The 107753-nt window shown below is 66.2% G+C and carries 127 protein-coding genes, 1 tRNA gene and 1 riboswitch (1 of these 129 running past the window's edge); of the genes, 83 read left to right on the top strand and 45 right to left on the bottom strand.

The annotated features are described in order from the left end of the window. The 9 genes from ctaD to BFL28_RS19700 all read left to right on the top strand — a co-directional run. Positions 1–646: the 3' end of a cytochrome c oxidase subunit I gene (gene ctaD / locus BFL28_RS19735; RefSeq protein ID WP_069322227.1), read on the top strand. Its footprint begins 1034 nt before the window's first position; the window shows 646 of its 1680 coding nt (coding positions 1035–1680); the start codon falls outside the window, past its left edge; the stop codon is at positions 644–646. 97 nt (positions 647–743) lie between these two features. Further along, positions 744–1394, top strand: coding sequence for a YoaK family protein (locus tag BFL28_RS19730; protein WP_069322226.1), 651 nt, complete (start codon positions 744–746; stop codon positions 1392–1394). Positions 1395–1404: 10 nt separating this feature from the next. Continuing rightward, on the top strand, positions 1405–2313 hold the full coding sequence (locus tag BFL28_RS19725) for a heme o synthase (protein ID WP_069322225.1): 909 nt from the start codon (positions 1405–1407) through the stop codon (positions 2311–2313). After that, positions 2310–2456, top strand: a complete 147-nt coding sequence (locus BFL28_RS21220) for a hypothetical protein (RefSeq protein ID WP_173655804.1) — start codon at positions 2310–2312, stop codon at positions 2454–2456. The genes BFL28_RS19725 and BFL28_RS21220 overlap by 4 nt, the downstream gene beginning before the upstream one ends. A gap of 4 nt (positions 2457–2460) precedes the next feature. Then, positions 2461–3009, top strand: a complete 549-nt coding sequence (locus BFL28_RS19720) for a cytochrome c oxidase assembly protein (protein WP_069322224.1) — start codon at positions 2461–2463, stop codon at positions 3007–3009. 86 nt (positions 3010–3095) lie between these two features. Next, the gene (locus BFL28_RS19715; protein WP_069322223.1) at positions 3096–4001 is read left to right on the top strand and encodes a cytochrome c oxidase subunit 3; all 906 of its coding nucleotides are present in this window, start codon (positions 3096–3098) and stop codon (positions 3999–4001) included. Positions 4002–4085: 84 nt separating this feature from the next. Then, positions 4086–4754, top strand: coding sequence for an SURF1 family protein (locus BFL28_RS19710; protein ID WP_338152268.1), 669 nt, complete (start codon positions 4086–4088; stop codon positions 4752–4754). Positions 4755–4796: 42 nt separating this feature from the next. Continuing rightward, entirely contained in the window at positions 4797–6194 is a 1398-nt protein-coding gene (gene thrC, locus BFL28_RS19705; protein WP_069322221.1) for a threonine synthase, read from the top strand. 9 nt (positions 6195–6203) lie between these two features. Beyond that, the gene (locus tag BFL28_RS19700) at positions 6204–7073 is read left to right on the top strand and encodes a class I SAM-dependent methyltransferase (protein ID WP_069322220.1); all 870 of its coding nucleotides are present in this window, start codon (positions 6204–6206) and stop codon (positions 7071–7073) included. On the opposite strand, the gene BFL28_RS19695 is transcribed toward BFL28_RS19700, so the two are convergent. The 3 genes from BFL28_RS19695 to BFL28_RS19685 are packed head-to-tail and all read right to left on the bottom strand — an operon-like array spanning position 7070 to position 8710. Next, a complete protein-coding gene (locus BFL28_RS19695) occupies positions 7070–7714 on the bottom strand; it encodes a heme exporter protein CcmB (protein ID WP_069322219.1) in 645 nt (214 codons plus the stop codon). The two genes, BFL28_RS19700 and BFL28_RS19695, sit on opposite strands and share 4 nt — an antisense overlap. Further along, the gene (gene ccmA, locus BFL28_RS19690; protein ID WP_069322218.1) at positions 7711–8343 is read right to left on the bottom strand and encodes a heme ABC exporter ATP-binding protein CcmA; all 633 of its coding nucleotides are present in this window, start codon (positions 8341–8343) and stop codon (positions 7711–7713) included. The genes BFL28_RS19695 and ccmA overlap by 4 nt, the downstream gene beginning before the upstream one ends. Next, a complete protein-coding gene (locus BFL28_RS19685) occupies positions 8306–8710 on the bottom strand; it encodes a metallopeptidase family protein (RefSeq protein WP_069322217.1) in 405 nt (134 codons plus the stop codon). The genes ccmA and BFL28_RS19685 overlap by 38 nt, the downstream gene beginning before the upstream one ends. 39 nt (positions 8711–8749) lie before the next feature. On the opposite strand from BFL28_RS19685, the gene BFL28_RS19680 reads away from it, so the two are divergent. Continuing rightward, on the top strand, positions 8750–9040 hold the full coding sequence (locus tag BFL28_RS19680; protein ID WP_069322216.1) for a 4a-hydroxytetrahydrobiopterin dehydratase: 291 nt from the start codon (positions 8750–8752) through the stop codon (positions 9038–9040). A 52-nt stretch (positions 9041–9092) separates the two neighbouring features. After that, on the top strand, positions 9093–9869 hold the full coding sequence (locus BFL28_RS19675) for an SDR family oxidoreductase (RefSeq protein WP_069322215.1): 777 nt from the start codon (positions 9093–9095) through the stop codon (positions 9867–9869). Positions 9870–9879: 10 nt separating this feature from the next. On the opposite strand, the gene BFL28_RS19670 is transcribed toward BFL28_RS19675, so the two are convergent. Continuing rightward, positions 9880–10338: a hypothetical protein gene (locus tag BFL28_RS19670; RefSeq protein ID WP_069322214.1), complete on the bottom strand. Its 459-nt coding sequence runs from the start codon at positions 10336–10338 to the stop codon at positions 9880–9882. A 103-nt stretch (positions 10339–10441) separates the two neighbouring features. On the opposite strand from BFL28_RS19670, the gene rpiB reads away from it, so the two are divergent. The 11 genes from rpiB (at position 10442) to BFL28_RS19615 (ending at position 20169) form a co-directional block, all read left to right on the top strand. Further along, positions 10442–10879, top strand: coding sequence for a ribose 5-phosphate isomerase B (gene rpiB, locus BFL28_RS19665; RefSeq protein WP_069322213.1), 438 nt, complete (start codon positions 10442–10444; stop codon positions 10877–10879). A 10-nt stretch (positions 10880–10889) separates the two neighbouring features. Next, positions 10890–12197 carry a serine hydroxymethyltransferase gene (glyA, locus tag BFL28_RS19660; RefSeq protein ID WP_069322212.1) on the top strand — a complete coding sequence of 436 codons (1308 nt, stop codon included), beginning with the start codon at positions 10890–10892 and terminating at the stop codon, positions 12195–12197. Between the two features lie 43 nt (positions 12198–12240). Further along, complete coding sequence (nrdR, locus tag BFL28_RS19655) at positions 12241–12702, top strand: transcriptional regulator NrdR (RefSeq protein WP_069322211.1); 462 nt, start codon at positions 12241–12243, stop codon at positions 12700–12702. Beyond that, positions 12699–13430 (top strand): RNA methyltransferase, encoded by a 732-nt coding sequence (locus BFL28_RS19650; protein WP_069322210.1) that lies wholly within the window; start codon positions 12699–12701, stop codon positions 13428–13430. Before nrdR ends, BFL28_RS19650 begins: the two co-directional genes overlap by 4 nt. 32 nt (positions 13431–13462) lie before the next feature. Further along, a complete protein-coding gene (hisN, locus tag BFL28_RS19645; RefSeq protein ID WP_069322209.1) occupies positions 13463–14248 on the top strand; it encodes a histidinol-phosphatase in 786 nt (261 codons plus the stop codon). Between the two features lie 153 nt (positions 14249–14401). Further along, positions 14402–14605 carry a 50S ribosomal protein L35 gene (gene rpmI / locus BFL28_RS19640; protein ID WP_069322208.1) on the top strand — a complete coding sequence of 68 codons (204 nt, stop codon included), beginning with the start codon at positions 14402–14404 and terminating at the stop codon, positions 14603–14605. 13 nt (positions 14606–14618) lie between these two features. After that, entirely contained in the window at positions 14619–14984 is a 366-nt protein-coding gene (gene rplT / locus BFL28_RS19635) for a 50S ribosomal protein L20 (protein WP_010543146.1), read from the top strand. A gap of 218 nt (positions 14985–15202) precedes the next feature. Then, a complete protein-coding gene (locus BFL28_RS19630; protein ID WP_069322207.1) occupies positions 15203–15826 on the top strand; it encodes a LysE family translocator in 624 nt (207 codons plus the stop codon). A 59-nt stretch (positions 15827–15885) separates the two neighbouring features. Next, positions 15886–16974, top strand: coding sequence for a phenylalanine--tRNA ligase subunit alpha (gene pheS, locus BFL28_RS19625; RefSeq protein ID WP_069322283.1), 1089 nt, complete (start codon positions 15886–15888; stop codon positions 16972–16974). Then, entirely contained in the window at positions 16971–19385 is a 2415-nt protein-coding gene (gene pheT, locus BFL28_RS19620) for a phenylalanine--tRNA ligase subunit beta (RefSeq protein ID WP_069322206.1), read from the top strand. Before pheS ends, pheT begins: the two co-directional genes overlap by 4 nt. A 37-nt stretch (positions 19386–19422) precedes the next feature. Continuing rightward, a complete protein-coding gene (locus BFL28_RS19615) occupies positions 19423–20169 on the top strand; it encodes an SDR family NAD(P)-dependent oxidoreductase (protein ID WP_069322205.1) in 747 nt (248 codons plus the stop codon). A 62-nt stretch (positions 20170–20231) separates the two neighbouring features. On the opposite strand, the gene thiC is transcribed toward BFL28_RS19615, so the two are convergent. The 5 genes from thiC to BFL28_RS19590 all read right to left on the bottom strand — a co-directional run bounded on the left by thiC (position 20232) and on the right by BFL28_RS19590 (position 24710). After that, positions 20232–22130: a phosphomethylpyrimidine synthase ThiC gene (gene thiC, locus BFL28_RS19610; RefSeq protein WP_069322204.1), complete on the bottom strand. Its 1899-nt coding sequence runs from the start codon at positions 22128–22130 to the stop codon at positions 20232–20234. 37 nt (positions 22131–22167) lie between these two features. Next, a riboswitch (TPP riboswitch) is annotated at positions 22168–22277 on the bottom strand. A gap of 5 nt (positions 22278–22282) precedes the next feature. After that, positions 22283–22555, bottom strand: a complete 273-nt coding sequence (locus tag BFL28_RS19605; RefSeq protein ID WP_241527416.1) for a hypothetical protein — start codon at positions 22553–22555, stop codon at positions 22283–22285. Between the two features lie 32 nt (positions 22556–22587). Next, entirely contained in the window at positions 22588–23487 is a 900-nt protein-coding gene (locus tag BFL28_RS19600; protein WP_069322202.1) for a MipA/OmpV family protein, read from the bottom strand. A gap of 76 nt (positions 23488–23563) precedes the next feature. Then, positions 23564–23989, bottom strand: coding sequence for a DUF2141 domain-containing protein (locus BFL28_RS19595; RefSeq protein WP_241527415.1), 426 nt, complete (start codon positions 23987–23989; stop codon positions 23564–23566). Next, positions 23919–24710 carry a sterol desaturase family protein gene (locus BFL28_RS19590; RefSeq protein ID WP_069322200.1) on the bottom strand — a complete coding sequence of 264 codons (792 nt, stop codon included), beginning with the start codon at positions 24708–24710 and terminating at the stop codon, positions 23919–23921. Before BFL28_RS19590 ends, BFL28_RS19595 begins: the two co-directional genes overlap by 71 nt. A gap of 146 nt (positions 24711–24856) precedes the next feature. Between BFL28_RS19590 and BFL28_RS19585 the strand changes: the two genes are divergently transcribed. The 9 genes from BFL28_RS19585 to gorA all read left to right on the top strand — a co-directional run bounded on the left by BFL28_RS19585 (position 24857) and on the right by gorA (position 32357). Further along, on the top strand, positions 24857–25225 hold the full coding sequence (locus BFL28_RS19585; RefSeq protein WP_069322199.1) for a hypothetical protein: 369 nt from the start codon (positions 24857–24859) through the stop codon (positions 25223–25225). A gap of 17 nt (positions 25226–25242) precedes the next feature. Next, positions 25243–25878, top strand: coding sequence for a DUF6445 family protein (locus BFL28_RS19580; protein ID WP_079247324.1), 636 nt, complete (start codon positions 25243–25245; stop codon positions 25876–25878). Continuing rightward, positions 25875–26615 (top strand): phosphatase PAP2 family protein, encoded by a 741-nt coding sequence (locus BFL28_RS19575; RefSeq protein WP_241527414.1) that lies wholly within the window; start codon positions 25875–25877, stop codon positions 26613–26615. Before BFL28_RS19580 ends, BFL28_RS19575 begins: the two co-directional genes overlap by 4 nt. A gap of 72 nt (positions 26616–26687) precedes the next feature. Then, the gene (gene lepB / locus BFL28_RS19570; RefSeq protein ID WP_069322198.1) at positions 26688–27557 is read left to right on the top strand and encodes a signal peptidase I; all 870 of its coding nucleotides are present in this window, start codon (positions 26688–26690) and stop codon (positions 27555–27557) included. Further along, complete coding sequence (gene rnc, locus BFL28_RS19565) at positions 27506–28225, top strand: ribonuclease III (protein WP_079247323.1); 720 nt, start codon at positions 27506–27508, stop codon at positions 28223–28225. The genes lepB and rnc overlap by 52 nt, the downstream gene beginning before the upstream one ends. Next, on the top strand, positions 28222–29121 hold the full coding sequence (gene era / locus BFL28_RS19560) for a GTPase Era (protein ID WP_069322196.1): 900 nt from the start codon (positions 28222–28224) through the stop codon (positions 29119–29121). Before rnc ends, era begins: the two co-directional genes overlap by 4 nt. Positions 29122–29155: 34 nt before the next feature. Further along, positions 29156–30682 carry a glucose-6-phosphate isomerase gene (pgi, locus tag BFL28_RS19555; protein ID WP_069322195.1) on the top strand — a complete coding sequence of 509 codons (1527 nt, stop codon included), beginning with the start codon at positions 29156–29158 and terminating at the stop codon, positions 30680–30682. After that, positions 30679–30981: an alkylphosphonate utilization protein gene (locus BFL28_RS19550; protein ID WP_069322194.1), complete on the top strand. Its 303-nt coding sequence runs from the start codon at positions 30679–30681 to the stop codon at positions 30979–30981. The genes pgi and BFL28_RS19550 overlap by 4 nt, the downstream gene beginning before the upstream one ends. 29 nt (positions 30982–31010) lie before the next feature. Next, a complete protein-coding gene (gorA, locus tag BFL28_RS19545) occupies positions 31011–32357 on the top strand; it encodes a glutathione-disulfide reductase (protein WP_069322193.1) in 1347 nt (448 codons plus the stop codon). 4 nt (positions 32358–32361) lie between these two features. On the opposite strand, the gene BFL28_RS19540 is transcribed toward gorA, so the two are convergent. Next, positions 32362–33621: a dicarboxylate/amino acid:cation symporter gene (locus BFL28_RS19540; protein ID WP_069322192.1), complete on the bottom strand. Its 1260-nt coding sequence runs from the start codon at positions 33619–33621 to the stop codon at positions 32362–32364. Between the two features lie 68 nt (positions 33622–33689). Here BFL28_RS19540 and glmM point away from each other — a divergent pair, with 68 nt between their 5' ends. Genes glmM through BFL28_RS21755 form a run of 8 tightly spaced genes read left to right on the top strand, consistent with a single transcriptional unit; the run spans position 33690 to position 38303 of the window. Beyond that, complete coding sequence (gene glmM, locus BFL28_RS19535) at positions 33690–35030, top strand: phosphoglucosamine mutase (RefSeq protein WP_069322191.1); 1341 nt, start codon at positions 33690–33692, stop codon at positions 35028–35030. Continuing rightward, positions 35030–35263 (top strand): DUF1272 domain-containing protein, encoded by a 234-nt coding sequence (locus BFL28_RS19530; RefSeq protein ID WP_069322190.1) that lies wholly within the window; start codon positions 35030–35032, stop codon positions 35261–35263. The genes glmM and BFL28_RS19530 overlap by 1 nt, the downstream gene beginning before the upstream one ends. Beyond that, on the top strand, positions 35260–36135 hold the full coding sequence (locus BFL28_RS19525; protein ID WP_069322189.1) for a 2-dehydropantoate 2-reductase: 876 nt from the start codon (positions 35260–35262) through the stop codon (positions 36133–36135). Before BFL28_RS19530 ends, BFL28_RS19525 begins: the two co-directional genes overlap by 4 nt. After that, entirely contained in the window at positions 36132–36902 is a 771-nt protein-coding gene (gene thiD / locus BFL28_RS19520; protein ID WP_069322188.1) for a bifunctional hydroxymethylpyrimidine kinase/phosphomethylpyrimidine kinase, read from the top strand. Before BFL28_RS19525 ends, thiD begins: the two co-directional genes overlap by 4 nt. A gap of 5 nt (positions 36903–36907) precedes the next feature. Further along, entirely contained in the window at positions 36908–37537 is a 630-nt protein-coding gene (locus tag BFL28_RS19515; protein WP_069322187.1) for a ribonuclease HII, read from the top strand. 56 nt (positions 37538–37593) lie between these two features. Continuing rightward, positions 37594–37818: a DUF3072 domain-containing protein gene (locus tag BFL28_RS19510; RefSeq protein ID WP_069322186.1), complete on the top strand. Its 225-nt coding sequence runs from the start codon at positions 37594–37596 to the stop codon at positions 37816–37818. A 35-nt stretch (positions 37819–37853) separates the two neighbouring features. After that, positions 37854–38000: a VOC family protein gene (locus BFL28_RS21905; RefSeq protein ID WP_206599155.1), complete on the top strand. Its 147-nt coding sequence runs from the start codon at positions 37854–37856 to the stop codon at positions 37998–38000. A 9-nt stretch (positions 38001–38009) separates the two neighbouring features. Next, positions 38010–38303 (top strand): VOC family protein, encoded by a 294-nt coding sequence (locus tag BFL28_RS21755; RefSeq protein WP_206599156.1) that lies wholly within the window; start codon positions 38010–38012, stop codon positions 38301–38303. Between the two features lie 169 nt (positions 38304–38472). Here the strand turns inward: BFL28_RS21755 and BFL28_RS19500 are convergent, their stop codons facing one another. Further along, entirely contained in the window at positions 38473–40068 is a 1596-nt protein-coding gene (locus BFL28_RS19500) for an isocitrate lyase (protein ID WP_069322185.1), read from the bottom strand. Positions 40069–40399: 331 nt separating this feature from the next. On the opposite strand from BFL28_RS19500, the gene BFL28_RS19495 reads away from it, so the two are divergent. The 3 genes from BFL28_RS19495 (at position 40400) to folP (ending at position 43635) form a co-directional block, all read left to right on the top strand. Beyond that, a complete protein-coding gene (locus BFL28_RS19495; RefSeq protein WP_069322184.1) occupies positions 40400–41557 on the top strand; it encodes a site-specific DNA-methyltransferase in 1158 nt (385 codons plus the stop codon). Positions 41558–41696: 139 nt separating this feature from the next. Then, a complete protein-coding gene (locus BFL28_RS19490) occupies positions 41697–42476 on the top strand; it encodes an outer membrane protein (RefSeq protein WP_069322183.1) in 780 nt (259 codons plus the stop codon). A gap of 67 nt (positions 42477–42543) precedes the next feature. Continuing rightward, the gene (gene folP, locus BFL28_RS19485) at positions 42544–43635 is read left to right on the top strand and encodes a dihydropteroate synthase (protein WP_069322182.1); all 1092 of its coding nucleotides are present in this window, start codon (positions 42544–42546) and stop codon (positions 43633–43635) included. On the opposite strand, the gene BFL28_RS19480 is transcribed toward folP, so the two are convergent. Genes BFL28_RS19480 through plsY form a run of 3 tightly spaced genes read right to left on the bottom strand, consistent with a single transcriptional unit; the run spans position 43632 to position 45944 of the window. Next, positions 43632–44174 (bottom strand): hypothetical protein, encoded by a 543-nt coding sequence (locus BFL28_RS19480; protein ID WP_069322181.1) that lies wholly within the window; start codon positions 44172–44174, stop codon positions 43632–43634. The genes folP and BFL28_RS19480 overlap by 4 nt on opposite strands. A gap of 48 nt (positions 44175–44222) precedes the next feature. Then, positions 44223–45329, bottom strand: a complete 1107-nt coding sequence (dprA, locus tag BFL28_RS19475) for a DNA-processing protein DprA (RefSeq protein ID WP_069322180.1) — start codon at positions 45327–45329, stop codon at positions 44223–44225. A 9-nt stretch (positions 45330–45338) separates the two neighbouring features. Further along, on the bottom strand, positions 45339–45944 hold the full coding sequence (gene plsY, locus BFL28_RS19470; RefSeq protein ID WP_069322179.1) for a glycerol-3-phosphate 1-O-acyltransferase PlsY: 606 nt from the start codon (positions 45942–45944) through the stop codon (positions 45339–45341). A gap of 72 nt (positions 45945–46016) precedes the next feature. Here plsY and murI point away from each other — a divergent pair, with 72 nt between their 5' ends. Next, a complete protein-coding gene (gene murI, locus BFL28_RS19465) occupies positions 46017–46841 on the top strand; it encodes a glutamate racemase (protein ID WP_241527413.1) in 825 nt (274 codons plus the stop codon). Positions 46842–46845: 4 nt separating this feature from the next. Here the strand turns inward: murI and BFL28_RS19460 are convergent, their stop codons facing one another. Next, a complete protein-coding gene (locus BFL28_RS19460) occupies positions 46846–47025 on the bottom strand; it encodes a hypothetical protein (protein WP_069322178.1) in 180 nt (59 codons plus the stop codon). Positions 47026–47245: 220 nt separating this feature from the next. Between BFL28_RS19460 and hemA the strand changes: the two genes are divergently transcribed. Further along, complete coding sequence (hemA, locus tag BFL28_RS19455; protein WP_069322177.1) at positions 47246–48487, top strand: 5-aminolevulinate synthase; 1242 nt, start codon at positions 47246–47248, stop codon at positions 48485–48487. 73 nt (positions 48488–48560) lie between these two features. Then, entirely contained in the window at positions 48561–48827 is a 267-nt protein-coding gene (locus BFL28_RS19450) for a hypothetical protein (RefSeq protein ID WP_069322176.1), read from the top strand. On the opposite strand, the gene BFL28_RS19445 is transcribed toward BFL28_RS19450, so the two are convergent. From BFL28_RS19445 to BFL28_RS19430, 4 genes are read right to left on the bottom strand one after another with little or no spacing between them, the layout of a single operon-like run. After that, a complete protein-coding gene (locus tag BFL28_RS19445) occupies positions 48828–49526 on the bottom strand; it encodes an NAD-dependent deacylase (RefSeq protein ID WP_069322175.1) in 699 nt (232 codons plus the stop codon). Further along, positions 49523–49801, bottom strand: a complete 279-nt coding sequence (locus BFL28_RS19440; RefSeq protein ID WP_069322174.1) for a hypothetical protein — start codon at positions 49799–49801, stop codon at positions 49523–49525. The genes BFL28_RS19445 and BFL28_RS19440 overlap by 4 nt, the downstream gene beginning before the upstream one ends. After that, on the bottom strand, positions 49798–50139 hold the full coding sequence (locus BFL28_RS19435) for a YnfA family protein (protein WP_173655803.1): 342 nt from the start codon (positions 50137–50139) through the stop codon (positions 49798–49800). Before BFL28_RS19435 ends, BFL28_RS19440 begins: the two co-directional genes overlap by 4 nt. Before the next feature lie 15 nt (positions 50140–50154). After that, a complete protein-coding gene (locus tag BFL28_RS19430) occupies positions 50155–51150 on the bottom strand; it encodes a ligase-associated DNA damage response exonuclease (protein ID WP_069322173.1) in 996 nt (331 codons plus the stop codon). A 111-nt stretch (positions 51151–51261) separates the two neighbouring features. Between BFL28_RS19430 and BFL28_RS19425 the strand changes: the two genes are divergently transcribed. From BFL28_RS19425 to pdeM, 4 genes are all read left to right on the top strand, one after another. Beyond that, the gene (locus BFL28_RS19425; protein ID WP_069322172.1) at positions 51262–51447 is read left to right on the top strand and encodes a hypothetical protein; all 186 of its coding nucleotides are present in this window, start codon (positions 51262–51264) and stop codon (positions 51445–51447) included. Positions 51448–51577: 130 nt separating this feature from the next. Continuing rightward, complete coding sequence (locus BFL28_RS19420; RefSeq protein ID WP_079247321.1) at positions 51578–53992, top strand: ligase-associated DNA damage response DEXH box helicase; 2415 nt, start codon at positions 51578–51580, stop codon at positions 53990–53992. Positions 53993–54063: 71 nt separating this feature from the next. Next, complete coding sequence (locus tag BFL28_RS19415) at positions 54064–55047, top strand: retroviral-like aspartic protease family protein (protein ID WP_173655802.1); 984 nt, start codon at positions 54064–54066, stop codon at positions 55045–55047. Positions 55048–55096: 49 nt separating this feature from the next. Then, complete coding sequence (pdeM, locus tag BFL28_RS19410) at positions 55097–55759, top strand: ligase-associated DNA damage response endonuclease PdeM (RefSeq protein ID WP_069322169.1); 663 nt, start codon at positions 55097–55099, stop codon at positions 55757–55759. Here the strand turns inward: pdeM and BFL28_RS19405 are convergent. Then, on the bottom strand, positions 55756–56427 hold the full coding sequence (locus BFL28_RS19405) for an HAD family hydrolase (protein ID WP_069322168.1): 672 nt from the start codon (positions 56425–56427) through the stop codon (positions 55756–55758). The two genes, pdeM and BFL28_RS19405, sit on opposite strands and share 4 nt — an antisense overlap. After that, positions 56424–57092 (bottom strand): YggS family pyridoxal phosphate-dependent enzyme, encoded by a 669-nt coding sequence (locus BFL28_RS19400; RefSeq protein WP_069322167.1) that lies wholly within the window; start codon positions 57090–57092, stop codon positions 56424–56426. Before BFL28_RS19400 ends, BFL28_RS19405 begins: the two co-directional genes overlap by 4 nt. A gap of 22 nt (positions 57093–57114) precedes the next feature. On the opposite strand from BFL28_RS19400, the gene BFL28_RS19395 reads away from it, so the two are divergent. Beyond that, the gene (locus BFL28_RS19395; protein WP_069322166.1) at positions 57115–57630 is read left to right on the top strand and encodes a thiamine phosphate synthase; all 516 of its coding nucleotides are present in this window, start codon (positions 57115–57117) and stop codon (positions 57628–57630) included. A 6-nt stretch (positions 57631–57636) separates the two neighbouring features. On the opposite strand, the gene BFL28_RS19390 is transcribed toward BFL28_RS19395, so the two are convergent. Continuing rightward, complete coding sequence (locus BFL28_RS19390) at positions 57637–58356, bottom strand: hypothetical protein (RefSeq protein WP_241527412.1); 720 nt, start codon at positions 58354–58356, stop codon at positions 57637–57639. A 211-nt stretch (positions 58357–58567) separates the two neighbouring features. Here BFL28_RS19390 and BFL28_RS19385 point away from each other — a divergent pair, with 211 nt between their 5' ends. From BFL28_RS19385 to holA, 4 genes are all read left to right on the top strand, one after another. Further along, positions 58568–59017 carry a DUF3576 domain-containing protein gene (locus tag BFL28_RS19385; protein WP_069322278.1) on the top strand — a complete coding sequence of 150 codons (450 nt, stop codon included), beginning with the start codon at positions 58568–58570 and terminating at the stop codon, positions 59015–59017. A 168-nt stretch (positions 59018–59185) separates the two neighbouring features. Then, the gene (gene leuS / locus BFL28_RS19380) at positions 59186–61711 is read left to right on the top strand and encodes a leucine--tRNA ligase (RefSeq protein WP_069322164.1); all 2526 of its coding nucleotides are present in this window, start codon (positions 59186–59188) and stop codon (positions 61709–61711) included. Further along, the gene (gene lptE / locus BFL28_RS19375) at positions 61708–62211 is read left to right on the top strand and encodes an LPS assembly lipoprotein LptE (RefSeq protein WP_069322163.1); all 504 of its coding nucleotides are present in this window, start codon (positions 61708–61710) and stop codon (positions 62209–62211) included. The genes leuS and lptE overlap by 4 nt, the downstream gene beginning before the upstream one ends. After that, a complete protein-coding gene (holA, locus tag BFL28_RS19370) occupies positions 62208–63230 on the top strand; it encodes a DNA polymerase III subunit delta (RefSeq protein ID WP_069322162.1) in 1023 nt (340 codons plus the stop codon). Before lptE ends, holA begins: the two co-directional genes overlap by 4 nt. Positions 63231–63398: 168 nt before the next feature. Here holA and BFL28_RS19365 read toward each other — a convergent pair whose 3' ends face one another. Genes BFL28_RS19365 through BFL28_RS19340 form a run of 6 tightly spaced genes read right to left on the bottom strand, consistent with a single transcriptional unit; the run spans position 63399 to position 69097 of the window. Beyond that, complete coding sequence (locus BFL28_RS19365; RefSeq protein ID WP_069322161.1) at positions 63399–64316, bottom strand: ParB/RepB/Spo0J family partition protein; 918 nt, start codon at positions 64314–64316, stop codon at positions 63399–63401. After that, a complete protein-coding gene (locus BFL28_RS19360; RefSeq protein ID WP_069322160.1) occupies positions 64313–65092 on the bottom strand; it encodes a ParA family protein in 780 nt (259 codons plus the stop codon). The genes BFL28_RS19365 and BFL28_RS19360 overlap by 4 nt, the downstream gene beginning before the upstream one ends. After that, the gene (rsmG, locus tag BFL28_RS19355; protein WP_069322159.1) at positions 65089–65697 is read right to left on the bottom strand and encodes a 16S rRNA (guanine(527)-N(7))-methyltransferase RsmG; all 609 of its coding nucleotides are present in this window, start codon (positions 65695–65697) and stop codon (positions 65089–65091) included. Before rsmG ends, BFL28_RS19360 begins: the two co-directional genes overlap by 4 nt. Beyond that, positions 65694–67529: a tRNA uridine-5-carboxymethylaminomethyl(34) synthesis enzyme MnmG gene (mnmG, locus tag BFL28_RS19350; protein WP_069322158.1), complete on the bottom strand. Its 1836-nt coding sequence runs from the start codon at positions 67527–67529 to the stop codon at positions 65694–65696. The genes rsmG and mnmG overlap by 4 nt, the downstream gene beginning before the upstream one ends. 54 nt (positions 67530–67583) lie before the next feature. After that, positions 67584–68861: a tRNA uridine-5-carboxymethylaminomethyl(34) synthesis GTPase MnmE gene (mnmE, locus tag BFL28_RS19345; RefSeq protein WP_069322157.1), complete on the bottom strand. Its 1278-nt coding sequence runs from the start codon at positions 68859–68861 to the stop codon at positions 67584–67586. Continuing rightward, a complete protein-coding gene (locus tag BFL28_RS19340) occupies positions 68858–69097 on the bottom strand; it encodes a DUF6489 family protein (RefSeq protein ID WP_069322156.1) in 240 nt (79 codons plus the stop codon). The genes mnmE and BFL28_RS19340 overlap by 4 nt, the downstream gene beginning before the upstream one ends. Before the next feature lie 49 nt (positions 69098–69146). On the opposite strand from BFL28_RS19340, the gene BFL28_RS19335 reads away from it, so the two are divergent. Both BFL28_RS19335 and BFL28_RS19330 read left to right on the top strand, forming a co-directional pair. Further along, entirely contained in the window at positions 69147–69620 is a 474-nt protein-coding gene (locus BFL28_RS19335; protein WP_069322155.1) for a methylated-DNA--[protein]-cysteine S-methyltransferase, read from the top strand. 1 nt (position 69621) lies between these two features. After that, positions 69622–70317: a dienelactone hydrolase family protein gene (locus tag BFL28_RS19330; RefSeq protein WP_069322154.1), complete on the top strand. Its 696-nt coding sequence runs from the start codon at positions 69622–69624 to the stop codon at positions 70315–70317. Between the two features lie 55 nt (positions 70318–70372). On the opposite strand, the gene BFL28_RS19325 is transcribed toward BFL28_RS19330, so the two are convergent. The 4 genes from BFL28_RS19325 to hemE form a co-directional block, all read right to left on the bottom strand. Next, complete coding sequence (locus BFL28_RS19325) at positions 70373–71053, bottom strand: TerC family protein (protein ID WP_069322153.1); 681 nt, start codon at positions 71051–71053, stop codon at positions 70373–70375. Positions 71054–71207: 154 nt separating this feature from the next. Further along, positions 71208–72464, bottom strand: coding sequence for a transcription termination factor Rho (gene rho, locus BFL28_RS19320; protein ID WP_069322152.1), 1257 nt, complete (start codon positions 72462–72464; stop codon positions 71208–71210). Positions 72465–72624: 160 nt separating this feature from the next. Beyond that, on the bottom strand, positions 72625–73095 hold the full coding sequence (locus BFL28_RS19315) for a CopD family protein (protein WP_069322151.1): 471 nt from the start codon (positions 73093–73095) through the stop codon (positions 72625–72627). Next, positions 73092–74129 carry a uroporphyrinogen decarboxylase gene (hemE, locus tag BFL28_RS19310; protein WP_069322150.1) on the bottom strand — a complete coding sequence of 346 codons (1038 nt, stop codon included), beginning with the start codon at positions 74127–74129 and terminating at the stop codon, positions 73092–73094. Before hemE ends, BFL28_RS19315 begins: the two co-directional genes overlap by 4 nt. 355 nt (positions 74130–74484) lie before the next feature. On the opposite strand from hemE, the gene BFL28_RS19305 reads away from it, so the two are divergent. From BFL28_RS19305 to BFL28_RS19255, 11 genes are all read left to right on the top strand, one after another. Beyond that, the gene (locus BFL28_RS19305; RefSeq protein ID WP_069322149.1) at positions 74485–75318 is read left to right on the top strand and encodes a pyruvate, water dikinase regulatory protein; all 834 of its coding nucleotides are present in this window, start codon (positions 74485–74487) and stop codon (positions 75316–75318) included. Next, positions 75315–75902, top strand: a complete 588-nt coding sequence (locus tag BFL28_RS19300; protein ID WP_079247320.1) for a Maf family protein — start codon at positions 75315–75317, stop codon at positions 75900–75902. Before BFL28_RS19305 ends, BFL28_RS19300 begins: the two co-directional genes overlap by 4 nt. Beyond that, positions 75899–76708: a shikimate dehydrogenase gene (aroE, locus tag BFL28_RS19295; RefSeq protein ID WP_069322148.1), complete on the top strand. Its 810-nt coding sequence runs from the start codon at positions 75899–75901 to the stop codon at positions 76706–76708. Before BFL28_RS19300 ends, aroE begins: the two co-directional genes overlap by 4 nt. 10 nt (positions 76709–76718) lie before the next feature. Continuing rightward, on the top strand, positions 76719–77312 hold the full coding sequence (coaE, locus tag BFL28_RS19290) for a dephospho-CoA kinase (RefSeq protein ID WP_069322147.1): 594 nt from the start codon (positions 76719–76721) through the stop codon (positions 77310–77312). Between the two features lie 7 nt (positions 77313–77319). After that, on the top strand, positions 77320–78006 hold the full coding sequence (gene dnaQ, locus BFL28_RS19285; RefSeq protein ID WP_069322146.1) for a DNA polymerase III subunit epsilon: 687 nt from the start codon (positions 77320–77322) through the stop codon (positions 78004–78006). 55 nt (positions 78007–78061) lie between these two features. Next, the gene (gene hpf / locus BFL28_RS19280) at positions 78062–78646 is read left to right on the top strand and encodes a ribosome hibernation-promoting factor, HPF/YfiA family (RefSeq protein WP_069322145.1); all 585 of its coding nucleotides are present in this window, start codon (positions 78062–78064) and stop codon (positions 78644–78646) included. 9 nt (positions 78647–78655) lie between these two features. Beyond that, entirely contained in the window at positions 78656–79123 is a 468-nt protein-coding gene (locus tag BFL28_RS19275; protein ID WP_069322144.1) for a PTS sugar transporter subunit IIA, read from the top strand. After that, positions 79104–79595 carry a PaaI family thioesterase gene (locus BFL28_RS19270; RefSeq protein ID WP_069322143.1) on the top strand — a complete coding sequence of 164 codons (492 nt, stop codon included), beginning with the start codon at positions 79104–79106 and terminating at the stop codon, positions 79593–79595. The genes BFL28_RS19275 and BFL28_RS19270 overlap by 20 nt, the downstream gene beginning before the upstream one ends. Beyond that, positions 79592–79930 (top strand): DUF1491 family protein, encoded by a 339-nt coding sequence (locus BFL28_RS19265; protein ID WP_069322142.1) that lies wholly within the window; start codon positions 79592–79594, stop codon positions 79928–79930. The genes BFL28_RS19270 and BFL28_RS19265 overlap by 4 nt, the downstream gene beginning before the upstream one ends. A 185-nt stretch (positions 79931–80115) precedes the next feature. Then, a complete protein-coding gene (locus BFL28_RS19260) occupies positions 80116–80748 on the top strand; it encodes a cell wall hydrolase (protein ID WP_069322141.1) in 633 nt (210 codons plus the stop codon). A gap of 83 nt (positions 80749–80831) precedes the next feature. Next, positions 80832–81335, top strand: coding sequence for an MmcB family DNA repair protein (locus tag BFL28_RS19255; RefSeq protein ID WP_069322140.1), 504 nt, complete (start codon positions 80832–80834; stop codon positions 81333–81335). Between the two features lie 32 nt (positions 81336–81367). Here BFL28_RS19255 and BFL28_RS19250 read toward each other — a convergent pair whose 3' ends face one another. Then, positions 81368–81979 (bottom strand): ankyrin repeat domain-containing protein, encoded by a 612-nt coding sequence (locus BFL28_RS19250; protein ID WP_069322139.1) that lies wholly within the window; start codon positions 81977–81979, stop codon positions 81368–81370. A 72-nt stretch (positions 81980–82051) separates the two neighbouring features. Between BFL28_RS19250 and BFL28_RS19245 the strand changes: the two genes are divergently transcribed. The 3 genes from BFL28_RS19245 to BFL28_RS19235 are packed head-to-tail and all read left to right on the top strand — an operon-like array spanning position 82052 to position 83741. Continuing rightward, complete coding sequence (locus tag BFL28_RS19245) at positions 82052–82648, top strand: SCO family protein (RefSeq protein WP_069322276.1); 597 nt, start codon at positions 82052–82054, stop codon at positions 82646–82648. After that, complete coding sequence (locus BFL28_RS19240) at positions 82636–83073, top strand: YcgN family cysteine cluster protein (RefSeq protein WP_069322138.1); 438 nt, start codon at positions 82636–82638, stop codon at positions 83071–83073. The genes BFL28_RS19245 and BFL28_RS19240 overlap by 13 nt, the downstream gene beginning before the upstream one ends. After that, positions 83070–83741, top strand: coding sequence for a M48 family metallopeptidase (locus BFL28_RS19235; RefSeq protein ID WP_241527409.1), 672 nt, complete (start codon positions 83070–83072; stop codon positions 83739–83741). Before BFL28_RS19240 ends, BFL28_RS19235 begins: the two co-directional genes overlap by 4 nt. Here the strand turns inward: BFL28_RS19235 and BFL28_RS19230 are convergent. The 3 genes from BFL28_RS19230 to BFL28_RS19220 form a co-directional block, all read right to left on the bottom strand. After that, the gene (locus BFL28_RS19230; RefSeq protein ID WP_069322137.1) at positions 83717–85846 is read right to left on the bottom strand and encodes a transglycosylase domain-containing protein; all 2130 of its coding nucleotides are present in this window, start codon (positions 85844–85846) and stop codon (positions 83717–83719) included. The genes BFL28_RS19235 and BFL28_RS19230 overlap by 25 nt on opposite strands. A 61-nt stretch (positions 85847–85907) precedes the next feature. After that, a complete protein-coding gene (msrB, locus tag BFL28_RS19225) occupies positions 85908–86318 on the bottom strand; it encodes a peptide-methionine (R)-S-oxide reductase MsrB (protein ID WP_069322136.1) in 411 nt (136 codons plus the stop codon). A gap of 31 nt (positions 86319–86349) precedes the next feature. Beyond that, complete coding sequence (locus tag BFL28_RS19220) at positions 86350–86973, bottom strand: class I SAM-dependent methyltransferase (RefSeq protein ID WP_069322135.1); 624 nt, start codon at positions 86971–86973, stop codon at positions 86350–86352. 131 nt (positions 86974–87104) lie between these two features. On the opposite strand from BFL28_RS19220, the gene BFL28_RS19215 reads away from it, so the two are divergent. Further along, positions 87105–87431: an antibiotic biosynthesis monooxygenase family protein gene (locus tag BFL28_RS19215; protein ID WP_069322134.1), complete on the top strand. Its 327-nt coding sequence runs from the start codon at positions 87105–87107 to the stop codon at positions 87429–87431. Beyond that, complete coding sequence (locus BFL28_RS19210) at positions 87428–88744, top strand: MFS transporter (protein WP_069322133.1); 1317 nt, start codon at positions 87428–87430, stop codon at positions 88742–88744. The genes BFL28_RS19215 and BFL28_RS19210 overlap by 4 nt, the downstream gene beginning before the upstream one ends. Here the strand turns inward: BFL28_RS19210 and BFL28_RS19205 are convergent. Next, positions 88695–90992: a CDC48 family AAA ATPase gene (locus BFL28_RS19205; protein WP_069322132.1), complete on the bottom strand. Its 2298-nt coding sequence runs from the start codon at positions 90990–90992 to the stop codon at positions 88695–88697. The genes BFL28_RS19210 and BFL28_RS19205 overlap by 50 nt on opposite strands. A 322-nt stretch (positions 90993–91314) precedes the next feature. On the opposite strand from BFL28_RS19205, the gene BFL28_RS19200 reads away from it, so the two are divergent. Further along, positions 91315–92202 (top strand): LysR substrate-binding domain-containing protein, encoded by an 888-nt coding sequence (locus BFL28_RS19200; RefSeq protein ID WP_069322131.1) that lies wholly within the window; start codon positions 91315–91317, stop codon positions 92200–92202. Between the two features lie 2 nt (positions 92203–92204). On the opposite strand, the gene BFL28_RS19195 is transcribed toward BFL28_RS19200, so the two are convergent. Next, a complete protein-coding gene (locus BFL28_RS19195) occupies positions 92205–94511 on the bottom strand; it encodes a DNA translocase FtsK (RefSeq protein ID WP_069322130.1) in 2307 nt (768 codons plus the stop codon). Between the two features lie 90 nt (positions 94512–94601). Here BFL28_RS19195 and BFL28_RS19190 point away from each other — a divergent pair, with 90 nt between their 5' ends. After that, on the top strand, positions 94602–95819 hold the full coding sequence (locus BFL28_RS19190; protein ID WP_069322129.1) for an FAD-dependent monooxygenase: 1218 nt from the start codon (positions 94602–94604) through the stop codon (positions 95817–95819). Positions 95820–95854: 35 nt separating this feature from the next. On the opposite strand, the gene BFL28_RS19185 is transcribed toward BFL28_RS19190, so the two are convergent. Together BFL28_RS19185 and BFL28_RS19180 are read right to left on the bottom strand one after the other, a co-directional pair. Beyond that, positions 95855–96487 carry an LON peptidase substrate-binding domain-containing protein gene (locus tag BFL28_RS19185; protein WP_069322128.1) on the bottom strand — a complete coding sequence of 211 codons (633 nt, stop codon included), beginning with the start codon at positions 96485–96487 and terminating at the stop codon, positions 95855–95857. Continuing rightward, the gene (locus tag BFL28_RS19180; protein ID WP_069322274.1) at positions 96484–97371 is read right to left on the bottom strand and encodes a tetratricopeptide repeat protein; all 888 of its coding nucleotides are present in this window, start codon (positions 97369–97371) and stop codon (positions 96484–96486) included. Before BFL28_RS19180 ends, BFL28_RS19185 begins: the two co-directional genes overlap by 4 nt. 185 nt (positions 97372–97556) lie before the next feature. Between BFL28_RS19180 and BFL28_RS19175 the strand changes: the two genes are divergently transcribed. From BFL28_RS19175 to BFL28_RS19165, 3 genes are all read left to right on the top strand, one after another. Next, positions 97557–97631: transfer RNA gene (locus BFL28_RS19175), tRNA-Gly, on the top strand. Between the two features lie 210 nt (positions 97632–97841). After that, on the top strand, positions 97842–98261 hold the full coding sequence (locus BFL28_RS19170) for a DUF2147 domain-containing protein (RefSeq protein ID WP_069322273.1): 420 nt from the start codon (positions 97842–97844) through the stop codon (positions 98259–98261). Positions 98262–98296: 35 nt separating this feature from the next. Beyond that, positions 98297–99097 (top strand): DUF72 domain-containing protein, encoded by an 801-nt coding sequence (locus BFL28_RS19165; protein WP_069322127.1) that lies wholly within the window; start codon positions 98297–98299, stop codon positions 99095–99097. A 10-nt stretch (positions 99098–99107) separates the two neighbouring features. Here the strand turns inward: BFL28_RS19165 and BFL28_RS19160 are convergent, their stop codons facing one another. Genes BFL28_RS19160 through BFL28_RS19145 form a run of 4 tightly spaced genes read right to left on the bottom strand, consistent with a single transcriptional unit; the run spans position 99108 to position 102343 of the window. Beyond that, positions 99108–99935, bottom strand: a complete 828-nt coding sequence (locus BFL28_RS19160) for an MICOS complex subunit MIC60 (protein WP_069322126.1) — start codon at positions 99933–99935, stop codon at positions 99108–99110. A gap of 25 nt (positions 99936–99960) precedes the next feature. Further along, on the bottom strand, positions 99961–100635 hold the full coding sequence (locus BFL28_RS19155) for a uroporphyrinogen-III synthase (RefSeq protein WP_069322125.1): 675 nt from the start codon (positions 100633–100635) through the stop codon (positions 99961–99963). After that, the gene (hemC, locus tag BFL28_RS19150) at positions 100632–101534 is read right to left on the bottom strand and encodes a hydroxymethylbilane synthase (RefSeq protein ID WP_069322124.1); all 903 of its coding nucleotides are present in this window, start codon (positions 101532–101534) and stop codon (positions 100632–100634) included. The genes BFL28_RS19155 and hemC overlap by 4 nt, the downstream gene beginning before the upstream one ends. A 23-nt stretch (positions 101535–101557) precedes the next feature. Next, the gene (locus BFL28_RS19145) at positions 101558–102343 is read right to left on the bottom strand and encodes a crotonase/enoyl-CoA hydratase family protein (protein WP_069322272.1); all 786 of its coding nucleotides are present in this window, start codon (positions 102341–102343) and stop codon (positions 101558–101560) included. 131 nt (positions 102344–102474) lie between these two features. On the opposite strand from BFL28_RS19145, the gene BFL28_RS19140 reads away from it, so the two are divergent. Both BFL28_RS19140 and BFL28_RS19135 read left to right on the top strand, forming a co-directional pair. Further along, positions 102475–102915, top strand: coding sequence for a PaaI family thioesterase (locus BFL28_RS19140; RefSeq protein WP_069322123.1), 441 nt, complete (start codon positions 102475–102477; stop codon positions 102913–102915). Continuing rightward, entirely contained in the window at positions 102912–103307 is a 396-nt protein-coding gene (locus BFL28_RS19135; protein ID WP_079247319.1) for a PaaI family thioesterase, read from the top strand. Before BFL28_RS19140 ends, BFL28_RS19135 begins: the two co-directional genes overlap by 4 nt. On the opposite strand, the gene BFL28_RS19130 is transcribed toward BFL28_RS19135, so the two are convergent. After that, positions 103285–104445: a PQQ-dependent sugar dehydrogenase gene (locus BFL28_RS19130; RefSeq protein ID WP_069322122.1), complete on the bottom strand. Its 1161-nt coding sequence runs from the start codon at positions 104443–104445 to the stop codon at positions 103285–103287. The two genes, BFL28_RS19135 and BFL28_RS19130, sit on opposite strands and share 23 nt — an antisense overlap. Positions 104446–104652: 207 nt before the next feature. Here BFL28_RS19130 and rimP point away from each other — a divergent pair, with 207 nt between their 5' ends. From rimP to BFL28_RS19110, 4 genes are all read left to right on the top strand, one after another. Further along, positions 104653–105195 carry a ribosome maturation protein RimP gene (gene rimP, locus BFL28_RS19125; protein ID WP_069322121.1) on the top strand — a complete coding sequence of 181 codons (543 nt, stop codon included), beginning with the start codon at positions 104653–104655 and terminating at the stop codon, positions 105193–105195. Between the two features lie 2 nt (positions 105196–105197). After that, positions 105198–106829: a transcription termination factor NusA gene (gene nusA, locus BFL28_RS19120; protein WP_069322120.1), complete on the top strand. Its 1632-nt coding sequence runs from the start codon at positions 105198–105200 to the stop codon at positions 106827–106829. 13 nt (positions 106830–106842) lie between these two features. Next, the gene (locus BFL28_RS19115; RefSeq protein ID WP_069322270.1) at positions 106843–107556 is read left to right on the top strand and encodes a DUF448 domain-containing protein; all 714 of its coding nucleotides are present in this window, start codon (positions 106843–106845) and stop codon (positions 107554–107556) included. Positions 107557–107558: 2 nt separating this feature from the next. Beyond that, a partial coding sequence (locus BFL28_RS19110) for a translation initiation factor IF-2 associated domain-containing protein (RefSeq protein WP_131818694.1) occupies positions 107559–107753 on the top strand: 195 nt, incomplete at its 3' end.

The raw sequence follows: 107753 nt of genomic DNA, 5'->3' as shown, positions 1-107753 counted from the left end.
CACCGCCGCGACCATGATCATCGCGGTGCCGACGGGCGTGAAGATCTTCTCGTGGATCGCCACGATGTGGGGCGGGTCGATGAGCTTCAAGACTCCGATGGTCTGGGCGATCGGCTTCATCTTCATGTTCACCGTGGGCGGCGTCACCGGCGTGGTGCTCGCGAACGGCGGCGTGGACGATTACATGCACGACACCTATTACGTGGTCGCGCACTTCCACTACGTGCTCTCGCTCGGTGCCGTGTTCGGCCTCTTCGCGGGCTTCTACTACTGGTTCCCGAAGATGTTCGGGCGCATGTACAGCGAGCTGCTCGGCCAGCTGCATTTCTGGGTCTTCTTCATCGGCGTGAACATCCTGTTCTTCCCGATGCACTTCCTGGGCCTGCAGGGCATGCCGCGCCGCTATCCGGACTATCCGGACGCCTATGCCCACTACAACGAGATCGCGAGCTGGGGTTATGCCATCATGCTCGTCGGCATGGTCTTCTTCTTCATCAACGTGATCTGGTCGCTGATCGCGGGCAAGAAGGCCGAAGCCAATCCGTGGGGCGAAGGCGCGACGACGCTGGAATGGACGCTGTCCAGCCCGCCGCCGTTCCACCAGTTCGAAACGCTCCCGGTGATCGACGACGACAAGCATCACTGAGATCATCGAAGCTGACTACGAAACGCCCCGGAAGGAAACTTCCGGGGCGTTTTCGTTGGTGGTTCAGCTTCGCTCGCTGCGCCGCTAGGATCAGGAGATGATCCGGCTCGATCGAAAGCGACAGACCGTGGCGATCCTGCTTGCCGCGCTGGCAGGATATGTCGATGCCGTCGCCTTCCTCGCTTCGGGCAGCTATTTCGTTTCCTTCATGAGCGGAAACTCGACGCGATTGGGCGTGACGCTTGCGGCGGGACAATCGGTTGCCCTGGTCGTCACGCTGGTCGCTGCGTTCGTCACGGGGGTTGCCGGCGCAACCTTGCTCGGCAGGCGCCGTCGCGGGCGGCGCCAGCGAATCATCCTGCTGGTCGCGGCGTTGCTCGCCGCTGCAGCCGCCAGCGCCGGTTTTGCCCCCATACCGGCCTCATTGGCGCTCACAGCTGCGGCAATGGGAGCCGAGAACGCGATATTCGCTGACGACGGCGATGCGCTTGGCCTCACCTACATGACTGGAGCGCTCGTCAAGATCGGACAGCGAATCGCCGACGCGCTAAATGGCGGGCCGCCCCTGGCCTGGCTGCCCTTTGCCATGTTGTGGTCCGGACTGATCGCGGGTGGGATCGTCGGCGCGCTCGGCCATGCATCGTCCGGTCTGAACGCCCTGTGGCCAGCCGCCATATTCGCGCTGGTCCTCATGCCCTTCGTCGGCGAGGCCACGCACCCTTCCCCCCCGCACCAACCGGGCCTATAGCCCACCGCAAATGTCCGTCGCCAATCACAGCCTGATCCTGCCAGCCGACTGGCGCGATTTCCTTGCGCTGACCAAACCGCGCGTGATGACGCTCGTCGTGTTTACCGGGCTGTGCGGCATGCTCGCCGCGCCGGTGCCGATCCACCCCGTCCTGGGCTTCACGGCGATCCTGTGCATTGCCCTCGGTGCCGGCGCTGCGGCGACGCTCAACCAATGGTACGAGGCGGATCTGGACGCCAAGATGAAGCGGACGGCGAATCGCCCCCTTCCCGCCGGGCGAATGGACAAGCAATCCGCGCTGCATTTCGGGGTCGGTGTCGCCGCGCTGTCGGTGATCCTCATGGGTCTTGCCGTCAACTACACCGCCGCCGCGATCCTGCTCGTCTCGATCCTGTTCTACGTCCTCATCTACACCGTGTGGCTCAAGCGCCGCACGCCGCAGAACATCGTGATCGGCGGCGCTGCCGGTGCATTCCCGCCGCTGATCGGCTGGGCGGCGGCAACCGGGGAAGTGGCGCTGCTGCCCTTCCTCCTCTTCATGCTGGTCTTCCTGTGGACCCCGCCGCATTTCTGGGCGCTCGCGCTGTTCGTGAAGACCGATTACGCGAACGCCGGCGTGCCGATGCTGCCGGTGGTGGCGGGCGAGAAGAATACGCGCATCCAGATCGGCCTCTACACCATACCGATGGCGATCGCCGCGGTGGCCCCATGGCCGCTCGGGCTGACCGGCGCGCTCTATGGACTCACCGCAAGCGTTCTCACGCTGCTCTTCGCTGCCCTGGCGCTGCAAGTCGCCATGCGAATGGCGAGCGATAACGACGCCATGAAGCCCGAAAAGCGGCTGTTCGGCTATTCCATCCTCTATCTCTTCATCCTGTTCGGCGCCGTTGCCGCCGACCGCTGGTTGGCTGCATCATGACCCCCGAAGAAGAAAAGATCGTCCGCGCGCGGCAGAAGTCGCGCGCCCGCATCATGGCGCTGCTCCTGCTCGCCTTTGTCATCCTGGTCTTTGCGATCAGCATCGTGAAGATCAGCCAGGGCATCCCGCTGAAGGCCACGTAAGCTGATGAACATCCTCAAGATCGACCGCAAGCTGCGTACCGCCCTCCTCGCGGTGCTCGGCGTCTGCACCATGACCGGTGTCGCCTTTGCCAGCGTGCCGCTCTATCGCCTGTTCTGTCAGGTCACCGGCTTTGGCGGCACGACGATGCGCGCAGATGCGGCGCCCGGCGCGGTGGACGGCAAGATAACGGTCGCGTTCGATGCCAATGTCAGCCCGAAATTGACCTGGCAGTTCAAGCCGGAGGTCGCGTCCGACACGATCTCGATCGGCGCGCGTGACATGGCGTTCTACACCGCGACCAATACCGGCACTGTGCCGATCACGGGCACTGCGACCTATAATGTGACGCCAGAGGTAGCCGGCAAATATTTCAGCAAGATCCAGTGCTTCTGCTTCACCGAGCAGACGCTGAAGCCCGGTGAGACGATCCGCATGCCGGTCATCTACTTCGTCGATCCCAAGATCCTGACCGATCCCGATACCAAGGATATCGAGAAGATCACGCTCTCCTACACCTTCTATCCGACCGATCCTGCCAACAAAGGCGGCTGAGCGTCGGTCCAACCACCATTGCGCACCATCACGCCACCGCTTAAGGCGGCGTGGAATAACGCCTAAACATGAGACAGGGACGGACGATGGCAGGCGCCAAGAACCACGATTTCCACATTCTCCCGCCCAGCCCGTGGCCGATGCTCACCTCGCTTGCCGCCTTGTGGCTCGCGACCGGCGGCCTGATGTGGATGAAGGACGCGAACCACGGCATGTGGGTGTTCCTGTCGGGCCTCGCAGCGACGCTGTTCTGCATGGCGTCGTGGTGGGTCGCGGTGGTGCGTGAGGCGAAGGCCGGGGACCACACGCCGGTGGTCCAGCTTCACCTGCGCTATGGCATGATCCTGTTCATCGCGTCGGAAGTCATGTTCTTCGTCGGCTGGTTCTGGGCGTGGTTCGATTTCGCGCTGTTCCCGGTCGCGCTGCAGGTCAGTGGCGAGCACGCCAGCGTCGTCGAGGTTGTGCAGAACGCCGTCGCGACCTTCCCGCCCAAGGGCATGGAAGTGCTGAACGCGTTTGAACTGCCGCTGCTCAACACCTTCATCCTGCTGCTGTCGGGCACCACGGTGACCTGGGCGCATCACGGCCTGATCCACAATCAGCGCGGTGGCGCGATGAAGGGCCTGTGGGGCGCCATCGGCGTCGGCGAGAACGACGTGGTCAAGAAGGGCCTGTGGCTGACCATCATCCTGGGCCTCATCTTCTCGTGCATTCAGGCTTATGAATATGCACACGCCCCGTTCGTGTTCGGCAAGTCGAACTATTCGTCGGCCTTCTACATGGCGACCGGCTTCCACGGCTTCCACGTGATCGTCGGCACCATCTTCCTGATGGTCTGCCTCCTGCGCGCCTATCAGGGCGATTTCACCCCGCGCCAGCATTTCGGCTTCGAGGCGGCTGCCTGGTACTGGCACTTCGTCGACGTCGTCTGGCTGTTCCTGTTCGTCGTCGTCTATGTCTGGGGCAGCGCGGGCGCGCCGGTTCACGGCTGACGTGACGCAGCCGACCCGTTCGGCGATCAAGGGGGCGTGCCGCAACCGTGGCGCGCCCCCTTCGTTTGTGAAGACGCCATGCGCATGAAGCTCCCGGTCATCCCGACGATCGTCGTCGCACTCGCCATCGCCGCGATGATCGGCCTTGGCGTGTGGCAGCTCGATCGCCGCGCCGAAAAGGAAGCGGCGATTGCCCGCTATGCCGGCGCCAGCACGCTGCCGGTCATGGCCTTTCCCCGTCCGCCAGTCGGCGACGAGCATCTGTTCCGCCGCGCGACCGCAATGTGCCTGTCGGTCGTCGGCTGGAGCGAGCAGGCTGGCCGCGCCGAGAACGGCCTGAAGGGCTGGCGGCATATTGCCGAGTGCCGCACCGGCGTCGAAGCGCTCACGGTCAGGTTCGACATGGGCGTTGGCAGCACGCCCGGCATAACGCCGGTATGGAAGGGCGGCGAAGTCACCGGCACGATCACCCACGCCCCCGATTCGACGCCGCTGCTGGCCAGCCTGGCGCGCAAACGCGGTCCCAGGCCGCTGATGCTCGTCGCCGAAAAGCCTGCACCCGGCCTTGCCGCCAGCGCCCGGCCCGATCCGTCGAGCGTGCCGAACAATCACCTTGCCTATGCCGTGCAATGGTTCCTCTTCGCAGCTGCCGCGGCGGTCATCTACATCCTGGCGCTGCGTTGGCGCGAGAAGCGCCACGCGCCAGGCGACGCCCCGGCCAGCTCGCCCGATCCGACGCCGCCGCAAAGCTAGACTTTCTTGCCGCTGCGGCGTCGCGCGGCTAACCCGCGCCCCATGCGCTATCAGAGCACGCGGGGGGCCGCGCCCGAACTGGATTTCCGTGACGTCACCCTTGCCGGGCTGGCGAAAGACGGCGGCCTCTATGTCCCGGTCGAATGGCCGCGCTTCAGCGAAGCCGACATCGCAGGTCTCGCCGGGCTGTCCTATGTCGAGACCGCCGTGCGCGTCATGGCGCCGTTCGTCGCCGACAGCCTGTCCGAAGCCGAGTTGCGTGATCTGTGCGCGCAAGCTTATGGCCGCTTCAGCCACGACGCGGTCACCCCGCTCGTCCAGCTCGACCATCGCCACTTCCTGCTCGAGCTGTTCCACGGACCGACGCTGGCGTTCAAGGACGTCGCGCTTCAACTGCTCGGCCTGCTGTTCGAGCGGTTCCTCAAGGGCACCGACCAGCACCTCACCATCGTCGGCGCGACCAGCGGCGACACCGGCTCGGCCGCAATCGACGCGGTAGCGGGCCGTGAGGGCATCGACATCTTCATGCTCCACCCGCACCAGCGGGTAAGCGACGTCCAGCGGCGCCAGATGACCACCGTGCTCGCGCCCAATGTCCACAACATCGCCATCGAAGGCAGCTTCGACGACGCGCAGGCGATGGTGAAGGCGATGTTCAACGACGCCGATTTCGCCGGCCGCTTTCAGGTGACCGCCGTCAACTCGATCAACTGGGCGCGGCTGATGGCGCAGGTGGTCTATTATTTCTACGCCGCCGTCCGCCTGGGCGCGCCGCACCGCGCGGTCGCGTTCAGTGTGCCAACCGGCAATTTTGGCGACGTGTTTGCCGGCTATGTCGCGGCGCGCATGGGTCTGCCGGTCGCGAAGCTAGTCGTCGCGACCAATGTGAACGACATTCTCCACCGCGCGCTTTCGTCCGGCGACTATTCGACCGGCACCGTCACCCCCACGGCGGCCCCTAGTATGGACATTCAGGTCAGTTCGAATTTCGAACGGCTGTTGTTCGACCTCGCCGGCCGGGACGGGCCCGCACTCGCCGAGCAGATGCGCGGGTTCGAGGCGAGCAGAGCGATGCGCCTCACCAACGCGCAGCAGCAAGGCGCTGCCAGCTTGTTCGCCAGCGATCGGATCGACGCGGGCGAGATGTCGCAGGCCATGGCGTGGGCGAATTCCCGCGCCGCCGAGTTGCTCGACCCGCACACCGCGATTGGGCTGGCCGCAGCGCGCCGGGCGAACATCGCAGCCGAGGTGCCGATCGTAACCCTCGCCACCGCGCACCCCGCCAAGTTCCGCGATCCGGTCGAGCGCGCAACCGGCATCCGCCCCACCCTGCCGGCGCGCATCGGCGACTTGTTTGCCCGCGAGGAGCGCTACGACGTGCTGCCGGCAACGTTCGATGCCGTCACGGGCTATATCGCGGAACGCGCCAAGCCGCGCTAAAGCGCCGCGATGGACCTCATCACCCTCACCGGCGAACCCTGGGCCGATTACGGCCTCATCGACTCAGGCCATGGCCGCAAGCTCGAACGCTATGGCGCGTATCGCTTCATCCGCCCGGAGCCACAGGCGATGTGGGCACCGGCCCTCGACGACTGGGCCGCGCATGGCGAGTTCACGCCTGCGCCAGACGACGAAGGCGGTGGCCGCTGGGTGTTCGACAAGCCCGTGCCGCGCGAAGGCTGGCCGCTCGCCTGGGATCAAGTCCGCTTCACCGCACAGACCACGCCGTTCCGCCATCTCGGTTTCTTTCCCGACATGGCGCCGGTCTGGTCGTGGATGCGCGAGCAGGTCGCCGGCGTGGAAGCGCCGACGATCATGAACCTGTTCGGCTATACCGGCGTCGGCACGTTGGCGATGGCGGCGTCGGGCGGCAACCTTGTTCATGTCGATGCTTCCAAGAAGTCGGTCGAGGCGGCCAAATCCAATGCCGCGCTGTCCGCCATGACCGACAAGCCGGTTCGCTGGATCGTGGACGACGCCGCCAAGTTCGTTGCGCGCGAGGTACGGCGCGGCCGGCGCTATGACGGCATCCTGCTCGATCCGCCCAAATATGGCCGCGGCCCGACCGGCGAAGTCTGGCAACTCGAACGCGATCTGCCCGGCCTGATTGCCGATTGCCGCCAGTTGCTCGATGCCGACTCGCGGTTTCTGTTCCTCACCGTCTATGCGATTCGCATGTCGGCGCTGGCGATCGGCGAGCTGTTGAACCAGCACTTCGCCGATCTGGGCGGACGCATCGAATGCGGCGAACTGGGCGTGCGCGAGGAAGCCCGCGGCCTGGTGCTGCCGACCGCGATCTTTGCGCGCTGGAGCCGCTAGCCGCGCCCCATCCGCATCGCCGCGCCGGCAACGAACGGACAGCCCCCGACCAGCAACAAGCTGACCGCACCGAGCAGCTTCAGCGCGCTCGGATCGCTGCCCATTGCGCCTGCGCCGAAAATCAGCAGCGGAACGGCAAGGGGCAGCATGACCAGCCCCGCCACCGCGCCGGCCCCGCGCAGCCCGGCCGTCAGCGCCGCCGTTGCGACGCCCAATGCAGCAAGACCCGGCGTACCGACCGCCAGGCTCACGCCCGCCGCCATCATCTGGTCGAACGAGAGGCCGAGCAGCGCGCTCGCGATCACCGTCGCCAGCAACAGGCTGGGCGCAAAGCCCAGCCAGTGGCCGACGATCTTGGCGGCGGCGACCGTCGCTTCGCCGAAACCGCGCACCGCCAACTGGTCGAGCGTCCCGCTCTCGAGGTCGGGGGCAATCAGCCGCTCGACCGGCAACAACGCGGCCAGGAGCGCGGCTGCCCAGATCACCCCACCCCCGATGCGGGCCAGCAGCTTGGGCTCCGGCCCGATCGCGAACGGAAAAAGCACCGCGACCAGCACGAAAAAGGCGATCGGCAGCGTCAGGCCCCCGGCGGCCCAGGCGCGGCGCAACTCGCGCGCGACCAACGAAGCAAAGCCGCTCATGCCGGATCGCCGATGATGATGTGCTGCGCCTGCGGCAGTGCGACCGGCGAGTGAGTCGCCACCAGGGCGATGCCACCGCCCGCGCGATGCGCGGCGATCAGCCGCTCCAGCGTCACGACTGCTTCCGCATCAAGGCCGTTGGCAGGTTCGTCCAGCAACCAGATCGGCGCGCCACTCGCCACCACGCGGGCGATGCCGACGCGTCGCCGCTGGCCGGTCGATAGCATCCGTACCGGGACGAGCGCGAGGTGCGCCAGACCGACCGCTTCCAATGCCGCCTCCACCGCATCGCCCCGCCCATCGAGCGCAGCCCAGAACCGCAGCGCATCGGCGACCGGTAATTCAGGGTCGAATGCCGCCGCCTCGGTCAGCAATGCACGACCGCCGCTCGCCTCGACACGCCCTGCCACGGGGTCCAGCAACCCCGCCGCCACGCGGATCAGGCTCGATTTTCCCACGCCGTTCGGCCCGGTCACCAGCGCAGCCTCGCCGCGCTCCAGCGTAAGGCTCAGCCGTTCGAACAGCGTCCGGCCGCCCCGCGCGCAGGTCACTGCATCCAGGATGAGCCGCGCTTCGCTCACGCCGGTCGCATCATTGCGCGGCGTCCTCCAGCGCGTGCATGTCGGCATCGCTCAGTCCGAAATGATGCCCCACCTCGTGCACCACGACATGGGTGACTAGCGCCTCGAGGCTCACGCCCGTCTCGACCCATTCGTCGAGCAGCGGACGGCGATAGAGATGGATCGTGTCGGGCAACGCCGCGATGTCGAAACTCGATTTCTCGCCCACCGGCCGCCCGCTGTAGAGCCCGGTCAGTTCGAACGGATCCTCCATTCCCATCTCGGCCAGGGTCTGCTCGTCGGCAAAGTCCTCGATCAAAAGGACGACATCGGCAAGGTGCGCCGCGAACGGCTCGGGGATGCGGGCCAGGGCCGCGCGGGCGAGTCGCTCGATATCCTCGGTGCTGGGCGCGAAGGTCGCAGGTTGATCCGCCATCGTCCCGCGCTATGCCTGCTCAAGCACAGGAGGGGAAGCATGGTCGAACAGTTGAGCCCGGCAGAGCGCGAGGATGCCCTGGAGGGTTTGCCCGAATGGGATCATGACGACGCCCGTGACGCGATCACGCGCACCTTCACCTTCGATGATTTCAGTCAGGCGTTCGCATTCATGACTCAGGTCGCCCTGCTGGCGGAGAAGGCCGACCATCATCCCGAATGGTCGAACGTCTACAACCGCGTCGATATCCTGCTGACCACGCATGACGCTGGCGGCCTGTCGGAACGCGACGTTGAGATGGCACAGGCGATCGACGCGCTGGTGGATTGAACCGCCGGCGGATCTGCGTGATGATGACGTAGACGTAAAGCCGGAGAGGGGCATGCAGGCGATCTTCATCACGGGCGGCGGTTCGGGTATCGGCCGCGCCACCGCGCAGCTGTTCGCGTCACGCGGCTGGCGCGTCGGATTGGCCGACATCAACGAAGCGGGCATGGTGGAAACGGCCCGGCTGATCGGCGACGCGCCAGTCTCGACTCACTGGTTGGACGTGCGCGATCGCGGCGGTTGGGACGAGGCACTGGCCGAGTTCGCCAGCGTCAGCGGCGGGCGGATCGACGTCGTCTTCAACAATGCCGGTGTCGGTGTCGGCGGCGACTTCGCCAGCACCACGACCGACGAGCTGCAGCGCTGCGTCGATATCAACCTGATGGGGGTCGTGTGGGGCGCCCATGCCGGCCATCGCTACCTCAAGGAAAGCCGGGGCTGCCTGGTCAACACCGCCTCGGCGGCGGGCATCTACGGCACGAGCGGGGTCGCCATCTATTCGGCAACCAAATTCGCCGTGCGCGGGTTGAGCGAGGCGCTGGACGGCGAATGGACCAACCAGGGCATTCGCGTCCGCGCGCTGTTGCCAAGCTTCATCGACACGGCGATTCTGGATGGCACCCCGGTCGGCAGCAACCACAGCATGCGCGACCGCGTGCGCGGTGCGGGGCTGGAGTTCACGCCGGTCGAAACGGCCGCGCAGACCGTGTGGGATGCGGTCCACGGCGACGGATTGCATTACCTCGTGGGGAAAACCGCACGGCGCATGTGGTTCGGCGCGCGATTCCTGCGCGGATCGATGCGCAAGATGGCGCGCGCCGGCAGCAAATAGGGGCGCGCGCTCAGTCCCGGCAATATCCCTCGCCTGTCGCCACGATCAGGCAGTCCTGCTTGCCGGACAGGTATTTGAGGCCGGTTGCATTGCCATCGCCCGCGACCACCTCCTTGGCGCCGTCCGGTCGGTTGAACGCGATGCCGTTTTCCGTCGCCACGCCGTCGAATATGCCCTTCATCTCGTCATCCAGGCCCCAGACATTGGTCAGGCGATAGCGGCCGACCGCGCCACCCGGATCCTTTTCGATCGTGAGCACCATGCCCTCGACGCCGATCCACTTGCCCAACCAGCCATCCCGGCTGGGTGCCTCGCGCGCCTTCTCGGCAGCCTTGCCGAACGCGGTGGCGTTTTTGGCAGCGGCTTCGGCTTGGGCAACGGCATTTTCGACCAGCGCGGCCTCCTGCTCGTTACTGGTTCCACCGCATGCCGAGGCCAACAGGGCCGCACCGATCACCCAAACCCGCATAGACGCCTCCAAACGCAAACTTGTCCGATCCGATATGGCCTTTAACGCAGCAACCGCCTAGAGAGCCGCAATCCCCTCGCCACAGGATTGCACCGCCCTTCCCATGCGTATCGCCATCGCTTCGGATCATGCCGCGATCGAGCTCAAGGCGGCCCTCGCCGACTGGCTGCGCGACATGGGTCACGATGTCACCGATCTCGGGCCGGACACCGCCGCCAGCGTCGACTATCCCGATTACGGTTACAAGCTGGCCGCCGCGCTCGCGGACGGCACGGCAGAGCGCGGGATCGCGTTGTGCGGCTCGGGCATCGGCATTTCGATCGCCGTCAACCGCCACCCCAAGGCGCGCTGCGCCCTGGTGGCGGAGCCGCTATCCGCCGCACTCGCGCGCGAGCATAACGACGCCAACGCCATCGCCATGGGCGCGCGCCTGATCGGCGTCGAAATGGCGAAAGCCTGCGTCACCGCCTTTCTCGCCACCGAATTCGGCGGCGATCGTCACCAGCGCCGGGTCGACAAGCTGACCACGCCCGCACTCTGAGGAACGACCGATGAGCACCAACCCGATCTCCGCCGTCCAGCCGGATGGCTTTTTCACCCACACCCTCGCCGACGCCGATCCTGCGGTGTTCGCCGGCGTCGCACACGAGCTCGACCGCGAACAGCACCAGATCGAGCTGATCGCCAGCGAGAACATCGTGTCGAAAGCCGTGCTCGAAGCGCAGGGCAGCGTCTTCACCAACAAATATGCCGAGGGCTATCCGGGCAAGCGCTATTACCAAGGCTGCCACCCGTCGGACGAGGTGGAGCAGCTGGCGATCGACCGCGCCAAGCAGCTGTTCAATTGCGGTTTTGCCAACGTCCAGCCGCATTCGGGCGCGCAGGCGAACGGCGCCGTCATGCTCGCGCTGGCAAAGCCGGGCGACACGATCATGGGCCTCAGCCTCGATTCGGGCGGGCACCTGACGCATGGCGCTCGCGCGGCGATGAGCGGCAAGTGGTTCAACGCGGTCCAATATGGCGTCACGCCCGACACGCACCTGATCGACTATGACGAGGTCGCGCGCCTGGCGCGGGAATGCCAGCCAAAGGTCATCATCACCGGTGGCTCGGCCTATCCGCGCCATATCGATTTCGCGAAGTTCCGCGCCATCGCGGACGAGGTCGGCGCGCTGTTCATGGTCGACATGGCGCACTTTGCAGGCCTCGTCGCCGGCGGCGTTCACCCGACGCCGTTCGGCCACGCGCATGTCGTCACCACCACCACGCACAAGACGCTGCGCGGCCCGCGCGGCGGCATGATCCTGACCGATGACGAGGCGATCGCCAAGAAGATCAACTCGGCGGTGTTCCCGGGTCTTCAGGGCGGTCCGCTGATGCATGTGATCGCGGCCAAGGCCGTGGCGTTCGGCGAGGCGCTGCGTCCCGAGTTCAAGTCCTATGCCGCCGCGGTGGTCGAAAATGCCAAGATTCTGGCGGCAACGCTCAAGGAGCGCGGCGCGGCAGTCGTCTCGGGCGGCACCGACACGCACCTGGCGCTGATCGACCTCACTCCGCTCGGCGTGACTGGCAAGGACGCCGACGAGGCGCTCGAGCGGGCAGGGATCACCTGCAACAAGAACGGTATCCCCAACGATCCGCTGCCCCCGGTCAAGACCAGCGGCATCCGCGTCGGCAGCCCGGCCGGCACGACGCGTGGTTTCGGCCCCGCCGAGTTCCGCGAGATCGGCAACATGGTCGCCGACGTGCTCGACGGCCTGCGCAAGAATGGCGAGGCTGGCGATGCGCAGGTCGAAGCGAACGTCAAGGCACGCGTCCGCACGCTGTGCGAACGCTTCCCGATCTATCCGGAGGGCTGACGGTGTTCGGCGCGGGTCCGCGCTACCGTGAGGTCGCCAGATAATGCGCTGCCCATTCTGCGCGAGCGAGAACAGCCAGGTTAAGGACAGCCGCCCCACCGAAGACGGGGCGGCGATCCGGCGGCGGCGCCAGTGCGAGGCGTGCGCCGCGCGCTTCACGACGTTCGAGCGGATCCAGCTGCGCGAACTGACCGTGCTCAAGTCCGAGGAAAGGCGCGAGCCGTTCGAGCGCGAGAAGCTGATCCGCTCGGTTTCGATCGCCTGCCGCAAGCGCCCGATCGGCGGCACGCAGATCGAGCGGCTGGTGTCGGGCATTCAGCGCCAGCTCGAAACGCAGGGCGATGGCGAGATTCCGTCGCAGCGCATCGGCGAACTGGTGATGGACGCGCTCAAGGACCTGGACTCAGTCGCGTACATCCGCTTCGCCAGCGTCTATCGCGACTTTCGCGAAGCCCGCGACTTCGAGGAGTTTGCGAGCAATGTGAACGAGGTCGCGAACAAGTGAGCGATCCTGCCCCCAACCCCGTCGTCGTTCTCGTTCGTCCGCAATTGGGCGAGAATATCGGCAAGGCGGCGCGCGCCATGCTGAACTTCGGCCTCACCGAAATGCGCCTCGTAACGCCGCGCGACGGTTGGCCGAACCCAAGCGCCGGCCCGGCGGCGAGCGGCGCCGACATCGTGCTCGAACGCGCCAAGGTGTACGACTCGGTCGCCGACGCCACCGCCGATTGTGCTCAGGTCTATGCCACCACGGTGCGCAAGCGCGGCGTGACCAAGCCGGTCGTCACGCCCGCAGAGGCCGCGACGGAAATCCATGCGCAAGCCGGCCGCTGCGCGATCCTGTTCGGCCCGGAGCGTTCGGGGCTAGAGACCGAGGACGTCGCACTAGCGCGCAAGATCGTGACCGTGCCGATCAACCCGGAATTCGGCTCGCTCAACCTCGCCCAGGCGGTGATCCTGGTCGCATATGAATGGTCCAAGGGCCGCGACCTGGCGCAGCCGCCGCTGACCGACCTAGACCCGCCCGCCCCGCAAGACGAGCTGGAGGGGCTAATCGCGCATTTCGACAAGCTGCTCGAAGGCAGCGGCTATTACTTCCCGCCGGCGCGCGTCCCCGCGACGAAGCTGACGCTGCGCAACGTGCTGACCAAGCCGAGCTGGACCGCGCAGGAGCTGCGGACGCTGCGCGGCGTGCTCTCGGCGCTGGAGGGGCGCAAGGCGCATCGGGGCTAGTAGGCGGCGACGCCACCCGTTAGGCGTCGGCCATGCCCGTTACCCAAGCCGATATCGATCTCGCCAACCGCCTTGCCGACGCGGCGGGCGCGGCGATCCGCCCCTATTTCCGCGCCGAACATGGGCTTGAGGCAAAGGCCGACGCCTCGCCCGTCACCCTCGCCGACAAGGAGGCCGAAGCGGCAATGCGCCGCCTCATCATCGCCGAGCGCCCGATGGAGGGGATCATCGGCGAGGAAGAAGAAGAGCGCCCCGGAACCAGCGGCCGCACCTGGATTCTCGACCCGATCGACGGGACGCGCAGCTTCATCGTGGGCCGCCCGATCTTTGGCACCCTGATCGCGCTGCTCGACAATGGCTGGCCCGTGCTCGGCATCATCGACCAGCCGATCATCGCCGAGCGCTGGGTCGGCGTCACCGGACGCGAGACGCTGTTCAACGGCAAGCCTGCGCAGGCGCGCACCTGCCGCGAGCTTGGCCAGGCGCTGCTCGCCACCACCTCGCCCGCTCTGTTCGCCGACGATCAGCTGCACGCGTTCGAGCATGTCGATGCACAGGTGATGAGCACGGTGTTGGGCGGCGACTGCTACAATTACGGGCTGGTCGCCTCGGGCCATCTCGACCTGGTGATCGAGGCGGGGCTGAAGCTGCACGATTTCGCCGCGCTGGTCCCGGTGGTCGAAGGCGCGGGCGGGCGCATGTGCGACTGGAATGGCGACCCGCTCCATGCCGGCAGCAATGGCGAAGTCATCGCAGCAGGCGACCCGGCGCGGATCGAGGAGATCGTCGAGACGCTGGCGTGCCGCGGCGGACATTAGTTTGATCCGCTTACGCAGAGAGCTGCACCGCTGGCGGTTGCAAAACCGCCACAAACCAGCTAACTGCCCGCCTTTCCGCGATTCAGGGGAACCGCCCGGCTAACAAGGGCTGCCGGGGCTGTTCGTGATCGTCGCGCGTAAAAGGAGACGAAAATGCCCAAGATGAAGACCAAGAGCGGTGTGAAGAAGCGCTTCAAATTCACCGCGACTGGCCTGGTGAAGCACGGCGTCGCCGGCAAGCGTCACCGGCTGTCCAGCCACAATGCGAAGTATATTCGCACCAACCGCGGCACCTCGGTTCTCTCCGAAGCTGATGCCGGCCATGTGCGCCTCTGGGCGCCCTACGGCCTCAAGTAAGGAGTAGACGACCATGGCACGTGTCAAACGTGGTACGACCACCAAGGCGAAGCATAAGCGGATTTTGGATCAGGCGAAGGGCTATTACGGCCGTCGCAAGAACACGATCCGCATCGCTCGCCAGGCCGTCGAAAAGGCCGGTCAGTACGCCTATCGCGATCGCAAGGTTAAGAAGCGCAGCTTCCGCGCCCTGTGGATCCAGCGCATCAACGCCGGCGTCCGCGCCGAGGGCCTGACCTATTCGCAGTTCATGCATGGCCTGAAGCTTGCGGGTATCGAACTGGACCGGAAGGTCCTGGCCGACATCGCAATGCATGAGGGCGAGGCGTTTACCGCCATCATCGCTCAGGCGAAGGCGGCGCTGCCCCAGGCCGCTTGAAGGCAGCCTGTCGCAATCGAACAAATGGGGCGTCGGTGGCAACACCGGCGCCCTTTTTGATTTTCGGGGTGGGTCGCGCACCCCATCCGTCATCCCGGACTTGTTCCGGGATCCACCCGGCGGCGCGAATGCGGCAAGACGCTTGAGCGCGGCTCGCTCGGCAAGCTGGACCCCTGCACGACGCCGGGGTGACGAACGCGAGATTATGAGGTGACGAAATGACCCTCAACACGTGGTGGCTCTATGTCACCGCCTTGTTCCTGATCTGCGCCACGCCGGGGCCCAACATGCTTCACGTCATGGTGCAGAGCATCCATCACGGCGCGCGCCGTTCGATGATCTCGATGACCGGGCTGATGACCGCGAACATCGTTTGCCTGCTCGCGTCGGCCGCCGGACTCGGCGCGCTGCTGAAAGCCTCGCCGGCGCTGTTCGACGTGCTCAAATATGCCGGCGTCGCCTATCTCGTCTGGCTGGGTATCAAGGCCTGGCGCGCACCGGTCGGCTCGCATGACGCAAGCGCAGATCGCCCTGCCCCGCCTTCGTTCAGGGCGATGTATCTGACCGCGCTCGGCACTGGATTCTCGAACCCCAAGCTGATCATCTTCGCCGCCGCGCTGTTTCCCCAGTTCATCGACACCGCCCGGCCGCTGGGTCCACAGCTCGCCATCCTGATCGGGAGCTTCACCGCGATCGAAGGGCTGTGGTTCACCATCTACGCACTCGGCGGACGCTCGCTCGCCGCCTGGCTCGCTCCGGCAAACCGCCAGCGGATCTTCAACCGCGCCACGGGCGGCGTGTTCGTCGCGTTCGGCGCGGCATTGCTCGGCAGCCGCGTCTAAAGCTTGACCTGAACGCCCGACTGCGGTTCGGGCACATGCGACCAATGAACGGAACTTCGATGACCGATCTCGATCAACTCAAGGCCGACCTGCTCGTCGCGGTGGAAGCCAGCGCCGGGCTCGATGCGCTCGACGCGGTGCGTGTCCATGCGCTCGGCAAGCAGGGCGCGGTCACCGGTCTGCTCAAGACGCTGGGCGGCATGAGTGCCGAAGAGCGGCAGGAAACCGGCCCACGCATCCACGCGCTGCGCGAAGCTGTCACCGACGCGATCGCGGCGCGGAAGGCAGCGCTGGAATCCGCTGCGCTCGAAGCCAGGCTCGCCAGCGAGACGATCGACCTGACGCTGCCAGCCGACACGATCCCCGCCGGCACCGTCCACCCGATCAGCCAGGTGATGGACGAGCTGGCCGAGATTTTCGCCGATCTTGGTTTTGCGGTCGCTACCGGACCTGAGATCGAGGACGACTGGCATAATTTCACCGCGCTCAACATTCCCGAGACGCATCCCGCGCGTGCGATGCACGACACCTTCTATCTCGCGGGCGAGCATGAAAAGCCGATGGTGCTGCGCACGCACACCTCGCCGGTGCAGATCCGCACGATGACGTCGCAGGAACCGCCGATCCGCATCATCGCGCCGGGCCGCGTCTATCGCAGCGACAGCGACGCCACGCACACCCCGATGTTCCACCAGATCGAAGGGCTGGTGATCGACAAGGGGCTGACGCTCGGCCACCTCAAGTGGACGCTCGAAACCTTCCTCAAGGCCTATTTCGAGCGCGACGACATCGTCCTGCGCCTGCGGCCCAGCTACTTCCCTTTCACCGAACCCTCGGTGGAGGTCGATGTCGGCTACACGCTGATCAAGGGAAAGCGCGTGATCGGCGGCAGCGGCGACGCAGCCGACGGCGGCTGGATGGAAGTGCTGGGCAGCGGCATGGTCCATCGTAAGGTGATCGAGGCATGCGGCCTGGATCCCAATGAATGGCAGGGCTTCGCCTTCGGCACCGGCGTCGATCGCCTTGCAATGCTGAAATACGGGATGGACGATTTGCGCGCCTTCTTCGACGGCGACCTGCGCTGGCTGCGCCATTACGGCTTCTCGGCGCTCGACGTACCCACGCTGTCGGGAGGAGTCGGCGCATGAAGTTCACGCTGTCCTGGCTCCATGAGCATCTCGAAACTGGCGCCTCGGTCGAAGCCATTGCCGCCACGCTCAACCGCATCGGGCTTGAGGTCGAGGGCGTCGAAAATCCCGGCGAAGCGCTTGCCGCGTTCAAGGTCGCGCGCGTGCTCACCGCCGAGCGCCACCCGCAGGCAGACAAGCTTCAGGTGCTCTCGGTCGATACCGGCAGCGGCGATCCGCTTCAGGTCGTGTGCGGCGCGCCCAATGCGCGCGCTGGCCTGGTCGGCGTGCTCGGCCTGCCGGGCGCAACCGTGCCAGCCAATGGCATGGTGCTGAAGGTCGCGGCGGTACGCGGTATCGAATCCAACGGCATGATGTGCTCCAGCCGCGAGCTGGAACTGGGCGATGACCATGACGGCATCATCGAACTGCCCGCCGATGCACCGGTCGGCACGTCCTTCCCCGACTATGCCGGCCTCAAGGATCCGGTGTTTGATATTTCAGTCACGCCTAACCGGCAGGATTGCATGGGCGTTCGCGGCATCGCGCGCGATCTCGCGGCAGCAGGCCTTGGGACGCTCAAGCCACTCGCGGTAGACCCTGTCGCGGGCGAAGGCCCCGGCCCCGACGTGCGCACCGATGATGCAGCAGGCTGCCCGGCATTCTTCGCCCAATCGGTCAGCGGCGTCACCAATGGCGCCTCGCCCGAATGGCTGCAGCGCCGATTGAAGGCGATCGGGCAAAAGCCGATCAGCACGCTGGTCGACATCACCAATTATGTGATGATCGACCTTGGCCGTCCGCTCCACGTCTATGACCGCGCCAAGCTCGATGGTAGGCTGGTCGCGCGCAAGGCCAAGGCTGGCGAGGAAGTGCTTGCGCTCAACGGCAAGAGCTATGCGCTCGACGAGACGATGACGGTGATCGCGGACGCCAGCGCCGTCCACGACATTGGCGGCATCATGGGCGGCGAACATTCGGGCTGTTTGGAGAGCACCACCGACGTGCTGATAGAATGCGCCTATTTCGATCCCGAACATATCGCGCGCACCGGCCAAAAGCTGATGCTCACCTCCGACGCGCGCACCCGGTTCGAACGCGGCGTGGACCCTGAGTTCCTCGACGATGGCTTGGCAATTGCGACGCGCATGGTGATCGACCTGTGCGGCGGCAGCGCCAGCGGCGTCACGCGTTCGGGCGCCGCGCCGCATGTCGGTCCGGTGATCGGCTATGACCCCGCGCTGGCTGAAACGCTGGGCGGCCTCGACGTGCCGGTCGAGCAGCAGAAGCACATCCTTGAATCGCTCGGCTTCGCGGTCGAACCGCTCGACGCCAATGGCGATCCGGTTGCGCTGGGCGCCCCGTTTGAAGTGCTGCGCGTGATCGCGCCGAGCTGGCGCCGCGACATCGACGGCCCGGCCGACATTGTCGAGGAAGTGATCCGCATCGCCGGCATCGACAATGTGCCGTCGACGCCGCTGCCGCGCGCGCCCGGCGTTGCCCGGCCGACCGCGACGGCCGAGCAGAAGCTGGAACGCCGCCTGCGCCGCAGCGCGGCGGCCCGCAGCCTCAACGAAGCCGTCACCTGGAGCTTCATCGCCGAGAAGGAAGCCGCTGCCGTCGGTGGTGGCGCCTGGACGCTGGCCAACCCGATCAGCGAGGACCTCAAGGTCATGCGCCCGTCGCTGCTGCCGGGCCTGTTGATGGCGGCCGGCCGCAATCTGAAGCGCGGCGCGACCAGTGTTCGCCTGTTCGAACTCGGACGCCGCTACCTTGCCGATGGCGAGAAGTTCACGCTCACCGTGCTGCTGACCGGAGACCGCAGCCCACGCGGCTGGGCAAGCGGCAAGGCTCAGCCGTTCACCGCCTATGATGCCAAGGGCGAAGCCATCGCGCTGCTCGAAGCGGCCGGCGCGCCGGTCGCTAACCTGCAGGTGATGGGTGAAGCGGGCGAAGCCTGGCACCCCGGCCAGTCGGGTACGTTGCGGCTGGGTCCCAAGACCGTGCTGGCAAGCTTTGGCATGCTGCACCCCAGCCTGCTCAAGGCGTTCGACCTGTCGGGCGCGGTGGCAGCAGTGGAGATCTTCATCGACGCGATTCCGGGCAAGCGCGGCAGTTCGGGCTTCATGCGCCCGGCTTATACGCCCCCGGCGCTGCAGGCGGTGACCCGCGACTTTGCCTTCCTGGTGCCCACCGCGCTGCCGGCCGGTGACCTGGTTCGCGCGATTCGCGGCGCGGACAAGGCGGCGATCGTCGATGCGCGGCTGTTCGACCAGTTCACCGGCGCGGGCGTCGAGGACGGTCACAAGAGCCTCGCCATCGAAATCACGCTGCAACCGGGCGAGAAAAGCTTCACCGACGCAGACTTGAAGGTGATTGCCGACAAGGTTGTCGCGGCCGCGGGCAAGCTTGGCGCGACGCTGCGGGGATAGTTGCCGCACTGTTCCCGCGGAATGAAGGAGCAAGGACATGAAGACCGCCCTCATCACCGGCGCGACCGCCGGCTTCGGCGCTGCCGCCGCGCGGCTGTTCACGGCCGCCGGCTGGCGCGTGATCGGGACCGGGCGCCGGGCCGACCGGCTCGAAGCGCTGGCCGCCGAACTCGGCCCGGACAAGTTCCATGGCGCGGTGTTCGATATCCGCGATGACGCCGCGCGCGACGCGGCGCTCGACACGCTGCCCGAGGCGTTTCGCGGCATCAACCTGCTGGTCAACAATGCCGGCCTCGCGCTCGGCACGCAGCCCGCTCAGCAGGCCGACCTGCAGAACTGGCGCACGATGATCGACACCAACGTCACCGCGCTCGTCTCGATCACGCACAAGCTCTTGCCATTGCTGATCGAGCGCAAGGGCGCGATCATCAACCTGTCCTCGGTCGCGGCGACCTACCCCTATGGCGGCGGGAACGTCTATGGCGGGACCAAGGCGTTCGTGAAGCAGTTCAGCCTCAATCTGCGCAGTGACCTGGCCGGCACCGGCGTTCGCGTGACCTCGATCGAGCCGGGCATGGCCGAAACCGAATTCACGCTGGTCCGCACCGGCAGCCAGGAAGCCTCGGAAAAGCTTTACGGCGGCGCGAACCCCATGACGGCCGAAGACATTGCCGCCATGCTGCTGTGGGTTGCTTCGCTGCCCCTGCATCTCAACATCAACGTGATGGAGATGATGCCGGTGAACCAGAGCTTCGCCGGCTTCGCGGTGCATCGCGCAGGCTAGTCCGGACCGCCGATCGCCTGGCAAAGATGGGCGGAGGCATTGCGCCCCCGCCCGCCCGGACCTCAGTCCCGCTCGCGCCCGGCGCTGCCCATATACAGTTCGCTGCCGGTTTCCTTGAACACCGCACTCATCGCCGCCATGCCGGCTTCGGCCTCCTCCGCCGCGACGAAGCTTTCGACCGGCGCGTTCTGCTTGGCGGCAAAGTCGCGCACTTCCTGCGTGATCTTCATCGAGCAGAATTTGGGCCCGCACATCGAACAGAAGTGCGCGGTCTTCGCGCCTTCGGCCGGCAGCGTCTGGTCGTGATATTGCTCCGCCGTGTCGGGGTCGAGCGACAGGTTGAACTGGTCGCGCCAGCGGAATTCGAAGCGGGCGCGGGAGAGGGCGTCGTCGCGCATCTTGGCCGCCGGGTGCCCCTTGGCGAGATCGGCGGCGTGGGCGGCGAGCTTGTAGGTGACGACGCCGACCTTCACGTCGTCGCGGTCGGGAAGGCCCAGATGCTCCTTGGGCGTGACGTAGCAGAGCATCGCCGTGCCGTACCAACCGATCATGGCCGCGCCGATGCCGCTGGTGATATGGTCATAACCCGGCGCGATATCGGTGGTGAGCGGCCCAAGCGTGTAGAAGGGGGCTTCGCCGCACGCCTTCAGCTGCTTGTCCATATTCTCCTTGATCTTGTGCATCGGCACATGGCCCGGGCCCTCGATCATCACCTGAACATCCTGGTCCCAGGCGCGCTTGGTCAGTTCGCCAAGCGTATAGAGTTCGGCGAACTGTGCCTCGTCATTGGCGTCGGCGATCGATCCGGGGCGCAAGCCATCACCCAATGAATAGGCGATGTCGTACGCCTTCATGATCTCGGTAATCTCGTCGAACTTCTCATAGAGGAAGCTCTCCCGGTGATGGGCGAGGCACCATTTGGCCATGATACTGCCGCCGCGCGAGACGATGCCGGTGACGCGCTTGGCCGTCAGCGGAATGTAGGGCAGGCGGACGCCCGCATGGATGGTGAAATAGTCGACCCCCTGCTCCGCCTGTTCGATCAGCGTGTCGCGGAAGATTTCCCAGGTCAGGTCCTCGGCGATGCCGCCGACTTTCTCCAGCGCCTGATAGATCGGCACGGTGCCGACCGGGACCGGCGAATTGCGCAGGATCCATTCGCGGGTGTCGTGGATGTTGCGGCCGGTCGACAGGTCCATGATCGTGTCGGCGCCCCAGCGGATCGCCCAGACCATCTTGTCGACTTCCTGTGCCACGTCGCTGGCGACAGCAGAGTTGCCGATATTGGCGTTGATCTTCACCAGGAAGTTGCGACCGATCGCCATCGGCTCGGATTCGGGGTGGTTGATGTTGTTGGGGATGATCGCACGGCCACGGGCGACTTCGTCGCGAACGAACTCGGGCGTCACATAATCGGGGATACTGGCACCCCAGTCCTGCCCATCGCGGACATATTCGGCTAGCCTCTCGCGGCCGAGATTTTCGCGGGTGGCGACATATTCCATTTCGGGCGTGATGATGCCGCGACGGGCATAGTGCATCTGGCTGACGTTCGCGCCAGGCCTGGCCCGCAGCACCTTCTTCCGCACGTTCGGGAACGGCTGAACCCCGCCGGAACGGTCGGGGCCGAGTTGGCCGTTATCCTCCGGCCGCACTTCGCGCTGGGCAATTTCCTCGACATCGCCGCGGTCCCGGATCCAGTCGCGGCGCAGTTCGGGCAGGCCGGCCATGATGTCGATGTGGGCGTCGGGATCGGTATAGGGGCCGGAGCAATCATAGACGCGCAGCGGCGGCTCGCCGCTCGACGGCTCGAGATCGATCTCGCGCATCGCGACCTTGAACGGTCCGACATGGACCTTGCGGCTGCCACGAATCGGACCGGTGGTGACTGGAAGTTCGGTGCGTGCGGGCCGCTGGCTTCCTGCAGAAGTCAGCCCAATCTGTGCGTCAATATCGGCCATTGTCAGTTCCACTCCATGCGGAGGGACACGGACCGGTGGACACTGGCCGCTCCCTCCCTACGCCGGTGTCAACCGGATCAGGTTCAGCGGGTCGAAGGCTCCAGCCTTCCTCTCAAGCGCGGATCGGCGCTCCCCCGGGGATGGACATGGGTCTATGCGCGATCGTGCGCGCTGTCGAGCGACGCGTACCACTGGGCATATGGCGTGTTCTTCGCAAGATGACGGTTCCAGTCCGGTGCGCCATCGCTCCACCATACCGGCCCGCGCTCACCCAGCGCGCGCTTGGCGGCGTCCACTCGTGCGCGGGCGTCGGGTTCTTTTGCTCGCACCGCCCGACGCGCGGCCATTAACTCGCGGACCAGCTGTTCGCGAGTCGTTTCGGGCAGCGCCGGGTTGCTGGTCCGCCACAGCCGGCCGCGCACCACGAAGTAGCGGCCGTCCGGGGTGATCGGATAGTTCAGAAGGTGACCGCCAGGCCCGCGCCCACCGTCCAGTTGTGGCGGTTGCCGGCGATGCTGACGATGGGTGAGTCGGCGAAGTCGCCCACCAGCTTGCGGTAGTTGAAGCCGGTGACGAGCGCCAATCCCTTGGTCAGATTGCCGGTCAGCGCATAGGTGAACATGCCGCCGAAGCTGATGTCCTTCTGCCCGCCCTCCGGCATGAACACCGGCAGGCCGCTCGCCACACTGCCCAGCGGGGTGACGCCGAAATAGGTGCGGGCATAGCGGTCCTGAACGATCTCGGCCGAGGCGAAGACCCCGACCAGCGCCTTGGTGCTGAGCGGCGTCGTATAATTGACTGACGGGGTGATGATCCCGCTGCGGTGAATGCGCGTTACGTCATGGCGATAGGACGCGCTGATCGAAAGCGTATCGTAATCGTGCAGAATCCCGGTCTTGCCGATCCCGACATAGCCGCCGACCTCGACCGCGGTATCGATCTCGCCCAGCGCGCGCACGCGAACATCCTCGATCGCATCCTGATTGGTGCGGTTGAAGTTGATGACCGCCACCGGGCCGAGCTGGAAGTTCCACCCCTGCCCCTCGCGATCGGGAATGAGGTCGAGGCTGGCCCGATTGCCAAGGACGGTGAAGCTCATGCCCCAGACGGTGCCGTTCGCAGCCGGAAGCGGGGTGAAACGCTTGTCGTCCGACCCTTCGTAGTCGGGCAGCCAAGCGACGCCGGCGCCGATCGACAGCCGTGCCCGCCCTTCCCGGGCGGCGGCGGCTTGTTCGACCGTGGCGGCTTGCTCGGGCTGAGCCTCGGCCGCCGCGGCATCGATCGCCTCCGCCGGCGGCGCATCCTGCGCAAAGGCTGGCGAGGCGACAAGGGCGGCGAGGACGAGCAAGCTGCGCATTAGGTTGTTCCCTGAAACCGTTTCAGGGCCGCAACGCCGCGCCGCACAAAAGGATGCAGCCCGATAGTGATTCAGATCACAGCAGGTAACGCATCTTCACCTGCTGTGGATTCGCCGCACCATCGACCGGGAAACGCGCGGCATCGAACTTGGGCGGACCGAAGCGGATGACGGGGTTGCGGCTGAAGCCAAAGCCCTCGCGCGGGATGCCCATCAGCGTATCGAGCTTCTTGTTGCCGTTCTCGTCATGGATGATCGCGGCGGCATAATTGCCCGGGGTCAGACCTTCGAACTGCACGCGCGGAGCGGTCGCCTTCACCGTCCGGCTGACGGCACGCGGATCGTCCTTGCAGTCGGGAAAGCTTTCCGGTCGCGCGGTCAGGCAGATCTGCAGCACGCCCTTGGCCGAGCGCAGGTTGACGATGTCGAGTTCAAGCGACGCGATCGGCGACGCGCCCAGCAGCAGCACGCCGAGCGGCAGCACGCCGAGCGGCAGCATCATGGCTGCGCGCGAAATCCCCGACCCCTTCGTCGGTGCCGCACAGCCTGTCCCAGAAGCGGAAGTAAAGCCCATAATTGCACCCATATCGCTCATGATGCTTCTGGTGATGGCTCGCGGTGATCAACCACGCGCCAAGCGGCCCCCGCCACATCACCCGTGGAAACACCTCCCACCCCATGTGATTGGTCACACCCATAACCGTCATGATTCCAAGCACAAAGCCCAATGCGGCGACGTGAATAGGAATTAGGAAGACCAGTGTCGGAATGACCACAGCACCGGTCAGCGCCTCGATCGGGTGAAAGGCCATTGCCGCCCACGCAGTCGGGGGCCGGCTGGCATGATGCACGGCATGCGCGAGCCGGAACGGGCGCGGGCGGTGCATCCAGCGATGGGTCCAGTAGAACCAGCTGTCATGCGCGAACAGGTAGAGAAAGACCGACAGCGGCAGATACCATAGCGGGTACTCGCTCGCGTCCGTATAGATCCGCGTCCAGCCCAGGTTCTGCCACCCCCAGGCGACGACGCCTGCGGGGACGCCATAGATTGCCGCGCTCGCCAGGCTCCACCCGATCTCCTTGCGCACCTGCGCATTAAGTCCGGCATACAGCCCGGGATGCCGCCGGCGGGTCCCCCAGGCAAAAGCGCCGGACACGACCAGATAGCGCACGCCGACGATCAGCGTCATCGCGACGGCGGAGAGGAGAATTGCGGACCACATGTGCGCCGTCTTACAGCAATTCCCCCGCGCCCTGCCATGCATTGATGGCGGCGGCGCGACTTAGCCACAGCGCCACGGTGCCGCACGAAGGGATCGGCCGGTGAAGGCGGCATGGGTCCGACGCCTGCGACGCGCGTTGACGCCGCATGCCCGCCGTCTCGCAAAGCTACCTCGCTTTGGCGCTCGCGCTGGAGAGCCGCACGCCGCTCAGGTGCCGCTATGGCGGGCACGAGCGCGTGATCTGCCCGATCATCCTGGGTCATCGCGGGGGTGAGGAGATGGCGCTGGTCTATCAGGTCGCCGGCGACACGAGCGGCGGGCCGCTGGCCGAACCGCAGTGGAAGTGCCTGCGCGTTTCGCAAGTGAGGGATCTGGCGCTTGCGGATGCGGCATGGGTTTCAGGCCGCGCCCATACGCAATTGCAGCATTGCGTCGCCACCGTCGACTATGACGTCGATCCCGCCAGCCGCTACGCGCCGCGACGCAGCCTGGGCGACTTGCGCGACGCGGGCTGACGCTTGCCGGACACGCCATGCGCTGCCAGACCGGTGCCGTGCCGCCATCCTTCATCATGATCGACGATTTTCTCGCCAATCCGCTCGAGCTTCGGCGGCAAGCCTTGGCGCTCGGCTATGATGCGACCGCCAAGGCCGCCGGCGCGAACTATCCCGGGACGGTGTCGTCGCGCGCGCTGCCGATCTCGGGGTTGGACGAGCATGTATCCCGGTTGGCGGGCGTGTCGCTCGGCGGCGCGGCGGGCACGCTGCACGGCCATTGCCGGCTGACGCTGAAGGGCGAAGCGGGTCAGAGCGGCGTGCATATCGACCCGGCCTATTATTCCGGGATCCTCTCTCTGACGCCGCCGGCGCACTGCCGGGGCGGGACCGACTTCTACCGCCATCGCCGCACCGGGCTGGACGCGGTGCCACGCAGCGGTGACGGCGTCGCGGCGGCCGGCTATGGCGATCACAACGCGTTGATCGAGGATGTCGTCAACCGCGACACGCGCCAGCCCTCGCGCTGGGAAAAGAGCTTCACCGCGCCGATGCGGTTCAACCGGCTGATCCTGTTCAGCCCGTGGCTGTTCCACAACAGCGCGCCGGGGTTCGGCAGCGGACCCGATGACGGAAGGCTCGTCTACCTCATGTTCTTCGCCGCCCGATCATGACGAACCCCGACGCCCCGCTCAGCCTGCACGCCGCGCTGCACGACCCGGCTACGCCCGATCAAAGCGCAAGCGACATTCGCCATCCGCCTTTCGTGCTCATAGCGCTGGCGGCGGTGGCGGGAGGCATCGCGGTCCTCGCACTGCTTGGCCGTACCATCGCCGGCGGGCATCAGTTCGCGTTCGACCGCGCGTTGATGCTGGCCCTGCGCCAGCCTGATCTGCTCACGCCGGTCGGGCCCGCCTGGCTGCGGCAGGCGATGGTCGACATTACCGCGCTGGGTGGCGAAACGGTGCTGACGCTTGCCGTTGCGCTGACCGTCGGCTTCCTGGTCGCGAGCCGTCACTTGCTCACTGCCGCGTTGGTGTTCGCCGGCACGGTCAGCGGGTCGATCGCCGTCGCCATGGCCAAGCAGATGGTCGGACGCGCGCGGCCGGCTCTGGTCGATCATCTGGTCGAAGTGGGCTCGGCCAGCTTCCCCAGCGGCCATGCCGCCAACAGCGCGATCATCTATCTCACCATCGCGCTCATCGTCATGCAGATCGTGCCGATGCGCCGCGGCCGCGCGTTCCTGTTCGCCGCCACCGTGCTGCTGGTCACGGCGATCGGTGCGAGCCGCGTCTATCTGGGCGTGCATTGGCCCAGCGACGTGCTGGCCGGATGGAGCTTCGGCAGCCTGTGGGCGCTCGCCTGGTGGGCGATCGGCAGCCGTCTGCGAGGAGGGCGGGCGGTCAGTTGATGCGCTGATGCGCATGCACCGCCAACCGCGACGTGCCTTGACGCTGCCATACACCGTGCGCAAGGCAGCGTCATGGACGATACCGCCCCAGCCCAATCCACGCCCGTCGCACCCGCCGAACCGCCCAGGGCCGCCGCGCCCAAGCCGCAGTCCGAATGGCGCGACACGCTGAGCTTCCTCGTAAAGCTCGCGATCCTCGTCTTCGTGGTGCGCAGCTTCATCTTCGCGCCGTTCAGCATCCCCTCGGGATCGATGCTGCCGCGCCTGCTGGTCGGCGACTTCCTGTTCATCACCAAGTGGAATTACGGCTATTCCCGGCATTCGCTGCCGTGGAGCTGGCCGCTGATCCCGGGCCGCATCTTCGCCGCCGATCCCAAGCGCGGCGACGTCGTGGTGTTCAAGGCGCCGCCGACCGACAATCAGGACTGGATCAAGCGCGTGATCGGCCTGCCCGGCGACACGGTGCAGATGCGCGATGGCCAGTTGGTGCTGAACGGCCGCCCCATCCCCAAGGAACGCGTCGCCGATTTCGTCGAGCCGGTCACACCCAACAGCCCGTGCGAACAGGGCGAGCTCCAGCTGGACGGACAAGGCGGCGCCGTGTGCCGCGTGCCTCGCTTCCGCGAGACGCTGCCTGGCGGCAAAAGCTATGACGTGCTGGATTCGCGCGAATCCGACGGCGACAATACCGCGGTCTTCACCGTGCCGGCCGGCCACGTCTTCCTCATGGGCGACAATCGCGACAATTCGAGCGACAGCCGGTTCGAACCGTTCATCGACGCCGATGGCGTGAACCGCGGCGGCATCCGATTCGTGCCGATGCAGAATTTGCAGGGCAAGGCCGTCGTCAATTTCTGGTCGACCGACGGCAGCGCCGAATGGATCAAGCCATGGACCTGGGTCTCCGCTGCGCGCTGGGAACGTATCGGGGACGGCTTTTGAGCGAGAAGCTGACGCAATGGCTGACCCCGCTGCTGGGGCGTGAGCCGCGCGACCCCGCTCGTTTCGAGCGCGCGCTGACGCACGGCAGCCATGGCGCCGACAATTACGAGCGGCTGGAGTTCCTGGGCGATCGCGTGCTGGGGCTGACGCTCGCTGACTGGCTGTACGAACGCTTTCCGGCCGAGCCTGAAGGCAAGCTGTCGCGCCGGTTCAACAGTCTCGTGACCGGCGTCGTATGCGCCGAGGTGGCGCGCGAGATCGGCGTGCCGGCGCATCTGCGGCTGGGCAAGCAGGCGCGCGACGACGGCGCGGCGAGCAGCGACAATGTGCTGGGCGACGTGATGGAGGCGCTGATCGGCGCGCTCTATCTCGATGCTGGTTTCGATGTCGCGCGCGATTGGGTGCGAAGCCTGTGGGCGGGCCGCATCGACGAGCAGGGATCGGCGCCCAAACACCCTAAGTCAGCGCTGCAGGAATGGGCGGCCGCCAACAACCGGCGCCCGCCCGATTACGAGCTGGTCGATCGCTCCGGCCCCGGCCATGCGCCGCGGTTCAAGGTCCGCGCGGTGATCGGCAAGCTGGCCGAAGCGGAGGGCGAGGGCAGTTCGAAACAGGAAGCGGAAACTGCCGCAGCCGAAGCGCTGCTGGCGAAAGTGAGCGGTAAATGAGCGAGATGCAACGCTGTGGCCTGGTCGCCGTCGTCGGCGCGCCGAATGCGGGCAAGTCGACGCTGGTGAACGCACTGGTCGGGCAGAAGGTGGCGATCGTCAGTCCCAAGGCGCAGACGACCCGCACCCGTCTGATGGGCATCGCGATCGAAGGCGACGCGCAGCTGCTGCTGGTCGATACGCCGGGCATCTTCGATCCCGCGCGGCGGCTGGACCGCGCGATGGTCGCGGCGGCGTGGGAAGGCGCGAAGGACGCCGATCTCATCGCGCTGGTTGTCGACGGCAAGGGCGGCGTCGGGCCGAAGGTGCGCGCGCTTGCCGAATCGCTGAAGGATCGGCGCGAGCGCAAGATCCTGATCCTCAACAAGGTCGATATCGCCGACAAGCCACGCCTGCTGGGCCATGCCGCGACGCTCAACGATCTCGGCGCGTTCGATGACACCTATTTCGTCTCGGCCGCGACGGGTGACGGCGTCGCTGAGTTGAAGTCGGCGCTGGCGGCACAGCTGCCGGAGGGGCCGTGGCACTTCCCCGAGGATCAGGTGTCCGACGCCACCGATCGCATGCTGGCGGCCGAGATCACGCGCGAACAGCTGTACCTGCAGCTTCATGCCGAGCTGCCCTATGCGTCGGCGGTCGAGACCGAACAATATAAGGAGCGCGAGGACGGGTCGGTCGAGATCCACCAGCAGATCCTGGTCGCGCGCGATACGCAGCGCGCGATCGTGCTGGGCAAGGGCGGCAGCCGGATCAAGGAGATCGGCGCGCGCGCGCGGGCCGAGCTTGCCAAGCTGATGGGGGTGAAGGTGCACCTCTATCTGCACGTCAAGGTACGGCCGGGCTGGGAGGACGACCGCGGCCTGTATCGCGACATCGGGCTCGACTGGGTCGAATAGCGCGTCACTAGCGGCATGGCGGTGAGCACGCTACATGCGCTGCACCGCAAAATGGAGGCAGGCCGTGACGACCCCCGACTGGACCGCGATCGAGGCATTGCCGCACACCCCGCTCAAGGACTTGTTCGCGGCTGACGCAAACCGGCTTGCCAGCCTGTCCACCGACGTTGCCGGCATTCATTTCGACTTTTCCAAGACGCATCTCGGCCCGCAAGCGCTCGACGCGTTCACCGCGCTGGCCAAGGCGGCCGACCTCGCCGGCAAGCGCGAAGCGCTGTTCTCGGGCGAGGTGGTCAATGTGACCGAGGGCCGCGCGGTTGAGCATACCGCCGAGCGCGGCGAGGGCGCGGACGAGAGCGTCGCGCGCGCCGCCGCCTTCCACGCTCGCATGCGCGGGCTGATCGATGCGATCGAGGGCGAGGCGCTGGGGCCGGTCGCGCATGTTCTGCACATCGGCATCGGCGGGTCGGCGCTGGGACCGGAACTGCTGATCGACGCGCTGGGACGTGAGAGCGGACGCTATGACGTCGCGATCGTCTCGAACATCGACGGCTGCGCGCTGGAGGAGGCGATCGCCTCGTTCGATCCGCACGCGACGATCATCGCGGTGGCGTCAAAGACCTTCACCACCACCGAGACGCTGCTCAACGCGCAAAGCGCGCTCGACTGGATGCGCGAGCATGGCGTCGAGGATCCCTATGGCCGCGTCATCGCGCTGACCGCCGCGCCCGACAAGGCGATCGAATGGGGCGTGGACGAAACGCGCATTCTGCCCTTCGGGGAGAGCGTGGGCGGGCGGTACTCGCTCTGGTCGTCGATCGGCTTCCCGGCCGCCATTGCGCTTGGCTGGGACGCGTTCGAGGCGCTGCTGGACGGCGCGGCCGAGATGGACCGGCATTTCCGCCTCACCGATTTGAAGAGCAACGCGCCGGCGCTCGCCGCCTTTGCCGATCTTTATTACACGCAGCACCGCCATGCCGAGACGCGCGCGGTGTTCGCCTATGACGAGCGGCTGCGGCTGCTGCCGAGCTATCTCCAGCAGCTCGAGATGGAATCCAACGGCAAGTCGGTGACCGCCGATGGCCAGCCGCTCGGCCGGGCGAGCGCACCGATCACCTGGGGCGGGGTCGGCACCGACGCGCAACATGCGGTGTTCCAACTCCTGCATCAGGGCACGCATCTGGTTCCGGTCGAGTTTCTTGGCGTGATCGAGCCGGGCGACATGCTGGCCGAGGATCACCATCGCCAGCTGCTGATCAATGCATTCGCACAGGGTGCGGCGCTCATGGCCGGGCGCGCCAACGCTGATGACCCCGCGCGCGCCTATCCCGGCGATCGCCCCTCGACCACGATCCTGCTCGACGAACTCGACCCGCGCACGCTGGGTGCGCTGATCGCCTTTTACGAACATCGCACCTTCGTCAGTGCCGCGCTGCTCGGCATCAACGCCTTCGATCAGTTCGGCGTGGAACTGGGCAAGGAAATGGCCAGGGCGGCCGATCGCGGCGGGCAGGACTTCGACCCCTCGACCACCGATCTCATTCGCCGGGCTTTCGGATGAGCGACGACGACTACGTCTATGACGAGGCGAGCGGCGAATGGGTCCCCGCCACGCAATTGGCGGCTTCGGCCGCATCCGATGACGTCATCGAGGTGCGCGATGCGGTCGGCAACCTGCTGGCCGACGGCGATCAGGTGACGCTGATCAAGGACCTGACGGTCAAGGGCGCCGGCCAGACGCTGAAACGCGGCACGCTGATCAAATCGATCCGCCTCACCGGCGACACGCAAGAAATCGACTGCAAGTTCGACGGCATCAAGGGGTTGGTGTTGCGCGCCGAATTCGTCCGCAAGCGCTGATTCCGTCTCACCCCTTCAAGGACCGCCTCATGGCTCAATTCGACTATGATCTATTCGTCATTGGTGCCGGTTCGGGGGGCGTGCGTGCTTCGCGTGTCGCTGCCGCGCATGGCGCGAAGGTGGCGGTGGCGGAAGAATATCGCGTGGGCGGCACCTGCGTCATCCGCGGCTGCGTACCCAAGAAGCTGCTGATCTATGGCGCGCATTTCGCCGAGGATCTGCACGACGCGCGCCGCTTCGGCTGGGACGTACCGGAATGCAGCTTCGACTGGACGGTGCTGCGCGACAATGTGCTTGCCGAGGTCGATCGGCTCAACAAGGCGTACACCAGCACGCTCGACAGCCATGGCGTCGAGGTACTGCTCGAGCGCGCGACCGTTTCCGGACCGAACGAAGTCACGCTGGCCAGCGGACGCAAGGTCAGCGCCGGCAAGATCCTGATCGCGACCGGCGCGCGTCCGGCCGTGCCGCAATGCCCGGGGCATGAGCACGGCATCACGTCGAACGAGGTGTTCCATCTCGATCACTTGCCGGGGCGCGTGCTGATCGCGGGCGCGGGCTATATCGCCAACGAATTCGCCGGCATCTTCAACGAACTGGGCAGCAAGGTCACGCTGATCAATCGCAGCGACGTGATCCTGCGCGGCTATGACGAGCAGATCCGCGACCGGCTGCTGCAGATCAGCATGACCAAGGGCATCGACTTCCGCTTCCATGCCGAATTCAAGGGCATCGAGAAGCAGGCCGATGGCAGCCTGAAGGTCGGCATGACCGGCCATGACGACATCGAGGTCGACCTGGTGCTGTTCGCCACGGGCCGCGTGCCCAATACCGAGGGGCTGGGCCTCGCCGAAGCGGGCGTGACGCTGGACGACAAGGGCGCAGTGGTGGTCGGTGACGACAACCGCTCGTCGGTCGATTCGATCTTCGCGGTGGGCGACGTGACCAACCGCGTTCAGCTGACCCCCGTCGCGATCCGCGAAGGGCAGGCGTTCGCCGATTCGGAGTTCGGCGACAAGCCGACGCTGGTAGACTATGGCTGCATCCCCGCCGCCGTCTTCAGCCACCCGCCGATCGCCGGCGTCGGCATGACCGAGAGCCAGGCCAAGCAGAAATATGGGTCGGTGAAGGTCTACACGTCCGACTTCCGCCCCATGAAGAACGTGCTTGCCGGTCGCAACGAACGCGCGCTGTACAAGATGATCTGCGAGCCCAATTCGGGCAAGGTGCTGGGGCTGCACATGATCGGCCCGGACAGCCCCGAGATCCTTCAGGCGGCAGCCGTGGCGGTCAAGGCAGGTCTGCACAAGGATGCGTTCGATCAGACCGTGGCCCTGCATCCCAGCATGGCGGAGGAACTGGTGCTCATGAAGTGAGCGCCTAGCCCGCCTTCAGCAACTCGTCCGCCTCGCTCTCCGCGCCGCCTTCGCCCGCGATCGCGCGCGTCGCGCCCACGTCCATCGCGACATTGCCGACGGTGCGGAAGATGTCGGGGATCGTCTCGACCGCGACCAGCAGGCCCAGCGGCGCGATCGGCACGCCCATGGCGATGGCGATCGGCGCGATCGATGAGACGAAGCTGATCGTTCCCGGCAACCCCACCGCGCCCATCGTCGTGATCGCCGCCGCCGCCCAGCCGGCCGCGATCTGTCCCCAGGAAAGATCGATCCCGAACCAGTGCGCGACATAGATGGCGACGGCGAAGTTCATCGCCGGCCCGGTCCATCGGAACAGCGCCACGGCAAGCGGCAGCACGACGCCGGCACGCGCGACCGGAACGCCCAGCGCCTCGGTGCTCTTGAGCATCGCCGGCAGGCTGGCGAGCGAGGATTGCGTGCTGGCCGCCACCGACTGCGAAGGGATGATCGCGCGGACGAAGCGCGTCGGCGGCACCTTGGCGAAGGCCCAGGCGAACGGCACCGACAGCAGCCAGAGCACGACGCCGACCGACGAGACGATCACAACATAATGAAGCAGCGCGCCGAATGCCGACGTCCCCGCGCGTGCGCCGACGACATAGGCGAGCGCCCCGACGCCGATCGGCCCCAGCCATAGCACCCAGTTGATGACCACCAGCATCGCGTTGCCGACCGCCTGGAAAAAGCCGGTCAGGCGCACCCGCTCGTCATCGGGCAGTCGCGTGATCGCAAAGGCGAACACCGTCGTGAACAGGATCATCGGCAGGAACGCGTCGTTGACTGCCGAAGCGAGCGGGTTGGACGGTACCAGCGCCACGACAAAGGCCGAAAAGGGCGGGATCTCGCCGGTCGGCGGCGCGCTGCCCAGCGCATTGCGCAGCGCTTCGGCAAGGCCGGTGCCAAGCGGGAAGGCGGAGAGGAAGCCTAGCGTCAGCGCCCCGCCCAGTGCGGACGAAGTCCACAGCAGCGCGATGAAGATGATGAACGCGCGCCCTGCCAGCCGGCTCGCCTTGGCCGCTTCGGCGGTGGCGGCAACGCCGGTAATCAGCAGCGACACGACCAGCGGCACGATCGTCATCTGCAGCGCATGCAGCCACATCGTGCCGATCGGCTGGACCCAGTCGGCGGCCGCGATCGCCCCCTGCGGCGCCAGCGCGGCGGCCGCCATGCCGAGCGCCAGGCCCGCGATCAACGAGAGGAAAATACGGGTCGGCTGCGACATACTCGCCCTTGAACGATTGCGGCGCTATCAACGCCCGGAACATCCAACAGGGTCGCAAAGCGCAGGATATGGCAAGGAAATATTTCGGCACCGACGGAATTCGCGGCAGGACCAATGCCCACCCGATGACCGCCGCGTTGGCGATGAAGGTGGGCATGGCGGCGGGCCAGCACTTCCTGCGTGGCGATCACAAGCATCGCGTGGTGATCGGCAAGGATACGCGGCTCTCGGGCTATATGCTCGAGAATGCGATGGTCGCAGGCTTCACCAGCGTCGGCATGGACGTCGTGCTGCTGGGGCCGATGCCGACCCCGGCGGTGGCGATGCTGACGCATTCGATGCGCGCCGACCTTGGCGTCATGATTTCGGCCAGCCACAATCCCTATGCCGACAATGGCATCAAGCTGTTCGGCCCGGACGGCTACAAGCTGTCCGATGCGGACGAGGAAGCGATCGAGGCGCTGATCGATGGCGAGATCGCGCTGCCGCCGGCGCCCGAAATCGGCCGCGCAAAGCGGATCGACGACGCGAAGGGCCGCTATATCCACTTCGCCAAATCGACCTTCCCGGCCGATCTGCGGCTCGACGGGCTCAAGATCGTGATCGATTGCGCCAATGGCGCCGCCTATCAGGTCGCGCCGTCCGCGCTGTGGGAACTGGGCGCCGAAGTGATCGCGATCGGGGTCGAACCCGACGGCAAGAACATCAACGACCAGGTCGGCTCGACCGCGCCGCTGACGCTGTGCGACACGGTGGTGGCATCGGGCGCGCATATCGGCATCGCGCTGGACGGCGACGCCGACCGGTTGATCGTCGCCGATGAAAAGGGCCGCGTCATCGACGGCGACCAGTTGATGGCGACCATTGCCGGCGGCTGGGCGCGGCAGGGGCGGCTGGCTGGCGGGGGCCTTGTCGCCACGGTCATGTCGAACCTGGGGCTGGAGCGGCATCTTGCCGCGCAGGGCCTGGGCTTGGTGCGCACGAACGTCGGGGACCGCCATGTGCTCGAAAAGATGCGCAGTGCCGGCTATAATGTCGGGGGCGAGCAATCGGGCCACATCATCCTGTCGGACTATGCGACGACGGGCGACGGGCTGGTCGCCGCGCTTCAGGTGCTGGCCGAGATCGTTCGCGCGGGCGCGCCGGCAAGCGAGGTGTTGCATCGCTTCGAACCGTTGCCACAATTGCTCAAGAACGTCCGCTTCGCCGGCGGCGAGCCGCTCGACGACGACGCGGTCAAACGCACCATCGCCGACGCCGAAGCCGAACTGAACGGCACCGGCCGCATCCTCATCCGCCCCTCCGGCACCGAACCGGTGATCCGCGTGATGGCAGAGGGCGAGGACGCCCGTCAGGTCGAGGCGGTGGTCGATCGCATCTGCGACGCCGTGCGGCAGGCCGCCGGCTGATGCTCGAAATGCGGCCCGATTGCGAACGCTGCGGCGCGGACTTGCCTGCGAACCAGGGCGGGGCATTCATCTGCTCGTTCGAATGCACCTTCTGCGCCGATTGCGCCGATGCGCTGGACGAACGCTGCCCCAATTGCGAGGGTGAGTTGCTCGACCGCCCGGCGCGCGTCGGCGATGCGCTGAAGCGCCACCCGGCCAGCACGGCGCGGCGCTTCAGCGGTAACGACAATTGACCCGGATTGCCGTTGTCGGCGCCGGCGCGGTCGGGGCCAGCGTTGCGGCGTGGCTGATCGCCGAGCCGCGCCATGACGTGACGCTGTGCACGCGGACGCCGTTCGAGCGGCTGCACGTGGAGACGCCGGCTGGACCGCTCGATTCACATCCGCTGGTGCTTACCGAGCCGGCTGACGCGCAACCGGTGGACTGGGTGATCGCCGCGACCAAGACCTATGACGCGCCGGGCGTATCGCGCTGGCTGGAGCGGCTGGCGGACGCGGGCACGCATGTCGCCATCCTGCAGAACGGGGTCGAGCATCGCAGCCGCTTTCCGCAACTCGATAGGGCGCGGGTCGTCCCGGTGGTGGTCGACATTCCCGCCGAGCGACACGCCCCCGGCATGGTGGTTCAGCGGCGGACGGGCAGCATGACCGTGCCCGACGATGCCGCCGGTAGAAGCTTTGCCGCGCTGTTCGCCCACAGCGCGATCGAGCTGCGCCTGACCGACGACTGGCTGACTGCCGCCTGGGCAAAGCTGGCCGTCAACTGCGCCGGCGCGATCAACGCGCTCACGCTGCGTTCGGCGGAAATCGCGCACGATGAAGAAGCCGCCGAATTGATGCGCGCGCTGGTCCGCGAATGCGTCGCGGTCGGTCGGGCGGAGGGTGCTAGGCTCGCCGATACGCTGCCCGACGACGTGGTTGCCGGTTATCGCGCCGCGCCGGGCGACTCGCTGAACTCGATCCATGCCGATCGCCTCGCTGGCCGACAGACCGAAGCCGATGCGCGCAACGGCGTGATCGCGCGGCTGGGCGAACGCCACGGGATCGATGCGCCGCTCAACCGCATGGCCGCCACGCTGCTCAAGCTTGGTGGGCCGCTGCCATGATCCCGCGCATCCTGATTATCGCCGGTTCGGATTCGGGCGGTGGCGCCGGTATCCAGGCCGATATCAAGACCGTCACGATGCTGGGCGGCCATGCGATGACCGCGATCACCGCGATCACCGCGCAGAACACGCTGGGCGTGGCGGCCGTCCATGCCGTTCCGACCGACATGGTTCTGGCGCAAATCGACGCGGTGGTGAGCGATCTCGGCGTGGACGCGGTGAAGATCGGCATGATCGGATCGGCCGATGTGGCAAACGCGGTGGCGGATCGGCTAGCGGCGCTTGACGTGCCGATCGTGTTCGATCCCGTGATGATCGCCACCAGTGGATCCATCCTGGCCGACCAGGCGACGATCGCCGCCTTCACGCGGCTGATGCGGATCGCCATGATCACGACGCCCAATCTGCCTGAACTGGCTGCGCTCGGCGGGCGCGACGCGGTGCTGGCGCATGGCGGTCACCTTGCCGAAAAGGGCGGGCATGCCGAAGGTGACGTGGTGCACGACCAGCTGTTCGCGCCTGACGGCACGCGGATCGCGCAACTGACCGGAGCGCGTCTGGAAACCGCCCACACGCACGGTACGGGCTGCACTTTTGCCAGCGCCCTTGCCGCCGGGCTTGGTGCCGGCCTGCCAATCAGTGAAGCGTTCGAGCGCGCGGTGCGCTTCGTGCGGCGCGCGATTCTCAGCGCGCCGGAGCTCGGCCGGGGACATGGCCCGATCGGTCATGCGCTTGGCGTCGTGCCGTTCGATGCGTTAGACGGCTGATCGCCATGCCTGACCTCAAGTTCGAGAAGAAGTATAAGCGGCTCCACAAAGGGCCGGTGGCGGGCGTGGACGAGGCCGGTCGGGGGCCGCTGGCAGGCCCGGTGGTCGCCGCCGCCGTGGTATTGGACCCGCGCTGCGTTCCCGAAGGCATCGATGATTCCAAGGCGCTCACCGCCGGCAAACGCGCCGCGCTGCACGATGCGCTGCTACATTGCGCGCGCATCGGGGTCGGCATCTGCACGGTCGAGGAGATCGACCGGCTCAATATCTTCTGGGCGACGATGCTCGCGATGACGCGCGCGGTGGCGGCGCTCGACTTGCCTCCCGCCTTCGTGCTGGTCGACGGCAATCGCTGCCCCGACTGGACGCATCAGAGCCTCGCGGTGGTCGGCGGCGACGCGCTGTGCCTGTCCATCGCCGCCGCCTCGATCGTCGCCAAGCATCGCCGCGACTGCATGATGGAAGAACTCGACGCGCTCCATCCGCAATATGGCTGGCGCTCGAACAAGGGCTATGCGGCCAAGGTTCATCAGGAAGCCTTGCGCACGCATGGCCCGACCCCCCACCACCGCCGCAGCTTCGCGCCGGTCGCTCAGGCGGAATTGGACTTCGGCCCGATCGTCGCGGCGGCCTGACGGAACCTCGACGCCACTTCCGGGTTGGAACATCTTGCGAACATCAGGATGGACCGATGACCGATACGCTTCACAACCCCAAGCTCGACGAGCATCCGGGGTCTAACACCGAGAAGGATCCCGACGATTGGGTATCGGGCGATGACCCGATGACCGGCGCGCAGGCATCGTACCTGACGACGCTGTGCGAGGAAGCCAAGGTCGAGCCACCCCGCGAAGGGCTGAGCAAGGCCGATGCCTCGAAGATGATCGATGAACTCAAGGCGAAGCTGAACCATTAGCCACCGCAGAGGTGGATCAGCCCCCGGAGACCGCAATGGAAGCAAAGCGCCTTTATCGCGGACGCCTGATCGATCACCTTCATCTGGTCGTGCGCGACCTTGCCGCCAGTCGACGGCTCTACACCGCCCTGCTCGACGTGCTCGGCATCCCGCTTGGCGGCGAGGGCGACAGCTATTTCTGAGCCGACGAACTGTTCGTCTCCAGCGCCGATAGCCAAGCGGCGCTCGGCAAGCTGACTGGCCGGCATCACCTGGCGTTCCAGGCACGGGATCGCGCGATGGTGGATGCCTGGCATCGCGCAGGGCTGGCGGCCGGCGGCATCGACAATGGCGCGCCGGGCGAGCGGCCCTATCATCCAGGCTATTACGCGGCCTTTCTGCTCGATCCCGACGGCAACAATATCGAAGCGGTATTTCACGGCGAAGCGCAGCAGAATGTCGCCGCGGTCGAGGTCGACTTCGACGCGCCGGTCGCGTCGGATTAGCGGTCCGTCAAGTCGGCGAGCATTTCCCTCTCCCTCCGGGAGAGGGGGGGAGGTGCGCAGCACCGGAAGGGTGCGACAAACGGTAAAGGCCCGCCGCAGCGCCGAATGAACGCTGCGACGGGCCTCCTTTCCTCCCCAGGAAACCGTATTCGGGTTCAGCTCCGGACGTTTACGCCGCGAACTGGTTCATCGTATTGTGCACGCCGCCGGCCTTCAGCGCGGCTTCGCCGGCGAAATACTCCTTGTGGTCGTCGCCGATGTCGCTGCCCGACATGTTCTGATGCTTGACGCACGCGATGCCCTGGCGGATCTCCTGCCGCTGCACGCCCTTGACGTAGCCCAGCATCGCCGCGTCGCCGAAATATTCCCTGGCGAGATTGTCGGTCGACAGCGCTGCGGTGTGATAGGTCGGCAGCGTGATGAGGTGGTGGAAGATGCCGGCGCGCGCCGACGCATCGCGCTGGAAGGTGCGGATCTTCTCGTCCGCTTCGGCCGCGAGGTCACTGGCGTCGTAATCGACGCTCATCAGCCTGGCGCGGTCATAGCCCGACACGTCCTTGCCCTCCGCTTCCCAGGCATCGAACACCTGCTGGCGGAAATTGAGCGTCCAGTTGAACGAGGGCGAGTTGTTGTAGACCAGCTTGGCGTTCGGCACGACTTCGCGGATCCGGTCGACCATCGAAGCGATCTGCTCGATATGCGGTTTCTCCGTCTCGATCCACAACAGGTCCGCGCCGTGCTGGAGCGAGGTGATGCAGTCGAGCACGCAGCGGTCCGCGCCGGTGCCTTCGCGGAACTGGAACAAGTTGGACGGCAGCCGCTTGGGCCGCAGCAGCTTGCCGTCGCGGCTGATGACGACGTCGCCATTGCCGACCTGCGTGACGTCGATCTCGTCGCAGTCGAGGAAGCTGTTATACTGGTCACCGATATCGCCCGGTTCCTTGCTGAAGGCGATCTGCTTGGTAAGGCCCGCACCCAGTGAATCGGTGCGCGTGACGATGATGCCATCGTCGATGCCCAGTTCCAGGAAGGCGTAGCGGCAGGCGCGGACCTTCGCCAGAAAGTCCTCGTGCGGCACGGTGACCTTGCCGTCCTGATGCCCGCACTGCTTCTCGTCACTCACCTGGTTCTCGATCTGCAGCGCGCAGGCGCCCGCCTCGATCATCTTCTTGGCGAGCAGGTATGTCGCCTCGGCATTACCGAAGCCGGCATCGATATCGGCGATGATCGGCACGACGTGCGTCTCGTAATTGTCGATGGCCTGGCTGATGCGTTGCGCCTCGACCTCGTTGCCCGCGTCGCGCGCCGCGTCGAGATCGCGGAACATCATGCCCAGTTCGCGGGCGTCAGCCTGCTTGAGGAATGTATAGAGTTCCTCGATCAGCGCCGGCACGCTGGTCTTTTCGTGCATCGACTGGTCGGGCAGCGGTCCGAAATCGCTGCGCAGCGCCGCGACCATCCAGCCTGACAGATACAGGTATTTGCCCTTGGTCGTACCGAAATGCTTCTTGATCGAGATGAGCTTCTGCTGCCCGATAAAGCCGTGCCAGCAGCCGAGCGACTGGGTGTAGGCGGCCGGGTCGGCATCATAGGCGGCCATGTCGCGGCGCATGATACCCGCCGTGTACCGCGCAATGTCCAGCCCGGTGCGGAACCGGTTCTGCAGTCGCATCCGGGCCACCGATTCCGCGTCGATGCCGTTCCAGCGTCCCTGCTCGGCTTCGATGGGCGTGCGCGCCCGGGCGATCTCTTCCTGATAGGTCATCCTGTTCCTCGCTAAGCTGCGAGGGTGTCTATTCACGTTGACAGCGCAATCGCCCGGAAATCGGTTCCCGATCCAGTCATCGCGTGCACCCAGCTCCACCCCGAGCGTGTGATCTTGTAAATTTTTTACTGGCCCTGAACGCCTGGCTGCGAATTTTCTCGGCGCCACAAAGGATTGTGCCTGTGGATAAGTCTCAGACTCCACATGTGGATAAGTTCGCGAATGTTCCGCCAAGTTAACGGAATCCCAAGTGTTTTCGTTAACCAATGTTCGCTTGACGGAGTCCGTCCTTTCATGGCGTTTCGCGCGTTCAATCGGGGTGGAGTGGTTAATGGGGGTCATCGAAAAGGTCGCGAAATCGCGCCTGCGGCAGACGACGGATGTCGTCGAAACGCCACTGGTGCCGCGCGTCGACCAACTGCCCGTCGACCGGATCATCCAGCAGGATTGCATCGAGGCGATGCGCGCGCTGCCCGCCGCTTGCGTGGACATGATCTTCGCCGACCCGCCCTATAACCTTCAGCTCGGCGGCGACCTCAATCGCCCGGACGGCAGCCATGTCGATGCGGTGACCGACGAATGGGACAAGTTCGATTCGCTCAATGCCTATGACGCCTTCACGCGCTTGTGGCTGGCCGAAGCGCGCCGCATCCTGAAGCCCAACGGCACGATCTGGGTGATCGGCAGCTACCACAATATCTTCAAGGTCGGCTCGGCGATCCAGGATCTCGGCTTCTGGATCCTCAACGACATCATCTGGCGCAAGGCCAACCCCATGCCCAATTTCAAGGGCACGCGCTTCACCAACGCGCACGAGACGCTGATCTGGGCGTCGATGGGAGAAAAGGCGAAGTACACCTTCAACTATCGCAGCATGAAGACGCTGAACGACGAGCTGCAGATGCGGTCGGACTGGGAATTCCCGATCTGCGGCGGGCAGGAACGGCTGAAGAAGAACGGCACCAAGGTACATCCGACGCAAAAGCCCGAGGCGCTCCTCTATCGCGTGATGCTTGCCTGCACCAAACCCGGCGACATCGTGCTCGATCCGTTCTTCGGCACCGGCACGACCGGCGCGGTCGCCAAGCGCCTGCGCCGCCACTGGATCGGCATCGAGCGTGAGGACAGCTATGTCGAAGCGGCGCAGGAGCGGATCGACGCCGCACTGCCGCTCGACGAATCGGCGGTGACGACGATGCAGGCACCGCGTCAGGCGCCGCGCGTGGCGTTCGGCGTGCTGCTCGAGAACGGTTATCTGAGCCCCGGCGCGGTGCTGAGCGACGCGAAGCGCCGCTGGCGTGCCGTCGTCGGCGTGGACGGCAATCTGCGCAGCGATTGCGGCAATGCCGGATCGATCCACAAACTGGGTGCGACGCTACAGGGTGCGCCGTCGTGCAACGGCTGGACCTTCTGGCACCACGAAACGGCCGAGGGGCTGAAGCCGATCGATTCGCTGCGCCAGACCTATCTGCTCGCGACGCAGCCCTGATCGGGCGTGTTGCCGAACGGCAACACGCCGACCCATAACATGGATCAACGGCGCGGCCGATGAAACCGGCGGGGGTCTGTCGGGTTTGAGCGCGCGTGGCCTGAACAGGCCGCGTGTTGCTTACCCGAAAGGACCTGTAATGAAGTTCGCGTTGCGTGTCTCGGCGGCAGTCGCCGCCATCGCCGTTGCCCTTCCCGCCTCGGCCCAAGTGTATGTCGGTGCGCGCGGCGGCGCGATCATCAACTCCAAGTCCGAAAATACCGGCGTGACCACCGCCACCGTTCCGGCGACCGCCGATTTCCCGGCGATCGCCGCCGGCACCTCGGTCGACTGGGATACCGACTTCAAGACCGGCTACGATATCGGCGGCACGATCGGCTATCGCACGGGCGACGGCCTGCGCTTCGAGGTCGAGGCTGGCTATTCGAACACCAAGGTCGATGCTCACCGCAATCTGGCGGTCGGCGGCGCGGTGATCGACGGCGCGAACATCGCCGTGCTGACGCGCGGCGCGCCCCTGGCCACCAATCCCACGGTCGGCGCGGTGCTGGCCGATGGTCGCGGCGACGTGAAGAACATCTATGCGTTCGGTAACGTCTTCTACGACATCAATGCCGGCGGGTCGTTCCAGCCCTATTTCGGCATCGGGTTCGGCGCTCAGCGAGTGGATGTCACGTACCGCCCATCGGGCGTGGACGTCGTCAACGACCGGCAGACCCGCTTCGCCTATCAGTTGATGGGCGGCGCGACGTACCGGCTGAACGACAATTTCGAACTGTTCGCGCAATATACCTGGCGCGCCACGCCGGACCGGGCGGAAACCGACGTGAACCTGCTCCCGGCGCGACTTGGCGTTGAATCGCGCCAGTCGATCGTGGGCGGCGGCGTCCGCTTCGCCTTGGGCGGCGCGGGCAATTAAGCTCGCGCGGCGGCGGGGCCCCGGCCCCGCCGCTTGCCACGTTCGACGGCGGCGTTAATCCACATGCATGGACTTGCCCGTCATCGCTTCGTCTGATCGCGTCTATCTGCGGCCGGTCGCCTTCGTCGACTCCCCGATCAACATGGACGATGCCGCCGTGCGTCTCGCCGGCGGCCTTCTGTGGTTTTCCGCCTATGAACTGATCGTGGTGCGCGACGGCCGCCGCATCGTTCAGCGCGCCATCCCGGCCGGCAACCTGCCTTCGGACGAGCGGTTGCGAGCGATCGCCGCGCGGGTCACCGGTCCTCGCCCGCCGCTTAGCCTGGGCGAGCGCATCCTGCGGTTCGATCAGCCGCAGGTCATGGGCATCCTCAACATGACGCCCGACAGTTTCTCCGACGGCGGCCAGCATCTCGACAATCCCGCGGCAGCCGTTGCGGCGGGCGTCGACATGGGCGTTCAAGGCGCAGCGCTGATCGATGCCGGCGGCGAATCGACGCGGCCGGGGGCAAAGGAAGTATGGGAAGGCGACGAGATCGCACGCGTCATCCCGGCGATCGAAGGGCTGGCGCGCAGCGGGACGCTCGTCTCGGTCGATACGCGAAAAGCCGGGGTGATGGAGGCTGCGCTCAACGCCGGCGCGCATATCGTCAACGATGTTTCGGCCCTGCTGTGGGACGATCGCGCGCTCGAAGTCGTCGTGCGTGCGCAATGCCCGGTCGTGCTGATGCATGCCGGCGACCCGCGCCAGGGTGCCGATGGCGGTCGCGGCTATGGCGACGCGCTGATCGAGGTCTATGACTGGCTCGAGGCACGCATCGACGCGGTCGTGGCGGCCGGCGTCGATCGATCGCGCATCATCGCCGATCCGGGCATCGGCTTCGGCAAGTCGCTGGCCGACAATCTCGCGTTGCTCAACGGACTTGCCATGTTCCATGGCCTGGGCGTGCCGCTCCTGCTCGGCGCCAGCCGCAAGCGGATCGTCGGCGCGCTGTCGAACGAGGCGCCGGCAGAACAGCGCCTGGGCGGCTCGATCGCACTGGCGCTCAAGGGCGCGGACGCTGGCGTGCAGTTGCTACGCGTTCACGACGTGCCGGAAACGGTGCAGGCGCTGCGCGTCTGGCGTGGCTTGCGCGACGCCGCGCTGACCGGGCGCTAGTTCAGCGGATCAGGCCGGGTGCGCTGATCGACATAGGTCCGCTGTACCTGGAATGGCGTGACCTGCGTCCCGCGGTGCCGGTCGCGCCGGCGATCCGCCTCCGCGCCAATCTTTTCCAGGCTCTCGATCAAATCCTCCAGATTGCGGCGACGCTCGCTGGGCGTCGCGTCCGCGCTCTCGGCCATGCAGGCCGCGACGAGGTCCGGCACACGACGGCGCACGACATTGGCCCAGTCCACGGCATCGGTGGCGAGCGGGTCGGCATCGGCGATCGCCAGCAGCCGCGAACAACTGGTGCGGGCGGCCGCGATCCGGCTGGCGGCCCAGTCCGCCTCGCCCGCAACATCGCTCCAGGCCTGGTCGAGTGGATTGGCCGGCGTCGCCTGGCGCATCCGCTGGAACTTGCGCGCGGCCAGTCGCTGACGCACGCGGCGCACGCCGAAGACCGCGGCCACCACCGCGCCGCCCAGTGCGACGATGCCGAACGCGAGAAAGGCGAGAACGACCAGCGCGGCGAGGAACAGCAGGATCCTGAGCATCACCGGACTATATGGGATTGTTGCCCGCCGATGCGAGTCGCGCGTGTGTCAGATCAGACTGACCCGCCCGCCGGCATGGCGTTCGAGTCGGCCGCTGAGTTCAAGCTCGAGCAGCATCAGCTGAACCGTCGCGGAAGGCAGCGCAGCCTGGCGGATCAGTTCGTCGACCGGGACCGGCACCGGCCCCAGCAGCGATTCGATCGCGCGCCGTTCGGCAGCACCGGGTTCGGCGGCTGGTTCGACCGTATAGCTGCTGATCGGCGCACGCATTGCCCGCGTGTCGATCGGGCGGATTGCTTCCACGATGTCCTCGACGCTTTGGATCAGCGTCGCGCCTTCGCGGATCAGCAGGTTGCACCCTTGCGCGCGCGGATCGAGCGGGGATCCGGGTACGGCCATGACGTCACGCCCCGCCTCGCCCGCGATCCGCGCCGTGATGAGCGATCCCGAGCGTGGCGCGGCCTCCACCACGACCGTGCCGAGCGCGAGACCGGCGATGATGCGGTTGCGGGACGGGAAATGGCGCGCAAGCGGTTCGGTGCCGGGCGGCTGTTCGGCGATCAGCAACCCTTCGCTGGCGACACGTTCCTGCAACTCGCGATTTTCTGGCGGAAAGGCGATGTCGATGCCGCTTGCGATCACGCCGACGGTGCCGCCGTCGATCGATCCCAGATGCGCGGAGGTATCGATCCCGCGGGCAAGACCTGAAACGACCGTGACGCCCTCTTGGGCCAGACCCTGCGCGATCTGCCGCGCGAAACGACACGCCGCCGCCGAAGCATTGCGCGCGCCGACCATCGCCACGCAGCTGCGCGCGGTGAGCGACAGGTCGCCGCGCACCAGCATCGCTGCGGGCGCATTCTCCAGTTCGGCAAGCAAGCGCGGATAATCGGCATCGTCGAGGAAGACATGCCGTGCGCCCAGCTTCGCCGCCGCCGCCAGTTCGCGCCGGATCGCATCGGGCTGCGCCAGTTTCGCCGGCGCGCCGCCGCCGCCGCGCAACGCCAGCTGCGGCAAGGCGTCGAGCGCCGCCCGGGCGTCACCGAAGCGCGCGATCAGCTGGCGATAGGTGACAGGCCCGATACGCGGCGAGCGGATCAGCTGAAGCCTTGCGAATGCCCGATCGGCGTCGGCCGGGCCGGCGGGCGCGTGCATCGTCGTCGGTCAGCCGCGCTTGCGACCGATGCGCGGCTCGGTGCCGGCAAATAGTCGCTCGATATTCTCGCGATGCTTCCACAGCACGACCAGCGCAAGGCCGATCAGCAGCAGCACGATGTCGAACCGGTCGAAGAACGCCGCCGCCACCGGTGCGCTGACCGCTGCCGTCATGCCTGCAACCGACGACACGCGGATCGCGGCGAGCAGTGCTATCCAGACGACCGCATAGACAAGGCCGACCGGCCAGTGGAGCGCAAGGGCGATGCCCATCAGCGTCGCAACGCCCTTCCCGCCCCTGAAACGCAGCCATACCGGATAACAATGGCCGAAGAACGCGCCCGCTGCCGCCAGCGGCGCTGTGCCCGGCCACATGGCTTCGGCGATCAGCACTGCCGCCGCGCCCTTGGCCAGATCGAGCAGCAGCGTCGCCGCCGCCAGCCCCTTGCGCCCGGTGCGCAGCACGTTGGTCGCGCCGATATTCCCTGAACCGACCGACCGCAGGTCGCCCGCCCCGCCCCAGCGGGTCAGCAGCACGCCGAACGGGATCGAGCCGAGCAGATAGCCCAGCAGCAGCGCCAGTGTCGGCGGTATCCAGATGATCTGTGTGGTCAAGCGAGCCCCATGCTTGCCCGAAGGCTAGGCGGTTGAGTAGGCGCGTGCAACACTATCCACGATGGGGCGGACATGAATGAGATCGGGATGCACGGGACCGGTGCGGACACGCGCCCGGTGCTGTTCTTCGATTCCGGGGTGGGCGGCCTGTCGGTGCTCGCGCCGACTCGGGCGCTGCTGCCGCAGGCACCGCTCGTCTATGCCGCCGACAGCGCGGGCTATCCCTACGGCACGCGCAGCGAGGCGGAGATCGCGGCGCGGGTTCCGGCGCTGCTGGGGCGGCTGGCGGAGCGTTATCGTCCGCGGCTGATCGTCATCGCGTGCAATACGGCCTCGACGATCGCGCTGCCGCACGTCCGTGCCGCGCTGGACATCCCGATCGTCGGCACGGTGCCGGCGATCAAGCCGGCCGCGCTGCTCTCCAGGACGCGAACGATCGGCGTGCTCGGCACCCGGGCAACGGTGCGCCAGCCCTATGTCGACCGACTCGCGGCCGAGTTCGCGGCGGATTGTACCATCCTGCGCCACGGCAGCGCCGAACTCGTTGATCTGGCCGAGGCCGCCTTGCGCGGCGATGCGCCGGACCTGGCGGCCTATCGCGCGGTGCTCGACGGGCTGTTCGATCAGCCGGGCGGTGCAGCGATCGACGTGATCGTCAATGCCTGCACCCATTTCCCGCTGGTCGAGGCCGAACTCGCCGCCGCCTCGCCGCATCCCGTCACCTTCGTCGATGGCGGCCCCGGCATCGCCCGCCGCGTCGCGCATCTGACCCGAGACGACTCGTGGCCGGCTACACCGAAAGCAGGGATCGCCGTGTTCACGCGGTTGGACGCCTCGACCGAACCGCTTCGCCCCGCGCTTGCGCGGCATGGGCTGACGCAGCTCGAAGCGCTGTAGCGCCTCAGGCCCGGCGCTGCATCGACGCGTGCGGCACCATCGCCCGCAGCCGCTCGGCATAGCGATCGGCCAGCGCCAGGTGGATGCAGCGGACCGACTGGTCCGACGTGCGCGCGGCCGAGGCACGCTCATCCTGCTCGCGTCGCATGAAATATTCGAGGTCTTGGTCGTGCTGACTGGCCATCTGTCGTCTCCCTCGACGGCAAGCGGGAGCCCATATCATCTCTCAGCCGCGGAAATGCTCGGAGTCCCGGTCCGCAGTAGCACCGCTATAGCACAGTTTTGCGCGACCACGGCTGATCCATGGCAAGCGGCACCGTAACGACGTTACGGTAAGCCCTCAGCGTAGCGCCACGACGTTCGCCGGTGGAAATGGTTCCGAAAAACCGCTATCGGGCGCGGTCATGGACCAGGAAGTGCCCGCCCGCGCGGTCGACTATTCGCGCGTTTTCACGCAAGCCATCGATCGGCTGCATGCCGAAGGCCGCTATCGCGTGTTCATCGACATCCTGCGCAACAAGGGCATGTTCCCCAACGCGCGCTGCTTTGCCGGCCACAATGGACCCAAGCCGATCACCGTCTGGTGCTCGAACGACTATCTCGCCATGGGCCAGCATCCCAAGGTGATCGCCGCCATGGAGGGGGCGCTGCACGATGTCGGCGCCGGATCCGGCGGCACCCGCAACATCGGCGGCAACACGCATTACCACATCGACCTCGAATCGGAGCTTGCCGACCTGCACGGCAAGCAGGGCGCGCTCCTCTTCACCAGCGGCTATGTCTCGAACGAAGCGACGTTGGCCACGCTGGCCAAGGTGCTGCCGGGCTGCATCATCTATTCCGATGAACTCAACCACGCATCGATGATCGCGGGCATACGCAATTCGGGGTGCGAGAAGCGCGTGTGGCGCCACAACGATGTCGCGCATCTTGAGGAACTGCTCGCCGCCGACGACCCGTCGGTGCCAAAGGTGATCGCGTTCGAGAGCGTCTATTCGATGGACGGCGACGTCGCCCCGATTCACGCGATCTGCGACCTGGCCGACAAGTACAATGCGCTCACCTATCTCGACGAAGTTCATGCCGTGGGCATGTACGGCGCTCGCGGCGGCGGCATTTCGGAGCGGGACGAGGCGGCGCAGCGGCTGACGATCATCGAGGGAACGCTGGGCAAGGCGTTCGGGGTGATGGGCGGCTATATCGCCGCGGATCAGACGATCATCGACGTGATCCGCTCGTACGCGCCGGGTTTCATCTTCACCACCAGCCTGTCGCCGGTGCTGGTCGCCGGCGCGCTGGCCAGCGTTCGCCACCTCAAGGGGTCGAGCGAGGAGCGCGAGGGTCAGCAGGCGGCGGCGGCAAAGCTCAAGACGCTGTTCGCCGATGCCGGCCTGCCGGTGATGGACACGGCGACTCACATCGTGCCGCTGATGGTCGGCGATCCGGTCCGCGCCAAGCGGATCAGCGACATTCTGCTCGCCGAATACGGCGTCTATGTTCAGCCGATCAATTACCCGACCGTGCCGCGCGGCACGGAGCGGCTGCGCTTCACGCCCGGGCCTGCGCATGACGAAGCGATGATGCACGAGCTGACCCAGGCGCTGGTCGAGATCTGGGAGCGTCTGGAGCTTCGCGCCGCGGCGTGAGTTGCGACGAGCCGTGGAACTCGTTCCACGGCCCGGTGATTGTGCGCCTGTAACGAACAGGGAGCACGAATTGATGAAGGTCCTGATGAAGGCGACGGCGGTCGCCGGTTTCCTGGCGCTGGCCGCATGCGGCGGTAATGCCGACGACCAGGCTGCGGCCAATGTCGAGGCGGCGGCGGACAACCAGGCCGATCAGCTCGACGCGATGGCCGACAACGCGACTAACGAGACGATGGAAGATTCGCTCGAGCGGCAGGCCGATCAGGTCCGCGAAGCCGGCGAGGACAAGGCCGACGCGATCGACGACAATGACGACGCGCGTCTCGAGAACGCGATGTAATCAGCCGATCAGCGACTCGACCCAGTCCGGCACCAGCGTGCCGGCCGGGCCGAGTCGCGTCGTGTCGAACCAGTCGCTCCCGTCCGAGCGATCGAGATTGAGCTCGAGCGTCTGCGCGCCACAGGCACGCGCGATGCGGACGAAGCCGGCGGCGGGATAGACGGCGCCCGATGTGCCGATCGATACGAACAGGTCGGCGCGCTCCAGCGCCGCTTCGATCACGTCCATGTGATAGGGCATTTCGCCGAAGAACACGATGTCCGGCCGCAGCGCCGGCGCATCGCAGGACGGGCAGCGCGTGAGCGGCGGCAGCGCATCGCGCCATTCGGTCTGCACCCCGCACAGCCCGCACAACGCCGAGTTCAGCTCGCCATGCATGTGCAGCAGCCGGCGCGATCCCGCGCGTTCGTGCAGGTCGTCGACATTCTGCGTCACCAGCAGCAGCTCGCCCGGCCATTCGCGGTCGAGCCGCGCCAGCGCGTGATGCGCCGCATTCGGCTCGACCGTCGTCAATTTGGCGCGGCGCTCGTCGTAGAAGCGGTGGACGAGGACCGGGTCGGCGGCGAGCGCCTCGGGCGTGCAGACGTCCTCGACGCGATGCCCCTCCCACAACCCGCCGGGGCCGCGGAACGTGGCGACGCCGCTTTCGGCGGAAACGCCGGCGCCGGTCAGGATGACGATGTTGCGAACGTCGGTCATGCGCGTCGAAATGCCTCCGTCGTGTTCACCTCGAAGGGTGGGTGAACAACCACTTTGCGCCAATTGGCCTTGAACCCGGGCAGTAGCGAAAGATGGGCAATGAGGCTGTCCCAGCCGGCCGCCTCCTCATGGAACGTCCAGACCTGACCCGCCATTTCTATGTCGCAGCAGATCAAATCCGTCGTCAGCGCGTCCAGCTTGTAGAAAGCGACGGCGTCGATGCGGTCCAGCGGTAGATTGCTGATTACATCCGCCGTGATGTCGGTCTGGCTCATACGCCCCCTCGTGAGCCGAACAGGATGATGGCCGCACCGAGCAGAACGACCGCGCCGCCGGCAAGGTCCCAGCGGTCCGGCCGCGCGCCCTCGACCGCCCAGAGCCAGAGCAGCGATGCGGCGACATAGACGCCGCCATAGGCGGCATAGGCTCGACCGGCATGGCCACTGTCGACCAGCGTCAGCAACCAGGCGAATGCGATCAGGCTGGCGAGGCCCGGAACCAGCCATAGCGGCGACTTGTCGAGCCGCAGCCAGGCCCAGAAGGCGAAGCAGCCGCCGATTTCGGCCAGCGCGGCAAGGGCATAGACGGCAAGGACCGACAGGGAAGGCGTCATGGACCGAAGTCTAGCTCAATCGTCCTCATCGTCGTAGCCGGCAAGTTCGAGCGCGCGCGCCTTGATCTGGCGCTGGCGGCACCAATGGACCAGCGCGTCTTCGCGGCCATGCGTGACCCATACTTCGCGCGGGGCGATCTCGCGCAACGTCGTCGTCAGTTCGTCCCAATCGGCATGGTCCGACAGGATCAGCGGCAGTTCGACGTTGCGTTGTCTGGCACGCTGGCGAACGGTCATCCAGCCCGACGCCATCGCCGTGATCGGATCGGGCAGCCGGCGCGACCAGCGATCGTTCAGCGCGCCCGGCGGGCACATCACGATCCGTCCTTGCAGTTCCTTCTTGGCGACGCCGGTCGCGGGGCGCAGGTCGCCAAGCGCCACGCCATGCTCGACATACAGGTCGCACAATCGCTGCAGCGCGCCGTGGATATAGATCGGATCGTCGAACCCCATGCCGCGCAATTCCCGGATCACGCGCTGCGCCTTGCCCAGGGCATAGGCACCGACCAGCACGCAGCGCTCCGGCTCGGCGCGAAGCGCGGTGAGCAGCTTGTCCATCTCGTCGGTCGTCTCGGGATGGCGGAACACGGGCAGGCCGAAGGTGGCTTCGGTGATGAACACGTCGCACGGCACAGGCTGGAACGGTGCGCAGGTCGGATCGGGACGGCGCTTGTAGTCGCCCGACACGACGACTCGCTCCCCGGCATGGTCCAGCACGATCTGCGCCGACCCCAGGACATGGCCGGCGGGAACGAAGGTCGCCTCGACCTCGCCCAACTTCACCGTCTCGCCATAGGCCACCGGACGTTCGACCTGCGGGCCATAGCGCGCGTCCATGATGGCGAGCGTTTCGGGCGTCGCCCAGACCGCGCCATGTCCGCCGCGCGCGTGATCGGCATGGCCATGGGTGACCAGCGCGCGGGCCTTGGGCTGCGAAGGATCGACCCAGGCGTCGGCGGCCGGAATGAAGATCCCTTCGGGGTGCGGTTCGATCCAGCTGCCTAGGCCCATGACAGCATATGCGTCGGGCGCGGCAGAGGTTCCCCTAAGGCTGCCTGCAACCGCGCGGGGATCAAAGCGCCCGGGGAATCGTTGGCCGGTTCTGAACGATTGAGGTGCTGTATGGACTTGGACTTTTCGAGCCTGCAGGGCGTGATGGTGATCATCGGCCCGATCGTGCTGGCCGCGGTGCTGCTGTGGGCGGTGCTCAACAACCGCACCAGCCGTGCGCAGAAGGAGCGCACCGAGGAAGCGACCCGGCGCGTGCGCGAGGAGCAGAATCGCGAGGATGTTGCGCGCGAGCCGTGACGCGATAGTCCCAGCGCAGTTCCCCTGCGAAAGCAGGGGCCTAGGGCTACAAGCGAGTCGCCTGTCATCCTGGGCCCCTGCTTTCGCAGGGGAACTGGTATGGTGAGCAAAGGCGGCTAAGGCTTGCTGTGTGAAGCCAAACGACCTTCCACCGATACTAACCGATTGGTTCCAGTCGCGCGGCTGGACGCCGCGGCGGCATCAACTGGACATGCTCGGCGCCGGGCGCGCCGGGCGACATGCGCTGCTGGTCGCGGCGACCGGCGCCGGCAAGACGCTGGCGGGCTTCCTGCCGACGCTGACCGAATTGATCGACGCGCCGTCCGACGGGCTCCACACGCTCTACATCTCGCCGCTCAAGGCCCTTGCGGTCGATGTGCAGCGCAACCTCTTGACCCCGATCGAACAGATGGGGCTGCCGATCCGGGTCGAGACGCGGACGGGCGACACGCCGCATGATCGCAAGGTGCGCCAGCGCGCGCGACCGCCACAGATCCTGCTGACCACGCCCGAATCGTTGAGCCTGCTGCTGTCGTACGAAGACAGCTTCACCATGTTCGCCGGCCTCAAGACCATCGTGGTGGACGAGGTGCATGCCTTCGCGACGGAAAAGCGCGGCGACCTGCTGGCGCTGGCGATGGCTCGACTGCAGCGGATCGCGCCGGGGCTGCGCCGCGTGGCGCTGTCGGCGACGGTCGCCGATCCGGACGGTTATCGCGCGTGGCTCGCCCCCGATGGCGACATCGACGCCGTCAGCCTCGTGCTGGGCGAAAAGGGTGCCGACCCGGATATCGCGATCCTGTTGCCCGAGGGGCGCGTGCCATGGTCGGGGCATAGCGGCGTCTATGCGATCCCGCAGGTGATGGCGGAGATCGAGACTCACCGCACGACCATCGTGTTCTGCAACACGCGGGGCCTGGCCGAGCTCGTCTTCCAGAATCTGTGGAAGGTGAACGACCTCAAGCTGCCGATCGGGGTGCATCATGGCAGCCTCAGCCTTGAGGCGCGGCGCAAGGCCGAACAGGCGATGGCGGACGGCAAGCTGCGCGCGCTGGTGGCGACGGCGAGCCTCGACCTGGGCGTCGATTGGGGCGATGTTGACTGCGTGATCCAGATGGGCGCGCCCAAGGGCTCCTCGCGCCTGCTGCAGCGGATCGGCCGCGCCAATCACCGGCTGGACGAATCGAGCGAAGCGGTGCTCGTGCCCGGCAACCGCTTCGAATATCTCGAAGCGCGCGCCGCGCTCGACGCGGTCGACGCGGGCGAGCTTGATCCAGACAATTTCCGTGCGGGCGCGCTCGACGTGCTGGCGCAGCACGTCATGGGCGTGGCCTGTGCCGCGCCGTTCGATGCCGGCGATTTGCTCGACGAGGTGCGCGGCGCCCTGCCCTATTCGGCGCTGGAGGCCGAAACGTTCGATCGCGTGCTGAACTTCATCGCCGATGGCGGCTATTCGCTGCGCGCCTATGACCGGTTCAAGCGACTGACGCGCACGCCCGACGGCCTGTGGCGGGTGACCAAGCCCGCCTTCATCGCTCAGCATCGCCTGAATGCCGGGATCATCGTCGAAGCAGCGATGATGGACGTGCGCTTCAAGAACGGTCGGCGCCTGGGCAAGGTCGAGGAAGGGTTCGGCACCCAGCTGGCGCCGGGCGACACCTTCTTCTTCGCCGGCATGGCGCTTGAGGTCGAACGGACCGAGCTCACTGACCTCATCGTGCGCGCCACGTCGAAACAGGCGCGCTTCGTTTCCTATACCGGGCTGCGGCTCTCGATCACGTCGAGCCTTGCGGATCGCGTGCGGCGGTTCCTTGCCGATCCCGCCGAATGGGCGCGCTTCCCCGACGATGTGCGCGAATGGCTCGAGGTGCAGCGTCAGCGCTCGCAGCTGCCGACGCCGGGACAGCTGCTGATCGAGACCTTCCCGCACGAGAAGCGGCATCATCTGGTCTGCTACAGTTTCGAAGGCTGGAACGCGCATCAGTCGCTCGGCATGCTGATCACGCGGCGGATGGAAGCGCTGGGCCTGAAGCCGCTCGGGTTCGTCGCCAACGACTATGCGCTCGCCGTTTATGGCCTCGAAAAGATCACCGACCCGGCCGCGCTCTTCTCGCCCGACATCCTCGAGCATGAATTCGTCGACTGGGTCCAGGGATCGGCGCTGCTGAAGCGGGCGTTCCGCGAAGTCGCGATCATCGGCGGGCTGGTCGAGCGGCAGCAGCCGGGCAAGAAGAAGACCGGGCGGCAGGTCACGTTCTCGACCGATCTCATCTACGACGTGCTGCGGAAATACGAACCCGATCATCTGTTGCTGCGTGCCGCGTGGGCCGATGCGCGCGCTCGGATGACCGATGTTGGTCGGCTTGGTCGATTGCTCGACACCGCCGTCGACCAAATGGTCCACGTCGACCTCCCCCGAGTAAGCCCCATGGCTGTACCGGTGCTGATCATGATCGGGCGGGAAAAGGTTGCGACTGGGGCGGTCGAGGACGAGTTGCTGATCGAAGCCGAAGCGCTGGCGAACGAGGCGATGCGCGTGGACTGAGGCTTAGCGATGCAGCACTGGCGCAACGGAACGCGATTGCTACACGGTTCATGGAAGCGTATCGTGATGCCATGCTGCGCTTTATCGCGCCCGCGCTGTTGCTTTGCGCCGCTCCGGCCGCGCCGCATGATGTCGCGACGCCAGCAAACGCCGACCATCATCTGCCGGACGACAGCGCCGGCGACATGGCATTGGGCGAGCTGGCCAACCGCATGACCGTGCCCGTATCGATCAACGGCAGCGCGCCGCAGCCGTTCGTCATCGATACCGGCGCCGAGCGGTCCGTCATCTCGCGCCAGTTTGCCCTGCGGTTGGGGCTGGCCGCAGGTCCGACGGTGCGACTGACGACCATGACCGGCCAATCCAACGTGCCGACGGTTGTGATACCTTCGCTGGATGTGGGGCCGGTGCGCGATCGACGCGCGTTCAATGCCCCCGCGCTCGAAGCGCGGCATATGGGCGCGCACGGGTTGCTCGGGATCGAGCAACTGCGCCGTCACATGGTCGCGATCGATTTCAAGAGCGGCACGATCAGCCTGCGCCCGTCGCGCAGCGCAGGTGGCCGCCAGGAGCGGCGTCCTGGCGACACCGACGAGATCGTGGTCACCGCGCGCAGTCGCCTGGGGCAGTTGATCGTCACCGAGGCCGAGTTCGAGGGCACGCGGGTGACGGTGGTGATCGATACCGGATCGCAGGTCAGCATGGGCAATCTGGCGCTGCAACGAAAGCTGCGGCGCATCCCGCTCAAAGGGCCGATCGAGATGACGAGCGTCACCGGCGAGAAGCTGACCGTGAACTATCACGTGGCCGAGCGGGTGCGGATCGGTGGCGTGAACCTGGCTGGGGTGCCGGTCGCTTTCGCCGATATCCCGCCGTTCGAGCATTTCGGCCTGTCGAACCGGCCGGCGGTGATGCTGGGAATGGATGCGCTGCGCGGTTTCCGGCGAGTCGAGATCGATTTTCCGGACCGCAAGATTCGCATGTTGGTCTCGCGCAACCCCTCCAACGACGTCAGCGTGTTATCGCGTTCCGGCCAAGCCAGCCGGCTTCGCTGATCCGCGGCCACGGCTTGACGCCATGACTGGGCAAGGCGATAGGCGCGCCATGGTTCCCTTTTCGTTCGCTGGCCATGACTTGTTCGCGCTGTCGGAGGGCGCGCTGTTCTGGCCCGAGCGGCGTGCGCTGATCGTCGCGGACCTGCATTTCGAGAAGGCCAGCTGGTTTGCCAAGGGCGGGCAGATGTTGCCGCCCTATGACACGCTGGAGACGCTAGCTGCGGTCGCCGCACTGGTGCGGCGGACGGCGGCCGCCGAACTGTGGTGCCTGGGGGACAGCTTTCATGATTCGGCGGGCTGCGAACGGCTTCAGCCCGACGCGCGCGCGGCGCTGATCTCGCTGACCGCGGCCGTGCGTTGGGTGTGGATCACCGGTAACCACGACGCCCATCTGGTCGATCACTGTGGCGGCGAGATCGTCGAGGAAGCGCTGGTTGACGGCCTGTTGCTGCGTCACGAGGCCGAGCGGGACGAGGTACGACCGGAACTGTCGGGGCATTTCCACCCCAAGTTGCGAGTGAAGCTGCGTGGCCGGCCCGTGTCACGGCGGTGTTTCGTGGCAAGTTCGACCAAGCTGATCCTGCCGGCCTTCGGGGCGCTGACCGGCGGCCTCGACGTTACGCATCCGGGGATCGTGCGGGCGGTGGGCCGCGGGGCCGAGGCGCTGGTGCCGGTCAGCGACCGGCTGCTGCGCTTTCCGATCGCAGCCTAGGCGATCAGCCGGGCAACGTCCGCAAAGTCGTGCGCGATGTCGTGAACGCCGATCGCGCGTAGCCGATCGTCATGGCCGACCGCGCAATGGCTGCCCGCGCACAGGCCGATCACATGCGCGCCCGACGCAACCGCTCCGGTCGCACCGACGGGCGAATCCTCGAGGATCGCGCACCTGCGAATTGGCACGCCGAGTGCCGCGGCAGCGTGCAGATAGATGTCGGGCGCCGGCTTGCCGCGCGTGACATGCTCCTTGCCGCTGAAAATCCGCCCCTCAAATGCATCGCGCAAGCCAAGGTGATCGAGATGCGTGGTGATCCACTGCGTCGAACTGGACGAAGCGATGGCGCGCGGCAGATCGGCGGGGAGCGATCGTACGAAGGCGACCGCGCCGGCGACTTCGGCCATGCCCTCGGCAAGGACTCGCTGGTTCTCGATCTCGCGCGCTTCGTGAAAATCTTCCGGCAGCGCACGGCCGAGCCAGCGTTCGATCGCGCCCAGAAAGTCCTGTCCCGAGAGGCCCATGAAGTGCGTCATCGCATCCTCGGGCGTGATCGGATGCCCCTGCGCCGTCAGATATTCGGCTAGGTGCCGGTTGCCGGCATATTCGCTCTCAAGCAGCACGCCGTCGAAGTCGAAGATAAGTCCGTCGAAACGCGTGGTGATCATGCGCGCGCGCCGAACAGCGCGGTGCCGATGCGAACGTGGGTGGCGCCGAGCGTCACCGCCGTCTCGAAATCATCGGACATGCCCATGCTGAGCCCGGACAAGCCACAATCGCGCGCCAGCTTGGCCAGCAGCGCGAAATAGGGGGCGGATTCCAGGTTCAGCGGCGGGACCGCCATCAGCCCGGCGACCGGCAGATCGGCGCTGCGTGCCTCCGCCAGCATGCCCGGCAGACTCGCGACCGCGCACCCGCCCTTCTGCGGTTCGTCCCCGATATTGACCTGGATGAAACAGGCCGGGCGCTTGCCGACCTTGTCCATCGCCTTGGCGAGCGCGCTTATCAGCGACGGGCGGTCAAGCGAGTGGATCGCGTCGAACAGCGCAACGGCCTCCTCCGCCTTGTTCGACTGCAGTTGGCCGACCAAATGGAGTTCTATACCGCCCGTCGTCTCGCGCAATGCAGGCCATTTGGCGGCAGCTTCCTGCACGCGATTTTCACCGAAGACGCGCTGCCCAGCTTCGATCAGCGGACGGATCGCATCGGCGTCGCGTGTCTTCGATACGGCGATCAGCTGCACATCGGCGGGGTCGCGTTGCGCCTGGGCGGCGGCGCGAACGATTTGGTCGTGGATCGCGGCAAGGCGCGAGTCAGCGGTGTCGGATGGCATGCGCGAGGCTATAGGAGGGCAGATGCGACCCCGCCACCCCCACCGCCTGCCGTTCCGCTGGCTGATGACTGACGAGCGGATGGGCGAAGCGCTGTGGCCCGCGCTCGCGCGGCTACCGCGAGGTTCCGGCGTGATCGTGCGTCATTACTCGCTTGCCCCCGACGATCGTCGCGCGCTGGCGATACGGATCGAGCGGATCGCGCGGCGGCGCGGGCTGGTGATGCTGGTCGGCGGCGTCGATCATGGCCGGCACCGCGGTGCACTGACCGCGCCGGTGCATTCCCGTCGGGAAGCGATCGCGGCAATCCGGGGTGGCGCGATGCTGCTGTTCGCGTCGCCGGTGCACCCAACGCGATCGCATCCCGGATTGAGCGCGTTGGGCCGGGTACGATTGGGATTGATGACTCGGGGCCTCGATACCCCGGTGATCGCGCTGGGCGGGATGGACGAGCGGCGCTGGCGCACGCTCAAACCGATGCGCGTCTATGGCTGGGCGGCGATCGATGCCTGGCTGACCGCTACAGGCCGCGCGGACTAGCGCAGCTTAGAAGCGGATCGCGGTGCCGACATAGACCGCCTGGCTGTCGCGGCGATCGTCGGTCAGCTGCGGCAGGCGGTTCTCTTCGCTCTTGTAGCGCACGCCGGCCGTCACATCGAGGTTGCGGGTGATCGAATAGGACCCGCCGACATCGATCGAATAATTGGGCTCGTCCGCGATCAGACGCGGCTCGCCGGCGAGCGGCCGTTCGGCACCCGCCTTGATCCGGCCCGACGCTCGCTTGCCGGTGTAGCTGACGCCAAGCTCGGCCGATTCGCGGCTGCCCGGCGCACCGCCGAGATCCAGCTTCGCCAGGTCACCCGAAACGGCGAAGCGCTTCCAACCGACCGATACGCCCAGATTGTAGGCGATCGGCTGAAGCGTGACGGCAGCCGGTGCGGCAGCACCCCGGTCGGCCAGAGTGGTAGCCGGGCGGGCGTTGCGCGCGCGCACCGCAACGGTGACGCTGCGATTGCTGGTCCGCACCGAATCAGCAGGCGTGAAGCGGAAGCCGCTGCCCGACAGGCCACTGCGCGCCAGAACTGCCGCGAGGCGCGGGTCGGCGGCGGCAGGGGTGAAGGTCCCGATCCCGGCGATGGTGGGCGCGCGCTTGGCCGTCACCCGCTGCTGCGGCGCGGACTGTGCGAGCAGCGCAGGCGCGGCGACGAGACCCAGGGCGGCAACCGCCCCGATCCCAATGCCAGCCATGTTACGCCGAACGCTCATGTCATCCCCGATCCTGTCATCGGTGCTACCATAATTCGGATCGAATGTTCCACCGCCGGAATCTGTTTTCGCAAAGGTGTGACTTTCGCGCCATAGCGCAGGCTGCGTTTTCGGCCCTGCGGGCGGGTGGCGCAACCGAGCGCCGCGCTTGCGGCGCGCGCGCGACCATCTATAGATGCACGCGATGATGACGTCCCATAGGAAGATGCCGATGAACCGCCTGTTGCGCACCGCGATCCTGGGCAGCCTGGCCCTGAGCACGGCAGCCGGCCTGTCGGCCTGCAGCAAGGGTGGCAAGCGACCGCAGGCGGATCTGGCTGCGTCAAAGGTGACGACGATCGGCGTCAACGCTTATTTGTGGCGCGCCGCGCTCGACACGATCTCGTTCATGCCGCTTGTCCAGACCGACTCGAACGGCGGCGTGATCGTGACCGATTGGTATGTGAATCCGAACGCACCGACCGAGCGGATGAAGGTGACCGTGTCCATCCTGGACCAGGATCTACGGGCCGACGCGCTGCGGGTGGCGGCGCTGCGCGAAGTGAATCGCGGCGGCCAGTGGGTCGCTTCGCCGGTCGAGGCGGCGACGGTGCAGAAGCTGGAGGACATCATCCTCACTCGCGCTCGCGACTTGCGCCGCGCGGCGATTGCGGCGGATTGATCGGCCGGAAGCCAATTTAAGTATTCTGTCGTCACCCCGGCCTTGTGCCGGGGTCCATGGTGCGGCAAGCGCTGCGCCAGAGGTTCGATCGCATCGCTCGCGACGAGGTGGACCCCGGCCCAAGGCCGGGGTGACGGGTTCTTTCCGTAACTCCCTTGCTCTCTAGCGATGACAGCTGAGGGAAATACCGTGTCGCGGTTCAACGCACTGACGGCAGACGCCGCCTGGCAGAAAATCTGGGAAGAGCGGCAGACGTTCGCGGCGGACGATCATTCGCCCAAGCCGAAATCCTATGTGCTCGAGATGTTTCCCTATCCTTCGGGACGCATCCATATGGGGCATGTCCGCAACTACACGATGGGCGACGTCCTGACGCGCTATCGCCGGATGCGCGGCATGAACGTGCTGCACCCAATGGGCTGGGACGCGTTCGGCATGCCGGCCGAGAATGCCGCGATGGAAAAGAAGGTCCATCCCGGCAGCTGGACGCGTGAGAACATCGCCACAATGCGGGCGCAGCTCAAGCGGCTAGGCCTGGCGCTCGACTGGAGCCGCGAACTGGCGACCTGCGAGCCGGACTATTACGGACACGAGCAGGCACTCTTCCTCGACCTGTTCGAGCATGGCTTGGTCTATCGCAAGGAATCGACGGTCAACTGGGATCCGGTCGACATGACCGTGCTGGCGAACGAACAGGTGATCGATGGGCGCGGCTGGCGTTCGGGCGCCCTTGTCGAGAAAAAGAAGCTCAATCAGTGGTTCCTCAAGATCACCGATTTCGCCGACGAGTTGCTGGACGGCCTCAGCACGCTCGACAAATGGCCGGACAAGGTGCGGCTGATGCAGGAGAACTGGATCGGCAAGTCCGAGGGGCTGCAGTTCCGCTTCAAGCTCACTAACGGCGGCGAGGTAGAGGTCTTCACGACGCGGCCCGACACGATCTTCGGGTCAAGCTTTGTCGGCATCGCGGCGGATCATCCGATCGCGCGAAAGATCGCCGAGACGAACCCCGATGCCGCCGCGTTCATCGCGCAATGCAAGCTGGGCGGAACCACCGCGGCGGAGCTGGAAACGCAGGAGAAGCTGGGCTTCGACACCAGCATCCGCGCGGCGCATCCCTTTGATCCGGCTTGGGAATTGCCGGTCTATATCGCGAACTTCGTGCTGATGGATTACGGCACCGGGGCCGTGTTCGGGGTGCCGGCGCACGACCAGCGCGACTTCGAATTTGCCCGCAAGTACGGCCTGCCGATCCGCCGCGTGGTTTCGGACGGTGACAAGATCGCACCTGAATTTGCCGAGGCCGAAGCCTATACCGGGCCGGGCACGCTCGTGAACTCGCACTTTCTCGACGGACTCGACGTGGCGGATGCCAAGCGGGAGGTAATCCAGCGTGCCGAGGCCGGTGGTTGGGGCAAGGGCACGACCGTCTGGCGACTGCGCGACTGGGGCGTGTCGCGCCAGCGTTATTGGGGCACGCCGATCCCGATCGTGCATTGCGAAGTGTGCGGCGCGGTGCCGGTGCCCAAGAAGCAGTTGCCGGTGGTGCTGCCCGAGGATGTCAGCTTCGACATTCCCGGCAACCCGCTCGACCGGCACCCCACCTGGAAGCATGTCGATTGTCCGCAGTGCGGCAAGCCGGCGCGGCGCGAGACCGACACGCTCGATACTTTCGTCGATTCAAGCTGGTACTTCATCCGCTTTGCGAGCGGCCCGAGCGACAAGCCGTTCGACAAGGCAGTGGCCGAACAATGGCTGCCGGTGAACCAGTATATCGGCGGCGTCGAACATGCAATCCTGCACCTGCTCTACGCCCGCTTCTGGACCCGCGCGTTGAAGCGCATCGGCAAGCTGGACGTGGCCGAGCCGTTCGCCGGCCTGTTCACGCAGGGCATGGTGACGCACGAGACGTACAAGAGCGCGGACGGTCGCTGGCTCTCGCCGGGCGAGATCGTGCGCAGGGACGACATCCTGGTCGAGAACGACGGCGGCGCACCAGTGACCGTCGGCCGTATCGAGAAGATGTCCAAGTCCAAGAAGAACACGGTCGATCCCGAACCGATCGTCGATCAATATGGCGCGGATGCAGTGCGCTGGTTCGTGCTGTCGGATTCGCCGCCCGAGCGCGACCTGGAATGGACCGAGAATGGTATCGAGGGTGCATGGCGCTTCGTCCAGCGGCTATGGCGCCTGTTCGACCAGCTCGATGCATGGGAGAGTGAGGACAAGCCGCTCGACCGCCTGCTGCACCAGACCATCGCCGGCGTTGCCGTCGATATCGAAGGGCTGCAGTTCAACAAGGCGGTGGCAAAGCTCTACAGCCTGGTCAATGCGATCGAAAAGGCGAAGCCCTCTGCGTCGCGGGCAAGCGCGATCCGCACGATCATCCTCCTCGCCGCGCCGATGACGCCGCATCTGGCCGAAGAGGCCTGGGCAGCGATGGGGCAGGACGGCCTGATCGCCGATGCGCCATGGCCGCAGGTCGATCCCGCGCTGCTGGTCGAGGACGAGGTGACGATCGCCATCCAGGTCAACGGCAAGCTGCGCGACACGGTCAAGGCGGCAAAGGGTGCGGCTAAGGCCGATCTGGAAGCCATGGCCTTGGCAAATCCGAACGTGCAGCGCATGCTGGGAGGCGCTGCTCCGAAAAAGGTGATCGTCGTGCCCGACCGTCTGGTGAACATCGTCGCATGAGCCGCCTTGCCGTCCTGCTGGCGCTGACCACTCTTCCCGTCCTGTCCGGCTGCGGGCTGCGGCCGCTGTACGGCGGGGGTGAAGCGGGGATCGTGCAGACGATGCTGTCGGGGATCGAAGTCGCGCCGATTGAGGGCGAGGCTGGCTGGCTGATCAGCAACTCGGTGCGCGACCGGATCGAGGCCGCTCGCAGTGGCGAAACCCGCTATCGGCTCGAGATCAAGCTGGACGACCAGATCGTCGGCTTGGGCGTGCGTCGCGACGACGTCGTGACCCGCGAGCGGCGGACGCTGCGCGCGCGCTATCAGCTCATCGAACTGGCCACCGGGCAGACCGTGCTGGACGCGACGGCCGGGTCCGACGCCGGGATCGACGTCGCGAGCAGCGAATATGCCACCATTGCCGCCGAAAAGAGCGCGCTCGAGCGGCTGTCGGGCATCGTCGCCGACCAGATCGTCGCGCGGCTCGCTCGCTATGCGCGGTCTACGGAAGGCAAGTGAAGGTAAGCGAAGCGCAGATCCGAGTGCGGCTGGACAAGCCGGGGCCAGACGTGCGCCTGTTCCTGCTCTATGGTCCCGACGAAGCCGGCGCGAACGAGCTCGCCGCGCGGCTGGGCCGGGCGATGGGCAGCGAGGCAGAACGCATCGATGTCGAGGGGTCGCAGCTCAAGGGTGATCCGGCGCGCCTGGCTGAGGAAGCGGCGTCGCTCTCCCTGTTCGGGTCCAGGCGCTATGTCCGCGTCACCGGGATCGACGATGATGGGACCGAGGCGGTACGGCTACTGCTTGAGACCGATGTCGGCGGCAACCCGGTCGTGGCGATCGGCGGAGCGTTGAAAGGCACAGGGCGGCTGCTGAAGCTCGCGCTGGCCAGCCCGGCGGCAATGGCCCACGCCTGCTATATTCCCGATGCCCGGAACGCCGGTCAGCTGGCTGCGGGTATTGCGCGCGAACATGGCTTGCGGCTGGTCGGCGGCACCGCTGATCGGCTCGCCAGCCTGTCGGGCGGCGATCGGGCCGTGCTGGCAAGAGAGATCGAGAAGCTGTCACTCTATCTGGATGCGGCGCCCGATCGCCCGCGCGAAGCTGGCATGGCCGCGCTGGACGCGATCGGCGCCGACTTGGGCGAAGCCGAGATGTTCGGGGCCATCGGCGCCGTCGTGGAGGGGCGAACGGCGGACATTGGCGTCGAACTGGCGCGGCTCGACAATGCCGGGGTGTCAGCCATTCCGCTGCTGCGCCAACTCGTGCGGAAGTTGATGAGCCTGGCCGAAATGCGCGGCGACATGGATCGCGGCGCCTCGGCTGACGAAGTGATCAAGAAGTACCGCGTCTTCTTCAAGGAGGAGATGAGCACCAAGGCGGCGCTCCGTCGCTGGTCGAGCCCGATGCTGGCGCGAGCCGTGGAACGCGTGCGCGCCGCCGAACGAGCGGTGACGCGGGGCGGCGGCAATGCAGGCCCGGTACTGGCGGAAGAAGCGCTGACGACCCTGGCCCGGGCAGCGGCGCGGGCGCGTTAGGCCCAGCTCAGTTCGGGTTTGGCTTGGCCACAGCGACCAGCCGGTGACATGCTCTTCGGTAATGCCGGCGTTTGGCCGCAGCTCGCAGCAAGAGGCGTCGGCCTAGCCGAATTCCATGACGTCGAGCATTGATATCGTTGATGGAAAACCCATAAAAACTTGATTTCGTTAGATTTTCTCGCCCGTCAGCCGTTGGCAAACCATGTCGAGCTGATCGAGCGTGGAATAGGCAAGCGTCAGGGATCCACCCTTGTCGCCAAAGGTGATGCGGACGTTCAGGCCCAGCACGTCGCCAAGCTGACGCTCCAGCGCTGCGATGTCCGAATTCGCAGCATTGGCGGCTCGGTCGCCCCCCTTTCCCGTTGACCGCGGCTTGGCCTCCCGTGCGAGCTTTTCGGTCTCACGCACGGACAAGTCGCGCTCTACCACGATGCGAGCCAGCTTTTCAGGATCAGGTGCACCGATCAGGGCTCGCGCGTGCCCCATGGTCAACAAGCCTTCGACCACTCGTTCGCGCACCGATGGCGGCAGGTCGAGCAACCGCAGCAGATTGGCGATGTGGCTGCGCGACTTGTGCACGACCTTCGCCAGCGCCTCTTGCGTGTGGCCGAAATCGCCGATCAGTTTGGCATAAGCCTCGGCCTCTTCGATCGCATTCAGGTCTTCGCGCTGGATGTTCTCGACGATCGCAATCTCGAGCGTCTCGGCTTCGTCGAGGTCGCGGACGATAACCGGCACTTCATGCAACCGCGCGCGCTGCGCCGCACGCCAGCGACGTTCGCCGGCGACGATCTGATAATCCTTGCCGTGCGGGCGGACCATGATTGGCTGGATCAGCCCGCGCGAAGCGATCGACTTGGCTAGTTCATCAAGCGCATCGTCATCGAAGTGCCGGCGCGGCTGGCCCGGATGCGGCGCCATGGAACTGATCGGCAGCATGCGGACGCCACTCGCTGGCTCCGCACCCGGCCGGACCGACTCTTCGCGGCCAGCATCTCCAAGCAGCGCACTTAGCCCTCGACCCAGACCAGGGCGCGGCTTGCGCAGCGGGGCGGATGCAGCAGGCGATGGCGTTTCGTCGGTCATGCAGCTTTCCTGAGCTTCGGCAGGCGGTCGATCACTTCACGCGCCAGGGCAATATAGGCTTCGGAGCCGGCGCATCGGTAATCATAGATCAGCGCGGGCATGCCGTGGCTCGGCGCTTCAGACAGGCGAACATTGCGCGGGATTACGGTGTCGAACACCACCTTGCCCAAAACCGCACGCACATCGTCGGCCACCTGATCGGTCAGGCGGTTGCGGCGGTCATACATGGTGAGGACTACGCCCAGGATCGACAGGCCCGGGTTGAAGCGCGTGCGGATTCGCTCGACGGTATTGAGCAGCTGGCTCAGGCCTTCAAGCGCGAAGAACTCGCATTGCAGCGGTACCAGCAAGGCGTCGGACGCAACCATCGCGTTGATAGTCAGCAGACCAAGCGATGGCGGGCAATCCATCAACACCACGTCCCACCGGTCCTGGCTGCGATCGATGGCAGCGGCCAGGCGGTGCGTTCGCGCCTCAAACTCAATAAGTTCGATCTCAGCACCTGAGAGATCAACCGTCGCGGGAACGATATCGAGGCTGGGCACCCTTGTCGGAATCGCCACTTCCTCAAGGTTCACTTCGCCGAGCAGCAGATCGTAAGTCGACCTTTCCCGATCCGCGCGACCGATACCAAGCCCCGTCGAACAATTCCCTTGCGGGTCGAGGTCGAGCAGCAGCACCCTTTGGCCGGTCGCCGCCAGCGCCGTGCCGACATTGATCGCCGAAGTGGTCTTCCCCACCCCGCCCTTTTGATTGGCGATGGCAATGCAAATCATCTGGGAGCGACTCCACGGGCCACGACAATCAACGAATCCGCTGCGGTAATGCTCTGTTTCACGTGGAACGTACCGTGCCACGATCGGCACGCGGCTTCTACCTCGACGTTAGCGTTCCGCCCTTTTGGCAAGATCCAGAGCGTCCCGACATTTGCGCGATGCCGGGCGCCGGCGAACAGCTGATCGAGGCTAGCGACCGCGCGCGCCGTAATGACATTTGCATGGCCTGTTGTGCGCTCGACCTTGGCTGTGACGATTGCCACGTTTGTCAGCCCAAGCTGTGCCGCTGCCGCCTGCATGAACTCCGTCCGCATCCGACGCGGCTCGACCAGTTCGATTGGCTCAGGACGGAGCGCTGCAATTACCAGCCCGGGCAGCCCTGCGCCGCTGCCGATATCCAACCAGAGACCCGATTCGGCACCATGCTGAAGCAGCTGCGCCGAGTCTACAATGTGGCGTGCCCAGATCGAGCCGAGCGTCGACGCTGCGACCAGGTTCTGCTGCACGGACGCCGTGCGAAGCATGTCCACCAACATTGCGAGCCGCTGTTCAGCAGGGGCGCCGAACGAATCAATGATCCACTGACGTGCCTCTTCCTCGGTCATGCCGCGCGCCGCAGATGGAGCAGGATGGCGGTGACCGCGGCCGGCGTAATGCCACGGATCCGCGCGGCCTCCCCCAACGTCGCAGGCCGCGCGGTGTCCAGCCGCTCGACCATCTCGTTGGAAAGGCCCGCAATCGCCTGATAGCGAAGCTCGGCAGGCAGCGGCGTGCCGTCGCTACGCGCCATGCTCTCGACTTCGGCATTCTGCCGCTCGAGATAAGGTGCATAGCGCGCGTCAAGGATAAGCTCCTCGACCAACTCAGGCTCATGCTCCGCCAGGTCGATGCCAAGATGGTCAAGCGTTACGCCAGGGAAGCGCAGCCACTCGCCCGCCGTGCGTCGCGCGCCATCTTGCGACACAGGCGCGCCGCGCCGACCAAGCTCGCTGGCGGTGCGCGAGTCGCTCAACGCTTCCGCGATAGCCGATCGGGCCTTTCGACGGGCTTGCTCGTGATCATCTCTCGGCTTGCCGATGATGCCAGCAGCAACCCCGGTATCATGCAGGCGGGTGGGCGCATTGTCCGCGCGAAGATGCAGCCGGTACTCGGCTCTCGCCGTGAGCATGCGATACGGCTCGGTAATCCCCTGCAACGTCAGATCGTCCAGCATCACGCCGATATAGGATTGGTCTCGCTGAAGGATCATCGGCGCACGCTCCAGTACGGCCAGTGCCGCATTGGCGCCCGCGACCAACCCCTGCGCAGCCGCTTCCTCATAGCCCGTCGTCCCGTTGATCTGTCCTGCGCAATACAGGCCGGGCAGATCGCGGGTCATCAGCGTAGGCGCGAGGCAGCGGGGATCGACATGATCATATTCGACAGCATAGCCTGCGGTGACAATCGTTGTGCGCTCCAGCCCAGGGATCGAAGCGATCACCGCCTGCTGCACGTCGGCGGGTAGCGAGGTGGAGAGGCCATTGGGATAGACAAGATGCGTCTCAAGCCCCTCAGGCTCCAGGAAGATCTGATGGCCATCCCGATCGCCAAATCGGAAAATCTTGTCCTCGATTGACGGACAATAACGCGGCCCGCCAGCTTCAATGGCGCCAGTGAACAACGGCGATCGATCCAGATTGTCGCGGATGATCGTGTGGGTCTGCTCCGTGGTCCGGGTGATCGCACAGGCGAGCTGCGGAAGTCGCGAGCCGTGAGTTAATGGCGACATCCGCCACGGCTCGACATCGCTCGGTTGTTCTTCCAGTCGTGCCCAGTCGATGTGTCGCCCGTCCAGCCGCGGCGGCGTGCCGGTTTTCAGCCGACTGATAGGAAGCCCAAGCTCACGCAATTGTCGACCCAACTGGGTTGCCGCTCGTTCCCCGACCCGGCCGCCGGTTTCCCGCTCTTCGCCCCGGAAAATCCTTCCGCCGAGGAAGGTGCCGCTGGCGAGCACGACCGCCGAACATGCGATCTGCTCGCCCCCGGCCAGCACTATGCCTGCGACACGTCCGCCGGCTAGCTGTAATGCGACAGCTTCACCGGCGAGGATCGAGAGATTCGACTGAGCCGCCAGCTGCGATTGAATCGCGGTGGCATAACGTCGCCGATCGGCCTGGATGCGCGGGCCCTGGACTGCCGGACCTTTCGATCGGTTTAGCAGGCGATAATGGATCGCCGCAGCATCCGCCGCGCGTGCGATCAGCCCATCAAGCGCATCGACCTCGCGTACTAAGTGGCCTTTGCCCAACCCGCCAATGGCGGGATTGCACGACATTGCGCCAATCTGCTCTGGATCAAAGGTCAGCAACGAAGTCGTTGCACCGCACCGTGCAGCCGCAGCCGCAGCCTCGGTGCCGGCGTGGCCGCCGCCGATCACAATCACATCCCAGTGGTGCATGCCGTCCCGATACCGCGTCGCAACGTGACGGTCAAAGCTGTTCCACGTGGAACATCACTTTCCGATGCAGAATTGCCCGAACAGCGCATCGAGCATCGCTTCGACGTCGATGGCCCCCGTGATCGCGTGGAACGACCGCATTGCCGCACGTAATCGCTCGGCCTGGAGCAGCTGATCGGGTTCGCTCGATGCTGCGCGGAGATGCGAGGCTGCAGCGGAAGCCAACATGCGCTGGCGCTGATTAAGCGCAACGGCATCCGGCGCCGGCAGTAAAGCAGCCACCGCCTCTTCGATCGCCTGCCACAACTCAGCCATTCCCTCGCCCGTGAGTGCCGATACTGACAACCGTTCGGGTTCGGCATCCCGATCCGGCAAATCGGATCTGGGATTCAACCAAAGCACCGGCACCGGCTCGGCCGGCGGAGGCACATCGTTCAGCCACAGCAGCAGGTCGGCTTGCCCGATTGACTGACGCGCGCGCGCGATGCCGATCTCTTCCACCTGATCCGCCGGCGTCTCATTCAGCCCCGCCGTGTCGATCAACAGATATGCGATGCCGTTGCGCATGATCGGCACCTCGATCCTGTCCCGCGTCGTGCCGGCCAGCGGCGAGACAATCGCGGCGTCGCGATCGACTAGCGCATTGAGCAATGTCGATTTGCCGGCATTGGGTTGCCCGGCCAGAACGATGCGTACGCCGTCGCGAAGGCGCTCGCTGCCGGGCCGCGCGGCAACTCCATCAATTTCACGCGAAAGCTCGGCGATCAGTTCAGCTAGGTTGCTATCCGCGCTGCTAACGTCATCCTCATCGGCATGGTCAAGCGCAGCTTCGACCAACGCAGAAAGCTGCACGGTTCGCGCTGCCCATTGTTCGACCAAGCGGCGAATGCCACCCTCGGCCGCACGAATCGCGGCGCGCCGCTGCATTTCAGTTTCCGCGGCGAGCAGATCGGCTAGCCCCTCGGCCTCGGTCAGGTCGATCCTGCCATTGAACAGGGCGCGACGTGTGAACTCGCCAGCCTCGGCCGGCCGCATGCCGGGCATCGCCGCCAACGCATCGCTGACCGCGCGTACGATCGCACGACCGCCATGCAGGTGCAGCTCAGCTAGATCCTCGCCGGTCGCGGTCGCAGGTCCGGGGAACAGCAAGACCAGCGCCCGATCGAGAACCTCGTCTCCGGCGCGCAGGGTACGCAGGCTAGCACGACGCGGCTGCGGCAGTGTCCCCGCCAGGCGCTCGACCGCGGCGAACGCGCCTGGGCCGGACAGCCGCATGACGGCGATCGCCGCCGGCGGCGCGCCGCTAGAAATCGCGTAGATCGTGTCGTTCACTCGCCCGGGCGGCCCTTCGTCATATCGAACATCCCGCGCCAGAGGTTCATCCCCGCTTCACCCATCGGCGCCCAGCTCTTCATCATCGATTCGATCATCTCGGGCTTCACCATCCCCTGGTCCATCGTCGCGAGCATCATCTGGATATAGTGATCGTGGACGGGGGTCAGGTCGGGCAGACCCATCGCGCGACGCGCCTCTTCCGGCGTGCAATCGATCTCTACGTTGATCTTCATCGGCGCTTCTCCCTTGAGCCTGGCCCGTGCCCTGCCCTACGCTGCGTTCATGTATGCGCGCGACCACGCCCTGATCGCAACGCCCATCGGTCTGATCCGCGTCGAGGGCGACGAGCAAACCGTGCTGTCGCTTTCGATCGGCGCGGAAGGCCCACCGGCCGAGGGGACGAGCGGACCGGTGCGCAATGCCGTCGATCAGCTCGCCGGCTATTTTGCAGGCACTCGCACGGCCTTCGACTTGCCCTTGCCGGTGTTGCGGTCATCGCGAGGCACGGTGTTGCGCGATGCGCTCGTCGCGGTCCGCTATGGCGGGGCGTTAAGCTATGGCGAACTCGCGCGGCAGCTTGGCTCGAGCGCGCGGGCAATCGGCCAATTGTGCGCGCGCAACCCCCTGCCGATCATCGTGCCCTGCCACCGTGTGCTCGGTGCCGGTGGTATACTCGGTCATTATTGCGCGGGCGACGGCCCGATAACAAAGCAATGGCTGCTCGAGCACGAGCGGCGTCATCTGGCAGGAGCATGAAATGGCAAGTGTGACGATCGAAAGTTTGGACGGCAGCGGCAGTTTCGAGGCGTATCGCGCCGATCCCGAGGGCAAGCCCCGCGGCGCGATCGTGGTGATTCAGGAGGTGTTCGGCGTCAACACCGGCATCCGCGCCAAGTGCGACTACTGGGCGTCAAAGGGCTATCTGACCCTCGCCCCCGATCTGTTCTGGCGGATCGAACCCGGCATCGAACTCGATCCCGATGTGCCGGAGGAGATGCAGCGCGGGCTCGACCTGTTCGGCCGGTTCGATCAGGACAAGGGCATTGCGGATATCGAAGCGACGATCCGCGAGGCGCGCGACCTGGCTGGCAGCCGCAAGGTCGGCGTAACCGGCTACTGCCTGGGCGGGCGTCTTGCCTATATGACCGCGGCGCGAACCGATGCGGATGTCAGCGTCGGCTATTATGCGGTCGGGATCGACAATCTGCTGGGTGAGAAGCACGGGATCGCCAATCCCCTCATGCTGCACATCGCCGGCGACGACGGATTCGTGCCGAAGGACGTGCAGGCAAAGATGCACGAAGGGCTGGACGATCACCCCAAGGTGACGCTGCACGTTTATTCCGGTGAGGATCACGGCTTCGCGACCGAGATGGGCAAGCGCCGCTCGGAGGCTGCGGCGCAGCTGGCCGACAGCCGGACCGAGGCATTCTTTGCCGAGCATATCGGCTGAACGAAAAAGGGCGGCATCCTTGCGGACGCCGCCCCTTCTATCGCTTGCCGGACCCTCAGCGGAACAGCTGGAGCAACCCGACCTCCTGATCGGTGATGCCGGTATAGATCATCGATCCCGCGACATAGACGATCACCAGCAGGCCGATCCACGCGATCCAGCGATAGCGCTCGATATATTTCGCGATGATGTTTGCCGCGACACCCATCAGCGCCACCGCGATCACCAATCCCACCATCAGGATTCCCGGATGATCGCGTGCCGCACCGGCAACGGCCAGGACATTGTCCAGGCTCATCGAAACGTCCGCAACCGCCACAGCCCATGCTGCAGCCGCAAAGCTCTTGGCGGGACGCACGCCGCTACGCTCATCACCCTCGATCTCAGGCGAGCCCGGGCTGTGATCGCCGCCATGGCCGATTTCGCGGTACATCTTCCACGCGACCCACAACAGCAGCACGCCGCCCGCAAAGACCAGACCGACGACCTGAAGCAATTGCGTGACGACTAGCGCAAAGCCGATGCGCAGGACCAACGCCGCAATGATGCCGATCAGGATGACCTTCTTGCGCTGATCCGCCGGCAGCCCCGCGGCAAGTGCGCCGATCACGATCGCATTGTCACCAGCCAGCACGATGTCGATCAGGATCACCTGGCCGAATGCGAGCCAGGCCGACGCGCTGCCCGAGAACAGGCCGGCAAAATCGCTGACGATATGACCCCAGATATCAGCCATGATTTTCTCTCTATTTGGTCTGCGCTCGGCAACGCTTAGCCGAGCTTGGCGGGTCCGTCATGGGGTTTGCCCATGACATCAGCGGACGGCCCTGCCGCCCGCTCGCCGGAACGCCAGGCCTGACTTGGCGATGCCAAGTTCAGGCACCGGTCGGTCACTGGTTCATGCTGTCGAAGAAGTCTTCGTTGGTCTTGGAATCCTTCATCTTGTCGAGAAGGAACTCCATCGCATCGATCGTGCCCATCTGCATCAGGATCCGGCGCAGGACCCACATCTTGCTGAGCGTCCCCTTCTCCACCAGCAGCTCTTCCTTGCGCGTGCCGGATTTTCCGACGTCAAGCGCCGGGAAGATGCGCTTGTCGGCAACCTTGCGATCGAGGACGATTTCGGAGTTGCCGGTGCCCTTGAACTCTTCGAAGATGACTTCGTCCATGCGGCTGCCGGTGTCGATCAGCGCGGTGGCGATGATGGAGAGCGAACCACCTTCCTCGATGTTGCGCGCGGCGCCGAAGAAGCGCTTGGGCCGCTGCAGCGCGTTCGCGTCGACACCGCCGGTCAGCACCTTGCCCGATGAAGGGACGACGGTGTTGTAGGCACGGCCCAAGCGGGTGATCGAATCGAGCAGGATGACCACATCCTTCTTGTGCTCCACCAGCCGCTTGGCTTTTTCGATAACCATTTCAGCAACTTGCACGTGGCGCGTGGCGGGCTCGTCGAAGGTCGAGCTGACCACCTCGCCTTTCACGCTGCGCTGCATGTCGGTGACTTCCTCGGGCCGCTCGTCGATCAAGAGGACGAGCAGGAACACCTCGGGATGGTTGTCGGTGATCGCCTTGGCGATGTTCTGAAGCATGACCGTCTTGCCCACGCGCGGCGGCGCGACGATCAGCGTGCGCTGGCCCTTGCCCTGCGGCGAGACGATGTCGATCACGCGCGCCGACTTGTCCTTGACCGTCGGGTCCGCGGGATCGAGCGTCAGCTTCTGTTCGGGATAGAGCGGCGTCAGGTTGTCGAAGTTGACGCGATGGCGCACCGCGTCGGGATCATCGAAATTGACGCTCACCAGCTTCGTTAGCGCGAAATAGCGCTCGCCGTCCTTAGGCGCGCGGATTTCGCCTTCGACCGTATCGCCGGTGCGCAGGCCGAACTTGCGGACCTGATTGGGGGAGACATAGATGTCGTCGGGGCCAGCAAGATAGTTGGCCTGAGGGCTGCGCAGGAAGCCGAAGCCATCCTGCAGCACTTCAATCGTGCCTTCACCCATGATCTGCTCGCCATTCTCGGCCTGCGCCTTGAGGATCGCGAACATGAGGTCGTTCTTGCGCAGCGTCGAAGCGCTTTCGACGCCGAGTTCCTCGGCCATCGTCACCAGTTCGGCCGGAGCGGTTTTCTTGAGATCTTTCAAATGCATAGTGGGGAGTCCGTCTGGCGATCGCTATGGGATGGTTTCCGGGCGTTGAGACGCGCTGCGATGGCTTGAGGCAAAAGGAGGGATGCCGCGGCCGCCGGACGGCGACGCGACAGTTCGGCGATTAGGTTTGGGGCGAATTCAAGTCAAGCGGCTTGACCGTTCAGAACGGGCGAACCACCGCCAGGATCACGATCAGCGCGACGAATATTGCCGGGATTTCGTTGACCATGCGCAGCTGCCGCGACGTCATGGTCCCCCGCCCCGCCGCTAATTTCTTCGAATAACCAACCGCCCAGCCATGATAACCCGACAGCAGCAGGACGAGCAGCAGCTTGGCGTGCAGCCAGCCGAGACCTGACTGCCCCTCAGCGAGGCCAAGGTTGAGCGCCAGCGCGATGCCCAGCACCCACACGACGATCAACGCGGGCGTCAGGATCACGCGGCGCAGCCTTGCCTCGCGCTCGGCCCAGGCCTTGCCCTGAACCGCGTCGGCGCCTGCGCCACCCGTCAGCGCGTCCTGATGATGCACCAGATAGCGCGGCAGGATGAACAGGCCGGCCATCCAGAAGATCACGAAGATGACATGCGCAGCCTTTACCCACAGCCACGCCGCGCCGAGAAAACCGGTCATCCCTGCCCCCTTACGATCCCGATCAGCTGCTCGACATGGGCGATCGGCGTGTCCGGCAGAATGCCGTGGCCCAGATTGAAGATATGGGGCCGCTCGGACAGCGCATCAAGCACACGCCGCGCCGCCATCTCCAGCTCCGCCCCGCCCGCGATCAGCGCCAGTGGATCGAGATTGCCCTGCACCGGCATATCGGCGGGAAGTTCGCGATGTGCCCAGGCCGGATCGACGGTTTCGTCCAGGCCGATCGCATCGACACCGGTTTCGCGGGCATAGGCGGCAAGCTTCCCCCCCGCCCCTTTGGGGAAGCCGATGATCCTGGCGTCCGGCACGCGCGCGCGCAGCCCGGCGACGATCGCCGCATTGGGAGCGATCACCCATCGTTCGAACTGCGCAGGTGACAGCGACCCGGCCCAGCTGTCGAACAGCTGCACTGCCTCAACGCCCGCTTCGATCTGCTTTGCGAGATAATCGATCGTCATCGCCACGATCGCATCGATGATCGCCTGAAACGCCTGTGGGTCGCGATAGGCCATGCGGCGGGTATCGGATTGGTCGCGGCTGCCCTGCCCCGCGACCATATAGGTCGCGTTGGTCCAGGGGCTGCCCGCAAAGCCCAGGAAGGTCACCTGAGGCGGTAAGGCAGCGGCGACGCGCCGAACGGTCCCATAGACCGGATCGAGCCGCTCGGGGGCCGCTGTAAGGCTCTCCAGCGCATGATCGACCAGACGGGGAGCAAGGCGCGGCCCCTCGCCCGCTTCGAACCACAGATCCTGACCGAGCGCATGCGGCACGACCAGGATGTCGGAAAACAGGATCGCGCCATCGAAGCCGAACCGGCGGAGCGGCTGAAGCGTCACTTCGGCCGCTGCTTCGCTGTCGTTCACCAGTTCGAGAAAGCCGCCTTTCTCTGCCCGCAGCGCGCGATATTCCGGCAGATACCGGCCGGCTTGGCGCATGAGCCACATCGGCGGCGCATCGACGCGTTGGCCGGATAGAACCGCGAGCAAGGGCTTTGAATTCACAGGAACGGTCATCTCATCTTTCAATAAGAAAAGAATCTAAGAAGGATGTTGTAGTGTGTTGGCGCGTGGAAGCTGGGGCTTAGGCGTTCGTGCCGGTTCTGCCAACAGCTTGACCCGGCCGAGTCCGACGCGCGCCCTCGGATTCGCGAAACTTGTCCACAGGACTCACAGGCTGTGCCCGGAACCGCGCCCATGTGGAGTGCGCTGTGGACGAAACGCCGTTTGTCCCCAGCGAACGGGCCGCTTGGCGTGCCCGGCGAGTTGCGCTAGCCGCTGTCCCCATGTTGTCCACAGATCGCTCCAGCCGGCTTGATCGAGGGCCCGTGATCCCGGCGAAAGCCTGGATCTCGTGCCATGGTGGGCGGGCATGAAACTTCACCTGCACCTCCTGTCGGACTCCACGGGCGAGACGCTCGAGAATATCGCCAAGGCGGCGCTCGCCCAATTCGACGATGTCGAGGTGCTGCGCCATTTCTGGCCGATGGTGCGGAGCGAAACGCATCTCGAACGGATCCTGGCCGAGATCGTCAACAATCCCGGCCTCGTCATCTTCACGCTCGTGAATCCCGATATCCGCCGCATGCTCGAAACGCGCTGCCGGTCGATGGGTCTGCCCATGGTTGCGCCGCTCGACACGCTGAACCACGCGCTGACCGGCTTGTTGGGGCAGGAGATGAAGGCGCGACCGGGGCGGCAGCACATGCTGGATGCCGCCTATTTCGCTCGGGTCGACGCGATCCAGTTCACCATCGCCCATGACGATGGCGTCAACTGGGAGAATTGGGAGGAAGCCGACATCGTGCTCGCCGGCGTGTCGCGCACGTCGAAAACCCCCACCTCGATCTATCTCGCCAATCGCGGGTTCAAGACTGCCAACATTCCGATCGTCCCGGAATCGCCGCCACCCGACCTGCTCTATCGCTTGAAGCATCCGATGGTCGTGGGCCTCACCACCAGTCCCGAGCGATTGATCCAGGTGCGCCGCAACCGGCTGTTGTCGCTCAATCAGCGCGACGAGACTGCCTATGTCGAGGCGGAAGCGGTGCAAAAGGAAGTTGCCTATGCGCGGCGCATGTTCGCCGACAATGGCTGGCCGGTGATCGACGTCACGCGCCGTTCGATCGAGGAAACGGCGGCGGCCATCATCACGCTGTGCAACGAACGCAATTCCGGACGGCCTTCCGGGATGCCGTCGGAATGATCGTGCTCGCTTCGACCAGCGCCACGCGCGGCGCGATGCTGACCGCCGTCGGCGTGGCACATGAAGCGCTCCCGGCGCATGTCGACGAGGATGCGGTCAAGGCTGGTATGGCGGGCGCTGCGCCGCGCGACCTCGCCGATGCGCTGGCCGAGATGAAGGCGCTGAAGGTCAGTGCGCGCGTGCCCGGAACGCTGGTGCTGGGCGGCGATTCCGTTGTTGCGGTCGAGGACGGCACGCTGCTCGACAAACCGGTTAGCCGCGGGGAGGCCGAGGCGCATCTGCGGCTGCTGTCAGGCAAGCGCCACGATCTCTACAGCGCCGCCGTCATCGCCGAAAACGGGCGCGCCGTCTGGCGTCATGTGGATCGCGCCCGGCTGTGGGTGCGGCCGCTGTCCGACGCGTTCATCGCCGACTATCTCGACCGTGAATGGCCGGCGATTTCAGGCTGTGTCGGCTGCTATCGCGTCGAGGGACCCGGCGTTCAACTGTTCAGCCGGATCGAGGGCAGCCACTACACCATCCTCGGTATGCCGTTGCTCAACATCCTCGATTATCTGCGAACGAGAGGCGTGCTGACGTCATGACCATCCATGCCGAAGTGATCGGCGATCCGATCAGCCATTCCAAGTCGCCGGCGATCCATCGGTTCTGGATCGATGCGGTCGGGCTGGATGCCGATTACCGCGCGGTGCATGTCACGCCCGATCGCCTGGGCGATTATATCGCCGCGGCCAGGGACAATGCCGACTGGCGCGGCTGCAACGTGACCATCCCGCACAAGATCGACGTCATGCAGTTCGTCGATGATCCCGGCGGCATTCGCGACACGATCGGCGCCATGAACACGATCCTTCGCCAGAGCGACGGCAGCGTGATCGGGACCAATACCGATGCCGCCGGCTTCTATGCCCCGCTCGCCAAGTTCGATCTGGAGGGCGCGCCGGTCGCAGTCATCGGCGCAGGCGGCGCGGCGCGTGCAGTGCTGTTCGCACTGGCCCGAGCAGGCGTCGAGCGCGTGACGATCTTCAACCGCTCGCCATTGAAGGCGATGGGCCTGCTCGCGACGTTCGGCCTCAAGGGCGACATCGTGCCGCTCGACGCGCCGCTTCCGCCGGTAGCGCTGCTGGTCAATGCCAGTTCGCTCGGCATGGTGGGCCAGCCGCCGCTCGACCTCGACCTTTCGCCCCTGCCCGACGATGCGGTGGTGTACGACGCCGTCTACGCGCCGCTTGAGACCGGGCTGCTGGCGGCCGCGCGGGCGCGCGGGCTCGAGACGGTGGACGGGCTGGAGATGCTGATCGGCCAGGCGGCGGTCGCCTTCGAACTCTTCTTCGGCCAGGCACCGCCGCGTGAGCGGGACGCGGAATTGCGGGCGCTCCTCACCGCATGATCGTGCGCTCATGATCACCCTGGGCCTTACCGGGTCGATCGGCATGGGCAAGTCGACCGTCGCGGCGATGTTCGCGCAGGAAGGCGTGCCGGTGTTCGACGCGGATGCGGCAGTTCACGACCTGCAGGGACCCGGCGGGCGACTTGTCGCGGCGATCGAAGCGGCCTTTCCGGACACCACCACCGATCATGGCGTCGATCGCACCGCGCTTGGCGAGGCGGTGTTCGGTGACCCGCAAGCGTTCAAGCGGCTTGAAGGAATCGTCCACCCCGCCGTGGCGCAAGAGCGCAACGCGTTTCTTGAGGCCAACCGCGACCGACCGCTGGTCGTGCTCGACGTGCCGTTGCTGTTCGAGGCGGGCGGCTGGCGACAGGTGGACAAGATCGCCGTCGTCTCCGCCCCGGCGGCGGTGCAGCGCGCGCGCGTGCTCGCGCGGCCGGGCATGACGGTCGAGCGATTCGAGGCAATCCTGGCCAGGCAGATGCCGGATGCCGAGAAACGCGAGAAAGCCGATTTCGTCATTCCGACGGGCGGTTCGATCGACGCGACGCGTGCGGCGGTACGCGACGTGATCGCTTGCCTCGGGGCGCCGGAAGGCCGATAATCCGGCCATGCGCGAAATCGTGTTTGATACCGAGACGACCGGGCTCAGCTTCAATGGCGGGCACCGGCTGGTGGAGATCGGCTGTGTCGAGCTGATCAATCGCGTCCCGACCGGGCGGCACTATCATGTCTATCTGAACCCCGAGCGCGACATGCCGGCTGAGGCATTCGCGGTGCATGGCCTGTCGGAGGCCTTCCTCAAGGACAAGCCGCGCTTCGCCGATGTGTGCGGTGACCTGATCGACTTTCTGGGTGACAGCCCGATGATCGCGCACAATGCGATGTTCGACTACGGCTTCCTGAACGGCGAGCTGGGGGCGTGCGGCCGCGCGCTGCTGAGCCTCGAGCGGATCGTCTGTACGCTGCAGATGGCGCGTCAGCGGCATCCCGGTGCCAAGCACACGCTGGATGCACTGTGCGTCCGCTATGGCATCGACCTGTCCGCGCGTGAGCTGCATGGGGCGTTGCTCGACGCGCAGCTGCTGGCGCAGGTGTTCATCGAGCTGACCGGCGGGCGGCAGATCGCGCTGGGCCTTGCGGTCGAGCAGGCGAGCGCCAGCGACTCCCCCGAATGGCTTGTCGCGAAGAACAATGTACGTCCGCCACGCGTTTTTGCGCCGAGCGAAGCGGAACTGGCCCGCCATCAGGCGTTTATGGCCGGGTTCGAGGAGCCGTTATGGGGCAACGCCGCGTGAGTTGACGCTCACCGGCCGCGTTCCTAGCTGATCCTGTATAAGAAGGAGAAAGAAGATGGATATCCGGGTTTCGGGCCACCAGGTCGACACGGGCGACGCGCTGCGCGAACAGGTCACGGACCGCCTCCAGGGTATCGCCGACAAATATTTCTCCCGGGCCATTTCCGCTCAGGTGACGTTCGGCAAGGGGCCGCACGATTACGGTTTTACCTGCGACATCGTCGCACATGTGACGCAGGGTCTCGTGCTCAAGGGCTCGCATGCCGCGCCATCCGAGGCGCGCCTCGCCTTTGACGGCGCCGCCGACAAGATCGAGAAGCAGCTGCGTCGCTACACGCGCCGGCTCAAGGACCGCAACAATAGCGAGGTTCAGGCGCTGAACGGCGGCTATGACTTCGATGCTGGCTACACCGTCTTCCAGGGCGCCGATGACGAGCAGGAAGCTGCCGATGCGCCGCCGATCATCGCCGAAACGCGAGTCGATGTGCCCGACGCCAGCGTGTCCGACGCGGTGATGATGCTCGATCTGCGCAACACCAATGCGTTGCTGTTCAAGAATAGCGGGACGGGAAGCTACAACATGGTGTATCGGCGCGCCGATGGGACGATCGGCTGGGTCGAACCGAACCGGGCTGCCTGACGAAACTCGATGACCGATCTCGACGATTTGCTGATCCCCGAAGCGGTGCTTTCGGGGGCCTTGGCGAGCAGCAAGAAGAAGCTCTTCGCGCTGCTCGGCGAGGCTGCCGCGCGGGCCTATCGGCTCGACGCTGCCCTGGTATGCGAGCGGCTGAGCGAACGCGAGAGACTGGGATCGACTGGGTTCGGCGGCGGCATCGCCATCCCGCATGGCAAGATCGCCGGACTGGACAAGGTGACCGGCGTGTTCGCGCGGCTGGATCGCGCGATCGACTTCGGCGCGGTGGACGATCTGCCGGTGGACCTGGTGTTCGTGCTGCTGTCGCCGCCCGATGGCGGGGCCGAACATCTCAAGGCGCTGGCGCGCGTCTCACGGCGGCTGCGCGACCGGGCATTCACCGCCAAGTTGCGCGGCGCCGGCTCGACCGATGCGCTCTACGCCCTTTTGACCGGGATCGATGCGCGTGACGCCGCCTGACCGTGGCGGTCAGGGCGGCGATCCGGGGCGTGGGGCGGACGCGCACTTCCGCGCGCTCGAATCGCTCTATGCCGCGGCACCGATCAATCGCTTCTTTGATTCGCGGCTCGAAATCGCGCGGAGCGGCGAGGCGCGGATCCACTTCACCATCGACGAACGGCATTTCCATGCCGGCGGCGCCGCGCATGGCACCAGCTATTTCAAGATGCTGGACGATGCGGCCTTCTACGCCTGCAACAGCCTGGTGACCGATCGCTTTTTGCTGACGACGGCGTTCAACCTCCTGTTCACGCGGCGGCTTGGACCCGGGCCGGTAATCGCTGAAGGGCGCTGGGTCAGCGGCCAGCGCCGCGTGTTCGTGGCGGAGGCGCGGTTGATCGACGCATCGGGTGAAGAAGCGGCGCGCGGCACCGGTACCTTCATGAAATCGCGCATCCCCCTCGCCGGCCTTCCGGGATATCGCACGGCGTGACGCCGCGGCTAGCCAGCGGGTTGCTGGTCAACGCCCTGGTCCGCCGCGTCAACGCCGCTGGTGGCAGCGCGATGGTGCTGGCAAAGGGCGATGCCGACGCTGGCGCAATCCTCATCCTTGCGGTGGAGCGCGGCGGCAGTCCACGCTTTCTGGAACGAGGAATCGGGCCAACCGGCGCCGTCGTGCTGGTCGACAGCGGGCCGCAAAGCGGGGACGAAATCGAAGCCACCGCTTATTGGCAGCGTCGCCGCGAGCGCGATCCCGACCTTTGGGTTGTGGAACTGGACATCGTGGATGCACAACGGTTCGCCGCTGAAATCATGACCGAACCATGACGAATGGTTGACTCCCCGTAACCATCCGGCCATTGGCGCGCCACGTTTCAAAGCGTTGTGCCGTCGGGGTGTGAAGCCGCCGGTTACGCAGTCGGGGGGATAGCCCGACCGGGGTTCTGCATGTGATCGCGTCTCGATCGGCAGCCTGCCTGGTTCGCGCGCCAACCGCATTATGTCGAAGTTGAATGACCTTCTCAGTACGTGCCGCGATCGTCGCGGCAACGACTCTTTGCATTGCCGCTGGTATCGGCGCGACCGCCCCGGGTGTGGCGCAGGTCATCGAACCAGCCGTCAGCATGAACGACCCGAACCTTGCTCAGGTTCCGACCATGGCAGAAGCGCTCGCCGATCTTGAAGCTGATGCGCCCGCCGATATCGAACAGACTGAGGTCGCCGATGAGGCCGACTACACGACCCTTGCCGCAGCAGTCGCCGCGCAGCCATTGGGCAACGACGACGAAGAGCTGAACTGCCTCGCCGCCGGCGTCTATTATGAGTCTAAGGGCGAGCCGCTCGAGGGACAACTGGCCGTCGCCGAAGTCATCCTCAATCGCGCCAGCTCGGGTCGGTTCGCACGGACCGTGTGCGGCGTGCTCAAGCAGCGTGGCCAGTTCTCGTTCGTGCGCGGCGGAACGATCCCGCAGCCGCCGGCGAACGCCAAGGCATGGAAGACCGCGCTCGCCGTCGCCAAGGTGGCACGGGGCGACAAGTGGGACAGCAAGTTCGCCGACGCCCTCTTTTTCCATGCCACGCACGTGTCGCCGGGATGGCGTCGCGCTCGTATGGGCAGCGTCGGAAACCACATCTTCTATCGTTGACCCTTGCCGATGCGGTTGCGCCGGATCGCGCTGCCGTGCCGACGGGGCTTCCCGACGTTCGTGAAATGTTCTAGACGCGGGGGATGGCGAGCCAGCTGTCCCCCGCGTCCGATCCGTTGACCGTTCCACAACTGACCGCGCAGGTGACGCGCGGCGTCTGCCGCATGTTGCTGCGCCACGATTGCGTGGCGATGGCCGAGGTGCCGCTGGGTGACGGGCGCCGGGCCGACCTGATGGCGCTCGATTCTCGCGGCAATATCGTGATCGTGGAGGTCAAGGCATCGCGTGCCGATTTGCTCGGCGACGGCAAATGGACCGACTATCTGGCGCATTGCGACCGCTTCTTCTGGGCAGTGCCGGCGGGGTTCGATCTGGCGCCGCTCGAAAGCGCGGCGTTCTTGCCCGAGCGGGCCGGGATCATCGTCGCCGATCGCTACGACGCTGCGATCGTGCGTGAGGCGCGAACCGATCCGCTTGCCAGTGCGACGCGGCGCAAATGCACGCTGGCGTTCGCGCGACGTGCAGCGCGGCGCGTCATCACGCTGACCGATCCGGATGCCGAGGGGCTGGCCTGGGGCCGGGACTGAGTTTTGCCGCCAATCAGCGCGGCTGGATCAACCTAAAGCTTCGGTCCTGCGGCACCGCGAGTACGCGCGACTTTGGGCGCATCCTTGAGCAACTGGCCGATGATCGGCGAACGCGTGTCGCGCGCGGCATAATCGCGCGCGGTCATGCCGGCGAGCCGGTCGACCTGATCGGCATCGGCCTTGGCCTCCAGCAGCGTGCGTACCATCTGCGCGTCGCGGCGCTGCACGGCGCGGATCAGCGGCGTCTCGCCGCCGCGGTTAGCCGCGTTCACGTCGGCGCGCTGCTGGATCAGCAGGGCGACGCCTTCCGGCCAAGCGGCTTCGACCGCCAGCATCAACGCCGTATTGCCGCCGCCGTCCTCCAGATTGACGTTCGCGCCGCGCGCCAGCAGGAATCGGAGATACAGCATGTCGCGCCGGCGCGCGACGATGTGGATCGCCGCGTCGCCCTTGTCGTCCTTCACATTGGCGATCATCTGACCGGGCTCGTTGAGCATTTCGGTCACCTTGTTGCCGTCCTGCTTTCGCACCGCGTCGAGGAAGGTCGAACTGGGCGAGCGCTGCTGCGCGGTGGCGGGAAGCACCGGAAGTGCGAGCGCGACGAGCGCGGCGGCGAGAACGGGCCGGGCCGAACGGATAAGCATGACGAGACTTGCCCCAACAATTGAACGCGAACCTTGCATGCTGCGCCCTATCAGATCATGGCTGGCGGCGCCATGAACAGCTTGTTTGCTCCCTTCGCCGCCGCGCTATCGCTTTGCCTCGCCGCCTGTGGTGCGGGCGATGCGCCCAAAAAGTCGCTTGCCGACGCACCGCTGGCAGGCGCCTCGATCGGCGGTCCGTTCACGCTGGTGAACGGCGATGGCAAGACGGTGACGGATCGGGACTTCGCCGGCAAATACCGCATCATGTATTTCGGCTACACCTTCTGCCCCGATGTGTGCCCGGTCGACGTGCAGAATATCGGCGGCGCGATGAAGCTGCTGGACAAGGAGAAGCCGGCACTCTCGGCCAGCATCGTGCCGGTTTTCGTTACCATTGATCCCGCGCGCGATACGCCGCAGGTGGTCAAGCAATTCACCAGCGCCTTCTATCCCCGCATGGTCGGGCTGACCGGCTCGCCGGCGCAGGTCGATGCGGCGGCCAAGGTGTACCGCGTCCCCTACCAAAAGCGCAAGACGCCGAGCGGCTATCTGATGGATCATGGGCGCCAGGCCTATCTCATGGGCCCCAATGGCGAGCCGATCGCGCTGTTGCCGCAAGAGCAGAGCCCGCAGGCGATCGTCGCGGAGATCGAACGGTGGATCGGGTAACGAACTTCTGGGAGCAGCCGCTCGCGACGCTCGACCGCGCGCAGTGGGAGGCGTTGTGCGACGGCTGCGGCAAATGCTGCCTGCACAAGGTCGAGGACGCGGACACCGGCGACATCTATGCCACCAACGTCGCGTGCCGCCTCCTCGACCGCGATGCGGGCATGTGCAGCGACTACAAGCACCGGCACGCGTATGTTGCGGAATGCGTGCGCCTCAACGCCAACAATGTGGAGGGCATCGCCTGGCTGCCCCGCACTTGCGCCTATCGCCTGCGAGCGAATGACGAGGCGCTGCCGGATTGGCATTATCTGGTGAGCGGCAGCCGGGAAGCGGTGCACGAGGCGGGCGAATCGACTCGCGGCTGGACGATCAGCGAGGATCTGGCCGGCGATCTGGAGCATCACATGGTCGATCGGTTGCTGTGACCGATATCGAGGTCGTGCGGCATCCGCGCGCTCGACGGATGAAGCTGTCGGTCGACAATGCGACCGGACGTGTTCGACTGACCTTGCCATCGCGCGCGTCGGCGAGGGACGGGTTGCGCTGGGCCGAAGGGCAGCAAGCGTGGATCGCGCAGGCGCTGACACGGCGACCCGATGCGGTGCCGTTCGAGCCGGGTGCCACCATCCTCTATCTGGGCGAAACGGTAGCGCTCGGCTGGGACAGCGGCTTCCCGCGCACCCCGCTACTCGACGACGGGCAGCTGATCGCTGGCGGACCGCGTGAAGGCTATGAGCGACGCATCGAGCGCTGGCTCAGGGCGCGCGCGCTTGACGTCATGCGTGCGGAGACTGCCGAATATGCCGCCCGGGCCGGCGTTACCGTCGCCAAAGTCGCTATCGGCGACGCCAAAGGCCGCTGGGGCAGCTGCGCATCATCGGGCGTGATCCGCTATAGCTGGCGTCTGATCCTCGCCCCACCCGATGTCCGGCGCGCCACCGTCGCGCACGAGGTGGCGCACCGCGTTCACATGAATCACAGTCCGGCCTTCCATGCCGTCGTGCGCGACCTGTACGGCCGCGAGCCGACACGCGAGCGCGCGTGGCTGCGCGCCAATGCGCTGCGGCTTCACTCGTTCGGGCGCACTTCCTGAAGCGGGCGTTGCTGGTCGCGCTGCGGCTCGCGCGGGGGGACCCGGTCCTGCTGACGTAAGGGCGGCGGCGCATCACGGGGCGGCGCGTTGCGGCCGGTCATGCGGTCGAGCCAGTCTTCGTCGATCGTCTGCTGTTCCTCGCTGTCGCGATCGGGCGGCGGCGCTTCAGCGGGATCGGCGTCAGGCCGCGCGACGGGATTGCCGTCCTGATCGACATAGACGCCATTGTCGGGCGAGCCATAGGCCTCTTCATCCGGCTCGACCTGCCATTCGGGCAGGGTGACTTGGGTTTCGAACTGCTCGACCGGGCGATCGGCGACGGCGGGCTTCATGAAGGCGGCAAAGGCGCGGGCCGGGGCGGTGCCGCCTTGCAGGCCGCCGACACGCTTGTTGTCGTCGCGTCCCATCCACACGCCGGTGGTCAGCCCGGTCGAGAAACCGACGAACCAGCCATCCTTGTTCGACGTCGTGGTGCCAGTCTTGCCCGCAACCGGGCGGCCGATCTGCGCAGCGCGGCCCGAACCGGCGTTGACTGCGGTCTGAAGCAGGTCGGTCATCTGCGCCGCCACATAAGGCGCGACGAGCACGCGGGAGGTATCCACCTCGTGCTGATAGATCACTGCGCCGTTGGCGGTTACGCGCGTAATGCCATAGGGCGTGACCGCCACCCCCTTCTGCCCGACCGAGGCGAAGGCGCGCGTCATGTCGATCAGCCGCACGTTCGAGGTGCCGAGCACCATCGCCGGCTGGGTGTTGATCGGCGTCGTGATGCCGAAGCGCCGGGCCATGTCGGCGACCGTGCCGAAGCCGACTTCCTCGCCCAGCTTTGCCGCGACCGTGTTGATCGAATAGGCAAAGGCTGAGCGCAGCGTCATTTCGCCGCTGAACCGCCCGCTGTTGTTGCGCGGACTCCAGCCGCCGATCGTCACCGGCTCGTCCACCACGCGATCATCGACCTTGTGCCCGGCCTCCAGCGCGGCGAGGTAGACGAACAGCTTGAAGGCCGAGCCGGGCTGGCGCGTCGCCTGCGTCGCGCGGTTATAGATCGACGAGACGTAATCGCGCCCGCCGACCATTGCGCGCACTGCGCCATCGCGATCGAGACTGACCAGCGCCCCTTGCGCACCGGCGGGCGTGTTCGCCTGGATCGCCGCGGTGGCGGCGTTCTGCATCTTCAGGTCGATCGTCGTCCACACGTCGAGCGGCGCGACGCTTTCGTCGATCAGCACTTCAAGCTGAGGCAGCGCCCAATCGGTGAAATAGCGTACGCTGTTCTGCTTTGGCGCAGCGGCGAGCTTGACGTCGGCTGGCGCTGCGGCATCCGCCTCGGCCCGCGTCAGCGCCCCGGTCTCGACCATCACATCCAGCACGACGCTGGCGCGGCCGATCGCAGCCTGAGCGTCCGCGGTCGGCGAATAGCGCGACGGCGCCTTGACCAGTCCGGCGATCACCGCCGATTCCGACAGCGTCAGATTGGTCGCGGGATGGCCGAAAAAGGTGCGCGAGGCAGCGTCGATGCCGTACGCGCCGCCGCCGAAATACACCTTGTTCAGATAGAGCTCGAGGATCTGGTCCTTGGTAAACTTGCGTTCCAGCGCCAGCGCCAGGATCATCTCGCGGATTTTGCGACCGACATCATATTTGTTGGACAAGAAGATGGTGCGCGCGACCTGTTGGGTAATGGTCGAAGCACCCTGCAGGCGGCGGTCGGTGCCGCGATGGTCGAAGGCGAATTTGGTGATGCGGGCGAGCGCGATCGGATCGACACCCCAGTGCTTGCGGAAGCGGCGATCCTCGATCGAAACCATCGCCTCGCGCATCGGCGCCGGGATCTTCGAATAGTCGATCCACTCGCCATAGCTTGGGCCGAGCGAGACGATCACCGTGCCGTCGGCGGCATGGACGCGGATCATCTGGCCGTTCGGGGAGGATTTGAGTTCCTCGAAACTCGGCAGCGACGCGCGCGCGGTATACACCGCGATCATCAGCGCGACGATCCCGGCAATGGCAAGCGCGATCCCGCCGCCGATCACCCACTTCAGGATGCGGCGAAATCTTCCGGGTGCACGTTTTCCGGGGGTTCTGGAGGAGGGTCGCTTGGCCATGGGCGGGTCTGTGCGTGATTACGCGTGAACCGCGCCTGTCACAAGCGAGTGTTGTCCGCGATCAATCCTCGCCCGTCTGCTCGCGTCCGCGAAAGTCGAGCGCGACCGAATTGATGCAATAACGCAGGCCGATGGGCGGCGGACCATCCGGAAAGACGTGGCCCTGATGCCCGTCGCAGCGGGCGCAGCGGACTTCGGTGCGGATCATGCCATGGGCCGTATCGCGATGTTCGCTGATGCGATCCGGCTCGACCGGCTTGGTGAAGCTCGGCCAGCCGGAGCCTGAATCATATTTGTCGTCGCTGTCGAACAGGTCGAGCTGACAGCCGGCGCAGCGATAGACGCCGTCGGCTTTGTTGCCGTCATAATGGCCCGAAAAGGCCCGTTCGGTGCCGGCTTCGCGCAGCACGTGATATTGCGCGGGGGTCAGCCGCTGGCGCCATTCGGCTTCGGAGAGGTTGAGCTGTTCCATACCCCTGATGTGTGGATGCCGGCGTGGAACGTCAATCGGTGGCTTCGTCCTTCCACGCCCACCACAGCTGCGCCGGGGGCATGTTCCACCACTCCATATCGGCGTCGATGCGCGCGAAATGCGGGGTCAGGAAATTGCGGACGTTCGGATTGAACTGATAGACCAGGAACGCGCCGCCGGGACGGATCACGCGATGCGTCGCTTCGGCGATTACCTCGCCGACACCGGCCGGCAGGGTCGAAAATGGCAGGCCGGACAGGACGAAGTCGGCATGGCTCTCGCCGTGATCGGCGACGATCGCGTTCACGTCCGCCGCCGAGCCGTGGATCGCGGACAAGCGCGGATCGACGATCGTCTGGCGCAGATAGGAAACGAAATCGGGGTTGGTGTCGATCGCGATGAACTTTGCGTCGGGCGCCAGCCGTTCGAGGATCGGGCGGCAGAAGGTGCCGACGCCCGGTCCATATTCCACGAAGACCTTCGTGTTCTCCCAATCGACCTTCGCCAGCATCTTGCGAATGAGTTTATTCGACGAAGGGATGATCGATCCCACCATCACCGGATGCTTGAAGAACCCCTGAAGGAACAGCGCCTGTGGCGAAAGCGGACGCGCGCCCTTGCGCTTGCGCCGCGGGATCGTGGTGGAGCCGTTCATCAACTTCCCTCTGTCGGTTCCGCGACGCTGTAGGACAGTTGCAACGCCTCTGTCATTAGTCGCGTGAGGTTGAAACGCCCTTTGCGATACGGCGGTTGCGTCCGTGGCCCAAATGCCTAAGCCCATGCGTCATGGGGAGTGATGCGCGCACCGGCCAGATTGCGGTGATCTTCGTGGCGCAACGGACGCGCGAGGACGAGCCGGGCTATGCTGCTGCGGCGGCGGCAATGGTCGCCCTCGCGGCGACCCAGCCGGGCTATGCTGGGATCGAAAGCACGCGGGATGCCGATGGGCTCGGCATCACGGTCAGCTATTGGCGCGACGATGCCGCGGCGATTGCCTGGCGCGATCATCCCGAACATGCGCGTATCCGCGATCTTGGGCGAGAGCGCTGGTACGCGTGGTACGATCTTCAGGTCGCGCACGTGGAGCGCGGGTATCGCTGGCGGCGGGCATGACCTCTTCGCGCATCGATCGCACCTTCATCATCCTTTTTCTGGTGATGTTCACCATCGCGGCGGGCAACACCGCGCTGCAATCGGTGCTGCCGGCGCTCGGCCGATCGCTCAGCGTGCCCGACAGCGCAGTCGCCGCGGCCTTTTCGGTTTCAGCGCTGCTGTGGACGGGAGTCGCGCCGTTCTGGGCGAACCGCGCCGATCGCTATGGTCGGCGCAGGATGGTGTTGCTCGGCATGACCGGGCTGGTCGCATCGCTCGCGCTGTGCGGGTTGTTCCTGACGGCAGGGATCAACGGGTGGATCGCGCCCGTCGGCGCGTTCGCCTGGTTCATCGCGGCACGTATGATCTATGGCGGGTTCGGGGCTGCCGCGCCTCCGGCGGTGCAGGCGATCGTCGCCGCCCGCACCAGCCGCGAGGAGCGCACGCGCGCGCTGACGCTCATTGGATCGGCTTTCGGACTGGGCACCATCGTCGGGCCTGCGGTGGCGCCCTATCTGGTGCTCGGTCATGCCTGGCCGGGTGGTCCGGAAATCGGGCTGGCCGGCCCGGCGCTGATCGGCGCGGTGGGCGCGATGGCGATGCTGGCGGCGACCTGGTATTGGCTGCCGCGTGAAGTGGATGCCTCTGCAGGCCATGGGGCGGTGTCGAGCTATCCGTCGATCGGCGGCCAGGCGAGCGGTGCCAGCGTCACGGCGGCGACAGCGGACAGGGTCGAGACGATCGGCTTTCTCGACCGGCGCGTGCGGGCATGGATGATCTGCGGACTGGTGCTGGGCCATGCACAGGCGGCGGCGGGGCAGGTCATCGGCTTTCTGGTGATCGACCGACTGGGTGTCGCGCCGGTTGCGGCGATCGAGGCGACTGGCTTGGTGCTGATGATGGGGGCCGGCGCGGCGCTGCTGGCGCAGTGGGGGATCATCCCGCTGCTCAACCTGTCACCACGCGGGCTGATGCTGAGCGGCCTGACGATCAGCGCCGTGGGCTGTGTTGCGACCGGCAGCGCGACGACCCTGTACGGCATCGCCACCGGCTATGCGCTGACGACGCTGGGCTTCGGTTTTTCGCGGCCGGGCTTCACCGCCGGTTCGTCGCTGGCGGTGGGGCAGGGGGCGCAGGGGTCCGTTGCCGGCAAGGTCACGTCGATCAACGGCGCGGCTTTCATTCTGGGGCCGTCGATCGGGGTCGCGTTGTACCAGCTATGGCGGCCGCTGCCCTATCTGGGCGCGGCCGCCTTGCTGGCCCTTCTGGTGCTCTACGGCTGGTTCAACCTGCGTCCTTCGAGCCCCGCGACTGAAGCATCCCCGGGGCGATAAACCCGATCGGGTTCAGCGACACCGCATCCTGCTTCATCTTGGCGACGATCTGCTCGTATTCGCGTTCCATCTCAGGAGTCACTGTGGCGCGCGAATCGGCGAGCGCCGCTTCGAAATGCGCCATCGTGACAAGCTTGTTGTCTAGCGATTCGCGCAGCGCGGCCAGACCCGCGCGGCGAACTACATCTTCCAGGTCCGCGCCGGTGAAGCGTTCGGTCCGCGCCGCTACGTCGCCCAGGTCGACATCGTCGGCGAGCGGCATCTTGCCGGTCTGGATGCGCAGGATGCGCTCGCGACCTTCCTTGTCCGGCACGCCGACATAGATCAGCTCGTCCAGCCGGCCTGGCCGCATCAGTGCCGGGTCGATCAGGTTCGGGCGGTTCGTCGCGCCGATCACGACGACCGACTGCAGCTCCTCCAGCCCGTCCATCTCGGCCAGGATCGTGTTCACCACGCGCTCGGTCACCTGCGGCTCGCCCATCCCCGATCCTCGCGCGGGCACCAGGCTGTCGAGCTCGTCGATGAAGATGACGCAGGGTGCCACCTGACGCGCGCGGGCGAACAGCCGGGCGATCTGCTGCTCGCTTTCGCCATACCATTTGGACAGGAGGTCGCTCGACTTGGTAGCGATGAAGTTTGCCTCCGCCTCGCGCGCCACCGCCTTGGCGAGCAGCGTCTTGCCGGTGCCGGGCGGGCCATAGAGCAGGAAGCCCTTGGCCGGGCGGATGCCAAGGCGCCGGAACGCATCGGGATCCTTCATCGGCAGTTCGACGCCCTCCTTCAGGCGCATCTGCGCGTCGTCCAGGCCGCCGACATCCTCCCATTTGATGTTCGGCTTCTGCACCATCACCTCGCGCATCGCGCTCGGCTGGACGCGTTTGAGCGCCTCGACGAAATCCTCGCGTGTAACGGCCAGCGTGTCGAGCACCTCGGCGGGGATCGTCTTATCCTCGAGGTTGAGGCGCGGCATGATCCGTCGCACCGCCTCGATCGCCGCTTCGCGCGCCAACGCTGCCAAGTCTGCGCCGACAAAGCCGAAGGTGGTGCGAGCGAGTTCGGCAAGATCGACGTGATCGCCCAGCGGCATGCCGCGGGTGTGGATGCCCAGGATCTCGCGCCGGCCGCGCTCGTCGGGCACGCCTACCACGATCTCCCGATCGAACCGGCCGGGACGGCGCAGCGCTTCGTCGATCGCCTCGGGCCGGTTGGTGGCCGCGATGACAACGATGTTGGCGCGGGCCTCCAGCCCGTCCATCAGCGTCAGCAACTGCGCGACGAGGCGCTTTTCCGCCTCGCCCGACACCTGGCCGCGCTTGGGAGCGATCGAATCGATCTCGTCGATGAAAACAATCGACGGGGCATTGGCAGCGGCTTCCTCGAACACCTCGCGCAGCCGCTTCTCGGACTCGCCATAGGCCGAGCCCATGATCTCGGGTCCGTTGATCAGGAAGAACTGCGCATCGGATTCGTTCGCGACGGCGCGCGCTAGGCGCGTCTTGCCGGTGCCGGGCGGGCCGTGCAGCAACACGCCCTTGGGCGGATCAACGCCCAGCCGCTGGAACAGTTCAGGATAGCGTAGCGGCAGTTCGACCATCTCGCGCAGCTGGTCGATCGTCGCGGCCATGCCGCCGATATCGTCATAGGTGACGTCGGCGCGTCGCTCGCCCTTGGCTTCCTCATAGTCCGGGCGAAGCTCGATCTCGGTATTCTCGTCGATATGGACGATGCCACGCGGGGCGGCGGAGACGACGAGCAGCCGGATTTCCTGCAGCGCATAGGCCGGCGCGCCGCGCAGATGCTGCATGACGTCGGCTGGCGTGTTCTGGACGCGCTGCTGACCCACGGTGGATACGGTATCGCCCTGGCACAGCGGACGACCGATGAACGTCCGCTTCAAGGCGTTGGCCGATCCTTCGAGGCGCAGGTCCTTGCGCGCCGGCGCAAAGACGACGCGCGTCGCTGGTCGCGAATCGGCTCGGCGGATCTCGACGAAATCGCCCGAACCCACCCCGGCATTGGCGCGCTGAAGCCCGTCGATCCGGACGATCTCAAGTCCTTCGTCCTCGGGATAGGGGTAGACGGCACGGGCCGGGGTCGTGCGCTTGCCGACGACCTCCACCACATCGCCCGGTTGCAGCCCAAGCTCGCCCATGAGCGCGCGCGGCAGGTGCGCCAGGCCACGGCCGCTGTCTTCAGGCCGGGAATTGGCGACCTGATATTTGCGGGTGGGTGTTTCGCTGTCGGCCATTGGCTCTCCTTCCCTGCTGGGTGGACGCGCAGATAGGCACGGGGTTCCGTTTCGCCTAGGCACCAATCCGTTGGCCAAGCGATTCGGGCAAAAAAAGGGGCCGGTCCGAAGACCGACCCTTTGAAAGGTTTAGGAGAGGATGCCTGAAAGGCCTGCTCTATGTGCAGTGCAGCGTGTTTTTGTGCAAGTGCGAAAGAACTAGCACGGGTTGCAGTTTTTGCATCTGTCCTAAAATGGCAGTTTTGGCAGGTAAGGCCTCGTTCATCGCACCGTTTCACGTGGAACGGGTTGCAAAGCAGAACGCTGCACCACACAAAAGATCATGCGCCGGCTCCCACCGCTCACTGCAATCGAAGCATTTGTTCAGGTCGCACGCCTCGGCTCCGTCAAGGCCGCGGCCGAAGAACTGGCGCTTTCGTCCCCGGCGCTCAGCCGCCGGGTGCAGTCGCTCGAGCGGTTCATCGGCAAGCAGTTGTTCGAACGGCGACACCAGGCGATGAGGCTCAATAGCGACGGTGAGCGGTTGCTCGGTCTGATCGCACCTGCACTCGACACAATGAGCGATGCGATCGAGAGCATGACGAGCGGGGCCGAGCTGCTCCGCCTGCGGCTCGGCACCCCGTCGCTGTTCGCCACGCAGCGCCTGCTGCCCTACCTGCACCAATTGCGGGCGGCGCACCCGCAGCTTCACCTAGACATCGACACCGGCGGGCTTGGCATGTCGCGGCTCGGCGATGGGCTGGACGCAGCGATCGTGCTGGCGCGCGATATCGAACCGACGCTCTACGCACGGCGGCTGGACCGCAACCACATCCGTCCGATCGCCGCTCGGCGACTGGCAGAGGGCCCGGACGCCATCACCGACCCCCGGGAATTGTCACGCTTCAGCGTGCTGGCGCATCGCGACATGGCCGACAGCTTCGAGATCTGGCGCGCTGCGCTCGGCCTGCCCGACCTGGAACCGATCGCGATCGACTTGTTCGACTCGGGTACGCTGATGCTCGAGGCGGCGGCGCAAGGCGTGGGCGTAGCGTTCATGCTCAGCTCGCACAATATCGATCCGAACGACCCGCGCATCGCCCCGTTGTTCCCCGAGCCGGTGGTGAAAAGCCCGTACAGCTACTGGTTCGTGTGCCGCCCGCGCGCGCTGGAGCAACGCCCGGTCAAGTTGTTCCACGACTGGCTGATCAAGCTGATCGAGATCGAATAGGATTAGAGCGGCCGCCCGTCCTGATCCATCAGCACCTCGCGACGGCCGACATGGTCGGGGCGGGAAACGAGGCCGTCCTTCTCCATCCGTTCGATCAATCGCGCGGCGCTGTTGTAACCGACTCGCAGCTGGCGTTGGAGCCATGACGTCGAGGCTTTCTGACTCTCCGCGACCAGCTGACAGGCGCGGCGATACAGCTGCTCCTCGGGCGAATCGTCGCCGGTCGGTGCGCCATCCAGCGCGAATTCCTCGCCCTCCGGCTCCTCGGTGACTGCCTGGATGTAATCGGGCGCACCCTGCGATCGCCAGTGATCGGCCACCGCCTGCACCTCGTCGTCGGACACGAACGGGCCGTGCACGCGCGCGATCTGCTTGCCACCGGGCATGTAGAGCATGTCGCCCTTGCCCAGCAGCTGTTCGGCGCCCTGTTCGCCCAATATGGTGCGCGAATCGATCTTTGACGTCACGTGAAAGCTGATGCGCGTCGGCAGGTTCGCCTTGATCACGCCGGTGATGACGTCGACCGACGGGCGCTGCGTCGCCATGATGAGGTGGATGCCGGCGGCGCGCGCCTTCTGCGCCAGGCGCTGGATCAGGAATTCGACCTCCTTGCCCGCGGTCATCATCAGGTCCGCCAGTTCGTCGACCACGATCACGATCTGCGGCAGCGGGTTCAGCTCGAGCGTCTCTTCCTCATAGATCGGCTGGCGCGTATCGGGATCATAGCCGACCTGCACCTTGCGGCCGAGCTTCTGCCCCTTGGCCAGCGCCTGGCGCACCTTGTCGTTGAAGGACCCGAGCGAGCGGACGTTGACCGACGCCATCATGCGATAGCGTTCCTCCATCTGCTCGACCGCCCATTTGAGCGCGCGCACCGCCTTGGGCGGATCGGTCACCACGTCGGCGAGCAGATGCGGGATACCCTTGTACATGCTGAGTTCCAGCATCTTGGGGTCGATCATGATCATGCGGCACTGATCGGGGGTGAGCCGATAGAGCAGCGAGAGGATCATGCAGTTGAGGCCGACCGACTTGCCCGAGCCGGTCGTGCCGGCAACGAGCAGGTGCGGCATCGGCGCGAGGTCGGCGATGACGGGATCGCCGGCGATGTTCTTGCCCAGCACCAGCGGCAGCTGCGCCCCCATGTCCTCGAACGTCTCGCTGTCGATCAACTCGCGCAGGTTCACTGCCTCGCGCTTGGCATTGGGCAGCTCGATGCCGATGACGCTGCGACCCGGGATCGTGGCGACGCGTGCCGACACCGCCGACATGTTGCGGGCGATATCGTCGGCCAGCTGGATGACGCGGCTCGCCTTGATCCCGCTCGCCGGTTCCAGTTCGTACATGGTGACGACCGGGCCGGGGCGAACCTCGACGATCTGGCCCTTCACATGGAAGTCGTCGAGCACGCTTTCGAGCAGCCGGGCATTGCGCTCCAGCGCCGCCTTGTCGATCGCACCGGTGCCCGTCTTGGGGCCGGGCTTGAGCAATTCGTGCGAGGGAAGCTGGTAATTGCCCTTGAAGTCGAGGCTGGTCTGCACCGGCTTCGCTGCCTTGGGCGGAGCCGGGGGCGTGGTTCGATCGGCGATGACCGGACCGGGTCGCGTTTCAGGCAGCGCGATCTTGCGCGGCCTGGGCGTGGCCGCGGCATAGCTCTCGTCATCGTCCTCGTCGTCGCCGAACACCTCGTCAGCCTCGCTGGCGCTCCGCTCCCGCCGCGGCAGGGTCAGATGTCGGCTCACATCGATCTGCACGCTGCGCGCCCAGATCACCACGCCGGCGATCCCGCTGACCAGGCCGATCACGCGCGCCCCCCAGAGCACCACCGCCGGCTCGCCGGCCAAGCCGAGCAGCCAGCGTACGAGGTTGGCGATCGTCAGCCCGATGATCCCGCCCCATCCGCCGGGCAGCTCGAGCACGGGGCGGCTCGATACGAAGGCGAGCGCCGCGCTCATCATCGCGATCCCCAGCGCCGCACCTAGCAGCATCCGGCTCCAGTCGCCGACCGGCTCGCCGCGCCACAGGCGCAGGCCGATGATGATCCCGACCGGTGCCAGCAGGACGACCGGCAGGCCGGCAAGCGCCAGCAGCAAGTCGGAGAGGTACGCACCCGGCGTGCCGAGCAGGTTCTGGGTCGGGCCGCCCGCAGCGGTGTTCAGCGACGGATCGCCGCCACTATACGTTCCCACGGCCAGTACCGAGGCAAGCGTCAGCACGAACAGCGCGATCGCGCCGATCAGCGCGCCGCTGCGCTTCGCCCCCGCCTTCATCGTATCACGCCACAGCATCGGCTGCGCTCGGCTCGCCATAACCCGCCCCAAGGATGTTCGAAATTCGTTCGCGGATTCTCGACCCTTCCACCTCTGGCGTCAAGCAGCCGGGTGGGTTACTCGCCGCATATGACCCAGGCTGATCTCTTGATCCTCGGCGGTGGCCTTGTCGGCAGCGCCCTGGCCGTGGCGCTCGACAAGCACGGCATCTCAAGCATCGTGGTCGATCCCGCCGACCCCGATACGATCCTTGCCGCCGCGCATGACGGCCGCGCCTCTGCCATCGCCGCGGCGCCGTTCCGCATGCTCGAAGCGATTGGCGTGACCGATCGGCTGGCAGGCAAGGGCTGCCCGATCGAGAGCATTCGCGTGAGCGACGGGCTTGAACCGGGCAAGCTCGACTTCGATCCGCTCGATGGCGAACCGGCGCTCGGTACGATGTTCGAGAATCGCCATCTGCGCGCAGCACTGATGGCGGCTGCGCGCGAAGCGCCGCTGGCCGATGTGCGGATGCAGACCAGGGCGGAGTCGGTCGATCGCGGCGAGCATGGCGTGACCGCGCGGTTGAGCAGCGGCGAGACCGTTAGCGCACGGTTGCTGATCGGCGCGGAAGGTCGCAATTCGCCGACTCGCGAATCGGCGCACCTCAACGTCGCGCGCTGGACCTACGATCATTCGGCGATCGTGACCTCGCTGCACCACGAGCATAGTCACGAGAATACCGCGTTCGAGATATTCTATCCGCAGGGGCCGTTCGCGATCCTGCCGCTGGTCGATGACGATCAGGGGCATCGCTCGGCGATCGTATGGTCGGTAAAGCGGCGCGAGGAAGCGGGCATGATGAAGCTGTCCGAACGCGCCTTCCTGGCTGAGGCGGAAAAGAAGATGGGCGGGTTCCTGGGTAAGCTCGGCCCGCTCGGCCCCCGTTTTTCGCACCCGCTCGGCTTCCATCACGCCGCAACGATCACCGCGCAGCGGCTGGCGCTGGTCGGCGACGCGGCGCACGGCATCCATCCGATCGCGGGGCAGGGGGTCAATGTCGGCTTTCGCGATGTCGCCGCGCTGGTCGAGGTGCTGGTCGAGGGCAAGCGGCTCGGGCTCGACATGGGCGACCCCGCCTTGCTCGCGCGGTACCAGCGGTGGCGCAGCCTCGACACCTTCATGGTCTCGGTCGCGACCGATGCGCTGACCCATCTGTTCGGCATTCCCGGCAGGACCGCGCATGCCGCGCGCCGATTCGGGTTGTCCGCGGTGGACAAGGTGCCGGCGCTCAAGAACTGGTTCATGGCCGAAGCGCGGGGTGAATCCGGGGCAACGCCAAAGTTGCTGCAGGGCGAATTGGCGTAGGTCCGCGCCGGATACCTGCTTTCGCAGGGAAGCAGTTACTGCAGCGTGCCCTCGTCGCCCTCGTGGCGGCCGAAGAATTGCATCAGCTGCACCGTCAGCGCGGCGCGCTCGTTCAGCGTGCCTGCCTCGAGCAACGCCTGCTTCGCCGCCGGATCGAAGGGCGCAATCTGCGCGATGCCGTTGACCAGACTGGCGTCGTCCAGTCGCGTCACCGCCTCCCAGTCCACCGCATAGCCATGGGCATCGGCGAAGCGACGCGATTCGAGTTCGAGTGATGCGCGTTCGCCCAGCGACAGCGTCTCGTCATTGCCGTCGGCGATCAGCTCTGCCTCGACCTGGCGGAACGGCGTAGTGACGTCGAGTTCGCGAATCACGCGAAATCGCGACAGTCCCTCGAGCACGATGTCGAACCGCCCATCGTCCAGTGCCTGCACCTCCGCGATGCGGCCGACGCAGCCGATCTCGAACAAGGCCGGCGGACCGCCGCTGTCCACCCCGGTCACCGGGCGCGGCTGGATCATGCCGATGCGGCGATCGCGCGCGAGACTGTCGGTGACCATGGCGCGATAGCGCGGTTCGAAGATGTGCAGCGGCAGCGCCAGGCGCGGAAACAACAGCGCGCCGGGCAGCGGAAAGATCGAAATCCTCGTGGTTTTTGGCGCAGTCATCCGAACAGGATGGCGGACAATTTGCGCCGCTGCGCCGACACCCATGGATCTTCCAGGCCGACTGCTTCGAACAGCTTGAGCAGCCGCTGCCGCGCGGCCCCCTCGTTCCATTCGCGATCTTCGGCGATCATAGCGAGCAGCGTTTCGGCGGCACCTTCCCGGTCGTGCGCCATCAGCGCGCCGGCAAGTTCGTAGCGCGCGGCCATGTCGCCGCTTGCGGCACGGGCGCGTATCTCGCCGAGCTCGTCGTCGGCGGGGGCTTCCTGCGCCAGCGTCAGGGCGGCGCGGGCGCGTTCGACCTCAGGCGACTTGGCGGCATCCTCCGGCAGCCCATCCAGTGCGGCGGCGGCGGCGGCGAGATCGCCTAGCGCGGTCAGCGCGCGGGCGCGGCCAGCGGCGACCTGCGGATGATCCGGTGCCATCTCGGCGATCTGGTCGAAGATCGACAGGGCGCGTTCGTTGTCGCCGCCCGCCAGCACTTCCTCCCCCATCGCCAGCAGCGGCTCCAGCTCGGCCGCCTGCTGCGCGGCTTCGCTCTGCACCGGGATCTGCCGCAGGATCTGGTCGAGATTGGCGCGCAGCTGCGATTCGGTGCGTGCATTCGTCAGGTCGGCGACCAGCTGGCCCTGGAACATGGCATAGACGGTCGGGATCGAGCGGACCTGGAACTGCGCGGCGATGAATTGATTGGCGTCGACATCGATTTTGGCCAGGATCACGCCCTTGTCGGCATAATCGGCCGCGACTTTCTCCAGCACCGGCCCCAGCGCCTTGCACGGCCCGCACCACTCTGCCCAAAAATCGAGGATGACGAGGCTCGTCATCGACGGCTCGACGATATCCTTGCGAAATGCCTCGACGGCTTCCTTGTCGGCGGCGGACAGTCCCAGCGTGGCCACGGCGATTCCCTTGCGATCCAAACAGGCGCCCTATGTGGGCGTTGCAGGCGTAACGGCCAAGAGGCTTTGAGGATGCGATTTCTGGGGTTGCGGACCTGAAAACCCGCTGCTAGAGGCCGCCACCTTGCCCCGCCCCCTCGGCTTTCCGAGTGGGCGACACAAGCGCCAGAGCGGGCGTAGCTCAGGGGTAGAGCACAACCTTGCCAAGGTTGGGGTCGAGGGTTCGAATCCCTTCGCCCGCTCCAGCCGGCCATCACGGGCCGGCCTTCCGAAACTTGAACTTCGATGCCGTCACGGCGCATGTCGCCTGCGACGTGCCTCATTTCTGTACGCTGCGTTTCGGAAATTGCCCCGTTCCCGCCCTTTTCGTGCCGAACCTGGTCCCCATCTCTCTGCTTGATGGATGGATCCGATCGCGCACCGGTCGGCCCTCCCGCTTGAAGAAGAGGTATTCGATGAAGGGCAAGGCAATGTTGGCCGCCTTTGCGGCCGCGATGACGATGCTCGCGCCGGCCGCTTATGCCGGCGGTGACGCCGGGCCGGCGAGTGGCAGCGCCTGGCGCAACCCCAGCAACAGCGTGCATATCCGTCTGACGCCGTGCGGAGCCGACCGGATGTGCGGCACCGTGATCTGGGCGAGCGACAAGGCCAAGGCCGATGCGCGACGTGGCGGGACCGATCAGCTGATCGGCGCCAACCTGTTCCACGAATTCCGCCGCGTCGCGCCGGACGAATATAAGGGCCGCGTTTTCGTGCCCGACATCAATCGCACCTTTTCCGGGCAGATGAAGGTTCAGGGCGATTCGCTGATCGGCAAGGGCTGCGTGCTTGCCGGGCTGATCTGCAAGCAACAGGTTTGGAAGCGCATTTCATGATGCCGCGGGGCGCTCGTCCGCGCTAAGGTCGCCCAATGAGCGAGCAACGGATTCGGATCGGCATCGGCGGCTGGACGTTCGAGCCGTGGCGCGGCGGCACCTTCTATCCCGAGGGACTGGCCCAGAAGAAGGAGCTGGAATTCGCCAGCCGTCAACTGAGCGCGATCGAGATCAACGGCACCTATTATTCCGGGTTCAAGCCCGCGACGTTCGCGGGATGGGCTGCGGCCGTGCCCGACGACTTCATGTTCACGGTCAAGGCATCGCGCTATTGCACCAACCGCAAGGTGCTGGCGCAAGCCGGCGACTCGATCGCGAAGTTCGTCGGCCAGGGCATCGTCGAACTCGGCGAGAAGCTCGGCCCGATCCTGTGGCAATTCATGGCGACGAAGAAGTTCGATTCCCGGGATTTCGGCGCGTTCCTCGAACTGCTTCCGGCGCGCCATGACGGTGTGAAGCTGCGTCACGCAATCCAGGTGCGCCACGAAAGCTTCGCGGTACCCGAATTCGTCGCACTGTGCCGCGCGGCCGGCGTCGCAATCGTGTTCGCCGATTCGCCCGACTATCCGGCGATCGCCGACGTGACCGGAGACTTCGTTTACGCTCGCCTCGAAAAGGGCGAGGATGCCAATCCGCTTTGCTATCCCGATGGCGAGATCGAGCGCTGGGCCGATGCAGCGCGCATCTGGGCGGGCGGCGGCCAGCCCGATGGCCTACCCTATGTCGAGGATGCGCTGCCTAAGAAACAGCCGCGCGACACGTTCATCTTCTTCATCCACGGCGGCAAGGTGCGCGCGCCGGCCGGGGCGCAGGCGCTGATCGCCGCAACGGCCTGAAGCGAGTGGTTCAGGCCGTCGGCGCTGCTTCGCCCGGCGCCGCGCGGCCCTGGATCGCAGCGGCTTCGAGCGTGTCGAGCGCCCGGCGGGTTTCGACATAGCGGCTCGCCGCCGCCATCCAGCTTTCCGCGCCCTGCGCGCCGGGCAGGCGGTTGATCTCGGCAAGAGATGCTTCGACATGCCCCTGTGCAAGCAGCCGGCGGGCGCGTTGCAGGCGTTCGCGCGGGTGCGGACTAGGCGCGCTTTCCTTGCGGATGATGACGAGGCTGCCAAGCTCGCGGCGCACCGCATCCAGCCAGCCCCCGCCAGGCGCCGCGGTCGACAGGCGCGGCGCGATCTGGTCGAGCGCGAAACGCAGATCCTCCAGCGTCACCGGCTCACCCGCCGCACGCAGCACGGTGGCGACCGCCTGCGGTTCGGCCGCTCCGAACCGCGCGCGCAATTCGGGGCCGACGAAGCCGAGCGCCTGGCCGCGCTCGATCGCGCGGCGCGCGGCAGAGATCAGCATCATCGCCTCGGCCCGGCCGGCATAGCTACCGGCCGTGCGCGCGTCGCTGTCGGTCGCGCGCAGCCGTGCGTCGAGCGCATCGAGCCGTGCTGCCAGCGCTTGTTCCCGGGCGGCGAGCGTCGCCACGTCGGTACTGGTCGGCAGCGCCGCCGTGGCGGGCGCGACGGGTTGCGGCTGAGCCGGTGCCGGGGCAGGGGCGCCCCAGTCGCTGAAACGGAAGATCGCGGCCATGACCGCGAGACCCAGCAGGAACGCGGCCAATCCCGCGATCAACAAGGCTGGCAGCGTGTTGCCGCGGGCTGGAGCGGCGAGCGGCGCTTGGGAAGTCATAGGGCTGCTTATTCTCCCGAAGCAGTCAGGGGTCAATCGCAAGGGCGCGCGCTGCGTCGATCAGCGCGGGGTCCGTCGGCGCGCGCGACACCGCCACCGCTTCCCAGCCCGGCCCGGCCGCATGCGCAGCCTTGTCGCTGATCGCGACCAGCCGAATGGTGCCGCGCGCCATCCCGGCAGCATCGATCGCCGTTAAAAGCTGCTGCGCCGCCCGCGTGGAATGGATGAGCGCCACGCTACCCGCCAGCGGGGCAAGCGCGGCGTGGTCGCAGCGGCGCGGTGCCGCGCGATAAAGGGTAAGCGTCTGCGCGATCGACGGATGATCGATGCGCGTTCGATGTTCGCCCGCCAACCACAGCAGGCGGCGGACCGGCGCGACGTCGGCCAGCATCGAGCGCACGTCGCGTTCGCCGATCCGCTCGACCGCGAAGCCATGGTCGCGCGCCGCCGCTGCCGTCGCCGCGCCGACTGCCAGGACGGGCAGCGCGTGAAGCGCAGCGAGCCCGACGCCACCTTGGCGCAAGGCGTTCGCGCTGGTCAGTAACAGCCCGTCGAAGCGGTCCGGCGCGGGCGGCGACCAGTCGACCGGCTCGATCTCGAACAATGGCAGCGCGATGCCCGACAGCCCGGCATCGCGGACTCGCGCGACGGTCGCGGCGTTGCCCGGCTCCGGGCGCAGGACGGCAACTGGCCGGATCAATGCCCGAACAGGCCGCGCAGCGCCGGCGATGCCGCATCGAGCAGTTCGCGGGCCACCTTGGCGGCATCCTCGGGCGCGCCGAGCTCCCGATCCGCGGTCACCGATTCGCTGCCGTCGCGGGTCAGCAGCTCGGCGCGCAGGCGCAATCGGCCATCCTCGATCGTCGCCAGCGCAGCGACGGGGGAATGGCAATCGGCGGACAGCGCGGCGAGCAATGCGCGTTCGGCAAACACGCAGCGCTCGGTGATACGATCGCCGATCGCGGCGACCAGCGCCCGTGTGGCGGCGTCGTCGGCGCGCACTTCGATTCCCACCGCGCCCTGCGATGGCGCTGGCAGCATCGTTTCGAGCGGGATCGGCGCGCCCACCTCGGGCCGGCCTAGGCGCTCGAGCCCTGCGGCCGCGAGCAGCGTCGCATCCGCCTCGCCCGCCGCCACCTTGGCGATCCGCGTATCGACATTGCCGCGCAGCGCGACGATGGCGAGGTCCTGCCGGATGCGCCGCATCTGCGCGGCGCGGCGCGGCGAACTCGTGCCGATCCGCGCACCCTGCGGCAGCGAAGCGATCGCCGGCGCGCCGATCAGTCGATCGCGCACGTCCTCGCGCGGCAGCATCGCGGCGATCGCGATCGTGGCGGGCCGGATCGTTTCGACGTCCTTCATCGAATGCACGGCAAGGTCGATGTCGCCGGCGAGCAGCGCCCGGTCCAGCTCCTTGGTCCACAGCGCCTTGCCGCCGATCTCGGCGAGCGGCCGATCCTGCACCCTGTCGCCGGTCGTGCGAATCGGTACCACTTCGATTTCATCGGCATCCCAGCCATGCGCCGCGATCAGCGCGTGGCGCACCAGATTGGCCTGAACGAGTGCGAGCGGGGAACCCCTGGTGCCGAGACGAAGCATGGCGGCGCTCTAGCGCGTGCGTATCAGTCGGTGAAGACCGGCGCGCGCTTCTGCATGTTCGCCATCACTGCCTCGATCTGATTGGGCGAACGCAACAGCCGTGCCTGCTCATCGGACTCGGCCGCCAGGATCGCGGACGAGTCCCCGTCCACCGCAGCGTTGGCGAGCCGCTTGGCCGCGCGAATCGCGTGCGGATTACGCGCGGCGATGGTGCGAGCAAGCTCGAGCGCGGCCTCCAGCGGATGATCGGCGATGCGCGTGATAAAGCCGTGGGCCAGCGCTTCCTCGCTGTCGAACTCGCGCGCGGTATAGCTAAGCTCGCGCAGCACGTCGTCGCGGACCAGTCCGCGCCACAGCGCAAAGCCCGCCATGTCGGGAACGATGCCCCAGCGCATCTCCATGATCGAAAAGCGCGTTGCCGGGGCCGCGATACGGATGTCCGCGCCGCTCATGATCTGGAACCCGCCGCCAAAGGCGACGCCGTGCACCGCGGCAATGACTGGCACGGCCAGCGTGCGCCAGCCCCATGCCACCTGCTGGAACAGGTTGGCGGGTCCATGCGAACGGGCCTTCAGATCCATGCCCGATCCGCCTCCGGCCATGCTCGCCATGTCGAGTCCCGCGCAAAAGGCGCGACCCTCGCCCGAAACAACCACCGCGCGCAGGCCGGGTGCCGCGGCCAGCCGATCGATCGTATCGGCGATGGCCTCGAACATCGCCGAGTCGAGCGCGTTCATCTTGTCGCCGCGTGCCAGCCGCACATCGCCGATCCCGTCTGCAATCGTCATGCTCACGCGCGATTCGTTCATCATCCGCTCCCTCGTCTTTGCCATTTCCTAGATCAGGGCCCGGCAATCGCCGACTCCTTTGACGGGCGGCGCGATTGCGACAGGGGGTGGCACAAATTGCCTCGGCGCGCGGCCTTGGATAGGGCAGGGCCATGGCCACCCCACCGCCCAAATTTCACCCGCGCATGTTTTTCTCGGCGCGCCGCTACGGACATGGCGGTCGGCTGGGCATCGATTATCTCGCTCATGGTCCGGACTGGTGCGAACTCGTATTGCCCTTCTCGCCCGATCTGATCGGCGATGTCGGTCGCGGCGTGCTCGCGTCCGGGCCAGTCGTCGCGCTGCTCGACATGGCGACCAGCGTTGCCGTCTGGCTGAAGCGCGATGCCTTCGTGCCGCACGCGACGCTCGATCTGCGCGTGGACTATCTGCGTCCGGCAGCCCCGGGCCGGACGGTCACCGGGCGCGGCGAATGCTATCGGCTGGCAAAGCGCGTCGCATTCGTGCGCGGCATCGCGCATGATGGCGACCCCGACGACCCGATCGCGCACGTCGCGGGAACGTTCATGACGACCGGAACGGTGGACGCATGATCCTGCCGCCTTATGCCAAGGTGCTTGGCGTCACGATCGAGGCGGGCGAGGGCGCGCCGTTGCTGTCGATGCCCTTTGGCGAGGATGTGCTCGGCCGGCCGGGCTTCGTGCATGGCGGCGCGCTAGCCGGGCTGCTCGAACTGGCGGCGATTGCCGCGCTGGCCGTCGAACTGGAAGCGGCCGGGCGCGAGGATGTGGGTTACAAGCCGATCAACGTCACGGTCGATTTCATGCGGGGCGGGCGCGACAACATGACGTTCGCGCAGGGGCGGGTGGTGCGGCTGGGGTCGCGCATCGCCAATGTCGAGGCGGCGGCATGGCAGGATGCGCGCGATCGCCCGGTGGCGAGCGCGCGCATGAACTTCCTGATCAGCGGTTCGGCGTCAGCTTGAGCAAGCGGCCCTGCGACCCGCGGCCGCCGTCTTCCAGCAGCCACAGGGCGCCGTCCGGCCCTTCTTCGACTTCGCGGATGCGCGCACCCATGGGCCATTGGTCGCCCTTGGCCGCACTGGTGCCGTTCACATCGACTCGCACCAGCGCCTGGCTCGACAGGCCGCCGATGAACAGGTCGCCCTTCCATTGCGGGAACAGCTTGCCCGAATAGACGATCAGCCCGCCGGGCGAGATCACCGGGTTCCACGAAACCTTGGGCGCTTCCAGGTCGGGGCGCGTGCTGTGGCGCGGGATCGGCTTGCCGTCATAGTGATCGCCGTCCGAAACGAGCGGATAGCCGTAATTCTTGCCCGGCAGGACCAGATTGACCTCGTCCCCGCCCTTCGGACCCATTTCCTGCTCCCACAGGTTTCCGGCCGCGTCGAACGCGATGCCCAGCAGGTTGCGATGACCATAGGACCACACTGCGGGGTGGAAGCCCTTGGCGGTCAGGCCCGGGTCGCCGGCGGGGTTGCCGTCCAGCGTGAAGCGCAGGACCTTGCCCAGTGTCGCCTTGGGGTCCTGCGCCGGATCGAACTTCTGCCGCTCGCCATTGGTGAAGAACAGATGCTTGCCGTCCGGCGCGAGCGCAATGCGGCCCGAATAGTGACCGTTGCCCTCAACATAGGGCGTGGCACGGAACACCGTGGTCACGTTGGCGAGGCTCGGCGACTTGCCATCGGTGAGCGTGCCGCGCGCCAGCACCACACCCTTGCCGTTCGCCGCCGCCTCGGAATAGCTGAACCAGACGTGCCGGTTGCTGGCGAAGCCGGGGTCGAGCACCACGTCCATGAGCCCGCCCTGGCCTGCACTGTCGACGGCGGGGATGCCGGTCACCTGCGTGCTCGTCTTGCCGTCGGCGCTGACCAGCAGCAGCACGCCGGCCTTCTCGGTCACCAGCATGCGGCGGTCGGGCAGGAAGGTCATCGCCCAGGGCGCATCGAAATCGGCGATCGGAGTCACCGTGAACGGCAGACCTGCGGGGGAAGGGGTCGTGCTCTCGGCGGTGCTCGGCGCGGCCTGTTGGCTGTTGCCCGGCCCGGCCGCCGTGCAGGCGATCAGGGTCAACGAAACGGCGGCGATCGGTAGCAGGCGCATGGACTTCTCCGGCGAGTAGACGGCCCCCAAACGCGTGGAGCCGCGTGATGTTGCACGTGCGACATGATCGCGCGGTTCGGCACATGACGCAAATCCTTGCCGTGCGCCGGACAAATGCCTATAGAGGCGCTGTTCTCGACATTGGAAACTTGCCGAGGCCGGCCCGCAGAGGGTTCGGCGGCGACAAGTTGTATCTGGAGTTTGTGCGTGGCGGACGTCGCCAAATTGACCGCGATCATCGAGCCGGAGGCGCAGGCGCTCGGGCTGGCGCTGGTGCGCGTCAAGATGTTCGGCGGTACGTCGGACCCCACCTTGCAGGTGATGGCCGAACGGCCCGACACGCGCCAGCTGACGATCGACGATTGCGCCGACCTGTCGCGCCGCATCTCGGACCGGCTGGACGAGCTGGAAGCGGCCGGCAAGGACCCGATCCCCGACGCCTATCGGCTCGAGGTCAGCTCGCCCGGGATCGACCGGCCGCTGACCCGGCTCGCCGATTTCCAGGACTGGGCGGGGCACGAGGCGCGCATCACGCTCACCGAGAAGGTCGACGGGCGCAAGCAGTTCAAGGGCGATCTCGCCGGCGTGGACGGTCAGACCATCGCCATCACCGACCAGCAGGGCGTCACCCACAGCATCGCGTTCGAGCGTATCGAAGACGCCAAGCTGCTGATGACCGACCGGCTGATTGCCGCAACCGCGCCACTTTCCGCCGAGGGCGCCGACAAGATTATCGAAGAAGAGGTTTGACGATGGCCACTGCAGGAAATTCTGGCGTGACTGCCAACCGGGCCGAACTGATCGCGATCGCGAACTCGGTCGCCAGCGAGAAGATGATCGACAAGGCCATCGTGATCGAGGCGATGGAAGACGCGATCCAGCGCGCTGCCAAGGCCCGTTACGGCGCCGAGAACGACATTCGCGCCAAGCTCGACCCCAACACGGGCGACCTGCGCCTGTGGCGCGTGGTCGAGGTGGTCGAGCAGGTCGACGACTTCTTCAAGCAGGTGGACTTGAAGGGCGCAGAAAAGCTGCAGAAGGGCGCGAGCGTCGGCGACTATATCGTTGATCCGCTGCCCCCGATCGAATTCGGCCGGATTGCCGCGCAGGCCGCCAAGCAAGTGATCTTCCAGAAGGTCCGCGATGCCGAGCGCGAGCGCCAGTATGAAGAGTTCAAGGACCGCCAGGGCGAGATCATCACCGGCGTCGTCAAGCGCGTGGAGTTCGGCCATGTCGTCGTCGACCTGGGCCGCGCCGAAGGCGTGATCCGCCGCGACGCGCAGATCCCGCGCGAAGTCGTGCGTGTCGGCGACCGCGTCCGCTCGCTGATCCTCAAGGTCGTGCGCGAGACGCGCGGCCCGCAGATCTTCCTTTCGCGCGCGCATCCCGACTTCATGAAGAAGCTGTTCGCGCAGGAAGTGCCCGAGATCTATGACGGCATCATCGAGATCAAGGCCGCCGCCCGCGACCCGGGCTCGCGCGCCAAGATCGGCGTGATCAGCCACGACAGCAGCATCGACCCGGTCGGCGCGTGCGTCGGCATGAAGGGCAGCCGCGTCCAGGCGGTGGTGCAGGAGATGCAGGGCGAGAAGATCGACATCATTCCCTGGTCGCCCGACACCGCGACCTTTGTCGTCAACGCGCTTCAGCCGGCAAACGTCGCGCGCGTCGTGATCGACGAGGAAGAGGATCGCATCGAAGTGGTCGTCCCCGACGATCAGCTTTCCCTCGCGATCGGTCGGCGCGGCCAGAACGTCCGCCTCGCCAGCCAGCTGACGGCCAAGGCGATCGACATCCTGACCGAGACGGATTCGAGCGAGAAGCGTCAGCAGGAGTTCGTGACGAACAGCGAGATGTTCCAGAACGAGCTGGATGTGGACGAGACGCTGGCCCAGCTGCTGGTTGCCGAAGGCTTCAGCGCGCTCGAGGAAGTCGCCTATGTCGAGCTCGACGAGCTGGCCGGGATCGAGGGTTTCGACGAGGATCTGGCGCAGGAGCTGCAGAGCCGCGCAGCCGAAGCGCTTGAGCGTCGCGAGGAAGCGAACCGCGAGGAGCGCCGCGCGCTCGGCGTCGAGGACGATCTGGCCACCATGCCCTATCTGACCGAAGCGATGCTGGTCACGCTGGGCAAGGCCGGGATCAAGACGCTCGACGATCTGGCCGATCTCGCCACCGACGAACTGGTCGCCAAGAAGCGTGCCGAGCCGCGTCGCCGCGGCGATGGGCCGGCAGCACCGGTGCGCGAAGCCGACAAGGGCGGCGTGCTGGGCGAATATGGCCTTACCGAGGAACAGGGTAACGAGATCATCATGGCCGCCCGCGCCCATTGGTTCGAGGACGAACCGGCAACCGAGGAGGACGCTGTTGCGGACTCCGAGCAATGAGCGCGCGTCTGAACTGACGGAAGGCAAGCGTGCGGATGGCAAGGGCGCCGTCCGCACCTGCATTCTCTCGCGTGAGGAATCCCCTCGCGACGGGCTGATCCGGCTCGCCCTTTCGCCGACCGGCGAAGTGCTGCCCGATATCCGCGCCAAGGCGCCGGGGCGCGGCGCCTGGATCGGCGTGAACCGCGCCGAGCTCGAGCAATCAGGCAAAAAGCTGCGCGGCGCGTTGTCGCGGGCGTTCAAGACGAGCGACCTCACCATCCCCGACGATCTCGGCGCGCGAATTGCCGAGCAGCTGCAGCGCGCGTTCCTTGATCGCCTGGGTCTCGAGGCCAAGGCCGGCACGATCGTGATCGGCGGCGAGCGGATCGAAAAGGCCGGCCGGATGGGCAAGCTGCACCTGCTGCTCCATGCCGCGGACGCCGGCGCGGACGGCTCGCGCAAGCTCGACCAGGCGTGGCGCGTCGGCCGGGATCGGGAAGGGTCCGGGGCGACGGGCTTCACATTGCCGGTCCCGCGCACCATATTGTCCTTGGCGCTTGGCCGCGAAAATGTGGTACATGTCGGCCTGACAGACCCCAGGGCAGCTGGCCGGGTGAGCGATGCGCTTGCCCGCTGGCTGCAATTTATCGGTCCCGATCCAGCCTCCGAACCTTGCGAAATGCCCTCGCAAGGCGCATCGGGCGCTGGCGGCGATCAAGACGAACGAAGCACAGACGGGAATTAAAGTTGAGCGATACCGAAAACGAAAAGCCGAAACTCGGAATGCGCCAGCCGCTGGGGCTGAAGCGCACGGTCGAGACCGGCAAGGTGAAGCAAAGCTTCAGCCACGGGCGCTCGAACACCGTCGTGGTCGAAGTAAAGCGCCGCCGCGTGCTGGGTCCGCAGGGCGCGCCCGCGGCGGAAGAGGCGGCACCGCCGCCC

It is taken from the genome of Sphingomonas turrisvirgatae (genome assembly GCF_001721295.1).
GTDB classification, from domain to species: Bacteria; Pseudomonadota; Alphaproteobacteria; order Sphingomonadales; family Sphingomonadaceae; genus Sphingomonas; species Sphingomonas turrisvirgatae.
The sequence above is the reverse complement of the archived record's forward strand: the minus strand, read 5'-3'. Positions and strand labels throughout refer to the sequence as shown.

Bases quoted from the DNA above. Each gene is read 5' to 3' on its own strand.
- BFL28_RS19730 (WP_069322226.1), top strand. From the start codon at position 744: ATGATCCGGCTCGATCGAAAGCGACAGACCGTGGCGATCCTGCTTGCC.
- BFL28_RS19725 (WP_069322225.1), top strand. From the start codon at position 1,405: ATGTCCGTCGCCAATCACAGCCTGATCCTGCCAGCCGACTGGCGCGAT.
- BFL28_RS21220 (WP_173655804.1), top strand. From the start codon at position 2,310: ATGACCCCCGAAGAAGAAAAGATCGTCCGCGCGCGGCAGAAGTCGCGC.
- BFL28_RS19720 (WP_069322224.1), top strand. From the start codon at position 2,461: ATGAACATCCTCAAGATCGACCGCAAGCTGCGTACCGCCCTCCTCGCG.
- BFL28_RS19715 (WP_069322223.1), top strand. From the start codon at position 3,096: ATGGCAGGCGCCAAGAACCACGATTTCCACATTCTCCCGCCCAGCCCG.
- BFL28_RS19710 (WP_338152268.1), top strand. From the start codon at position 4,086: ATGAAGCTCCCGGTCATCCCGACGATCGTCGTCGCACTCGCCATCGCC.
- thrC (WP_069322221.1), top strand. From the start codon at position 4,797: ATGCGCTATCAGAGCACGCGGGGGGCCGCGCCCGAACTGGATTTCCGT.
- BFL28_RS19700 (WP_069322220.1), top strand. From the start codon at position 6,204: ATGGACCTCATCACCCTCACCGGCGAACCCTGGGCCGATTACGGCCTC.
- BFL28_RS19695 (WP_069322219.1), bottom strand. From the start codon at position 7,714: ATGAGCGGCTTTGCTTCGTTGGTCGCGCGCGAGTTGCGCCGCGCCTGG.
- ccmA (WP_069322218.1), bottom strand. From the start codon at position 8,343: ATGCCGACATGCACGCGCTGGAGGACGCCGCGCAATGATGCGACCGGC.
- BFL28_RS19685 (WP_069322217.1), bottom strand. From the start codon at position 8,710: ATGGCGGATCAACCTGCGACCTTCGCGCCCAGCACCGAGGATATCGAG.
- BFL28_RS19680 (WP_069322216.1), top strand. From the start codon at position 8,750: ATGGTCGAACAGTTGAGCCCGGCAGAGCGCGAGGATGCCCTGGAGGGT.
- BFL28_RS19675 (WP_069322215.1), top strand. From the start codon at position 9,093: ATGCAGGCGATCTTCATCACGGGCGGCGGTTCGGGTATCGGCCGCGCC.
- BFL28_RS19670 (WP_069322214.1), bottom strand. From the start codon at position 10,338: ATGCGGGTTTGGGTGATCGGTGCGGCCCTGTTGGCCTCGGCATGCGGT.
- rpiB (WP_069322213.1), top strand. From the start codon at position 10,442: ATGCGTATCGCCATCGCTTCGGATCATGCCGCGATCGAGCTCAAGGCG.
- glyA (WP_069322212.1), top strand. From the start codon at position 10,890: ATGAGCACCAACCCGATCTCCGCCGTCCAGCCGGATGGCTTTTTCACC.
- nrdR (WP_069322211.1), top strand. From the start codon at position 12,241: ATGCGCTGCCCATTCTGCGCGAGCGAGAACAGCCAGGTTAAGGACAGC.
- hisN (WP_069322209.1), top strand. From the start codon at position 13,463: ATGCCCGTTACCCAAGCCGATATCGATCTCGCCAACCGCCTTGCCGAC.
- rpmI (WP_069322208.1), top strand. From the start codon at position 14,402: ATGCCCAAGATGAAGACCAAGAGCGGTGTGAAGAAGCGCTTCAAATTC.
- rplT (WP_010543146.1), top strand. From the start codon at position 14,619: ATGGCACGTGTCAAACGTGGTACGACCACCAAGGCGAAGCATAAGCGG.
- BFL28_RS19630 (WP_069322207.1), top strand. From the start codon at position 15,203: ATGACCCTCAACACGTGGTGGCTCTATGTCACCGCCTTGTTCCTGATC.
- pheS (WP_069322283.1), top strand. From the start codon at position 15,886: ATGACCGATCTCGATCAACTCAAGGCCGACCTGCTCGTCGCGGTGGAA.
- pheT (WP_069322206.1), top strand. From the start codon at position 16,971: ATGAAGTTCACGCTGTCCTGGCTCCATGAGCATCTCGAAACTGGCGCC.
- BFL28_RS19615 (WP_069322205.1), top strand. From the start codon at position 19,423: ATGAAGACCGCCCTCATCACCGGCGCGACCGCCGGCTTCGGCGCTGCC.
- thiC (WP_069322204.1), bottom strand. From the start codon at position 22,130: ATGGCCGATATTGACGCACAGATTGGGCTGACTTCTGCAGGAAGCCAG.
- BFL28_RS19600 (WP_069322202.1), bottom strand. From the start codon at position 23,487: ATGCGCAGCTTGCTCGTCCTCGCCGCCCTTGTCGCCTCGCCAGCCTTT.
- BFL28_RS19595 (WP_241527415.1), bottom strand. From the start codon at position 23,989: ATGATGCTGCCGCTCGGCGTGCTGCCGCTCGGCGTGCTGCTGCTGGGC.
- BFL28_RS19590 (WP_069322200.1), bottom strand. From the start codon at position 24,710: ATGTGGTCCGCAATTCTCCTCTCCGCCGTCGCGATGACGCTGATCGTC.
- BFL28_RS19585 (WP_069322199.1), top strand. From the start codon at position 24,857: ATGCCCGCCGTCTCGCAAAGCTACCTCGCTTTGGCGCTCGCGCTGGAG.
- BFL28_RS19580 (WP_079247324.1), top strand. From the start codon at position 25,243: ATGCGCTGCCAGACCGGTGCCGTGCCGCCATCCTTCATCATGATCGAC.
- BFL28_RS19575 (WP_241527414.1), top strand. From the start codon at position 25,875: ATGACGAACCCCGACGCCCCGCTCAGCCTGCACGCCGCGCTGCACGAC.
- lepB (WP_069322198.1), top strand. From the start codon at position 26,688: ATGGACGATACCGCCCCAGCCCAATCCACGCCCGTCGCACCCGCCGAA.
- rnc (WP_079247323.1), top strand. From the start codon at position 27,506: ATGGACCTGGGTCTCCGCTGCGCGCTGGGAACGTATCGGGGACGGCTT.
- era (WP_069322196.1), top strand. From the start codon at position 28,222: ATGAGCGAGATGCAACGCTGTGGCCTGGTCGCCGTCGTCGGCGCGCCG.
- pgi (WP_069322195.1), top strand. From the start codon at position 29,156: ATGCGCTGCACCGCAAAATGGAGGCAGGCCGTGACGACCCCCGACTGG.
- BFL28_RS19550 (WP_069322194.1), top strand. From the start codon at position 30,679: ATGAGCGACGACGACTACGTCTATGACGAGGCGAGCGGCGAATGGGTC.
- gorA (WP_069322193.1), top strand. From the start codon at position 31,011: ATGGCTCAATTCGACTATGATCTATTCGTCATTGGTGCCGGTTCGGGG.
- BFL28_RS19540 (WP_069322192.1), bottom strand. From the start codon at position 33,621: ATGTCGCAGCCGACCCGTATTTTCCTCTCGTTGATCGCGGGCCTGGCG.
- glmM (WP_069322191.1), top strand. From the start codon at position 33,690: ATGGCAAGGAAATATTTCGGCACCGACGGAATTCGCGGCAGGACCAAT.
- BFL28_RS19530 (WP_069322190.1), top strand. From the start codon at position 35,030: ATGCTCGAAATGCGGCCCGATTGCGAACGCTGCGGCGCGGACTTGCCT.
- thiD (WP_069322188.1), top strand. From the start codon at position 36,132: ATGATCCCGCGCATCCTGATTATCGCCGGTTCGGATTCGGGCGGTGGC.
- BFL28_RS19515 (WP_069322187.1), top strand. From the start codon at position 36,908: ATGCCTGACCTCAAGTTCGAGAAGAAGTATAAGCGGCTCCACAAAGGG.
- BFL28_RS19510 (WP_069322186.1), top strand. From the start codon at position 37,594: ATGACCGATACGCTTCACAACCCCAAGCTCGACGAGCATCCGGGGTCT.
- BFL28_RS21905 (WP_206599155.1), top strand. From the start codon at position 37,854: ATGGAAGCAAAGCGCCTTTATCGCGGACGCCTGATCGATCACCTTCAT.
- BFL28_RS19500 (WP_069322185.1), bottom strand. From the start codon at position 40,068: ATGACCTATCAGGAAGAGATCGCCCGGGCGCGCACGCCCATCGAAGCC.
- BFL28_RS19495 (WP_069322184.1), top strand. From the start codon at position 40,400: ATGGGGGTCATCGAAAAGGTCGCGAAATCGCGCCTGCGGCAGACGACG.
- BFL28_RS19490 (WP_069322183.1), top strand. From the start codon at position 41,697: ATGAAGTTCGCGTTGCGTGTCTCGGCGGCAGTCGCCGCCATCGCCGTT.
- folP (WP_069322182.1), top strand. From the start codon at position 42,544: ATGGACTTGCCCGTCATCGCTTCGTCTGATCGCGTCTATCTGCGGCCG.
- BFL28_RS19480 (WP_069322181.1), bottom strand. From the start codon at position 44,174: ATGCTCAGGATCCTGCTGTTCCTCGCCGCGCTGGTCGTTCTCGCCTTT.
- dprA (WP_069322180.1), bottom strand. From the start codon at position 45,329: ATGCACGCGCCCGCCGGCCCGGCCGACGCCGATCGGGCATTCGCAAGG.
- murI (WP_241527413.1), top strand. From the start codon at position 46,017: ATGAATGAGATCGGGATGCACGGGACCGGTGCGGACACGCGCCCGGTG.
- BFL28_RS19460 (WP_069322178.1), bottom strand. From the start codon at position 47,025: ATGGCCAGTCAGCACGACCAAGACCTCGAATATTTCATGCGACGCGAG.
- hemA (WP_069322177.1), top strand. From the start codon at position 47,246: ATGGACCAGGAAGTGCCCGCCCGCGCGGTCGACTATTCGCGCGTTTTC.
- BFL28_RS19450 (WP_069322176.1), top strand. From the start codon at position 48,561: ATGAAGGTCCTGATGAAGGCGACGGCGGTCGCCGGTTTCCTGGCGCTG.
- BFL28_RS19445 (WP_069322175.1), bottom strand. From the start codon at position 49,526: ATGACCGACGTTCGCAACATCGTCATCCTGACCGGCGCCGGCGTTTCC.
- BFL28_RS19440 (WP_069322174.1), bottom strand. From the start codon at position 49,801: ATGAGCCAGACCGACATCACGGCGGATGTAATCAGCAATCTACCGCTG.
- BFL28_RS19435 (WP_173655803.1), bottom strand. From the start codon at position 50,139: ATGACGCCTTCCCTGTCGGTCCTTGCCGTCTATGCCCTTGCCGCGCTG.
- BFL28_RS19430 (WP_069322173.1), bottom strand. From the start codon at position 51,150: ATGGGCCTAGGCAGCTGGATCGAACCGCACCCCGAAGGGATCTTCATT.
- BFL28_RS19425 (WP_069322172.1), top strand. From the start codon at position 51,262: ATGGACTTGGACTTTTCGAGCCTGCAGGGCGTGATGGTGATCATCGGC.
- BFL28_RS19415 (WP_173655802.1), top strand. From the start codon at position 54,064: ATGCTGCGCTTTATCGCGCCCGCGCTGTTGCTTTGCGCCGCTCCGGCC.
- pdeM (WP_069322169.1), top strand. From the start codon at position 55,097: ATGGTTCCCTTTTCGTTCGCTGGCCATGACTTGTTCGCGCTGTCGGAG.
- BFL28_RS19405 (WP_069322168.1), bottom strand. From the start codon at position 56,427: ATGATCACCACGCGTTTCGACGGACTTATCTTCGACTTCGACGGCGTG.
- BFL28_RS19400 (WP_069322167.1), bottom strand. From the start codon at position 57,092: ATGCCATCCGACACCGCTGACTCGCGCCTTGCCGCGATCCACGACCAA.
- BFL28_RS19395 (WP_069322166.1), top strand. From the start codon at position 57,115: ATGCGACCCCGCCACCCCCACCGCCTGCCGTTCCGCTGGCTGATGACT.
- BFL28_RS19390 (WP_241527412.1), bottom strand. From the start codon at position 58,356: ATGAGCGTTCGGCGTAACATGGCTGGCATTGGGATCGGGGCGGTTGCC.
- BFL28_RS19385 (WP_069322278.1), top strand. From the start codon at position 58,568: ATGAACCGCCTGTTGCGCACCGCGATCCTGGGCAGCCTGGCCCTGAGC.
- leuS (WP_069322164.1), top strand. From the start codon at position 59,186: ATGACAGCTGAGGGAAATACCGTGTCGCGGTTCAACGCACTGACGGCA.
- lptE (WP_069322163.1), top strand. From the start codon at position 61,708: ATGAGCCGCCTTGCCGTCCTGCTGGCGCTGACCACTCTTCCCGTCCTG.
- BFL28_RS19365 (WP_069322161.1), bottom strand. From the start codon at position 64,316: ATGACCGACGAAACGCCATCGCCTGCTGCATCCGCCCCGCTGCGCAAG.
- BFL28_RS19360 (WP_069322160.1), bottom strand. From the start codon at position 65,092: ATGATTTGCATTGCCATCGCCAATCAAAAGGGCGGGGTGGGGAAGACC.
- rsmG (WP_069322159.1), bottom strand. From the start codon at position 65,697: ATGACCGAGGAAGAGGCACGTCAGTGGATCATTGATTCGTTCGGCGCC.
- mnmG (WP_069322158.1), bottom strand. From the start codon at position 67,529: ATGCACCACTGGGATGTGATTGTGATCGGCGGCGGCCACGCCGGCACC.
- BFL28_RS19340 (WP_069322156.1), bottom strand. From the start codon at position 69,097: ATGAAGATCAACGTAGAGATCGATTGCACGCCGGAAGAGGCGCGTCGC.
- BFL28_RS19335 (WP_069322155.1), top strand. From the start codon at position 69,147: ATGTATGCGCGCGACCACGCCCTGATCGCAACGCCCATCGGTCTGATC.
- BFL28_RS19330 (WP_069322154.1), top strand. From the start codon at position 69,622: ATGGCAAGTGTGACGATCGAAAGTTTGGACGGCAGCGGCAGTTTCGAG.
- BFL28_RS19325 (WP_069322153.1), bottom strand. From the start codon at position 71,053: ATGGCTGATATCTGGGGTCATATCGTCAGCGATTTTGCCGGCCTGTTC.
- rho (WP_069322152.1), bottom strand. From the start codon at position 72,464: ATGCATTTGAAAGATCTCAAGAAAACCGCTCCGGCCGAACTGGTGACG.
- BFL28_RS19315 (WP_069322151.1), bottom strand. From the start codon at position 73,095: ATGACCGGTTTTCTCGGCGCGGCGTGGCTGTGGGTAAAGGCTGCGCAT.
- hemE (WP_069322150.1), bottom strand. From the start codon at position 74,129: ATGACCGTTCCTGTGAATTCAAAGCCCTTGCTCGCGGTTCTATCCGGC.
- BFL28_RS19305 (WP_069322149.1), top strand. From the start codon at position 74,485: ATGAAACTTCACCTGCACCTCCTGTCGGACTCCACGGGCGAGACGCTC.
- BFL28_RS19300 (WP_079247320.1), top strand. From the start codon at position 75,315: ATGATCGTGCTCGCTTCGACCAGCGCCACGCGCGGCGCGATGCTGACC.
- aroE (WP_069322148.1), top strand. From the start codon at position 75,899: ATGACCATCCATGCCGAAGTGATCGGCGATCCGATCAGCCATTCCAAG.
- coaE (WP_069322147.1), top strand. From the start codon at position 76,719: ATGATCACCCTGGGCCTTACCGGGTCGATCGGCATGGGCAAGTCGACC.
- dnaQ (WP_069322146.1), top strand. From the start codon at position 77,320: ATGCGCGAAATCGTGTTTGATACCGAGACGACCGGGCTCAGCTTCAAT.
- hpf (WP_069322145.1), top strand. From the start codon at position 78,062: ATGGATATCCGGGTTTCGGGCCACCAGGTCGACACGGGCGACGCGCTG.
- BFL28_RS19275 (WP_069322144.1), top strand. From the start codon at position 78,656: ATGACCGATCTCGACGATTTGCTGATCCCCGAAGCGGTGCTTTCGGGG.
- BFL28_RS19270 (WP_069322143.1), top strand. From the start codon at position 79,104: ATGCGCGTGACGCCGCCTGACCGTGGCGGTCAGGGCGGCGATCCGGGG.
- BFL28_RS19260 (WP_069322141.1), top strand. From the start codon at position 80,116: ATGACCTTCTCAGTACGTGCCGCGATCGTCGCGGCAACGACTCTTTGC.
- BFL28_RS19255 (WP_069322140.1), top strand. From the start codon at position 80,832: ATGGCGAGCCAGCTGTCCCCCGCGTCCGATCCGTTGACCGTTCCACAA.
- BFL28_RS19250 (WP_069322139.1), bottom strand. From the start codon at position 81,979: ATGCTTATCCGTTCGGCCCGGCCCGTTCTCGCCGCCGCGCTCGTCGCG.
- BFL28_RS19245 (WP_069322276.1), top strand. From the start codon at position 82,052: ATGAACAGCTTGTTTGCTCCCTTCGCCGCCGCGCTATCGCTTTGCCTC.
- BFL28_RS19230 (WP_069322137.1), bottom strand. From the start codon at position 85,846: ATGGCCAAGCGACCCTCCTCCAGAACCCCCGGAAAACGTGCACCCGGA.
- msrB (WP_069322136.1), bottom strand. From the start codon at position 86,318: ATGGAACAGCTCAACCTCTCCGAAGCCGAATGGCGCCAGCGGCTGACC.
- BFL28_RS19220 (WP_069322135.1), bottom strand. From the start codon at position 86,973: ATGAACGGCTCCACCACGATCCCGCGGCGCAAGCGCAAGGGCGCGCGT.
- BFL28_RS19215 (WP_069322134.1), top strand. From the start codon at position 87,105: ATGGGGAGTGATGCGCGCACCGGCCAGATTGCGGTGATCTTCGTGGCG.
- BFL28_RS19210 (WP_069322133.1), top strand. From the start codon at position 87,428: ATGACCTCTTCGCGCATCGATCGCACCTTCATCATCCTTTTTCTGGTG.
- BFL28_RS19205 (WP_069322132.1), bottom strand. From the start codon at position 90,992: ATGGCCGACAGCGAAACACCCACCCGCAAATATCAGGTCGCCAATTCC.
- BFL28_RS19200 (WP_069322131.1), top strand. From the start codon at position 91,315: ATGCGCCGGCTCCCACCGCTCACTGCAATCGAAGCATTTGTTCAGGTC.
- BFL28_RS19195 (WP_069322130.1), bottom strand. From the start codon at position 94,511: ATGGCGAGCCGAGCGCAGCCGATGCTGTGGCGTGATACGATGAAGGCG.
- BFL28_RS19190 (WP_069322129.1), top strand. From the start codon at position 94,602: ATGACCCAGGCTGATCTCTTGATCCTCGGCGGTGGCCTTGTCGGCAGC.
- BFL28_RS19185 (WP_069322128.1), bottom strand. From the start codon at position 96,487: ATGACTGCGCCAAAAACCACGAGGATTTCGATCTTTCCGCTGCCCGGC.
- BFL28_RS19170 (WP_069322273.1), top strand. From the start codon at position 97,842: ATGAAGGGCAAGGCAATGTTGGCCGCCTTTGCGGCCGCGATGACGATG.
- BFL28_RS19165 (WP_069322127.1), top strand. From the start codon at position 98,297: ATGAGCGAGCAACGGATTCGGATCGGCATCGGCGGCTGGACGTTCGAG.
- BFL28_RS19160 (WP_069322126.1), bottom strand. From the start codon at position 99,935: ATGACTTCCCAAGCGCCGCTCGCCGCTCCAGCCCGCGGCAACACGCTG.
- hemC (WP_069322124.1), bottom strand. From the start codon at position 101,534: ATGCTTCGTCTCGGCACCAGGGGTTCCCCGCTCGCACTCGTTCAGGCC.
- BFL28_RS19145 (WP_069322272.1), bottom strand. From the start codon at position 102,343: ATGAACGAATCGCGCGTGAGCATGACGATTGCAGACGGGATCGGCGAT.
- BFL28_RS19140 (WP_069322123.1), top strand. From the start codon at position 102,475: ATGGCCACCCCACCGCCCAAATTTCACCCGCGCATGTTTTTCTCGGCG.
- BFL28_RS19135 (WP_079247319.1), top strand. From the start codon at position 102,912: ATGATCCTGCCGCCTTATGCCAAGGTGCTTGGCGTCACGATCGAGGCG.
- BFL28_RS19130 (WP_069322122.1), bottom strand. From the start codon at position 104,445: ATGCGCCTGCTACCGATCGCCGCCGTTTCGTTGACCCTGATCGCCTGC.
- nusA (WP_069322120.1), top strand. From the start codon at position 105,198: ATGGCCACTGCAGGAAATTCTGGCGTGACTGCCAACCGGGCCGAACTG.